This window comes from Salinivibrio sp. IB868 (genome assembly GCF_001995655.1).
GTDB lineage: Bacteria > Pseudomonadota > Gammaproteobacteria > Enterobacterales > Vibrionaceae > Salinivibrio > Salinivibrio siamensis.
In genome coordinates this window covers 57,672-161,294 of record NZ_MUEW01000011.1, presented here as the reverse complement: position 1 = coordinate 161,294, position 103,623 = coordinate 57,672, and the positions used below count along the sequence as shown (strand labels likewise).

Sequence of the window (103,623 nt, the reverse complement as noted above, 5' to 3'; positions counted from 1 at the left end):
GTATATCATCAAAAGATTGTGAGAATTTTTCAAGCGCGTCTCTCACCAAAGGACTCTGACCATGAAACAACATTTCGTCCTCTAGCGAGGAAAAATAATTAGTCAAACTAGATTTTCTCGACTGCAAAAGAGAAAGCATATTGTTTTTTATAATGTCTTCAACATTAACTTTAATGTTTATATAAGAAACAACGCCGGCCACGATCATTGATATCAATGCAAAAAAAATCATCACCGCAGGTAATTTCTTGTTAATTGAAACATTTTCCAGCATCAGTTCAATCTTTTTACCAATAAATTAAGTATTGTATTATAATACGACAGTATTTAGTTATTTTTCATTCCGTGATTTAAGTATCGTTTTGTCGCAAACGTTATTACTTGCCTCACAACAATAACCACTTTTAATTTCCCGCAATATCTATGCCTGACCGCGCCCTTGCGTGGATTGAATGATCATAGGCTAACCCAATCACCAAATCTACCCTTTGGGCCAAGGTCTATTTATCATTTTCTCACACTATACGGGTCGATGCTGTCAAGACTAGCACAGTTTCTGCAGGTATCTGTGATCACAAAACAGCATTATCCACTCACACTGTCGCAGCACTCATTCCACTACGACGATGATTATGTCTATTTTTACTAACAGGGCGAGTGCGACTAAATGCAAACGTGACACACAACACTGAACATTTAATGTGTTCTGTGTTAACTATTTATACACGCGCCTGCTACGCTCAACAAAGTGGTGACTTTGTAGATAACGGACTATCGCATGACCATCCTAACCGGGATCCAACCTGAACTTGATAGACACCAGCTCTCTGAGCTGAATGTCGACCTGCTGTCGGCTGTGCTACGCGGCGCAGACATGCTGGTCAGTGGTGACGACAGGCTTGCCAATATTAATCACTTGCTCGCTGAAATTGGAGCTGTCACGCAAGTGAGTCGCGTGTGGGTGTTTCAAGTATTAGCACTCAGCGACAGCGATATTTTGCAAGATTATGTTTTTGAATGGGCCAACGAGAAGAAGTATGCGCAAATTCGTCTCCCCCACTTCAATCATTTTAGCTCTAGCCTCGCTCACCCCGAGTACCGCGAGCTGATAGAAAGCCGACAACGTGGCGAGTATCAATCTGTCATTACTGATCAATTACCCTCATCCTGGCTCAAACGCTATTTAACACAACAGCGCATTTTATCGATGTTAACCATCCCCATCATTGTCGATAATAAATGGTGGGGAACACTAGGGTTTGATGATTGCGAGCGTGAACAACGCTGGTCAGAAAGTGATGTGACCTTGCTGCGCGCCACGGGACATCTCATCGCCAGTACAGTGCTAAAAAACGAGCTGTTTTCTAAACAACGGCAAATCGAAATCATTAAAGACAATACCCACTGCAGCACCTGGCAAGTGGATGTTCAACGCGGTATCTGTTGGTGCTCGTCAGAGATCATCGGCGACAGTGCTGCCAGCAGTATTCGTGACTCCCGTACCTACACCAGCCGACACTGGCTGCGCCGCATTCATCCTCAGTATCGTCGAGCGTTTTTCTCGCGGGTGCGCCATTTTTTATCGCCCGCTGGCAACGAGCTAAAAATGGACTTACAGGTTAAACGTGATAATGGTGAATATACGTGGGTAGAAATCACCACCAATAATGATCCGAAAAATAAGCCTCAAGGTGTGGTCGCTGGGGTGATGTGGGATATCAGTCAGCGTAAGGCGGAAGAACAAGCATTAATGCGCCAAGCTGCGACTGACCCGCTGACACAACTATACAACCGCCGTCAATTTGCCAGTGACCTTGCCCGCTTTGGTGAACAAGCCCGGTACCGACATCAGCCTCTATCCCTGCTTATTATTGATATCGACCATTTTAAACGCATCAACGATAACTACGGCCATATCGTTGGCGATCACGTCCTCGAAGCCTTCGCGTCATTACTCGAAACGCATCTTCCTCTGCACAGCAACATTTATCGCATTGGAGGGGAAGAGTTCGCTTGTCTGTTGGCGAATACCGACCAAAAAGCGGCGCAGCACTATGCCGCTCAGCTCTGCGAGGCCGTTTACGACCAACATTCGATCCTCGACTACTCCCCCGCTATCCGTGTGTCCGTGTCAATTGGCTGTGCAGAGCTCGACGCGGCCCAGCTCGATGCTAAGCACCTCTACCAGCATGCCGATGACGCTTTATACAACGCCAAACTCTCTGGACGCAACCGGGTCGTCAGTTACGCTTAAACTTGTAGGGCATTCTCGGTCAGTACATTTATCTCGCCACCGCCGTTATTCAGTGAAGACGGTGATTTGCTAGACTAAAGCTAACACACTCGGTTTTATATCCCCCTCAAGGAGCTTCTATGCCAGCTCGCCCGGACTTTCTCGACAACCTCTCTCCTCATCACGGCAAAGTCGTCCCTGGCGTACTGAGCCTAGAGACACAAACGGCTCTCGCTGCCAAACTCGACGCCATGCCCAATGGGCAAACTTGGTATGCCGACATTTACAAAAAAGCGATTTATGGGCCCATGGTATTCCGCGACCCAGATCTCAACATCGCCGACACCATTGAGGCACTGCTGCCAGACTATCGCATTTTGGCCGATTTATATTTGGAGAAAACGCCCGAGGATCAAGGCTTTCCTTTCCATACCGATTTTGACTCGATTGGCTTTATGGAGCGGCCGGAAGATATGCTCACGGTATGGATCCCGCTGACGCCAGTGAAAGAACCCGGCTCAGGGCAGTTATCTATCGTGATGGAAGAGGGAGCGGTGCGCCTATCGCTGATCCGCGAAGCCAATCAATTGCACTCACTGGTGCGCATTGCCGACCCGTCGGTGCCCGAGCACCCGCCGTTTCAAATCACTCAGCAAGAGTATGACTACATGGAGAAAGGTAAGGTGACGCCTGCGTTGGATGCAGGTGATGCGCTGCTATTCTGTAACGCTTTTTTCCATAAATCAGAGGATGTCTACCAAGGCAAACGCGCGGCCTACATCATGCGCTTGGTGCCCAAAGACGCTAAATTTAGCAAAACACGCTTGCTGGCACTGAGAAAGCTTGGACAGAACCTGGCGGTGGTCGAAGAATTACTGAAAACGCACTATCCAGAGGCGTTATAAGGAGTGATTTTTATTGAGGGTGGTGAGCATGACGCCTCGCGCCTTCATTGTGCACCGCAGGCGCTAGGTGACTAATAGTGATATCGGCAAGATAGGATCGTAATAGACGTATCATCCACGGCGTAAACCAGCCGATTGGTGTCATCAATACGCCGCGACCAGAAGCCTGTCAGATTTTCTTTTAGTGCCTCAGGCTTACCTATCCCCTCGAATGGCGTTCGTTTTACATCGATGATGAGCTTGTTGATTCGCTTGAGTGTTTTTCTATCCTGACTTTGCCAGCATACGTAGTCACGCCACGCATCATCCGTCCAGCAAAGTAAGCGACTACTCATCGTCATCGACTAACGCGTGCTCCATCGCTTTCCCCATCTTGTACTGAGTAATGGAGCGATTTAGGTGCTCAGCATTTGCGGGCGAGCGCAACAGATGGACGGTTTCCATAAGGCTGTTGTAGTAATCAAGCGACATCACCACCGCATCCTCTGCATCACGTCGGGTGATGATAGCGGTATCAGCGTCGTCAACCACCCCATCTAATACCGTTTTGAGGCCATTTCTCGCTTCAGTAAACGAAATGATTTTCATCGGATTGCTCCTATTCTTACACCACTGAAGTATAGAGCAACAAACTAGACATGTACAACTTAAAGAACATGTCTAGTAGCTATTCGCTGAGCACAGCTGTCCCGCAGTGGCAGCGGGCCAAGTGTTCAGGTTGGATGGACAATACTGGCTTAACCCACGCGTTTGTTTCTTTTACATTGCCAACTATCGTAGTCATCGCCGATTTGCATACGCGACTTGGATAACGCCTCAACGTCGTACTGAAATCGCCGAGTGCCATTCCATGCTGGCGTAATGTATACGGTTTCAATCTCTGAGAGATAGGCTTGGCTAAAGCTATCATTGCTCTGAAATTCAAAAGGATTGTAAGCCAGCTTAATCGTGTCGTTGATTAACTCCCACTCACCCGTAGCATTGTATGAAAAGCGCGCACTTTCCTCGCCAAGAAAATATTCAACACGCCCGTTTAATACGAATTCCTTGTTATCTTTTAATGCCCACTTTTCCTTATAAACTTTATCTCCCTGCATAGTAAATGAGCATATCCACTGCCCCGTTACGTTACTCTTATTGATCGGCAGCTCAGATGCTGCCTTGGAAGATAACACCAACGAAGAGAAAAAAAGGACAACACACGTATTTATCGTTTTCATATTAACGTAATTCTCTTAATCCTATATTGATGACCTAAACTAAAGAGAGGCCACTCCTCAAAACGATATCCGCGACATCCTAGCGATCCGCTGGATGATGAACTCCATCCATCACGGGAATATTCYCCAACTCAAACGGATTGACGCCATCTAAGCAGGCAATATTGAACCCAAACTCACTCGGATTGGAGCGACGCTGGTGATGAGTGTAAATGCCACAGCGTGAGCAGAAGTAGTGCTTAGCAGTGTGAGTATTAAAGGAATACACACTGAGTTGTTCACTGCCAGCAACGACACGCAATTGTGCAAGTTTGACCGAGCCCACAATCGCACCGCGGCGTCGACACATTGAGCAATCGCAGCGTCTGGGGTTTTCAATCCCATTGGGTAACGCGAGGGCTAACACAACTGTCCCGCAGTGACAGCGAGCCAAGTGTTCAGGTTGGATGGGCGTTTGGCCGACTTGTTTTATCATGCGCTTACCTGCTCAGTTTCATGGTGATCAAGCGGATAGACTTTCTCAAAGCGTTCTAACACCAAAGGGGATTGGGTTGTAAACGGTACGCCGAGTGCCTGCCCCTCTTGCTCAAAAAACGCAAGATGTGCCTGCCGCCACCACGCATAACTCTTGTCGCTTTCTCCTTCCGCTGCGGCGAACTCAGCGGTTACTTGATCAAACGGGCACTCGCTCACTTCAGTCACTTTAATAATACAAACCGGCTGCTGCGCCCAGTTAAGCACCACGGTTAAACGCCCCACTTGCGGGTAAGGTTCGTTTTCTATCTCGTAGCATGCTTTTAGGCTGCACGATGCGCGCTTTATGCCTTGATCAATTAAACGGGCGCATTCGTTGGCGTTGTATTCATCCGCGCAAAAGTACTCGGCAATCGTTTCAGGCACGGCCTGACGTTCTGCTTCACTTAAAGTGGCAAGGTAGGCGTTTAAAAATGCCTGTTGTTCTGTATTCATGAGTGTCCTTGTTTATTCAATCGTCCAATTCGCAGCCCCAGCTCCCGCCTCCTGAAAGCGAAGTTTTATTGGATAGGTGTCATCACAACCTTCGACAATCCATAGCTCCCGCCACACCCTTGTGCCTACCTCGCCTGACGGCATTTCCCGCACATAAGCCACAAATTCCTCTGGCTTCTCACAGCCTTGAGATGCCACCGTAACCAGCACCCCTGCCATCGCATCTTGGATCAATTTTTGATTAGCCAGCGATCCTTCTTGGATCGCTCCTTCTGGCAGCGACTGCGCTATCGATGACCAAGAAAACATCAAGGCAAAGATGGCAAGTAAGGCGCGTGAACGGTCATTCATGATGATTAACTCCAATATCAACTTGTATAGATAAACAAAACTTTTGATGACGCTATTATCTCAGCGGCCTTCTTCTTTTAATGGCACAATCATCTCCGCGTTAACCGAGTGACCCTTACGCCTGACTGTGTCTAATAGGCTTATGGTGACCTTTTATACACAAGAAATAGGCCCAAGCAACGAGTATCACCTGTAGAGGGCCGCGTATTAAAAGATAGCTCGGCCCCCATTGATGCCCACCAAGGCCTATCCCATTGACTGCGGCATAAACATTCGCTGGAAAGAAAGCGATAAACACAACAATAGCAAGTTTTGCTGCGAGAGGCTGATACCGTGGAACAAAAAGCGCGATGCCAATTAATAGCTCAATCAACCCCGTGAAATAAACTAACTCCAAACGAAGTGGCACCCATGTAGGCAGCATTTCTACCATGCCCTCAGCTTTAACAAGGTGTCCAATAAAAAAGAATATAAAAGCGACTCCCAGCCCCCAACATGCATACTTGCTCACGTTCAAAAGCGTGCCATTCAATTTTGAATAAATGAAGGAAATGGCCAACGGGCTGGATAGAAGCACTAAAATAATGATTGGTGTTATCATGTTTCCTCCTTGAGTCATGATATTTTTTGAGTCTGCTTAATTTTTATTTGGCGTCCATCTCACCAAACACTGTTTTCTCTTCACGCGGTGGATGACCACGGAAACGTCATTCTCCATAACTCTTTTTCATACGCTACATTATTGGCTGCGTTAGCCAGTATGCCTACAATATGCATAGGTATTGAAGCCTGTAGTGATACAACACGATGCCGCTGCCATTTGTGACGCTGTTCAGCGTCCAAACAGCCGATTCATTCCTGTTAAGTCACCTGATCGCCGAGTGATGCGTGTGCTCCACCAGAAACAAAAATTCCCTGCGGATTAATTGCTTTCTCTGGGGAATTAACGCTGAGTACAGAGACGGCTCAGTTTAGTTATCACAGCAAGGGACTCCCTGCTGATATGACCAAGATGGCGAAACCGCCAATAGTCTATCGTCGTCGCCAAACTTCAGACCTACCCAGCCCACCCAAGTACAGCCCTCTTTTTCATAAGTCTCTTGGTCTGTGACAGACTCGAATGCAGCAACAATTTCCGCCTTTTCCTGAGAAGCTGCCAGCTTGGGTATGGCAGCCATAAGCTGCGCCTGTGTTTCCTGGAGCTTATCGATTGAGTCATCCCGATAAGCTGCCGTGATACCAGAATCTAGCGCTTGGTAAAACCAAAACGCATTGGTTCCGACCAGCAGAATGATTAAGACAAATATCGCGATTTTCATAGAGACTTATAACTCCAGGATGTGGGGCTGATTTGTGGCAGCGAAGCGGTGGAAAGGCTGTCCCAGCCCCGAAGGGATGGCAACAGCCGTTTGTTAGGCACCTGAGCGTTGCGAAAAATGGTACAAGCCTTCAATATCGGACGAGCACAAAAGAGGCATTGCTTCTTTAATTTTCTCCAACGGCCAATCCCACCACTTCATATCTAGTAGCATTGTAATTTCCTGTTCTGAAAAGCGCTTCCTTATCGCTTTTGCGGGGTTGCCACCAACAATTGTGTATGGTTCTACATCTTTAGTAACCAAAGCCCGACTACCAATTACCGCCCCATGGCCAACCTTTACACCAGGCATAATCATTGCCTCGGACCCAATCCACACGTCACTCCCTATGACGGTATCACCTGCCTTTTGGAAAGCATCAACTGATTCCGAAAATGCCGGCTCCTCATTCATATAGAAAAAAGGGAATGACGTCACCCAATCATATCGGTGGCCTTGATTGCCAGCCATGATAAAGGAGGCTCCCGATCCGATAGAGCAAAAGCTTCCAATTATCAATTTATCAACATCATCACGATCAGGCAGGAGGAAGCGAGCGCAATCATCAAATGAGTGTCCATGATAATAGCCTGAATAATAGCTATAACGGCCTACCTTAATATTGGGGTTCTTAACTTGTTCTATCAGAGGTTTTCCCTTAAACGGGCTCTCAAAATAATTTTTCATTTAATTACACATCCAATCCAGAATCACATTATTGCCTAACGAATGACATAGATTTCCCCTCTTGAAAATCTGCCACACTTAGGTGCGGCTTTTAATAACGGAGGTAACCATGTAGGCTCAATTCTTTTGTGCCGTTAATCTCGCCAAGCACCATTTTTCTCTTCAAGCTCCGTGATCCGTCGCTTGAGTGCCGATAACTCATCCTTCACCTTGTCTGGCTTCACTTTATTTTTTGGGACTTGACCATACCAAACTCTCCATCTCGATACGCTTTACGCAATTTCGATAGCATGAATGGATGGATATCAAGCGCCTCTGCAACCGACTTCACTGTTCGATGCGTTTCATAGCTCCATTCAACCGCTTTCAGTTTGAAGTCTAGTGAATATTGCGCTGTCTTTTTACCCGTTTTATAGGCTGGCATACTGACCTCCTCAGGTCGTCGATGCGTGTCCAGTAAAACGGATCAAGTCCAGAATCCCTCTTAAACAGATTGTATGGATAATCTCACCCGTATTTGGGTAAAGTGAGACCCAGGCTTTAGCTACAACTAAAGCTTTCTAATGTGCAGTTCGATTGAACGCTGGCTCCTCTGTCGAGAGACCGATAACAAACATGAACGCACCTTAGAGCTCCAAGCACCAAACTCGAATACTCGACTGGGTCTCGAACCCGTATTACGCAAACAAGAGTTAGCTTATTATGAATACTGCACCCAAGCAAAGCATCAACATCGGCGTCGATACCGGTAAAGCGCAACTCGACATCTACGTCAGACCAACTGCGCACTTCTTCTCTGTGCCAAACACGGATAAAGGCATTAAAGATGCACTGAAAATCATCAAGCCATATCAGCCTGAGCGCATCATTATTGAAGCCACTGGCCGATTAGAAATGTCCTTTGTGCTCGCGTGTATTGAAGCCAATTTACCCATCGTACGCGCCAATCCTGTGCACATTAAACGCTTCGCCGGCGCCATTGGCCGCAGAGCGAAAAATGACCGTTTAGATGCTGAGCTAATCGCACATTATGGCGAAGTCATTAAGCCTGAAATCACAATTATCAAGGCTGAAAATATACGTTTAATGAGTGACTTAGTCATCAGAAGAAACCAGCTCCTATCCATGCAAACTATGGAAAAGAACCGCTTGCAGATACTGCCAAAAACCTTGCATTCGACCATTAAACCCATACTCACTGCGATGAAAAATCAAATCACTAACATCGAGCAAAAACTCGTGAAGTTGATTGAAACGTGCCCTGAATATCAGACTAAAAATGCGCTCTTACAGAGCGTGCCTGGCATTGGCAGCATTGCAGCAGCATCTATCATCAGTAACGTCCCTGAGCTGGGCTATATAACTAACAAACAAGCGGCATCACTCATTGGTGTTGCACCCGTAACAAAAGAAAGTGGGCGATATAAAGGCAAACGGGTGATTCAAGGTGGACGTACTCAAGTTCGTACCGTGTTGTATATGGCGATGATGTCTGCGATGCAATGTAATCCTGTTTTTAAAGCCACGTATACCCGATTAGTCGCCGCCGGAAAGCCGAAAAAAGTCGCCATTATTGCCTGTGTGCGTAAGATGGTGGTGATCTTAAATTCGATGCTCAGAGACGGCGTAATGTGGGATAAAAATCTCGCTAAAATTTAGGATTGACGACATACTCGTTTGTTAAGTATCTTTATATCGGCTTTCCTTGGAGCTTCCTAGCCTTGTTGATAGTGCCCCACAAAAGATTAACTCCCCAAAAGATAAGTAAGAAGTATATAAACCACGCCCCTAGCGCTAGGTATACTACCGAAGCCGTATTTACATTATAAATAATTAGCCCCCACATAACTGATAGAAACGCCATCAGACCTAAACCAACACCCAAAACTTTAATTTTTTCAATTGCTTGTTTATTAAATGTCGACACTCGCTCGGTTAAAGAAAACTCCCCTTTTTCCAAGTTGATTTCGCAATATCTTCCGCAGATCTTTCCATATTGTTCAAGTTTCAAAAAAGCACCTGGCTCCTTAATAAACCACCGAACCTCGCTAGGTGTTAATTCAGCTCGTGTTAATCCACTTAACAATATCAATATTTCTGGATAATTAGTGTCTATATCATTTGCAAGCGCTTTAATCGCAGCGTATCGGCTATGCAATTCCTTAGCTTTTTCACCTTTGATGTCTTTCAATTTTTGAAAAGTAACAAGAAATGTAACAATACTAACCATAACCCCAATTAGTCCTGCTACAGGTGTTATGTAACTATTAACATCCACCTTAAAACTCCTTTCGATAGTGGAAACTTAAGACAGCTAACGCCCGGCTCTGGCGGATCTCCTCATAAATATCTGTTGAAACAATTAGGTAGACATGCATCGCTCCCTCTGATCTAATGAATTTCGCCAAAAACACACTCGATACAGACCGATTCAATAGCGATGTTGACGATGCGTGATGACCCAATCCTACTACAAATACTGTCAAAACAGTGCCCAAAAATTCACAAAAAACGGCTTATTTCTCTTACTCTTTCCACTAAAACCTTACTCGACGGCGCTAATTTAACCCTCACCAAACTTGGGTGTGCGCTTGGGACGCAAACCTCAGTTAAACATACGATTAAACGTATAAACCGCCTGTTAGGCAACACGCTGTTGCATCAAGAGAAAAACCTCATCAATATTTAGTGATTGAAGACATACTCGTTTGTTAGCCATGTTCTTTTTGTTTATCAATAAATTGCTCGTAAAGTTCTTTTTTCTCTTCGGCACAATATGAAGTGTCTGGCTGTGGGTCTTTGGAATCAGTAGGCCGTCTGGCAATTCTTGCCTGTGTAGGAAACCAACTAGTCATACCTTCCTTTGGTGTTACTTGCATAAGGTATCCATCACGAACTAAAGTAAGTGATGCAAAGTCAGTTTTTTTACCACCGATAATATCCCAGGCTACTACTTCTGCTTGATCTCCGTTGACTTTACCTCGTAGTAAAACAAAGTCAAAAATAGGGATTGATTTACATATTTTCTTCGTGGCTATAGTCCCGTCAATATTTCCATTGATCGCATGTATAGTTATTTCCAAATCAACATCAGATAAATCTAAATCTGCCATATCAACCATGCCTTCAGGAAAAGAAGACCAATGCCCTGTCCAATCTGCATCCTCTTTAACCCATGATTGGAACTGATCAGATGTTTCTTTAATTTCGTTAGGCAATATCCGAGCATTTTGCAGCATTGTCGGACCTTGAATTAAGATCGTAGACACAAATGCACTTGTTGCGGCAGCAACAACCCACACCTTCTTATACCAAGGAATGTGTTTCTGCTGCTCGTCCGTTTGATTTTCCCTAATTCGTTTTTTTCGTTTACTAACCACTTAAATCTCCATGACAGCCTTAATGGCTAACGCCACCAACATGGGTGGCTTTCTAGTGGAGCCGAAGGCGCAACGAAAAAGCCGTCTCGGTGCTTGGCATTGTTAAACACTACCAGCCCCACCTCAACCTGTCATAAAGTGCTGCTAATTTTCTAAAATTACTTGCATAGCTCGAATTTTCATATTGAATTTTCTCCATGTTGGCAACCAGGAAACCTCTAAGAATATCCAAATCAATTTTTTCTTTTGGAATAAACGGTATGTATGCTGATGCGTTTTCTGGCGTGCACAGACCGATAACTTCCTGAAGAGTTTTATGCCTGTAATGCCTGAAGAAAGCTTTCGAGTACATTTTCAATCGGTAATCTTTCAAGTCTTTACAGACAACCTTGTCAAGATTTATGCCTAAAGCACGATATTGGTCGTAACTTTCTATACCAATACAACTTAGATATTTGAATACGGGGACATAAGGAGTGTTTCTACAGGCTCGGTGCAGAACATTGTCGACGATCTGTTGAGCGTCATAGCCTTTATTGTCTATTAGTATATCTTCAATTAAATCTTCGGTTCTTATGGCAGCGTAACCGATTGGAGCTGGACCGACGTTTTCTTTGCTTGCTACACCCACCCCGACCAAAAATTCGACATCTTCCTTGGAGTCAATTTCATCTATATCCACAACACAAATTTTCTTTTCAGGCTCGGAAGATTGAACTAACTCATAAAGCTGCTCTTTACAATACCTTAAAACTCTCGCGGGAATTTTTCTCTTCGTTGCATCTATGGCCCGATAAACTTCTATAAAATTATTAGTTTTTACTAAAACCAATGGAATCTGGATACCATCTATCGTCAAATAGGTATCTGAAATATTGGGGGCTTCTCCATCGGACGGAAGCTGTATGAATATTAAATTTTTCCTTAGCTGCTCTATTTTTTCTTTCCCTATGCAGGACGCAATTGCCCTCAAAAGACTGCTAATATTCTCGTCAGAAATAGAGTACCCGATAAAAACTATTGGGTGTTCCACGAAAAGTGTGATAAGCTTTGCTGCCAAGTATGTATTCTTTTCATTAAACTCTTCATAGTCTGAGCTTGTCATTACCATGGATGATGGCACCGTCGAGCAGCCATGAATTTTGTATATTTCCCCAATTTCTTGAGGGTTCGAAAACAACAATTCTTCCTGCCCAATGTATGTTCTATGCTCTGGGAAAAGTTGCTCAACAAACATGTCCCAGTTTGTAGTTATGACACCATCAACATTAAGCCCAGATAATAGCTCCACTTCATCCCTGTATGCAGAGTCCATTGCTTTAGATTGATCTAAAGTAGAAAGATAATTGCTAATCTCAATACGCAAGGCCGAAGTTTCATCTCTAACCTTGGACTTGAATCTTTCTACGCTTTTTTCATACTCTGGAGCCTTCCACCAATATTCATTGAAGTCTTTAGCTAGCAGTGCCGCCACTGTTGGATAATGGCCATTCGCGGAGGCAAGATAGTACTCGAATGGCTTTCCAGTAATGCAGAATCTTTCAAGAAGACCTCGCCAATCATCAAGACCAAGATAACGCCGAGAAAATCCGGAACCTAGAAATAGAAAGGGGCCAGCCATTCTTGACTGAAAAATTTCAATTAGCTTTTCTTGTATATCCATCTAAATTCCATACCTAGATCATGTGCAATTACGTTTAACATTGTATTAGTTCGCGCGCTCGATTTTACAAAACCGTTATACGCGCCTTTTTTCATCTAACTGATTATGATTAAACACATTTTTAATGCTTGAAGCAATCACCTTGTCTGTGAAAGTGTGCATACTTTCATCTCGGCTCAGGCATTCACACTCACCCCAACGATCAAAACTGATCCATAACTCGTTACCACGCAGGAGCGTGGGAACGAGGTGGGATAGCACAAACCCAATGGATTTGCTTTAGCGCCCACGCTACCGCTGTTGGTTAGCGGCTTCCAAAAGGCCTTGCGGAGCGATATGTTGATAGCTAGGTTATCAAACACTTGGCAGTGTGTTTAGGCAAAGAGGTCTAAAATGTTGGCGGGGTCAGAGTTTAGAAATTTGCGGGAGTATAAACGCAAAAAAGCCGCTGACTAAGCAGCGGCTTTCGGTATGTGGCGGAGAGATAGGGATTTGAACCCTAGAAGGGCTATTAACCCTTGCCGGTTTTCAAGACCGGTGCTTTCAACCACTCAGCCATCTCTCCGGAACGCGGCGTATATTATTGGGTTGGGGTTGGCTTGTAAAGCAAAAAACCATAATTCGGGGTGCGTTTGGTTAGCTTTCAGCCAATAAAAAAGAGGCCAGCGTTTGGCTGACCTCTTTGGGGTGTTTGCTAGGCGGTTTTAGATGTTTTCGACATCAAATTCCACTACCGGGCTCACGTCTGCGTCGTAGTCAACGCCTTCAACGCCAAAGCCAAATAGCTTCAAGAACTCGGCTTTGTATTCGTTATAGTCAGTCAGCTCGGTGAGGTTCTCTGTGGTGATCTGTGGCCACAGGTCGCGACAGTGCTGCTGAATGTCTTCACGCAGCTCTAGGTCGTCTAAACGCAAGCGACGCTCGCTATCTACCTCTGGCTTGCTGCCATCGGCTTGATACAGGCGCTGAGTAAACATGCGATAGATTTGCTCCATGCAGCCCTCATGGACGCCTTCTTCGCGCATTTTCTTGAACACCATGGCGATATAAAGCGGCATCACCGGGATCGCTGAGCTGGCTTGGGTGACCACGCTTTTGAGTACCGCCACGTTGGCGCTACCGCCTTTGGCGGCAAGTGTTTGGTTTAGCGCGTTGGCAGCACGGTCTAAGTCCATTTTCGCTTTACCTAAGGCGCCTTCCCAGTAGATTGGCCAGGTAAGCTCTGTACCAATGTAGCTGTAAGCGACAGTTTTGCAGCCTTCAGCAAGGACACCGGCGTCATTAAGGGCGTTGATCCAAAGCTCCCAGTCTTCGCCGCCCATTACGGTAACGGTATCTTGAATCTCTTGCTCGGTAGCCGGTTCAACACTGGCTTCGATGATTTCATCTTTGTTGGTGTCTACGGCGGTTGAGGTGTAGGTCTCACCGATAGGTTTCAGTGACGAGCGCACCAGCTCGCCGCTGTCAGGTAGCTTACGCACTGGCGAGGCCAGCGAGTACACCACCATGTCGATTTGACCAAGGTCTTGTTTGATGAGCTCGATGGTTTTTTGCTTAGCGTCGTGCGAGAAAGCATCACCGTTCAGGCTTTTTGAATACAGGCCTTCTTGCTTAGCAAACTTGTCGAATGCGGCTGAGTTGTACCAGCCTGCGGTGCCAGGCTTTTTCTCGGTGCCTGGTTTTTCAAAGAACACGCCAATGGTTGCGGCGCCGCCGCCAAAGGCTGCCGCAATGCGTGAGGACAAGCCATAGCCGCTGGAGGCACCCACAACCAGTACACGCTTAGGCGCATTCGCAATCGGGCCTTGCGCTTTGGTGTAGTCAATTTGCTCTTTTACGTTGGCTTCACAACCAACAGGATGTGTCGTCGTACAGATAAATCCACGAATTTTAGGTTTGATGATCATATTCAACGTCCCTCACAAAATTGAGGCTAAGGATAAATACTAACGCCTGCCTATGCATCCCCTTTTACGGAAAAAGGGCAAAAATACCCAGTGGTTGGAGGTGTTGCAGGCAAGAATAGTGGGCAAGATCTCAGCATTGTGGCCCCAAGTGTCAGCGCCAATAAAAAAGCGCCTGCGAGGTGCAGACGCTTTTTCGCGCAAGTTAGCGACCTTTATGCCGCTTTGCTTGGATTGGGCTTGGCAATGGCACCGCCTTCTAACTGGCTGGAGGTAAACCATTCGGCTTTAAAGTCATCCACTTGTACCGCATAAGCACGCAGCGCATCAGCCTCTAGCAGTTTGTCACGCGCTTCGGCAGTAATGAGGTTTTGCTCAACCGCTTGTTGCGAGCGATCCGCCAAGCTGGCTTTGCCATCAATCTGCTTGGCTTTCACCGCTTTGATCAGGGCTTTTTCGGTGTCACGACACGCCCACATCGCCGTAAACGCACGCTCCATCACCGCCACCGGATCGTCGGCTTTGTCGCCCACATAGCATAAGTGCGTCCAACGGTCGCGCTCTGCGCTCGGTGTCATTAACTGCTCGGCAATCTGATTAAGCAGCTTGTCAGAGGGCATTTTGTAGTGCATGCCGAGCGGGAACAAGAGCACACGTAGGCTGCGGCCCACCCCTTTGGCAGGGAAGTTATTAAAGGCCCCATCAAACGCTTTGGCACACTGGGCTAGGCAATATTGCAGCGCATAGTGCACCATCGGCAGATCTTGGCTCGGACGGCCTTCATCTTCGTAGCGCTTCAACGTTGCCGACGCCATATAAAGGTGGCTCAGAACATCCCCCAGACGCGCGGACAGCATTTCTCGGCGTTTCAGCTCACCGCCAAGAGACAACATCGCGACATCGGTGGTCACCGCCAGTGCACGACTCATGCGGGTAAGGTGACGATAGTATTTGGCCGTCTCGCCACTCACCGGCGCGCGGTTGGTCAGCGATCCGGTCAGCGCGTTGACCAGCCCCATCACGCTGTTTTTAGTGGCATGGCCAATGTGTTTAAACAGTAATTTATCAAACGCTTGGGCGCCGGCCTCTTGGTCTGGGTTCGCCGCCGCTTCCATCTCTTTAAGGACGTAAGGATGGCAACGGGTCGCCCCCTGACCAAAGATCATTAGGTTGCGGGTAAGAATATTCGCGCCTTCCACCGTGATTGCCACCGGAATACCAAAGTAATGATGGCCAATGTAGTTTAGGGGTCCCAACTGAATCGCACGACCCGCGTGCACATCCATCGAATCATTCAAGATGGTGCGCGCAATTTCGGTCATGTGATATTTGGAAATCGCGGTGATGATCGCCGGTTTTTCTCCCTGATCAAGCGCGGTGGTAGTCAGGGTGCGGGTCGATTCAATTAAGTAGTTCAACCCGCCCATGCGGCCTAGGGCTTCTGCTACCCCTTCAAAGCGGCCAATGTGCATACCAAATTGTTTACGCACATAACTGTAAGCGCCTGTGGTACGGGTGGCGAGATGCCCTACCGCCGTCCCCAGTGCGGGTAACGAGATCCCTCGACCGGCTGATAGACACTCCACCAGCATGCGCCAACCACGGCCAACGTAGTCTTTGCCGCCGATGACCCAATCAATCGGAATAAATACATCTTCACCCTTGGTGGTGCCGTTCATAAATGCCATGTTGAGCGGATTGTGACGATCGCCAATTTCAACGCCAGGGTGGTCTGCGGGGACCAGGGCACAGGTGATGCCAAGCTCTTTTTTGTCCCCCAGCAGGCCGTCTGGATCGCCCAGTTTAAACGCCAAGCCCACCACGGTCGCCACGGGGGCCAGTGTAATGTAGCGTTTGTTCCAGCTTAAGCGGATCCCCAGCACCTGTTCACCATTGTGTTCACCCATGCACACCACGCCGCGGTCTGGAATACTCCCAGCATCGGAGCCTGCTTCTGGGCCAGTTAGGCCAAAGCACGGCACTTCACGGCCATCGGCCAAGCGTGGCAGCCAGTAGTCGCGCTGGTCTTGGGTACCATAATGGGTCAATAGTTCACCCGGCCCCAGTGAGTTAGGCACCATCACGGTCACCGCTGCGCTTAAGCTACGGGTGGCAATGCGCGATACGATGGTAGAGTTGGCAAGCGCCGAGAACGCGAGGCCACCGTATTCTTTGGGAATGATCAGCGAGAAAAAGCGCTCTTTTTTCAGATAATCCCAGACTTCTTCCGGCAGATCTTTTTGCTCTTGGACAATTTTAAAATCATCCAACATCGCCAGGAGGGTTTCTAGCTGGTTATCGATAAACGATTGCTCTTCCGCGCTTAACGCCGGCTTGCCATATTGGTGCAAGGTTTTCCAGTTCGGCGATCCGGAAAACAGTTCACCGTCCCACCACACACTGCCGGCTTCCATCGCTTCGCGCTCAGTGGCGGATAACGGTGGCAGCACTTTTTTGAAGAAAGTAAACGCTTTATCACTCACCAGTGAACGACGTAATGAAGTTTGAGAGCTCATGATTCAGGTCCTTTTGTTGATCATGGTTGCACTCTTTTTACTGTTATTGTGCGACCAGAACGGGTTTTTACATTGCACTTCACGCACCGTGATACACCTGTCGCTGCGCTGAGTGGTTCAAATAAGCGGGACGCATCGCATCCTCGCTTGATGTGTTTTGATTGCCCTACTCCGCTTGTGACTCCGTCGCGAAGGCGAGCACTTGCCCCTGTTGTGCCATTGCCGCGGGTTTGGCGTTCATCCCTGCTGCTAGATACGGAATTAAGCGGTCAACGATCGCTTCAGTATCAAGGGTGCGACCAAAATCGTTTTCGGCAATATCACGCAACGCTTCGCTGGATGCCATGGTGAAAATGGCCGCCCCAAGGGTGAAGTGTAAATGCCAAAACACCGCCTCTGACGTCAGTGCGGGGTTGGCTTTGCGTACCGCTTGGTTAAACAGCGACAGCACGTGTTCGTAACGGGTGGTGATAAACCAACGTAAATGGCCTTGTACATCGGTATAACCGCGGCCAATCAGTTGCATGAAGGTGGCTGCACCATGTGGCCGATACGCATCAAGCGCAAGCACTGGCTGTTTTGCGCATGAGAACACTTGTTCCATCGTGCAATCTGGTCGCACTAAGAGCGCTTGCAGCTGCTCACCGAGCGCTGGCATAAACGCTTCGAGGTAGCGTCCGAGTACGGCACGCACCAGTGATTTTTTGTCGCCAAAGTGATAGTTCACTGAGGCAAGGTTAACGCCAGCCTTGCTGGTAATCGTGCGTAACGACGTTTCTTTAAACCCGTGCTCGGCGAAGAGCTGCTCCGCGGCATCCAGAATTTTTGCTTTGGTGTCGCCTCGTCCTGCCATTGTTCATTCACCTGTATTAAACGCTTGTTTAACTTTATACCCAGACATGGATTTTAACAAGCCTGAAACACACACGCATCGCATGAGTAACATCACATTATTGAGTGATTTCGCCGAGACAGCGACCAAGTGGGTTTACACCCGCGTTTGCTGCATGACCGTATATTGTTTGGTAAATCATGATGACGTTTTGCGCGCTTGGCTGACTATGTAACGCGTTGAATAAAAATGGTTAAGCAGCCAGCTCTGCCACGCCCTCAGCCATGGCTGTGCTTTTTTTGAACAGAAGTGGGAACCCATTCGCATTTCTGGTAGTCACACCTTGTGCCACTGCTTTTTCTAGAAGACTTTTCTTCTATGCCCACTCGCCGTTTGCTTGTGGGCTTTTTTATGCACTTGCTCCCAAGTTTTGACTTTTCTTGTCGCGATTACGCCAATTCATTCGGCCTCGCTGTACAGTGTGCACGCATTTAGTGACAACGGGCTTGGTTAACGCGATATGGAATCCTTACTCCTCTTGGTGTTTGTCGCCAGTTTGGTGATGCTCATTGGTGGTATTTGTGGCCTCTCGGCCCTATTCAAAGTCAACGCACTCAATCGAGAGCTCTCGGAGGTGCGCCATACCCTTTCCCAGTTGCAATCGAAAGCGGACGCTGACGCGATGCCGACGTCCACTCATGCCAACCTCACGGCTGAGGTTCACACAGAGCCGGTTGAGGCTGGCCGCGATACAGACGCTGCTATGGTATCGCGTGATAGCCACCCATTAACGCAGGAAGCGCTCACCACATCGACCCAGCATGCGCCATCTAACACTGAGCCCAGTGATGCAGAGCCGGTCGCAACCAACACCGCCCATACCGCCTCTGACGCGCAACCATCAGGCGATAACCGTCATCGTCTCGCTTGGCTTGAGCGCGCGAAACAACAGTGGCTGGTTTGGAGTGGCGCCGGTATTTTTACCCTCGGCGGACTTTTCTTAATTTCCTACCTGATCAGTGAAGGTTATTTCCCTCCGTTAGCCCGTCTTGGCTTGGGAGCGCTGTTTGGCGTCGGCTTGATTGTTGGCAGTGAATGGCTGCACGATAAGTTGCGCCGGTATACGCAAATTGATTGGCCGAGCTATGTGCCGGCTGCGATTGCGAGCGCGGGCTTTATCAGCTTGTTTGGCCTGGCCTTGATGGCAGCGACGCCCTATCAGTTTATTTCCGAGCCTGTCGCGGTTGTGATGCTGGCGCTGATCTCGCTCGCTGCGACCTTCTACGGGCTTAGGTTTGGCCCGTTACTGACCGTGGTCGGGCTCATCGGGGCGTATGGCGCGCCATTGTTCTCTACCAGTGCCACCCCCAGCTACGGGTTGCTCGCCAGTTATTTCTTGCTCGTCGCTGCCGCCATCACCTATGTGGCTCAGCGTGTCGAGCGCCGATGGCTATGGTATAGCTTGTGGGGGGTGCACCTTGCTTGGCTGTTTGCTTTTGCGCATTTTTCGGTGCCATTGCTTATCGTTACCGGGTTTGCCCTCGGCTCTGTGTACCTATTAGTCGCGGTGCCAACGTTGGGGTGGTTACTCAAACCAACATCTGACGCGCCACTGTCTTGGCGCACCCTTGTCGATATTCGAGCTTGGCACCATCACGCACTCGATACTTGGCTGATGCTGGCAATAATGTTTATTGCCTCTACTGCAGCGTTTTCTTTACCGTTTACGGTCGGGATGCCATTGATGGCCGCGTTGGTGGCATGGCTTTATCTCGCGCCGCTTTTCTCCGCACGCTGGGATGCGTGGCCGGTGCTGGGCTTAGCTTGGGTCGCCCTCTGGTTATGGTTCGGTGATCTTGCCCGCGACCCACTTGCCCAGCAGGTTGGCTTGGGGATGGGTGTCATTACCCTGCTCTATGGCTTAGCCCTAGGTAAACGGTCACCGCAACGTATCCATTTTATCTGGCTAGCGTGCCTGGCCACGCCTTTCATGGTGAGCCTTAATGCGAAGGTGACAGGCGCGTTTTGGGGGGGAACGCTTGCGTACGCGTCTAGCGCACCGTTATGGGCGGCTTGCCTCGCCGGTGGCGGCGCGGTGTTAGCGGCCTTTACTCGTCATTTTAAAGGTACCGATCAGGCCCATGTTCTGGCTCGATTGAGCCTTTGGTGTGGCGTCAATGCCCACCTGGCGCTCGCGTTAACGTTGCTGCTGAGCGATTACGCTCTGACCTTGGCCTTGACCGCGCAAGCAGTGGTGATGCTTTGGCTCACCCATCAATACCGGATAGCGCTCGCCAATTGGGTGATCCAAGCACTGCTCAGCGTGGTGCTCGCGCGCGCGACCTTGTTATTGCTCTCCACCCATCATATGGCATCACTGCCGGACACATTATGGCTTTATCCGTCGCTTGGGCTGTTGATTTATGTTGGTCAGCGCTGGGTCCAAAACCACACACTGCCCGCTTGGCTCACTGGCGCACAACTGCAACTCGCCGCGCTGTGGCTCACAAGTGCAACACTGTGGCTATGTGATCTTCAAGGGCTGACCAGCGTGATGCACTCGGTTTCTGGCGCGGTGGTCATGAGCATGAACTGGTTATTATTGGCGTGTGTGTATCTTTATCGTGCTCGCGCCGCGCAGACGTTCGCGTTTTTGTACCGTATCGGCGGCATCGCCCTCTTAGTCTTAAGTGCACTCACCCAATTTATTCTCTTTTTCGAGCATAACCCATACGTTGAGAAGGTCTCGATTGGTGACTCGCCACTTGCCAGTTTACTCTGGCCTTGGTGGGGCGTTCCTTTGCTCGCTTGTGTGTGGTTAGCGAAATGGGGATATCCATCGCTACCCTTGCCAAAAGCCCGAGTGCAAACAGCGGCCAGCACCTGTGCCGCGGTGTTTGGTTTTTTGCTGGTTAACGGTTTGATCCGTCAGACTTGGCAAGGCGATACCATTGCCCTTTCGCAATTGACCTCACATGCAGAGCTGTATACCTACTCATTGGTATGGTTGGCAATAGGGAGTTTGAGCTTGCTGGGTGGCTACTGGCAGCAATCGGTACGGGTGCAGCAAGGCGCAATGGCGGTGTTGGCGCTAGTGATCCTAAAAGTGTTCCTGGTTGATATGGCAAGTTTAGAGGGGCTGATGCGAGCATTGTCCTTTATTGGCCTTGGGCTTTGCTTGGTGGCGTTGGGTGGATTGTTCCAATGGCTCAAGCAACGGCAATGGGCCGCCTAGCCCGACGTCGGTGACACGCTAGGCCATCTCACTCTATTGCAATACCTGTGTTGCAATAGCGTGAGATGGCGGCATTAATTGCCGCCATTTATGAGACAAGCGTCACATCTACATCGCCTATTGATTAAATATCACGACTTTTTTTAATTTGTAGGAACTTCTTTAAATTCGCCCAGTCCTAATGGGTGCATCGGTAAGAAATGCCTTATCCCCCTCAGAACGTGAGGGAGCATGATTCATCTTTCTTTCCGACCTGCTGCTGCTTTTTCTACTTACTTTAGAGTTTGTTTGTCTCTACCTTTATTTTTGCCCACCTTGTGTGGGCTTTTTTTATTTGGGGGCTGGGTCGTCCGAAGTCACCTGACCATCTGCGATCATTTGATACGGTGAGGCATAACGTAAGTTAAGTCCCAGTTGCGATAGCGTCTGCGAGGCATCAATCCATTTACCATCGCCTGCACTTGGCTGATACTCAGGCGGTGTCAAACCCATTTCACGCGCTGCCCAGCCGTAGTACACACTTTTCGCTGGGTGCAGCTCCGCGCACAAATGAAAGGTGTGACCCCATTGACGCTGATGGATAATCGCACTGATCGCCGCCATCACATCACTGCGGTGGATCAAGTTTACCGGCTCATTGCCGCCTGATAAGCCTTGTCGACCCGCGAGCATAGTTGAAGGATGACGCGCACCGCCAATCAACCCCGCGAGCCGCATGATTGTTCCTTTCTCTCCATACGTTTCGCGCAGATGCGCTTCGATATGTTCGTGTGCTTTGCCCGACGCCGTGGTGGCGGCGGTCGCGGTGTGCTCGGTCACCTGCCCTTTAAGCTCCCCGTATACAGAGGTGGTGCTGATAAAGAGCACATGCTCAACGCCTGCTTGGGCCAGGCGGTCGATAAACGCGCACATGGCATCGCGGTATGCATCAAAGTCGGCGTGACGACGCCCCGCCGCGATATTGATCACCACGATGTCAGTCTCGAGCAATGCCGCCGCTGATTGATAATCCGGCGCCATCACATCAAACGGCACCACGGTGGTCGCCAGCGTCTCGCTCAATGCTTGCGCCGAGGCTGGCTCACGTTTGGTCCCCACCACGTGGTGTCCAGCGCCAAGTAGGTATGACGCCAGCGGTTGACCCAACCAACCACATCCACAAATTCCAACTTTCAATCCTGACACACGCGCTCCTTATGATTACCTAGGGTTACGTAATTATTTTTCAATGTAATGGTTAACACCACCCAATTCGGCTGATTTTTGACCATTTATTTATTTCGCGCTGTAAATATATTCCTTAATTATGTAAGGAAATAACTAAAAGCGTGAATGGTGACAAAGTTTTTATGCTCAGATAGTCATAATAATGTCATTACAATCCGCGAGAGGATAGACTATCTGTTACTAAACGGCAGTCAAAAGCCGTGGTGAATGACGCACTTAACACTTCATTGATGCTCGCTCTCATCGAGCGACAGTTTTTTAACTTTGGTCTTGAACGTAAGCGGTAACTCAGATGAATACTCTGGAAAAAATACAAAAAAATCTTGAAAACTTCAGCAAATCTGAAAGAAAAGTTGCTGAAATCATTGTCGCCTCCCCTCAAACCGCTATTCACTCGAGTATTGCGACTTTGGCAAAGATGGCTGATGTGAGCGAGCCAACGGTTAACCGTTTTTGTCGTCGCCTAGATACCAAAGGCTTCCCGGACTTTAAACTTCACTTGGCACAAAGCTTGGCCAACGGCACCCCGTATGTGAACCGCAACGTTGAAGAGAACGATGGTGCGGATGCTTACACGGCGAAGATTTTTGAGTCAACCATGGCCTGTTTGGATGTAGCGAAAAACAGCATCGACACGCACCAAATTAACCGCGCGGTCGACATGCTAACCCAGGCGAAAAAAATCGCCTTTTTCGGGTTGGGCGCATCAGCATCGGTCGCGCATGACGCGCAAAACAAGTTCTTCCGTTTTAACATTCCGGTGGTGTGCTTTAACGACATCGTGATGCAACGAATGAGCTGTATTAACTGTAATGATGGCGATGTGGTGGTGATGATTTCACACACAGGGCGTACCAAAAGCTTGGTTGATGTGGCTAATTTAGCCCGTGAAAACGGTGCCACTGTTATCGGCATCACGCAGCGCGACTCGCCGCTAGATAAAGTGTGTTCCCACACCATCCAGCTCGATGTGCCGGAAGACACGGACGAATATATGCCGATGGCAAGTCGGGTCGTGCAAATGACGGTTATCGACGTGCTAGCAACAGGCTTCACACTTCGCCGTGGCCCAGGATTTAGAGATAACTTGAAGCGTGTCAAAGAAGCCATTCGCGATTCACGCTTTCATAAAGAATCCCTGACCTAACTAAAAGGAGTGCGTTGGCACTCCTTTTTTGTGTCATCTTTTCGACGTTTTTGATGCGCTACACTGATGTCAGCATGTCGTCGAATCCAGACTTGGCGGTGATGTTGCCCTTTCTGCACTATCCCTTAAAACATCACCCTGTATATAGGAGTTAATCATGTCTGCAAAACTGAGAAGAACGAAGATTGTTACCACATTAGGCCCTGCCACCGACAAAGACAGTGTGTTGGAGTCAATTATTGTCGCCGGTGCTAACGTCGTTCGCCTCAACTTCTCTCACGGCAGTGCGGAAGACCACATTAAACGCGCCGATCAAGTGCGCGCGATTGCGGCGCGACTTGGCCGCCACGTGGGTATTTTGGGTGATTTGCAAGGCCCTAAAATCCGTGTTTCGACCTTTAAAGACGGTGCCATTACTCTCTCCGTTGGCGATAAGTTCACGTTAGATGGCGAGCTCTCGCCTGGCATGGGCGACCAAGACGCGGTCGGCCTTGATTATAAAGCTCTGCCCCAGGACGTCACCAATGGCGATATTCTGCTGCTTGATGATGGCCGCGTACAGCTCAAGGTACTGGCGGTTGAAGGGGCCAAAGTGCATACCGAAGTCACGGTAGGCGGCAAGCTCTCTAACAACAAAGGGATCAACAAAAAAGGCGGTGGCCTGTCTGCCCCTGCACTGACGGAAAAAGACAAGCAAGACATTCTGACTGCCGCCAAAATTGGCGTCGACTTCTTAGCGATCTCCTTCCCGCGCAACGGCCAAGATATGCACTATGCCCGCTCTTTGGCGCGCGACGCTGGCTTGGATGCGCGTTTGGTGGCCAAAGTAGAACGTGCCGAAACCGTGGTCAGTGATGAGAGTATCGACGACATTATTGAAGCGTCTGATGTGGTGATGGTGGCGCGCGGTGATCTTGGTGTGGAAATTGGCGATCCAGAATTGGTTGGGGTACAAAAGCAGCTCATTCGCCGCGCTCGCAGCATGAACCGTTTGGTGATCACCGCCACCCAGATGATGGAATCAATGATTTCCGCCCCCATGCCTACTCGCGCGGAAGTAATGGATGTGGCCAATGCGGTGCTCGATGGCACCGATGCAGTGATGCTATCGGCAGAAACCGCTGCCGGTCAGTACCCGCTGGAAACAGTACGCTCAATGGCTGAAGTGTGTGTCGGGGCTGAGAAGATGCCGTCGGTTAACGTATCGAATCACCGCCTAGACCGCCAGTTTGATAGCCAAGAAGAAACAGTCTCTATGGCGACCATGTACGCGGCGAACCATATGAAAGGGGTCAAAGCCATGGTGTCGCTGACCGAATCGGGCCGCACAGCCTTGATGATGTCACGTATTTCATCCGGTAAGCCGATTTTCGCGCTATCGCGTCATGAGCACACGCTTAACCGTGCCGCACTCTATCGTGGTGTGACGCCGGTGTATTTTGACAGCGACAGCGGTGCCGGCCTGCAAGTGGCGGAGCGCGCCCTGCAAACCTTAAAAGAAGGTGGCTTTTTGGCCGAGGGAGACCAGGTGATCATGACCCAAGGTGATCAGATGGAAGTGATTGGCTCTACCAACACCATGCGTGTGCTGACAGTGAAATAGTCGTGCTCTCACGCCTGCTATGTAAATAACTCGCGGACAAAGCGCATACTAGAAACGCAAAAGGCGACCTAATCGGGTCGCCTTTATTATTGCCTTGTGGGTGACTGCTGGAGCATCCGTGAGACGGTCGCGGGTCAGGCCGGTTTAGGTCGCCAGTGCGGATTGATGTGCGCCATTAGAATATGATCTTCCCATCGGCCATTAATCAACAAGTAATCACGCGCTCGGCCTTCATATTCAAACCCCACTGCCTCTAGCACCTTGGCACTGCGCTGGTTACATGGCATGTAGGAAGCACACACACGATGGATATGGACGTTATCGAATAGCCACTGATTGGTCGCGGCGAGCGCTCGACGCATGATCCCTTGTCCTTGTGCCGCTTTATCTAACGAGTAGCCCACGGTGCACGAATAAGACGGGTATTGCATCACACTGGTATAAGAAATCACCCCTAACACGTGAGGCGAGTCTTGCTTGGCGATCAAAAAATAATAAGCCAGCTGATGCTTTTGTAACTCCATCAGCTGCAGCACGCGCCGCTTCCATCCCTGTTCAGTATAAAAGCCCGCCGCACGCTCAGGCTCCCAAGGGGCGAGAAAATCACGGTTGCGCTGAAAGTATTGCACCACCCGGGTCACGTCCTCGTGACTGATGGCATCTATGCGTAGCTCATCAACGGACAAACGCGGGAAGTGACTCACTGACGTCTGATACATACTGGCTTCCGGCATCAGCTTACTTTTTACCAATCCCATAGTCGCGCAGTTTATTGGCAATGGCAGTGTGCGAGACATCCAACCGTTTAGCCAGCTTGCGCGTTGAAGGGTAGCTTCGATACAGGTTATGCAAAATCCCCGACTCGTAACGCTTCATGATTTCATCTAACGAGCCATCCATCGACTCTTCACTCATAAACTGAGTGTTTTCAATTTCTGGCAGTTGGACGTCATCAATCGTCATCACTTCTGCGTCAATTTGGGTCATCGCATGGAGCAACACATTACGTAACTGGCGGATATTCCCGGGCCACGCATAGTGGGTAAGATAGTCCGCCAACGCCTCATCGATGCGCGGCTTGGATTGCCCTAAATCGGCAGCAAATTGTTTGACGAACAGTTCTGCAAGCGGCATCACGTCGGCCGTTCGCTCTCTAAGTGGTGGGACAGTGAGCGATAACACATTGAGACGATAGAAGAGATCTTCACGGAACTGATGGGCCGCCACCAGCTCAGGCAAGTTTTTCTGTGTTGAACAGATCACTCTGACATCCACCTGCATCTCGCGTTCTTCCCCCACGCGGCGGAAGGTACCATCTTGCATAAAGCGCAATAGCTTCACTTGCAGGTGGCGGCTCATTTCGCCGACTTCGTACAAGAATACCGTGCCGCCATCCGCTTGCTCTAAGATGCCTTTTTTGGCGCTACCGCCTTCTTCGGCGGCCGCCATGCCAAACAATTCGGTTTCAGCGGCGTTATCCGGCATAGAGACGCAGTTAACGAGTAGGAAAGGTTTGTCTGCGCGCAAGGAGTGACGGTGGCAGGCACGCGCTATCATTTCTTTACCTGTGCCCGTTTCGCCTTGTACTAAGAGAGGTGCATCCAACATCGCCAGCTTTTTCGCTTGGCTAATAAGCTGCTTAAACTTGTTTGACTGACCCACAAGATGATCAAACCCGTGATCGCTCGGGGTACGGAACACAGTTTGCGAGGTGTTATTCATCGCCACCTGCTTGAGCTGCACCACCGCACTCACCAATACAGGCTGCTCACTTTCGTCATTGATGTGCACTGGCATCACTTCCATGAGGAAGTCGAGCCCAGCCATTACCACCATACGACAGCTTTGGCTGGCTTCTTCTTTTTCCAGCCAATGGGCAAACTGAAAGTCAGGAAACACGCTGTTTGCATGTTCATCGATAAGCTGGTGTTCACTCGAGCCAATCAAGTCTTGCGCCGCCTTGTTGGCCATATCAATGTAGCCATCGAGGTTAATCGACACCACAGGATCGGTCAGGCTTTCAACTAACGCTCGCAACTCTTTATGTTCACGCTCAGCCGGTAAGAATTGTACTTTGCGTACGTCGGTGACCCCAGAAATGAGTCGAATTTCTGACATCAACTGGCTAAAGGCGTCGAATTCAATTTCCGGACAGTTGAGGTATATGATCCCGACCTGGTCAATTTCAATACCACGCAGGTCGATGTCGCGGCGCACCAGAATATCGAGGAGTTCGCGGGTAAGCCCGATCCTATCTTCACAACAGACTTTCAGTCTCATAATGGATTCCTGTAACTTGACAGTGATACCCAATACCGGCAGCAAGCCTTTTTGCGATGAGTACCCTAAAACTATGCCCGCTTCAACGGGTTACTGAAGCATTCATCGTCGCGGCTGCATGCGCTGCATTAGCTGTCAGGATAAGTTGACACTGAAGCGGAGTTTGAGCGGGTTGGGGGGAACAGTCAAGCCCTGATGCGATTTTTGCCTTACGCCGTCACGTTTGTAGCACAGAGAACACGCAATTAACTCACTGATTATTCAATGAATACCAATGTGGCTGGTAAGTCTACCTACCAGCCACCTTACCAGCGAGGACTATGACGCGTCTTGTTGACGCTTCCCCACCAGCCGCTTTACCAACTCACGGCGAAGTTGTGACAGGCTAGGCGCGGCTTGACCATGCCAAGGCAGTGGTCGCATGAGTGTCATGGTTTTAAGCCCCAACCGCGCGGTGAGCAGGCCAATGCCGAGCCCCTGCGCCACCCGGCCTGATACTCGGCCAGCGATATTGACGGACAACACATCAAAGCCCACATCGGTCATCGCCTCACTGGCACCCGCCAGCGCCATGTTAGTGAGCACCATTTTCAGTAGGCGAAAACGTGCTTTAACGCCCAGTTGGATCCCGTAGATCTGCGCGATACGCGTCATCAAATGAAAATTACGCCAAGCAACCAACAACATGTCTGCCGCCGCCAACGGGCTCACCGCTACCATGAGTGCCGCCTCTTGCGCGTGCTTGGTTACCAGGTCACGCGCCGCTTTATCTTGCGCACTCAGTACTTGCTGCTCATAGAGGCTCAGAATTTCACTGTCGTTATGTGTGGCCGCCAGTTGCTGCTGCCAGTTGGCAAAGGCTGCCGTTTGGGCCTGCCCGGTTTGCTCAGCCAATTGCTGACAAAACCGCTCTCCTTGCCCGACCGCATCACTGCTTAGCAGCTGTTCCGCTTGCTCCCGCACGGCTTCACGCTGAACCAAACGACGCATCGCCCGCCATTCTTTGCCCAGCATCACCAGTCCGGTTGTGGCAACCGCGACTAGCAGACCCTGCCAACCCAGACTCAACCAATCTCGTTCGAGCCAGCTTTGATAGACGCTGTCCGCCGATTGCCACACGGCGAGCAGCACAGTCACCAATAGCAAAAATGGCCACACGCGGCGACGTTTACGTGGCGAAGGCCTTAAGGTCGCATCAAGATCCGCATCCCACTCTTCACTCGAGACAGGGGTAAAATCGGTTTCCGATTCGAATTGGGTTCCTTGTTGTAATTGGCTTTCCGTGTCACGTTCTACGCCCACATTTTGTGCAAAGGTTTGTTTTGGCTTGTAGTGCGTCATAGCGCCCTCGCTTATCGAAATTTATCACCCAGCAAGTAATCCAGTGCCTTATCCATACGAATGTGCGGTAACGGCGCATCCAGTGGCGCTTGCTGAGGACGGAAAGAGGGAAAGTCAAATCCTTGCGTTTGCCAGAATGTTTCATCAGGTAGCTGCGCTGGCACATCGCCGGGATACAGGGTGACTGGCGAGTTGTCTGCAAGCACACCTTTTAGCGCACTCTGGCTATCGCCTTTTACCGTGACATAGCCTGGTGTGGTGGCTTCAATCGCGGCCACACTTTGACAACGCATATCAATGCCCTCAAACGCAGCTTGCTGCCACGCCTGATGAACGATTTGTTGTAATAAGCTCACCATATTTGGGTGTTGATCGGGCGTCACATGATCGGCTTTAGTGGCCGCAAACAATACCTTGTCAATCCGTGGTGAAAACAGCCGTTTCATCAGCCCTGACTTGCCATATTTAAAACTTTGCATCAGCTGCTCAACGGCAAGACGCATATCGTGAAATGCCGCCGGCCCTGCATTCAGGGGCTGCAACGTATCCACCAGGATCACTTGCCGGTCTATTTTGGCAAAATGCTCGCGGTAGAACTTGGCGACCACGTGCTCGCAATAATAGTCGTAGCGCGCTTTTAGCACCCCGTAATTCGAGTCTTTCCCGGCTTTGGCGAGGTCGTGTTCATTTTGGCTACCAACCCAAGGGAAGAATTGCACCACGGGCGCGCCCGCTAATTCACCTGGCAGCACAAATCGACCAGGCTGGACCCAGTGCAAGCCATCATGTGCTTTGCATTGGTGTAAAAACGCCGTGTAGTCTTCAGCAATTTCCGCCAGCCTTTTTTCATCAGCAGGGGCAAACGGGTCAAGAGCCGCTGCCTTAGTTGTCCAGGTGGAGGCCAGCTCGCCCCGACGGCCGGTGAGTAGCCCAGCTTGTTTGGCCGACCATTGCGAGTAGGTTTGGCTTAACAAGGGTAAATCGAGCAGCCACTCCCCGGGATAATCGACAATATCCACGTATAGCGTGGCCATTTCGTTGATCGCTCTCAGGGCAGCCGACTGCGGTCGATAGCGCACGGCAAGGCGCACTTCACTGACATCACGTGTCGGCGACGGCCATACTGGCGGAGTTTGATGAAGCGCTTGCATAGCACTGTCGTAGTCAAAGGCTGGCAGGTGCATATGCGGGTGGGGTTCACGACGTGCGCCCAGCCCACGCCCCTGTTGCACCAGTGACATCAGCGGTAAGTTGGGCTCTGTGCCCAAATGCGTCAATTGATTGATAAGAGAGGTAATAAAGGCGGTTTTACCCGCACGAGAAAGACCGGTCACCGCGAGGCGAACATGACGGTCAGCCCCACGGCTCACCCACTGCTTCACGCGCCTTTTCACTGATGGCATAGGTTGATATGGCTCCTAGTTGGCCAAGCTGCCCAAACAGGGCAGCGAGGTTAGAGTTTTTTGAAGGCTTGGTCGACGTTAAAGGTCGATGAGGTTACATACGCCTCCATGTGCGTGACCTTGTCTTCCATGTGGCTAAACTCGCGGTCGAGATCCGCGATCAATTGGCTGGCAGACTTCCCTGATTGCCAAGGTTTTTGCTTCACTTGATGGTCTTGCTGCGCGGCACTCGGCTCTTGACTCACCTCTGACGGCTTTTTATCCAGGATCAGTACCGCCGCGATATAAGCGACCACCACAAAGAACCCAAAACCGAGTAAAAATGCCGAAACAGTCAGGATGCGCACTAACCAGGTTTCCATGCCAAAGTGATTGGCAAGCCCGGCGCACACCCCTGCGATGCGGCCATTTTCTGGATCTCTGTACAAGGTATTACTCATGCGCGTTGCCTCCAATGAGGGGCTTCTGCATCCAGTAGACGCTCTAGGTTATCCACCCGTGCCTGCAGCTTTTCGGCACGCTGAGCCAATTGTTGCAGTGTTTCGTAATCTTGCCCACTCAAGCCTTGCGCCACTTGTCGCTTACTGCGGTAATGCAGAAATAACCACAATGGGGCGACAAACAGCAAGAAAATCGCCAGTGGGAAACCAAGAAATAATGATGACATGTCCGCTCCTTGAGGTATCGTTACGATTGATTGTCTTTCATTTTAGCTTTCAAAGACGCCAGCTCTTTTTCAATCTCGTCTTGCGCTTGTAAGTCAGCGAACTCGTCTTCTAGGCCTTTTCCTTTGCCCATTTGATAACTGTCTGCTTCCGCTTCTAGTTCGTCAATACGGCGCTCATATTGTTCAAATTTCGCCATTGCCTCATCGGCACGCCCACTGCCGAGGTGACGGCGCACATCACGGCGATTGCCTGCTGTTTCACGACGAATCGTCAATGACTGCTGACGCGCGCGTGTCTCGCTTAACTTGGTTTCTAATGCCGCAATTTCGCCGGCAAGCTTCTCTACGCTTTCATTAATCAGCGTCAGCTCTTCGTCCAGCGCGACTTTAACATCATGCGCTTTTTGCTTCTCAATCAATGCGGCGCGAGCCAGGTCTTCACGATCTTTTTGCAATGCGAGTGAGGCTTTGTCCTGCCACTCTTGGATCTGACGCTCGATGTTTTCAATTTTGCGCGCCACTTCTTTTTTATCGGCTAGCGCTTTTGCCGACGAGGTACGCACCTCAACGAGGGTGTCCTCCATTTCTTGAATGATCAAACGGATCATTTTTTGTGGATCTTCTGCCTTGTCTAACAATGCGTTGACGTTAGCATTCACAATATCAGCAAAACGCGAAAAAATTCCCATCATAGACTCCTTAATACGCTTCCTCGTTGATGAGCCCTAGAGTTAAGGCCAGTGGCGCGTTAACCCGTGGTACTCGGCTCTGACACACTCAATAGAATTCAAATCCCATGCCAACTTTTAAGGTGTTTATTTTCAATAGGTTAAAACAGATTGCGTTAAATTGAGAAAAAGGCCATGATGAAGAAAACCACTATTTGGTAAAAATCGCCATGCGTGAACAAGACAATTTACTGGGTGAATCGGACCGTTTTCTCGCCGTGTTGGATCATGTCAGCCAACTGGCACCGCTTAACCGTCCTGTTCTGATTATGGGTGAGCGCGGCACGGGGAAAGAGTTGATTGCACAGCGTCTTCATTATCTTTCCGCCCGTTGGTCACAACCACTAGTGAGCTTAAACTGTGCGGCGCTCAGCGAAGGGTTGATCGACTCAGAGTTATTCGGGCACGAAGCCGGCGCCTTTACCAGCGCCAAAGGCCGGCATGCGGGGCGCTTTGAGCGAGCAGAAGGCGGTACCTTGTTTTTAGACGAGATAGCGACCGCGCCATTAGGTGTGCAGGAAAAGCTGCTACGCGTGATTGAATATGGCGAATACGAGCGTGTTGGCGGCACATCTCCTCTGCGTGCCGATGTGCGTCTTGTCTGTGCAACGAATGAAGATTTACCCGCCCTTGCCAAACAAAACGCTTTTCGTCCCGATTTGCTTGACCGGCTGGCGTTCGATGTCGTTCACCTCCCGCCACTGCGTGAGCGTCAGCAAGATATTCTGTTGTTAGCTGAGCACTTCGCGATGAAAATGGCCGTGGAGCTTGGCTATTCGCTGTTTGCTGGCTTTTCGGCACAGGCTCAATCTCAGCTTCTCGCTCACACCTGGCCAGGTAATGTGCGCGAGTTAAAAAATGCTGTTGAGCGCGCCCTCTCTCGCCACAATGATCCTAGTACACCCATCGACACAATATGTTTAGACCCTTTTTCACCACCTTGGCGCACAGCGGATGCCGAGGCACCTGTGCCCATTGAGAGAGAGGCATTGCCGTCATTGCCCCTGGACCTTCGCCAGTGGCAAACCACGCAAGAACACGATTTGGTCACAGCGGCCCTGTCACAAGCCAACTATCATCAGAGAAAGGCCGCGCAGTTACTCGGCCTGAGCTACCATCAATTCAGGGGATTGCTACGAAAACATCATGTGGGGCAAACCGACTGACGCAACGTGTACGTGCATAGGTACACCCCGCACGCAAAGAAACATCAGATAGCCCTTACTTTGCTTGGTGGTAAAGCCGTTTCAGTGGTAGATTACGGGGTTTACTTTGATAGCTGATTTTACTTGGTTTATGCGCGTTTTTTTCCAGTATTTGATCCTGGGTGTGAGTGGTCTGCTCCTTGCAGGTTGTGACGCTGCCAGCGATCAACGTGCGGCCGACAATCGTGGCTTTGTGTTTTGCGGTCCTGGCCAGCCTAACACCTTCAACCCTCAGTTGACCGATGGCGGCCTCACGGCTGATACCTTGTCGAGTCAGCTTTATGACCGTCTGCTGCGACTCAACCCCGAGACGTACCAACCCGAGGCGATGCTGGCGAAAAGCTGGCAGGTGAGTGATGACGGTAAAACCTACACCTTCTCTCTGCGCCGGGGCGTGGCATTTCATCGCAGTGTCAAATTCACCCCCTCACGCTACCTCAACGCAGACGATGTCGTGTTTTCCTTTCGTCGCCTTATTAATCCACGCCATCCTTTTCATCGCATTTCCGGTGGTCAGTACCCGTGGTTTGATAGCATGAACTTTGGCGGCTTGGTGACCCAAGTTAAAGCGCTCGATACCTACCGCGTCCAATTTACACTCTCTCGGCCCGATGTCTCTTTTCTCTCCACGTTGGCCACCAACTTTTCGGTGATCCTTTCAAAAGAGTATGCTAACCAATTACTGGAAGCGGGTACGCCAGAGAAGCTCGATACCTATCCGGTTGGTACCGGCCCGTTCGCGCTAGCTGAGTATCAACCGCGAGAGTTTATTCGACTACGCCGCCATTGGCAGTATTGGCAAGGCCCTGCGCCGATGGAGCAGGTGGTGTTTGATGTTTCCACGCGCGGCACAGGGACGCTTGCGAAAATGCTGACGGGCGAGTGTGATGTGCTCTCCTCTCCGGTTGCGAGTCAGCTTCCCGTGGTTGTCGGTGATGAACGCTTCAGTTTGTCGTCGCAAACGGGCATGAATGTGGCTTTTATCGCCCTCAACACCCGTCATCCTGCGCTTTCGGAAGTGGAAGTGCGTCAAGCGATTAATCTTGCGATTGACCGGGGAGCCCTGCTCAGTTCGGTCTATTATGGCACGGGCGCGCCCGCCACCAGCTTGCTTCCGCCTATGTCATGGGCTTACGATCCAAACCGAAAAACTCAGCACGACCCCAAACTGGCCGCAGCACTCCTTGCCAAAGCAGGCTATCGCCATGGCTTTAGTGTCGATTTAACCGTGCCGCTAAAACCGACCGCGTTTAATCCCAGCCCACGTAAAACCGCAGAACTAATCCAAGCGGACTTGGGTGAAATTGGCATCGACGTCAATATTATTCCGGAAAAAACGGTTAATCGCACGTCCATTCGCCAAGGTGATGATAGCCACGATATGGTATTAACCGGATGGGTAGCCGACAACGGCGATCCCGATACGTTTTTACGTCCCTTGCTCACCTGCAACGCGAAGTTTACCGGTTGGAACATTTCTAATTGGTGTAACCGCTTTTTTGACCAAACACTGAATCAGGCGATCGCCACGGACAAGATAGCCAAGCGCAAGGCGTTGTATCAGGCCGCTCAGACGATTCTCGACCGTCGCATGCCCGTTATTCCGCTCGCCCACGGTATTCAACATCAAGTGCGTGATGCTAGCCTGACGGGGCTCACGATGACGCCCTTTGGCGCGGACAGTTTCGCCGATGTGTCGCGGGAGCACTAACTCATGCTGATTTATACGTTACGACGCTTCAACCTGTTCTTAATCACGCTAGTGATCCTCACCTTGGTCGCCTACAACATTATGTTGCTGGCGCCCGATTCACAGTGGCACCAATTTGATTACTGGATAGGCTGGATTTACTACATTCGACAGTTGCTCGATGGAAACCTTGGCTTGGCCGCCAGTGGGTCGCCGGTTGTTGACACTCTGGCACACGTCGCGCCGGCTACCTTAGAACTATGCTTTGCCGCGCTCTTTATCAGCTTGATTGTGGGCGTGCCCTTGGGCACGCTGGCTGGCATTCGTAGCCAAGGGCCAGCAGATAAAGTGATTTCGTCATTTGCCCTGGTGGTGTTCTCCATCCCTACATTTTGGTTAGCTATCCTCTTTATCATGGTTTTCTCACTCGACTTGCAGTGGTTTCCGGTATCAGGGCGCTATAACCTTTTGTATGAGATCCCGCATATTTCCGGTTTCGCGCTGGTGGATTTATGGCTGTCAGACTTACCGCTACAAGGCAAGGTCGCCTCTGATATTGTCCGTCACCTCGCACTTCCCACCTTGACCCTTGCGGTGGTCCCTACCACAGAGATCATCAAGATGGTGCGCGACTCCATGGCTTATGTGATGCGCCAGAACTACATCAAAGCGGCAGCGACCAAGGGACTATCAAAAACGGAAATCGTGCTTCGCCATGGGATGAAAAATGCCATTCCACCGATCATCCCTAATTTTGGCCTACTGGTTTCCACCATGGTGACCTTTGTCATCATCGTTGAGTCAGTATTCAACTGGCCTGGGATTGGGCGCTGGCTGCTCGATACGCTCATCGCTAAAGATTATGTGTCAGTACAAGGCGGCGTCTTGGTCATTGGTGGGTTTGTGTTACTGATTAATATCATCTCGGATGTATTAGGGGCTTTTATGAACCCGCTGGTAAGGAAAAAATGGTATGCCCTCAAATAGTGTTTACGTTGAACAGCATATCCCTACCCAATTTGAGCGCACCTGGAATGCATTTCGTCGCAACAAGCTTGCGGTGATCGGCTTTTGGTGCCTGGTTGGGCTCATCCTTGTCACCTTATTTGCCCCTCTACTCGCCCCGTGGAGCCCGCAGCATCAAACCGGTCATTTACTGATGGCGCCCTCTTGGGTGCAGTCAGGGCAAATTGAGTACTTTTTAGGGACCGATGATCTTAGCCGCGATATGCTCTCGCGCCTAATTGCCGGCTCTCGGCTCACCTTTGGTTATGCACTGATGACCGCATTGGCCGCGTCACTTATCGGGGTCGCGATTGGTGTACTCGCCGGGATGACCAAGGGGCTCAAATCGAGTGTGTTGAATCATATCCTAGATAGTATTCTCTCTATTCCTTCGTTACTGTTGGCCATTATCGTGGTCGCCTTTTTAGGGGTGGGCGAAACTCAAGTATTGCTCGCTATCTGGCTGTCACTCATTCCACGGATTATCCGCGCGGTGTATACGGCCGTACACGATGAGATAGGGAAAGACTATATCATTGCCGCGCGCTTGGACGGTGCCAATGATTTTTATCTGCTTTACCATTCGATTCTGCCCAATATCGTCACAGTACTGAGTACCGAGATTACCCGCGCTATTTCGGTGGCGATTCTTGATGTGGCCGCACTCGGCTTTCTAGGCCTTGGAGCACAGCCGCCGGCGCCAGAATGGGGCGCCATGTTAGGGGATTCTGTCGAGCTGATTTTCACGGCGCCTTGGACTGTCACTCTGCCTGGAATGGCGATTGCGTTCAGTGTGTTGGTTGTTAACCTAGTTGGTGAGGGGATCAGCCAAGCCATCAATGCAGGAACTGAATAATGCCGTTACTTGATATTCGACACCTGACCATAGAGATAGAAACCCCACAAGGTATGGTGAAAGCCGTCGACCGTATGAGCTTGACCATCAATGACGGTGAGATTCGTGGTTTGGTGGGGGAATCCGGCTCAGGCAAAAGCTTGGTGGCCAAAGCCATTTGCGGCGTCACTAAGGATCAATGGCATGTGACCGCCGACCGATTACGTTTGGGTAATATCGACCTATTAGAACTGCCCGCGCGCGAACGTCGCCATGTGGTCGGCAAAGACATTGCGATGATCTTCCAAGAGCCTTCCACGTGTCTTGACCCATCCGAAGTAGTGGGTCATCAGCTTGAAGAGGCCATTCCACCCGCGTCATTTTCCGGCAGTTGGTGGCAACGCTTAAATTGGCGCAAGCAGCATTCTATCGCCTTGCTGCATAAAGTGGGCATCAAGGATCACAAGCGGGTGATGGAAAGCTATCCGTATGAGCTTACCGATGGCGAGTGTCAAAAGGTGATGATTGCAATGGCGATTGCTAACCGCCCTCGCCTATTGATTGCGGATGAGCCGACCAACGATTTGGATCCCATTACTCAGGCGCAGATATTCCGTTTACTGAGTCGCACCAATCAGTTATCTAACACGACAATCTTGCTGATTAGTCATGATCTCACCTTGGTGACGCGTTGGGCCGATAGGATCACCGTGATGTATTGTGGCCAGTCGGTAGAGTCCGGCAACCGCGAGCAAATTTTAACCACGCCGCACCATCCTTACACGGATGCTTTATTACGGACAATGCCTGATTTTAGCCGCGATATTCCCCACAAGAGCAAGCTCGAAACCTTGCCTGGCTCAATACCACCACTGCAGCATCTGCCCATCGGTTGTCGACTGGGGCCGCGTTGCCCATACGCACAGCGTAAATGTGTCGAAACGCCCCATACGCAAAAAGTGAAAAACCATAAATTTGCCTGTCATTTCCCGCTCAACATGGAGAACAAGCATGGCCGCTCTTCTTGAAATTGATGGGCTCACCAAAGATTATCACCACCGCACAGGGTGGTTGAGAAAACGTGTCACCCACGCGGTGAAGCCGGTCTCTTTTTCTTTGGATGTCGGGGAAACCATTGCCTTTGTGGGCGAGAATGGCTCAGGAAAATCAACCCTAGCACGCATGATTGCTGGCGTTATCGAGCCAACGGCAGGCGAAATCCGGGTCAATGGTGAGACGCTGCGTTACAAAGATTACCAAACCCGCTGCAAATTGATTCGGATGATCTTCCAAGACCCGAACACCTCGCTCAACCCACGCAACCAAATCGGCCAAATATTAGAAGGCCCCTTGCGGCGAAACACCAATATGACCCCGCAAGAGCGAGGTAAACGCATTAAGAACACCCTGTTGCGGGTCGGCTTGCTGCCGGAGCATGCTTATTTTTATCCGCAGATGCTGGCAACCGGCCAAAAACAGCGGGTATCACTCGCCAGAGCCTTAATTTTGCAACCGAGTGTCATTGTCGCCGACGAGGCGTTAAATGGTCTCGACATGTCCATGCGCTCGCAAATCATTAACTTACTGCTTGAGCTTCAAGATGAGATGGGCTTGTCTTACGTGTATGTGTCGCAGCATATGGGGGTGATCAAACATGTCACCGACAAGCTGATGGTGATGCAAAAAGGCGACGTGGTGGAATCGGGTAATACCGCTGACATTTTTGCCAATCCGCAACACAGCTTGACACAAAGGCTGATTGACAGTCATTTTACCGCACCGGTATTGGATAGGCGGTCGCGCAAATCAGTCAGCGCCCGCCCATAGTGGCGAACACGAGCGGCGCGATCCATGGCCGCTCTGTTAACGCGTCCCCTGCCGCTCTCTACCTCGTCAAGCGCTTAGCTTGAAACATTGGCGAGCTCAGTCATTAGCAACGGCGATTATTGACAACCACGATTGCTAGCAAACGCTAGTGTTAGGAGCTTAAGTTACTCGGCACTTTGGTCATTCAACGATTGGTTAATTGACGCAAGCACAGCAGCGGGGTCCGCCGCTTGCGTGACAGGGCGACCTATGACGAGATAATCAGAGCCGGCTTGTACCGCTTGCTCGGGCGTCATCACTCGGCGTTGGTCACCCTTGTCGCTCCCAGCTGGGCGTATACCTGGCGTGACTAATTTAAAGGCGTCCCCACACTGTGCCTTGAGCAGGCTCGCTTCCTGCGCGGAGCAAACAACACCATCAAGGCCTGCCTGCTGCGTCAGACCCGCAAGGCGCTGCACTTGCGCCTGTGGCGATATCTGAATACCACTGTCTGCCAAATCCACCGCCGTCATGCTGGTTAACACGGTCACACCAATCAGCCAAGGGCGGTTGCCCCCATAAGGCACTAAGGCTTCACGTGCAGCAACCATCATGCGTTCCCCGCCAGCGGCGTGGACGTTGACCATCCAAACACCCAGCTCTGCCGCTGCCGCGACCGCTCGTGCACACGTGTTCGGGATATCGTGAAATTTAAGGTCGAGAAAAACCTCGTGCCCACCCGCATGCAGCTGCTTAATCAATGCCGGCCCAAATAAGGTGAACATTTCCTTGCCCACTTTTAAGCGACATGAACCTGGTTCTATCTTCTCGGCAAAGGCCAAGGCGTGGTTCATATTCGCATAATCAAGTGCCACAATGACTTTTGGGTCGTGCATGTTGTCTCCTAGTTCCTTGTTTACGATTCATCTCAGCAGGTATACCGCCACGATAGATAAAAAAACGGCGATGCTTGCGCATCGCCATTATTCACCATCAAGCCCTCGAATTGGCTTGATTGCCCCCCAGCTTTTGCAAGAAGGACATTGCCAGTAGAGCGAGTGGGTCGAGAAACCACATTTTCGACAACGATAATGCGGCTTCACTTTCATCTGTTCCGCCACCAAGTCTTTTAGCGTGTTCAGACTGGTTTTTGCGCGTCCCTCTTCCGCTTGCTCAACATGGTATTCCATTAACTTGTGAAAGCCGCGCATGGTCGGATTGCGAGTAAGCTGGCGGGTGAGAAAGCTTTGCGCCATCGCGATATTTTCGTTGTGACCGATCACTTCTGATAGCATCAACTCCGCGCTCACCCCAGCATTCTTTTCAATGCATTCTTTTAAAAACCGAACCAGATGCATTTCACGACCTAGCGCGCGATAGCTCTCCGCCAACAGTGGTAACGCCTCACTGACAAAGTCCGCATCCTGCTCAAGGATGTTCTCTAGCTGCTTGATGGCGCCTTTATAATCTTGGTGCTCAATATCAAGCTTGGCCAGCTTCAAGCTGGCGCGCACGCAACTTTTATCATACGACAAGGCGCGACGTAGCCATTGTCGTGCTTTATGTTCGTCGCCATCGGCGAGCTGTTGCATCGCCAGTTCGCAGTGAAAATGAGCGATGTCTTTACGTAATTTTTGTTTGCCCATCTTGACCAGTTTGCTCGCGGTATCAATCGCGTTTTCCCACTCTCGGGTTTGCTGAAAGATGGCTAACAACTGCTGAAGGGCAAACTCTTGATAATCTGGCTCATCCACTAGCTCAGAAAATATCTTTTCTGCGCGATCAAAAAACCCGGCGACCATGTAATCTTTGGCCAGTTGTTGCATGGCAAGGTTACGTTGATCAAGCGTCAGATTAGGGCGAGCAATCAGGTTTTGGTGGATGCGAATGGCGCGATCGACTTCGCCCCGAGAGCGAAACAGGTTGCCTAGGGCAAGGTGGGTGTCAATGGTCTCATTGTCGACCTGTAAAAGCTCAATAAACAGATCAACCGCTTTATCAGACTGTTCAGACAGCAGCAGATTCAGCCCCGCCACATACTGGCGAGACAAGTGATGTGACTGTTCTTGCCGTCGATGACGAGCATTCCTGTTACCCATGTACCAGCCATAACCGGCGGCAATAGGGAGCAACAGAAACAACAGCTCTAGCATGAATTATTGTTCCTTTAGCGGGTCCGTACGCAATTTATCAAGTTCTTTGCGTTGCTTTTCCACCTGTTTACGCAGCCCTCGAGCGGTCACTCTCGCTTTTAGGTATAACGCACCGCAGACTAACCAGCCGATGCCAAAGCCAATGACAAAGACAATACCCAAGATAACAGAGAGACGAAACTCACCTTGGGCGATTAAGTAGTTAAAGTTGACCACATCTTGGTTTTGCGCTCCCAGCGCCAAGGTGATCAGAAAACATAACACCAGAAACAGAATGCCGAGTATTTTCACAAGTATTCCCTCATTGCGAAAGGCCTAGTGCCTCTTCAATTATGGCAGAACGACAAGATGCGAGGCACTTGTCACTGTGAACGTTTGCTTGATACAACAAAACGTTACTAATGCACCCTTGGCCCGTGCTATCCACTCGCATGATGGCAAGCGACAAGGTTTTAGTTGTGGGTACAAGATCTTACACAGAAGGTATGATTATGCAGGAAATTCGCCACGCAAGCTATGATCGATAGACATAAAAAAACGGCATACCTACAGCATGCCGTTTTTTTCAGCGTCTATCGCTTAACCATAGATGTTAACGCGATCACGAAGTTCCTTACCAGGTTTAAAGTGAGGGACGTATTTACCGTCAAGCTCAACTTTTTCCCCTGTTTTCGGGTTACGCCCCACGCGAGGCGCGCGATAATGTAGTGAGAAACTACCAAAACCACGGATTTCGATCCGATCACCGCTTTCAAGTGTGGTCGCCATATGCTCAAGGATTTCCTTGATAGCATCCTCTACCTGCTTAGCAGACAGATGGGCTTGCTGACTACAGAGCCTTTCAATTAACTCAGATTTGGTCATAGACACCCCGCTTTAGTATGTTTCTCAACAGTATAAATGCAGAGGGGGAAAATTTCCCCCTCAACTTATACATTATTCGCTCTTCGCTGCTTTAAACGCGTCAGCCATAGCATTACCGATAGCGCCTTCATCAGATTTGTTCAGGCTAGCCATCGCTTCTTGCTCATCAGCTTCGTCTTTCAGACGAACAGACAGGTTTAGCACGCGGTTCTTACGGTCAACACCGGTGAACTTCGCTTCAACACTGTCGCCAACTGAAAGCACTTGAGTCGCGTCTTCAACACGGTCACGCGCAGCTTCAGAAGCACGCAGATAACCTTCAACACCGTCGGCTAGCTCAACCGTTGCGCCTTTCGCGTCAACAGCCGTTACCGTACCGTTAACGATAGCACCTTTCTTGTTAGCTGCCAGGTAGTTGTTGAATGGGTCTTCTTCCATCTGCTTGATGCCAAGTGAGATGCGCTCACGCTCTGCGTCAACCTGAAGAACCACTGCTGAGATCTCGTCGCCTTTCTTGTATTCGCGAACGGCTTCTTCGCCAGCCACGTTCCAAGAAATGTCAGACAAGTGAACCAGACCGTCGATGCCGCCGTCTAGACCGATAAAGATACCGAAGTCAGTGATTGACTTGATCTTACCAGTAACACGGTCGCCTTTGTTCTGAGTTTCAGCGAATTGCTGCCATGGGTTGGCTTTACACTGTTTCAGACCAAGGCTGATGCGACGACGCTCTTCGTCGATGTCCAGAACCATGACTTCAACTTCGTCACCCACATTAACCACTTTAGATGGGTGGATGTTCTTGTTGGTCCAGTCCATTTCAGACACGTGTACCAGACCTTCAACGCCTTCTTCGATTTCAACGAAGCAGCCGTAGTCAGTTAGGTTGGTTACGCGACCAGTCAGCTTGTGACCTTCTGGGTAACGGTTAGCAATAGCTACCCATGGATCTTCACCCAGTTGTTTCAGGCCGAGTGATACGCGAGTACGCTCACGGTCAAACTTCAGAACCTTAACGTTGATTTCGTCACCAACATTAACGATTTCTGATGGGTGCTTAACGCGCTTCCACGCCATGTCAGTGATGTGAAGCAGGCCGTCAACGCCGCCAAGATCAACGAACGCACCGTAGTCAGTCAGGTTCTTAACGATACCTTTAACTTCCATGCCTTCTTGCAGAGAAGCTAGCAGCTCGTCACGCTCAACGCTGTTTTCTGACTCGATAACCGCACGACGAGAAACCACAACGTTGTTGCGCTTCTGGTCAAGCTTGATTACTTTGAACTCGAGCTCTTTGCCTTCCAGGTGAGAAGTATCACGTACTGGACGAACGTCAACCAGTGAACCCGGTAGGAACGCACGGATGCCGTTCAGTTCTACGGTGAAACCACCTTTCACTTTACCGTTAATAACACCGTTAACGGTTTCAGCTTCTTCGTACGCTTTCTCTAGCTGGATCCAAGCTTCGTGACGCTTCGCTTTCTCACGAGAAAGCTGAGTTTCACCGAAACCATCTTCCACTGCGTCCAGGGCTACATCGACTTCACCGCCGATTTCAATTTCAAGTTCGCCAGCAGCGTTCTTGAATTGGTCAGCTGGAATAGACGATTCAGATTTCAGGCCTGCGTCAACCAGAACGAAACCGTTCTCGATAGCAACAACAGTACCCTTAACAATAGAACCTGGGCGAGTTTCGATTTCTTTTAGAGACTCTTCAAAGAGTTGAGCAAAAGATTCAGTCATTATATTTAAATCTTCAATTTGATAAACGTCCACGGGTATCCTACCGCATGGGGTTGTTAAATATGTTAGCTATCATCCTTGCAGCTAACGGTTATAGACTGCTTATGCAGCCGATAATTTGCTTTCAATAAACGCCAGTGCTTGTGCAATCACTTCGTCGATTGATAACGACGTTGAGTCTAGCACTAATGCATCTGACGCGGGGCGCAACGGTGCCACCGCTCGATTGCGGTCACGATCATCACGCTCTTGAATTTCGCTTAAAAGGCGGTCAAAGGTAACATTAACCCCCTTGCCTTGCAACTGGTGCTGGCGCCGGCGTGCGCGTTCTTCTGCGCTAGCATCAAGGAAGATTTTCGCCTCCGCTTGCGGGAACACCACGGTACCCATATCACGGCCATCAGCAATCAAACCCGGCTCGCCGACAAACGCACGTTGACGACGCAACAATGCCTCGCGAACGCGCGGGAGTGCAGCGACTTTCGACGCTTGATTACCCACCTGCTCTGTGCGTAAGGTGCCCGATACGTCTTCCCCTTCGAGAATCACCTTCACCAGATCACCTTCGGCGATAAATTGAACGTCTAGGTTCGCAGCCAGTGGTACCAATGCGTCTTCCGATGAGGTATCCACGTCATGATGAATCGCCGCTAATGCCAAAACACGGTAGATGGCACCAGAGTCTAGCAAATGCCAGCCTAGTGTCTCCGCCAACCGCATACATAAGGTTCCTTTTCCTGCACCACTTGGTCCATCTACTGTAATCACAGGCGCCTGTGTCGGCATAAATCTCTCCACGTTCGTCAACTTTACTCGATTCGCTTCGCTTGAGGCGTTAAATGGGTTTGACGCCTGCCATACCGTGACGCGACAAACACACTGTTTGCCCAACAAGCACATCGATAAATCGGCGCATAGTATAGAAGAAATCCGGCTGGAAATCATTGCTGCTGCGTGGATATCAGCAGCAATGTGTTGCAGCATGGTTATTTCGTGGTGCTGATTGCCGCGAGCTTCTCGAAATAATCAGGGAAGGTTTTTGACGTACAGCCCGGGTCATTAATAGTGACGGGCGTATCACTCAATGCGACCAACGAGAAGCACATCGCTATCCGATGATCGTCATAGGTATCGATGGCCGCGTGGTGTAACTGCTTTGGTGGCTCGACGTACAGATAGTCTTCGCCCTCTTCAACCACAGCGCCCACTTTTTTCAGCTCGGTAGCCATGGCATATAAGCGATCGGTTTCTTTAACACGCCAATTGTACACGTTGCGAATCCATGTCGGCCCTTCTGCAAACAAGGCCGCGACGCCAATGGTCATCGCTGCATCAGGAATATGATTAAAGTCCATGTCGACGCCTTTAAGCGTCTTTCCACGGGCGAGAACATAATCCTCTCCCCACTCAATCTCGGCGCCCATCGCCGCGAGTGCGTCGGCAAACTGGATATCACCTTGCACACTATGACGCCCGATGCCCGTCACTTTGACTTCACCGCCCTTAATCGCGGCCGCCGCGAGGAAGTAAGAAGCGGATGAGGCATCACCTTCCACCATAAAGTGACCTGGTGATTGATAACGCTGTCCAGCTGGGATCACAAACGCTTGGTAGTTATCATTTTGTACCTCAACACCAAACTGCGCCATGATTGCCAAGGTAATATCAATATAAGGCTTAGAGACAAGCTCCCCTTTAATGGTGATCCGGGTCTCTTGCTCAGCAAACGGCGCGGCCATCAGTAGTGCGGTGAGAAACTGACTCGAGATGCTGCCATCGATACTCACATCGCCACCTGCCAGGCCAGTGCCTTGGATACGTAGTGGCGGATAGCCCTCAGTTTCAAGATACTGGATATCAGCACCAATCGCATTCAGGGCGTCAACAAGGTGGCCAATAGGACGCTCTTTCATCCGTGGCTCACCCGTCAGGGTGACGTCACCCTCTCCCAAGCATAGTGCCGCCGTCAAAGGGCGCATCGCCGTTCCCGCATTGCCGAGAAACAGCGTGGTTGGCTCGGCGAGATGAAACGGTTGTCCCAGCCCTTGTACCACACATTCGGTGCGATCGCTGGACAATTGATACTCTACTCCCAACGCGGTAAACGCATTGAGCATATGACGTACATCGTCACTATCCAGTAAGTTGGTTAGTCGGGTGGTGCCTGAGGCTAGAGCGGCAAGGAGTAATGCGCGATTCGACACGCTTTTTGAGCCGGGAAGGTTAATCTGGCCGTTGACATAAGAAATCGGGGAAAGTGTCAGTTGCTCCATTCTGGTTTATATCCGTGATGCTTAGTGCCCCCAGAGTAACCAAAATACCGGCAGTCTCACAATTATTATTTTTATCACCTTCAGTGAAGAGAAAGCAAAAGCCGCCTCCAACAAGGACGCGGCTCGTTTTTCACACCGTTTTCTACTTAACACCGTTAAAAGACGCAGCCATCGCTACCGTCTTTCATTAGCCATATTTTTTCTCGAACTTGGCCATAAAATCGACCAACGCTTGCACCCCTTCAAGGGGCATGGCGTTATAGATAGAGGCTCGCATGCCACCCACATCTCGGTGGCCTTTCAGCGCATGTAAGCCTTGTTCCGTTGCTTCAGCGAGGAAAGTCTCATCCAGGTCGCTGTTCGCCAACTGAAACGGCACATTCATCAAGGAACGGTTGTCTTGGTGAATGTCATTACGATATAAGCTCGATTGATCGATAGCTTGGTAAAGCAGGGCTGCTTTTTGTTGATTGCGTGCATAAACGGCTTCAATCCCGCCTTGTTTTTTCAGCCATTTAAAGACTTCGGCGGCCAGATACCAGGCAAAGGTCGGCGGTGTGTTGAACATCGAGTCTTTCTCTACCAAGACCTTGTAATTAAGCACACTAGGAAGCACATCTCGCGCCAGTCCCAATAAGTCGTCACGTACAATCACCAGGGTCAGCCCTGCAGGGCCAATGTTCTTTTGCGCACCGGCGTAGATCACCCCATATTTAGATACGTCAATCGGACGTGACAAGATGGTCGATGACATATCGGCAACAATGGGTTTATTGGTCTCTGGCAAATCATTAATTTCAATGCCATCAATGGTTTCGTTAGGGCAGAAATGGACATAGGCTGCATCATCACTCAGTAGCCAGTCTTTCGCCGGCGAGATTGCACGTTTTCCCTCTCGCTCGCGGCAAACATTGATAACGTTGGGCGTACAATAGCGCTTGGCCTCTTTGACCGCACTTTCTGCCCAGTAACCGCCATCGACATAGTCTGCGATGGTGTGGTTCCCCATGAGATTCATGGGCACCGCGGCAAACTGTGCACGCGCGCCCCCTTGGCAAAATAGAATATGGTAGTTGTCAGGAATCACTAGGAGTTCGCGCAAATCTTGCTCTGACTGACGAGCAACGTTTAAGAATGCTTTGCTGCGATGCGACACTTCCATGACCGAGGTACCAAGGTCTTGCCAGTTCATCAATTCTTTTTGTGCTTTTAGCATCACTTCACGCGGCAACATCGCGGGGCCTGCGGAGAAATTATATACCTTATCCATGTTGGGGAGGGGCTCCTGCTTATTCATCACTTGTGGCCAGGAGGCCTACAAGGATTGACTCTGTTTTAAATGGTGTGTGATTGATTTAACACGTTTCGCGCGCAATTTGAAAGCGCCAACGCAGATTCGATCACAATTTCCATGCTCTCCTGTCAATAGGCAATAAAAAAGGGTGCAGTTCACTGCACCCTTAAGACGTTATCTAAGCGACGACTTACGCGTTTTGATCATCATCAGACGCGGGCGACTGATCGTTATCATCGCGTTGATCATCATCGGTAGGCGCTGATGCCTCGCTGCCGTCCGACTGAGTGGTTGTCCCGGCTTCATTGGCCAAGGCTTCCATCTCATCTTCGTCTGGCTCTTCGATGCGCTGTAGGCCCACCACTTTCTCGTCATCACTGACGCGAATCAAGCGTACACCTTGGGTGTTACGCCCCACTTGACTCACCTCTTCTGCGCGAGTACGGACTAAGGTCCCCGCATTAGTGATCATCATCAGCTCATCGCCTTCACAGACTTGGATGGCACTGACAACATCGCCATTACGCTCAGAGACTTTGATCGAAACCACCCCTTTGGTCGCACGACTCTTGGTTGGGTATTCTGCCAACGCTGTGCGCTTACCAAAGCCGTTCTCGGTCACGGTCAAGATTTCCGCATTCTCTTGCGGCACAATCAAAGAGACGACCTGATCGTTTTCAGCCAATTGAATGCCTCGTACCCCTGCGGCGGTACGACCCATCGCGCGAACGGTGTCATTCGATGCGAGGAAGCGCACTACTTTACCGAATTGCGAGAACAACATGACTTCACTGCTATCATCAGTGAGCTGGGCCCCAATCAGGCTATCGCCCTCACGCAAGTTCACTGCAATGATCCCGGCGCTACGTGGACGGCTAAAGTCAGTCAGTGGGGTTTTCTTCACGGTACCATGAGCCGTGGCCATAAAGACGTATTTGTCTTCTTCATACTCACGCACTGGCAGGATCGCGGTAATACGCTCATCTTCTTCCAGCGGGAGTAGATTCACAATTGGCTTACCGCGCGCATTACGCGATGCATGCGGCAGCTGATAGACTTTCAGCCAGTACATACGCCCGCGCGTCGAGAAGCACAGTATTGTGTCATGGGTATTAGCAACCAGCAGTCGCTCAATGAAGTCTTCATCCTTCATTCGCGTCGCTGATTTCCCCTTACCTCCACGGCGCTGCGCTTCATAATCGCTCAGAACCTGATACTTAACGTAACCATCGTGTGACCAGGTCACTACCACGTCTTCTTCATTGATAAGATCTTCAATATCAATGTCTGCACTCGCGGCAGTAATTTCGGTGAGGCGTTTATCGCCAAAACCATCACGGACGGCTTCGAGCTCTTCGCGGATCACTTCCATCAAGCGCTCGGTACTGGCCAAGATATGCAGCAGCTCCGCAATTTGCTCGAGCAGGCCTTTATACTCGTCCAGGATTTTTTCGTGCTCAAGCCCGGTGAGCTTGTGCAAACGTAAATCCAGAATCGCCTGTGCTTGTTGTTCAGTGAGGTAGTAAGAGCCATCATCACGGGCACCAAATTCTGGCGCCAACCATTCAGGACGCGCGTTTTCGCCACCCACAGCTTCCAACATGGCAGACACGCCACCGAGTCCCCAACCTTGATCTTGTAGCTCTTGTTTGGCTACCGCAGGCGTAGGGGCTTGACGAATAAGCTCAATGACTTCGTCGATGTTCGCCAGTGCGACCGCCAAGCCTTCCAAGATATGGGCACGGTCACGGGCTTTGCGTAATTCATAGACCGTGCGACGTGTGACCACTTCACGGCGGTGGTTAACAAAGCACTCAAGCATCCCTTTTAGGTTAAAGAGCTTCGGCTGGTTATTATCCAGCGCCACCATATTAATGCCGAATGACGTCTGTAATTGGGTTTGCGCATAGAGGTTATTAAGTACTACCTCAGCCACCGCATCACGTCGACACTCAATAACAATCCGCATGCCGTCTTTATCAGACTCATCGCGTAGCGCGGAAATGCCATCAATTTTCTTGTCTTTAACCAGCTCGGCAATCTTTTCAATCAAACGCGCTTTGTTGACTTGATAGGGGATTTCATTGACAACAATGGTCTCTTTACCATTTTTGTCGGTTTCGATATCCGCCTTGGCACGCAAGTAGATTTTTCCGCGCCCTGTTTTATACGCGTCTTCGATCCCTTTGCGACCATTAATCATTGCCGCTGTCGGGAAGTCTGGGCCTGGAATGTGCTCCATCAGCTCATCAATAGTGATATCTTCATTATCGATATACGCCAGACATCCGTTAACAACTTCGGTAAGGTTGTGAGGTGGGATGTTGGTTGCCATCCCGACCGCAATCCCGGAGCCGCCGTTAACCAGCAGGTTGGGGACACGCGTTGGCAATACGTCCGGGATTTGCTCAGTACCATCATAGTTCGGCACATAATCCACGGTTTCTTTATCGAGATCGGCAAGCAGCTCATGGGCAATTTTCGCCATGCGCACTTCGGTATAACGCATTGCGGCTGCTGAATCACCGTCGATGGAGCCGAAGTTACCTTGGCCATCTACCAACATGTAGCGCAGTGAGAACGGTTGCGCCATGCGCACAATCGTATCGTATACCGCACTATCACCATGCGGGTGATATTTACCGATTACATCGCCGACCACACGGGCCGATTTCTTATATGGCTTGTTCCAGTCGTTGCCAAGTACGTTCATCGCGAATAATACGCGGCGGTGTACTGGCTTTAGGCCATCACGCACGTCAGGAAGAGCTCGGCCAACAATGACGGACATTGCATAGTCGAGATACGAGCTTTTTAGCTCCTCTTCGATATTGACTGGCGTGATCTCTTTAGCAAGATCGCTCATGGAGCCAACATCCCTCAAATAATGTTTGCGTATTCAAATACGTGACCACGGAGAATAACACAAACCCTCTTTGGAGACACGCGAATATGGCTAAGATGTATCACGGATCTCGTTAGCAGGCGCTCTGAACGCGTCTACACGGACAAAAAGCCACCACTTGCGTAGCTAACTATGGTTTTTTTACTAGGAAAGCCCACAAGGTGTCTGAGCGCGAAAAAGGAATAATTAGCTTAACTTGAGCACAAGATCACTTTTTTAGCAGGCGCCGAAATATCAACCATACTTAGAAGTGACGTGCCTGACCGACCTAACGTTGGTCAACTTGATACTAAAGAGGAGGCATGATGCTCACTCGTATCGTTAACGCGATTGGTGCCTGCCTAATAGCAGGCAAATACCTTTTGGCTGGAATAATAGCGACCAGCGCCATTTTAACCGCGGCGTAACGCCGCTCCCTTCTGCACGGCGGTGGCTGGCCGTCGTGCTATTTCTATACCTCTACATGTTACCTCCCACTCAGCGTCGCCGATCCCTATTCACGACACCCACCGGTCCCGCGAGAAGCACGGCTTCTTTTTATCGCGTTGGATTTCGTTATAATGCAGCAAAACCGATAAGGAAGCTGCAGTTATGAGCCAAGTACCCAATGTCGATCCGGCAGAAATTCAAAAATTCGAGGATATGGCCTCGCGTTGGTGGGATTTAGAGGGTGAATTTAAACCTTTGCATCAAATCAACCCATTACGCCTCGATTATGTCTTGGATAAAGCGGGCGGATTATTCGGCAAAAAAGTACTTGATGTCGGATGCGGCGGCGGCATCTTAGCCGAAAGCATGGCTCAGGAAGGAGCGGAAGTGACAGGACTGGATATGGGAAAAGAGCCTCTCACCGTCGCGCGGCTGCATGCCCTCGAAGCCGGAGTCGATGTGCACTACATCCAATCAACCGCGGAAGAACATGCCAGCAGCTATGCGCAGCAATACGACGTTGTCACTTGTATGGAAATGCTCGAACACGTGCCTGAACCCGCCTCCGTGATTCAAGCCTGTGCACAGATGGTAAAACCCGGTGGTCATGTCTTTTTCTCGACACTGAATCGCAATGCCAAATCTTGGCTGTTCGCGATCGTCGGCGCGGAGCATGTGCTTAAATTGGTTCCCAAAGGCACCCATGAGCACCATAAGTTTATTCGCCCCTCAGAGCTGATGAACATGATTGATAACACCCCGCTAACGGCCAAAGACATGACAGGGCTGCATTACAACCCGGTGTTTGATACCTACAAACTTTCCAACGCCAATGTCGATGTGAATTATCTCGTTCACACCGTCGCGCCCTAGCCGACTGATAAGGAGCTCGCCAGCATGATCCCATCGACCATTCTCTTTGATTTAGATGGCACCTTGCTTGACACCGCCCCCGACATGGGTGAGGCCGCTAACCGCGTCCTCGCCGAGTTTGACTTGCCTCCTTTAACACGCGAGCAAATTTATACCCATACAAGTTTCGGTGCGCGCGGCCTGTTAAGTGCTGGGTTTGGCGAACAAGCACAATATCAAGACCCTGTTGCCCTCCGTGCGCGTTTTCTTCATCACTATGGGGACGCGATATGTCATGGCACCCAGCTTTACGCTGGCATAGACACCCTGCTCGATAAGCTGGATCAGTTACGTATCCCTTGGGGCATTGTGACGAATAAGCCCGAAGGGCTCACGCATCAGTTACTCGCCTTCTTCCCACGCCTGCAAAAGGCCAAAGTCATCGTTGGCGCCGATACCTATGCTCATGCCAAACCGCACCCTATGCCTTTGCTTGAAGCAGCCAAAAGCCTCAATTGTGTGCCACAACAAGGGCTGTATGTCGGAGACATTGAAAACGATATATTAGCGGCGCGCGCGGCGAATATGGGCGCAGCCGTCGCAGGATGGGGTTACACCGGCGATCAAGCCTTAGTTCATAATTGGAAAGCAGATCATATTTTCGCCAAGCCTGATCAACTTAGCGCCATTCTTGGATCCTAGTCACACCCCACATTTTGTGGGGTTTGCTGTCTTTTCAATCAGTTAAAAACGATCACTGATCATCGCTAAGATCAACCAAAATAAATTTTTTTTATTACCAATTTTTGCCTTTCAGTGATTGAAATTCTCACTAATCTTGTCGGCCTTGCGTCACTAGGTTGGTGATTACTAACTTTAGATATAACATCCCCAAGATATCCACACCCACCCTAACAAAGACTGGCTTGCAAAAAGCAGGTTATATCACTATCTTGTAACCGACTCGGACATCGCCCCCTATATATAGTGTATGAGCGACGAGATGTCCGCATAGAGGCCGACCAAAAAATCATCAGCATTTTATAAAAACTTGCGAAAAAGAGCAGTTTGGCAAGGGAATATTGGGAAAGCATACAAATGAACCAAGAAATTACCGTATTAAAGCGTGATGGACGCAAAGAAAACTTAAACCTCGATAAAATCCATCGCGTAGTGACTTGGGCTGCCGAAGGCCTCTCAAACGTTTCTGTTTCTCTGGTTGAGATGCGCTCTCACATCCAGTTTTACGATGGCATGCGCACAGAAGATATTCACGAGACAATCATCAAAGSCGCTGCCGACCTAATCTCCGAAGAAAGCCCAGATTATCAATATCTTGCGGCGCGTTTGGCCGTCTTCCACTTACGTAAAAAAGCCTATGGCCAGTTCGAGCCACCTAAGCTGGTTGATCATGTCAAAAACATGGTCGAGAAAGGCAAGTATGATAAGCATATCTTGCAAGATTACAGCGAAGAGGAGCTCGATACCCTAGACAGCTACCTCGATCACTGGCGCGATATGAACTTCTCATACGCCGCGGTGAAGCAGCTGGAAGGTAAATACCTGGTGCAAAACCGTGTCACCGGTGAGATTTACGAAAGCGCACAGTTTTTGTATATGATGGTCGCTGCCTGCCTGTTTGCGTCATACCCTAAAGAAACGCGTTTGGACTACATTCGTCGTTTTTATGATGCTGCCTCGCAGTTTAAGATCTCACTGCCAACGCCTATCATGTCCGGCGTACGTACGCCTACACGTCAATTTAGCTCTTGCGTATTGATTGAGTGTGACGATAGCTTGGACTCTATTAATGCCACATCCAGCGCGATTGTTCGCTATGTATCACAACGCGCAGGTATTGGTATTAACGCGGGCCGTATTCGCGCGTTGGGTAGCCCTATCCGAGGTGGCGAAGCCTTCCACACTGGCTGTATCCCGTTTTATAAATATTTCCAAACGGCGGTGAAGTGCTGCTCGCAAGGCGGCGTTCGTGGTGGCGCAGCAACCTTATTCTATCCAATTTGGCACCGTGAAGTGGAATCGCTGCTGGTATTGAAAAACAACCGCGGTGTAGAAGAAAACCGTGTACGCCATATGGATTATGGTGTGCAAATCAATAAGTTGATGTATACCCGCCTGCTTAAAGGTGGCAACATTTCCTTGTTCTCTCCGTCAGATGTGCCTGGCTTATACGACGCCTTTTTCGAAGACCAAGACGAGTTCGAGCGTCTATATACCCAATATGAAGCGGATGCCTCTATCCAGCGCGAAACAGTCAAAGCGGTTGATCTGTTCTCACTGATGATGCAAGAGCGCGCTTCAACAGGCCGTATCTACGTTCAAAACGTTGACCATTGTAATACCCATAGCCCGTTTGATGCATCGGTGGCACCTATTCGTCAGTCGAACCTGTGTTTAGAAATCGCGCTGCCGACCAAGCCACTGAACAATGTTGAAGATGAGAACGGTGAGATTGCACTGTGTACGCTATCCGCCTTTAACCTGGGTGCGCTTGAATCACTCGACGAGCTGGGTGAACTGGCCGACTTGACCATTCGTGCGCTTGATGCGTTATTGGACTATCAAGATTATCCGTTACCTGCCGCGCGCAAAGCAACCATGAACCGCCGTACACTCGGTGTGGGTGTGATTAACTTTGCCTATCACCTCGCCAAGCACGGTGTACGTTATTCGGATGGCAGTGCGAATGGCCTTACGCACCGTACCTTTGAAGCGATTCAATATCACTTATTGCGTGCATCCGTGGAGCTGGCGAAAGAAAAAGGCGCGTGTCCTGCGTTTAACGAAACCACTTATTCGCAAGGTATCCTTCCTATCGATACCTACAAGAAAGACTTGGATGCGATTTGTGATGAGCCGTTACACTTGGATTGGGAAACCTTGCGCAAGGATATCCAAACCCATGGTTTGCGTAACTCAACACTGACCGCTTTGATGCCATCAGAAACGTCGTCACAAATTTCAAATGCCACCAATGGCATTGAACCACCACGTGGTTTTGTCTCGGTGAAAGCCTCAAAAGATGGCATTCTCAAACAAGTGGTACCTGAGTATCACAAGTATAAAGATAATTACGAACTGCTCTGGAACATTGGCAGCAATGAAGGCTACTTACAGCTAGTCGGTATCATGCAAAAATTCGTCGACCAAGCGATTTCTGCCAACACCAATTATGATCCGAGCCGACATGCAAGCGGTAAAGTTCCTATGAACCAGCTGCTTAAAGATTTGCTCACCGCGTACAAACTGGGGGTTAAAACCCTGTACTACCACAACACCCGTGATGGCGCGAGCGATGGTCAGTCGGAATCAACCGCGGCGCAAGCTGCTGAAGACGATTGTGCCGGCGGTGCATGTAAGATCTAACACACGACATGCAAAGGGCCTCTGGGCCCTTTTCTAGAGGTTTATAAGATTCATGGCTTACAGTACGTTTTCTAAAATCAACAATGACCCGCTCAAAGAACCCATGTTCTTGGGTCAGTCCGTTAATGTTGCCCGCTACGATCAGCAAAAATATGAAATTTTTGAAAAACTGATCGAAAAGCAGTTGTCGTTCTTTTGGCGCCCAGAAGAAGTGGACGTATCGAGCGATCGTATTGATTACAACAAGCTACCTGAACATGAAAAGCATATTTTCATCAGTAACTTGAAGTATCAAACGTTGCTGGACTCTATCCAAGGCCGCAGCCCTAACGTCGCGCTACTCCCATTGGTCTCTATTCCAGAACTCGAAACCTGGATTGAAACCTGGAGCTTCTCTGAAACCATTCATTCTCGCTCTTATACCCACATTATTCGTAATATTGTGGCTGATCCGGCGATTGTGTTTGATGACATCGTGATGAATGAGCACATTCAAAAGCGCGCAGAAGACATTGCCCAGTATTATGATGACCTTATTCAGCTGAGTAACTATTATCACCAACTTGGCGAAGGGACGCATTCGATCAATGGCCAGACAGTCACAGTCAGCCTGCGCGCGCTGAAGCGCCAGCTGTATTTGTGCCTGATGTCGGTCAATGCGCTTGAAGCGATTCGCTTCTATGTCAGTTTTGCATGCTCCTTTGCCTTTGCCGAGCGTGAACTGATGGAAGGTAATGCTAAGATCATCAAGTTTATTGCCCGTGACGAAGCCTTGCATCTGACTGGCACGCAGCACATGCTCAACATTCTACGTAGCGGTCAAGACGACCCTGAGATGGCCGACATTGCCAAAGAATGCGAGCAAGAGTGTTTTGATCTGTTCAAGAAAGCGGCTGAGCAAGAAAAAGACTGGGCTGAGTATTTGTTCCGTGACGGCTCGATGATCGGCCTGAACAAAGATATCTTGTGTCAGTATGTTGAATATATCACCAACCTAAGAATGTCTGCCGTGGGTTTAGCACCTGCCTATGACAATGCGACACAAAACCCCATTCCTTGGATTAACGCTTGGCTGTCCTCGGATAATGTTCAGGTGGCCCCACAGGAAGCAGAAATTAGCTCGTATCTGGTCGGTCAGATCGATAACGAAGTCAGCGTCGAAGACTTTGGTGACTTCGAACTATGACCCGTATCACCATCGAAGTGAACGGCATAACGGTGGGTGGCAACACCCACCAAAACTTGCTAGAGCAGTTAGAAGACGCCGGTATTCAGCCTGAATATCAATGCCGAAATGGCATGTGTGGCGCATGCCGCTGTAAGCTTAATCAAGGGTCTGTCACGCAGGGAGAAAGCATGGCCTTTGTGATGCCAGGCGAAATCCTCGCTTGTCAAAGTGCGCCGCAGACTGATGTGTCCATTGCGTTCGACTACCAACCCGCTGACATCAAAAAACAAGTTAACGAGGCGTAATACAATCGCCTCGCCTTCCCTTCTCTTACCGACCTTCTATTCTATGCTGTCTGCATCAATATAAATATCGTCATGTCGCGTCAGTGAGGCATAATCGGCAATCACCGTATATCCATTTAAATAACGCCTTAACATATCTAACAATACAGTGGAGATGTAGCAGCGCGCATCGTCGTGAGACAGTTGCCGTTTAAAGCTTAAACGCTGCCCCCACTCACCCTCGGGTGTGGAGATAGCCACACAGATTTGTCCGTGAAGTTCCGGACCACAGGCAAGGCCAATTTGCTTTTGCTCGGGGCTGATCGTCGCACTGGCCATCGCCAGTGAGGCTGCTAACGGATTGGCCAACGCTTGCTCTGGCACATGGGCGTTCGACATCACCCAGCCTTGTTCAACCAAATAAGCCGCTTGTCCATTGAGTAAGCTTGATAGCCAGCCACCGGTGAACTGCTCAGCCACTTTCAACGCAATACCGTGACGATTAACATCAAACGCTAATGCTGAAGCCATTGGCTCATTATATGACACCACATAATCAGCGAGCCGCTGTTGCAGCGCCTCAAGTATGGTGTCTTTTTCATCATGCTCTGCATCAATAAACAGCTTCACCTCAATAAAAGGCAAACTCGAGCGATATCCCAGTGACACATCGTCAGGAAGCACTAATGATGCCATCACGTCACTGATCCCGGACTCTGACAAGCCAAATGTAAACAAACGGTAACACGATCGCGCTTTTGCCGCGTAAACATGTAACAACTCAGGAAGGATTTGGCGTTCAACCATGTCGAAAAACTCAGAGGGCACACCAGGTGTAAAATAAAAATGACACCCATTGAGTTCACAGTGAAAACCACACGCCGTCCCTTTCGGGTTCTCAATTAAGCGCGCACCGTCAGGTAACATCGCTTGCTTAAGGTTGCTTTGTGCCATCGGCCGGCCGTGTCGCTCAAAGCGCTGTTTCAGCTCATCAAGCCACGCTTCGTTCAGTGTTAGCTCAACCCCCATCGCCGATGCCATTGCTGCCGTAGTGAGATCGTCTGTGGTCGGTCCCAGTCCTCCGTTCACAATGACCACTTGCTCTGTCTGTGATAATCGAACCAGCTCGATCGCCATATCATCAAGGTCATCTCCAATGGTCACGCGACGAGACATTGTTAGCCCGTTCTCAAATAACGTCCTTGATAGCCATGCTGCATTGGTATCCGTGATATCTCCCAGCAACACTTCCTCTCCGGTAGAAAGCATCGCGATTTGTGGCATTGGTGCTTGATGTTGTTGGTTTTCCACCCTGCCGCTCCTTATTGGTCATCGTGATTCGTCTTTGATTATGACATTAGACCGCTCGATTCACTACCCCAGCCCAACCGTACACTTTACTTTACTTGTTCGTACCTTTAGCATTACACGCATCCGTTTTTTTATCTGCATAGACAGTGCACAATGCGCATAAATTCACGTTATCTTTTGTGCGAACACAATAATTAACTTTTTATTAACACTGGTTAAACATAATATGAATAAAGTACTAGGAAGTTCGCTGATTATCGCAGGGACAACCATTGGCGCAGGCATGCTAGCTTTACCACTTGCCTCCGCTGGTATTGGATTTGGGGCATCGATGGCATTAATGGGGGCGATGTGGGCTCTGATGACCTACACAGCGCTATTAATGCTAGAGGTCCATCAGTACGCTGACGCGGATGCCACATTACACAGTCTGGCCAAACAGTTTTTAGGGGATAAGGGCAAGTGGCTTGCCTCATTCGCCATGTTGTTCTTATTTTACTCTCTGTGCGCCGCTTATATTGCGGGCGGTGGGAGCCAGCTCAATGAGAAGCTGGCACAATGGTCAACCATCGAGCTACCGCCAGCAGCCGGTGCGGTGTTGTTCACCCTCGTATTTGGCTTAGTGGTGACCCTGGGTACGAGTAAAGTGGATTTAATCAACCGTGGTTTATTTACTGTTAAAGTCTTATTCCTGATTTTAGCGTTAACCTTACTCACCCCACACGTCTCCAGTATTAACCTCGTAGAGATGCCAGTCGAAAAAGRGCTCTTGGTCGCTGCACTGCCCGTTATTTTCACCTCTTTTGGCTTCCACGGCAGTATCCCCTCGATTGTACGTTATGTCGGGATAGATCTGCCTTCACTACGTAAAGTGATGATCGTCGGCTCGACTCTTCCACTTGCACTGTACATTTTTTGGCAAGTCGCGAGTTTAGGAACAGTGGCACAAGCTACCTTGGTGCAAAACGGTGAACTGTCTCAGTTCGTTGCCATCATCCAATCGGTGGTGCAACAAGATTATATCGCCTCCAGCATTTCGCTTTTTGCTGATTTAGCCTTAGCCACGTCATTTCTCGGCGTTAGCTTAGGATTATTTGACTTTATTTCCGATAGCTTTAATCGCCAAGACAGTGTGCGTGGCCGCTTGCAAACCGCCGCTATTACTTACTTACCGCCTTTGGTGTTCGCACTTTTCTACCCTCAAGGGTTTATCACTGCGTTAGGTTACGCGGCAATTGCTCTGGTGATTCTTGCGGTGGTGCTACCTGTGCTGATGGTGCGTAAAGCACGTCAAACCGTCTCGACGGATGAGCATTATCAGGTGATTGGCGGGAACCTTGGCCTTAGCTTGGCAATGGTGGGAGGAATAAGCGTTGTGGTGGCACAATTTATTGGCTGATTATCGCTCACTAACCATCCAATGATTCAATGACGCCCCACTGACTCTGGGGCGTCATTGCGTTTTACACGTTTCATCCACCCATCAAGCCGCGTACCAGCGTGCTGACCCCAGCTAAGGTACAGAGTAGCAACATTGCCCGACGGACGAGCTGCGGTTTCACCCGGGGTGCGACCCGATAAGCAAGCCATGTCGCCACCAGTACAGCAGGCACCGCAAAAGCCGCTTGCTTTAAGTGCCACCATGTCAGAAAGTCCGTGGCGCTTAAGGCGATCAAAGACAAGATGCAGCTGATCGCAAAGTACCCCGCCAGGCATGCGCGCATCTTATTGACATCAGCGTGTTGCAGTACAAGGGCCATTGGCGGGCCACCAATACTCGTCGTCGTGCCCATCACCCCGGAGGTAAAACCGGCGACAAAAAAGTTTCGTCGATTAGGGGTAATGTCAAAGCGCATGACACTGGCCAATACTGCGATTAAGACGGCTGCCCCGATGATAATTTCCAGCATTTGAGTTGTGACGACTAACATCACGCCCCCAGCCACGGCAGTCCCCGGCACACGGCCTAAATAAGCCCAACTAAGATCACGAAATGAGAGTTGATGCCGATATTGCCAAGCATTAATGCTCGCCAATGTCAGCCCCACCATAGAAATGGTGGTTGGGACGAGTTTGGGATCAATCATCAGCAATAGTGGTGCCGCCACAATCGCCATACCAAAGCCTACCAAGCTTTGCACAAAACAGCCGAGACCCAAGATCATGGCCACCGCTATGGAAACGCCGATATCAGGCATAAAAAGTAACTTCAGGTAAAGATAGGTAATCAGAGTGTAACGATTTACTCAGTCTTGAGCGAGCTTTTACGGCTGATCATCTTATCGACACTTGTTCACCGCGCGTAACACGTCAAGGATGGGCTGGTGTGCTGGGCGCATTAATCATTTCAGCATGGATCAATAGATTGCGAGGCGTCAATTCACGCTCACAAAACTGCATCAGACTCACCGAGTACCCGTGTTGCTCAAGATATAACACCCTGTCCAACACCAGCCATATTTCCATTGCTCGGCGAAAGGCGCTCTTAACGACGTTGATTTGTTCGAGAATGGAAAAACGCACCTCCCCGCGGCGAAAGTAGCCATCCACATCGAAATCATCGGGTAACGAGAGCCCTTTTTGTGCCGCACCCCAACGACAGAATTCCGCAAACCCTTGGCTAAGTTGTGATTTTTTCAGTGCAGGTAATGGCAAGTAATGATCCTGGTTTTGCCAGTCTCGCTGCCATTCATCAAAGCCTAAGCGATAAATAACTTCCTGTTCCCGTTGGCGACGCACTCGCTGTCCACCGGTCACCGATTCTTGGACGGCAAGTTTAAGGTCAGCTTTTGTCAGCCGCATTCCCGTATTCTGGGCGACATCCGAGAGTGGCTGATAAATCTCCCCCCGAATCAGCTGATAGCAACATGGGGAGACGGATAGACGCGGCATACCGCACGTCACTGCTTTTTGCAGGAGCGTTACATGCAAGTCGCCGCAGGCATGTAACGCTAATCCGTGGTCACAACCGGCCATCACAGCGGCCGCCTCCGTGTCCATGGCATCTAAGGGGTAAAATCGCATCGCGAGGGCGTTGCGCTGTGCAAACGCTTGTCCTTGATCACAAAGTGCTTTTTGCCATTCGATACTCTCAACCGGCTTACCGGTCACCGATGAGATGGCACGCCCGAGATACCCTTTTCCGGCACACCATTCGAGATAGCGTACCGTCTCCCCGTGAGTGGGAACCGCACCGATGTATGCCTCGATTTGCGCCCACTTTCTTCCCGGAACCCCTACCGCCAACCGCGGATCCACACCCACCTTGGTCGTACTCGCCTGCGGTACAGCAGTCAGTTCGGTCAATGGCGCCAACGCAGGCCACCAGCTCGACAACTGGGTAATCACAACTTCAGGTGCTGCCTTGAGTGCTGTTATCTGGGAATAATCCAAGCTGGCCAGCCAAGCGCACAATGCGTCTTCTTCCTGCCACGGTAAACATCTATGTGCCATTGGCATCGGTTGCCATAGCCATTGAAACTGGGTAAGAAGCTGGGTTAATTGAGTGAACTGTTGCTGAAAAGAGACGGAAGACATGGCTGCTATCAGGACTTGAATAAAAGCGTGATCAAAAAAGGCTGCTTGACGCAGCCTTGTCGTACACGGGCAGTTTAGCGAATTGGCAGCGGAATGTCCTTAAACATGGCATCAATTTCTTCGTTTGAACGCAGAGCCACCGCTTTATCTATCATATTGCGCGTCAAGTGTGGGGCGAAGCGTTCAATAAAGTCATACATGTAGCTGCGAAGGAAGGTGCCTTTACGAAATCCAATTTTGGTCGTGCTAGCACCAAAAATATGGCTAGCGTCAATGGCGACCAGATCCGAGTCAGCTTGGCTATCCATCGCCATACTGGCGATAACGCCAACCCCTAACCCTAACTTCACATAGGTTTTAATTACGTCCGCGTCTGTGGCGGTAAATACAATCTTGGGAGTGAGATTGGCGCGATGGAACGCCTCATCCAACTCTGAACGCCCGGTAAAACCGAAGACATAGGTCACAAGAGAATAGGCCGCTAAATCCTCAATGGTGATATTGTTTTTTTTCTGTGCCAGTGGGTGATCAGGCGTCACAATAATCGAACGATTCCAGTGGTAACACGGCAGCATCACTAAGTCTTCATAGAGGTGGAAAGCTTCGGTCGCGATAGCAAAATCTGATGTGCCTTTGGCGACCGAGCTGGAGATCTGCGTCGGCGTTCCCTGATGCATATGCAAAGAGACTTTAGGGTAGCGGGCAGTAAATGCTTTGATCACATCGGGCAGTGCATATCGTGCCTGTGTGTGGGTGGTGGAAATATTGAGATTTCCCATTTCTGGATGAGTATGTTCACTCGCCACCGCTTTAATGCTTTCAACCCGAGACAAAATACTTTGAGATATTTCCACAATGGCCTCACCAGCAGGAGTGACTTGGGTAAGGTGTTTGCCACTGCGCTCAAATATTTGCACGCCTAGTTCGTCTTCTAGTAATCGAACTTGTTTACTGATCCCAGGCTGAGAGGTATACAAACTCTCTGCGGTCGCAGACACATTTAGGTTGTGGTTGACGACCTCAACGATATATCTAAGCTGTTGTAATTTCATAGTGCAGACGCGCGAGCCTCATGGGTTAAGTGACAGCATTGGGTTGTGATAGATTATTTATATACCCAAATTAGACTATTTAATAGGCTTTGGTTATATAAACGTTAGCGATTGCACATTCACTAAGCAATTTGGTGAACAAATAGGGTATTGCCCAATCGCTAAAATCCGATTATTTCAACCAGTTTATCGCCAAGTGCACGATTATGGGCCACACTATGATCAGCGCATGCGAATCGGATGTAATGTGCAGAGTTAGAGGCGGATCACTCATGCTGCCTCCATCCTTGATTGATGCTATCTCTGTCGGTTGAGATCGTGTATCTTAACCAGTTGAGTTTATTACAAGGAACATCGACGCTGAATTATGAATATTGCCTTGATAGCTGGCCTTTGTGTCATATTGCTCGGCCTGATTGTCGGCTACAACATATTGGCTCAACAACGTAAGCAAATTGAATCTCACAAGCGCCAAGAGATGGCTAAGCACATTGCAGTGATTGACGCCACTGAAGAGCTGATTGGTAATGCACATAATCTGCCATATAGCGGGACGCTGTTGGTTTGCTTGAATAAGAAGATCCTAGATTCTTTGAAAGCCATGTACGAGATTGATGATTCCGATAAATCCATCAAGCAACGTATTAGTGCGACGCAAGCGCAGATCGATGAAATCAAACAAAGCTACTCAAACCGCGAGTCGACTTCCTTTAAAGTGCCAGATAACGATCGACAAGCGATTTCGATGCTCAAGCTAGTAAAACGTCTGCGCTCCGTGGTGAAAGCGGAGCACTCTAAGGGACGACTAGCGACGCAAGCGTTTGTAGCTGAGAACGCACGCTTGGAAAAGATGCAACTTAAAATCAATATTGAGAATGTGATTAAGCGTGCCAATGACGCCAAGCAAAAAGGGCAAATGGGCACCGCTCAGCAGTTATTGAAAAAAGCCATTGATGTGGTCTCGCCCAAAACCGATGATTACTCGCAAGAGATGAAAAAGCATTTAGAGCAAATGCATAGCGATATTACCCATACACTGAATACGGGCCATGAAAAACTCCAGTCAGAGCAAGAAGAAGAAAGAAGCGATCTAGACGAGTTGTTTGCACCGAAAAAGAAATGGTAAGTCAGCTCACGTAGGCTTAAAACAAAAGGCGCGTCCATCACGCGCCTTTTGCTTATTCTTCCCATCCATGCGTTCATCCTAGACGCGCACTCTCTCAACTAACGAGGTAAAAGGTGCGCTTCAATATGATTCAGTACCCCATCTGCCGCTTGTTCAAGCAAGTCTAACACCCGCTCAAAGCCGTCAGGGCCACCATAATAAGGGTCGGGGATCGGCCCCTCGGTATGCTCGCCCCAGTGGAGAAATAAAGACAGCTTGCCTTGGTGCTCGGGTGGGCATTGCGCTTGCAAGTCAGCCAGGTTGCTCTCATCAGCTGCCAGAATCATGTCATGACACACAAAGTCTGCGGGGCCGACCTGGCGCGCTCGAATACCTTCAAACGAGTAGCCTCTCGCCTGCCCTGCCGCTTGGCTACGTCTATCAGGCGGGTTACCCTGGTGATAACCTGCCGTGCCCGCCGAATCAATATCGACTGCCAAGCCTCGCGCCTGTGCGCGAGCACGTAATACGGCTTCTGCGGTGGGCGAACGACAGATGTTACCCAAGCACACCACCAAAACACTGGGCCTTTGATTATCAGTTGTCATCAGCGTCAAACCTCCTTATTGATAAGCCCTCAGATTACCAATAAGGCTAAGCACTGCCTATAGTGAGGCAGGTAATACTCGGTGATAGGGCAGTTTGTCAGCACCTATGCTGGCACGGAATAATCCACAACAATAATGTCTTCCAGGATAGGACGAAATATCGCTTTTAGCGCCTCATGTTCAGGATGCGGTAAATAGCGCTCCCGCGCAGCACTATCACGAAACGTCATCACAATCACATGCGTGTAGCCTTGGTCTTTACCTTCTGGGCTGTTGTTTTCTCCCCATTCGACCGACCCAACGCCATCAATGACGCTAGGCATTGATTCAAATTTATCTTTCAGTGCTTGGATCTGATCATCGCGCGCGTTAGCGGTAAAACGAACAAGCAATACATGACGAATCATTTCTTTTCTCCTCGTGTCACTATTCCATCCGATCCGTCAAAAACGTTTTAAACGCCTGCCAAGACTTTTTATCAGCTTTTTCACGGTACCTCTCCGAGCCAAACACGGTAAAAGCATGCGGCGCCCCACCATACACTTGCGACCAGTAATCGACACCCGCCTGCTCTAGCGTTTGTATAAAGGTCGCAAAATCTGCCATGGGCACCGCTTTATCCGCCCCACCATGAGCAATAAACAGTGGCGCAATGTCCTCTGAATAGCCTTGACCATCTGGCGTGCCCAAACCGCCATGAAAACTCGCGTAGCCACTGACAGGCATATTGCCTGGATTGCGTGCAAGCTCTAACGTCACCGTGCCACCGAAACAATAGCCAGCCACTACTGGCTGCGTCACACCTTGCGATTGCGCGGCACTCATCCCTGCTTCAATCAGTTCGCGCATCCGCACTCTGTCTTCATACAGTGAACGAGTCGCCGCTTTCTTCGCCTCTAGGCTGGTCGGTCGATTCCCGGCGCCAAACATGTCTAATGCAAACGTACGATAGCCCAAGTTTGCCAGCATATCCGCACGTTGACGTTCGTAGTCCGTTAGCCCATCCCAGTCATGAATAATCACCACACTGCCTTTCTCAAAAGAGGCAGGGATAGCTAGGTAGCCGGAAAATGCCTCCCCGTCTAACTGATAATCTATCTGTTTACCCGCCACAGCAGGCAGCGAACATAGAGCCAACAAAGCAATAAGAGCGTGCGTTCCTTTTCTCATCATAGCGTCCTTTGGCTGGGGCCGTCGGTTTGCGGCCAGAATGTCATGGGTGGCATCCACCCTATCGTCCCTTTACTATAGACCTAAGTTAACCAAAGGTTGGAAATCACATGTCAGAACACAGTCATCAACAGCGCCAGCAAAAACTGAAAGAAAAAGTCGATGCTCGGATTGACGCCGCACAACAAGAAAAAGGGCTATTTCTTATTATTACAGGCAACGGCAAAGGCAAATCGACATCCGCTTTTGGCACTGTCGCACGCGCCGCAGGCCATGGTTTCAAATGCGGGGTGGCGCAGTATATCAAGGGAACATGGGCATGTGGTGAGCGAGACTTACTCAGTCAGCATGGCGTGGACTTTCATGTGATGAGTACAGGGTTTACCTGGGATACCCAAGATAAAACGGCCGACACGCAAGCCGCACAAAAAATCTGGTCAGCATGCAAAACCATGCTCAGCGATCCTAGTTATGATTTGGTCGTCCTGGACGAAATCACCTATATGATCACCTATGGCTACATTGACCTGGACGATGTCATCGATGCAATTAGCCAACGACCAAGTGAGCAATCTGTGCTGATCACGGGTCGAGGCGCTCACCGTCGTTTAATCGAAATCGCCGATACTGTCTCTGAAGTTCGCAATGTCAAACATGCGTTTGATGCCGGCATTAAAGCGCGCCAAGGCATTGATTGGTAACCTTTAACAACGTAGACAATACGTGTGCACGGCGTGCGCTCATTGTTTTTCAGAGGCCGTCGCCGGTAAGGCGGCAGATGAGATGGGCTCGGCCCAACGCGGGTCAGTTTGCTGACACGACTGCCGGCAGAGTTTCGCGTCAATCGATTGATCGCCCAACAAACGTTGCCACAACGCGGGTAGCGCGGTCTCGGGCAACGGGCCAGGCTCAAGTTGTTTGGGCGACACAGGGTACCAGTCCCCGTCTGTATTTTGTTCTGCAAGCAAAAACTGGAACGGCTGATAGGCGGCCACACCAAAGCGCAAGTCGGTGACTACCTGCTGCCCGTTTCGGTTTTCAAAGCGAATAAAATTACGTGAAAACGTCCGCAGAGCGCTGAGGGTATCAGAGTTGGCCAGTGGCCACTCTCCTAGAGGCTGCGCCACCCAATCAATTGACGGGTTGGCATCAAGTCGTGAGGCTAACCCCTCCCAGTATTGCTCTTCGCCACTGACGACCACACGCCACAGTAAGGTATTAAACGGCGTTGGCATAATGATTAACGGCTGGCCTTCCAGCAAGGTTCCTTGTGTTTGTTCAGCAACACGGGTTTTTATTTGTTGGAGCTGGTACACAGAGCTGGCCAAGTAAAGGCTCGAGACCATCAACCCAACACCACATGCCTTGGCTCCCAGATGGCGCCATACCAATGCGCTGATGAGCGCAACCAGTAGAGGCACCGTATACAGGGGATCGATAATAAACAGACTCGCCACCGCTACCGATGGCACCTCAAGCGGCCAGAATAGCTTGGTTCCATATACCGTCATTGCATCGAGCAATGGATGGGTGACAAGCACCGCGATGACTAGCGTCATCACTTGCCAAAGTGGCCACTGACGCTGCCAGCGCCACCAGCACCATGCAATGAGTGCGCCGACCCAAGGCAACACAAACAACGAGTGGCTGAAGCCACGATGATTCACGGTATTCGCCACCGGGTCGCCGTAATCAATCAATACATCCAGATCCGGTAAGGTTCCGAGGGCTGCGCCCGCCAGTAACACTTTCGGAGAGCAACGTTTACCGGCAACCAGACCCGCGACAGTGGCGCCCAACGCTGCTTGCGTGACAGAATCCATAAAACGTCCTTTAATGACTTTGCATTAGATAGCCCGATAGCTTGTCAGCCGATCACTGAAATAAATTAAGGAGTTTATCTGCCGTCTCTTTGACCTTATCGTCATCCGCTTTATCACCCAGTAGCTTTTTCAACCCTCGTTGCGCCTCTTTGCGGGCTTTTTCTTCCAACGCGTTATTACTGCTGAGTAGCTGCTTAATGTCTAGTTTATAGCTCGGCGATTGCCAGGTACCGGCCACCGTCACTGGGATGGTGACATCACGCAGTTCATCAATATCTTTACCGCCTTGGCCTTTACTGGTCTCGACCACCGAGGTATAGACATTAAAATCGAGTGTCTCTTGTAACAGATCGGTTTGTCCGTCACTACGTACCCGAAGCGCGGGCGCTTCCAACAGTAAGTCGGTGGTGCGTGCCATGCCGTTGCCTAAGGTAAAGCTCGCAGTGAGTGCGCTAAAGTCTGTTTTACGTACTTCATTGGCGGCCGCTGCCGACTCACCTTTCAGCGTCGCTTTCGCCTCTCTGAGCATCTGCGCCAAGTTTATCCCATTAATCGCGCCATCTTCGAAGAAAATAGCGACACTGCCTTGAATCGCTTGACGCAATGCATACGGCGACAAACCTTTGCCCTGTACATTGATATCGACGTTACCCTTACCCTCTAAAAGATCAACCTGGGCAGCGTCTTCCAGCAGCGGAAGCACTTGGATCCCACGTGCTTTTTTACTTACCTGATAGCGAGCGGGCGTTTGCGTAGCATCTAACATCCCTTGCACAACCACGCTGCCTTCATAGGCTTGCGTCGTCAGCTCTGACACGTCGACCTTGCCACGGTCGATGGCCACCGTCGCGCGTGTTTGCCCTAAGGTAACGTTACTCACAGTAAGCCCTTTCATTGCCAGTGAGCCGGCAATATCTAGCGTCTTCAACACACTCAAATCAGGCTCTTCTTTGCTCAGTGGCGCCGCTTGCGTACTCGGGCTGGATTTATCATTAGAGCCAGATTCACTATCGTTTGCAGATTGATTAGGCGCTGCATTGTCTGTCGGTATCAGCGTATCGAGGTCAATATGGTTGGTATTCAGCGCAAAGCGGACTTGGGGGATCTCCGTCAATTTAACTGCCACTTTGCCATCCACCACAACATCATCGTCGTTTAATCGGCTGATCAATTCACTGACCGTCAACGTTTGCTGGTTGATGTCAAACACAATATCAGCGGCTAGCGCTTGGCTAAGCGACTGGTTGGGGATAGGCTCGCCAGACACCGTCGTGAGCATGTCTAACCCCTGAACCGTGATCTTATCTTGCGTCGTTGCGATAGTGACCTGGGCTTGCCCCGAGCTTTCAACGTCGATGTCTGCGGTTTGCGCGTTGATATTAAAGCCCAACTGCGCCGCCTCACCCAGCGCCAAACGATCGAGGGTGAGGTTCGCTTGTTCTAGGGTCAGTGCACCTTGCTCGGCGGAGAGCGTCAACGCCAGTTTGCGCATCTGGCTTTGTATCAGGTCACTGGCCAATTTCAACTCACCTTGACCTTCCAGCTCAACGCGAGCGTCATTTTGCTCGCCGCGCAACGACACTGACAGTGGCGTCCACACATCCGTCGCCAGATTGCCCACCTCAAGATCCACATCGCGCAACGCTGTCATGGTGCCCGCTTGGTCATCTTTGACGACCACACTCGCGTTGGCCACACTGAGCCCTTGTAGCGATACGTTCCACGCCTTTGCCTCGGTGCTCGTGCTATCAGCGGATGTGCCTGATTGTGGCGCTGGCTCAGCTTGAGGCTCAGCTTGAGGCTCAGCCGTCGGCGATGTCGCGATGAGGTTGCTCTCCCCATTACTCAGGGTTTGAATAAACACATGTGGGTCTTGCAATGTAATTTCGCCGATCTGCAAGGTTTGCGACATCAAAGGCAACACATCGACAGAGAGGCGGGCTTGAGATAAGCGCATCAACTCGGGTTCATCAAAGCCGGGGCGATTTTTTATCGCGACATCCTCGATTGAAAAACCCAAACTTGGCCAAAACTGCCAAGCAATGTCGCCACCGATCACCATGTCATAGCCTGTCTGTTTTTTAACTTGCTCGACCAACAATGGCTTAAACTGGTTAGGATTAATGGTGGCGAGCAAAGCGGCGATGCCACCCATGACGACCACCACCAAAACAGCGAGAGTAAGGGCGATTTTTTTTATCATTGCAAGATGCTCCTTGTGCGTAACAGGCGATACCACTTACGAGAGATACCCGCATTATCGACCATGATTTCGCGATCGGGTTCCACGTTAACAAAAAAATGCGCCCGTAGGCGCATTGCAATCGTTAAACCTTGTCTTGGCTAATGCGAGAGGCAACTGCCCCTTGCTGATTTTTATACTTTGCGTTGTCGCGTTTGTTATACGGCTTATCAGCCGCGCCCGACATAGGCTCAAAACTCAACGCACCAATCGGCATACCGGGTCGTAGCGCCAAGGGCAAACGACCATTGTTATAAAACTCCAGCACAATACGGCCCGACCAGCCCGGGTCAATCCGGTGCGCAGTCACATGCACCATCAGCCCCAAACGTGCCAACGACGAGCGGCCATCAAGCCAGCCGACGATATCGTCAGGCAGGGTCACCGCTTCATGCGTGACAGCAAGCGCGAGCTGGCCTGGATGAAGATAAAAAGCCTCACCATCAGCAATCTCAATTTCATCACTCATCACACGTTCAAGCTGGGCATTGACCTCTTCTTTCGGGCCAGACAGATCGATAAATGCTGCGCCGTGGTCATTAAACACCCGGAATTGATTGCCCAACGTCACATCCGCCGTCACACCAGAAATCGACGCCTCTGCCGGACGTGGCTCAATTTTGATGCGGCCATCATCAAGGTGTTCTTTGATATGCCTGTCGCATAGTCGCATCGGATAGTCCTCACGGTTAATAGATGGAGCGATACATTCACGCACCGCATTCATTTAGCTTGTTGTCCACTGCATAAAAAGCAGCGAGATTGAGGTCAGTGAAACCATCATACCCAAATCAGGCTTTCAGTAATCGCGCGATATGCGCTTTTAACACATCAATCGCAATGCGGTTTTTACCCCCGCGTGGCACGATAATATCGGCATATTGCTTTGACGGCTCAATAAACTGCATAAACATAGGGCGGACCGTCTTCTGATATTGTTCCATCACGGAGTCCATCGTGCGCCCACGTTCAGCCACATCACGTTTCATGCGGCGCAACAAACAAATATCAAGGGGAGTATCCATAAAGACGCTGGCATGGATAAGATTGCGCAGGCGTGGATCGGTTAGCAACAGGATCCCTTCCAAAATGATCACCTTTTTGGGTGTCATGGTGGTGGTGTCATCCATGCGGGTATGCTCTGAGTAGCTGTACACAGGCACATCGACAGACTGACCTGCCGCGAGGCTTTCTAGGTGCTCGCAAAGCAAGTCATGGTCTAGCGCTTGTGGATGGTCATAGTTGGTTTGTACGCGCTCTTCCATGCTGAGATGGCTTTGATCTCGGTAATATCTATCTTCCGTGATCACGCCGATTTGATGATCGCCGACTTTTTCCTTTAATTCCTTATAAATGGTGCTAGCGATCAGGCTTTTACCGGAAGCAGAGGCACCTGCTATGCCGATAATAACGCATTGGTGGTTGTTGTCACTCATAATATGAATACCCAGAGGAAGCTTGGCGGAATCTACATAAACCGCCTGATTATAGGGAGTTGAAGCCGCTGGCGCCAGAGAAAATCACGCTTCCCTGACTGACCCGCTGCTTTAAGCCTGCGATAGCTGCACGTTGCTCAATCAGGGCGACACCGTTTGTACGCTTATTTGTTCAGGGCGCGTTTCCCCTTGCCAATAAAGCTGACTGGCGACGGTGGCGGCCATTTGGCGATAGACAGCAGCATGCTCGCTGTCAGGACGCGCCACCATACTCGGTGTGCCTGCGTCTATGTCCTCACGAATCGCGACATGAAGCGGCACTTGAGCTAACACTGGCACGCCTTGCTCACGAGCCATTTTCGCTGCACCACCAGTACCAAAAATCGCTTCATGATGACCGCATTGTGAGCAAATATGGTAGCTCATGTTTTCAATTACCCCGAGAACCGGCACCTGTACTTTCTCAAACATCGCCACGCCTTTAATCGCATCAGCCAGTGCGAGATCTTGTGGCGTGGTAACCACCATCGCTCCCGTCACCGGAAACTGCTGCGCCAAGCTAAGCTGAATGTCACCGGTGCCTGGTGGCATATCAACTACCAAATAATCAAGTTCGGGCCAGCGGGTTTCATTGATCAATTGAGCAAAGGCTTTCGAGGCCATTGGCCCACGCCACACAGTGGCATTATCAGCGGGCACCAGGTAACCAATTGAATTAGAGGCAATGCCATGACGCATCACAGGCTCCATCAATTTGCCATCATGGGTTTGCGGCTCGCTGTCTTTAGCGCCGAGCATAATCGGGAGCGATGGGCCATACACATCCGCATCGACAATGCCCACCGATGCCCCTTCCGCCTGCAGTGCCAGTGCCAAATTGACCGCCGTCGTCGATTTACCCACACCGCCTTTGGCCGAGCTCACCACTAACAGGTTTTTCACCCCTTTGACGGGCGACTTATCACCACTTTTTAACGGCGCCACTCTCTGTGTCAGTTGAAACTGCTGCGCCAATGTCGTCGACTGGGCATTCAGCCAGTCATTGAGCGCCTGCATCACTGACGCCGCTGCAAATGGAAACGTCACTTTAAAGCCGTGTTCAGTCACGCTCACCCAATGTGGTTGGCTTGCCCACTGCTCCACCAAACGCGGATGTGAAAACTGATTCAATAGACTCACTGCTTCATCCACATTGGTCAGCGGGGCGGCCGTGTCTTTTTTTTGTTTTTGTGCTTTTTTCTTTTTAGAGCCAAACAACATGCATCACCATCCCATTGATTAAAATATATTAGGCCGGATAGCTAACGTTTAACGGATAAACAGCCTCACTCACGGCCTGCACTAGGCAAGGCATATCGTATCAGGTAAGATTTCCGCAATCATTCCATTCATATCATAAGAGCGAACAAACAAGATTATGGCTGCAAACCCACGGAAAATTCTGGTGACCTGTGCGCTGCCTTATGCGAACGGCTCAATCCATTTGGGCCACATGCTCGAGCATATTCAAGCAGATGTATGGGTGCGCTATCAGCGCCTACGTGGCAACACGACTCACTTTATTTGTGCCGACGATGCCCACGGCACCCCCATTATGTTGAAAGCACAGCAAATGGGTGTCGAGCCAGAAGCCATGATCGCTGGCGTGCAACAAGAGCACCAAGCCGACTTTGATGGCTTTGATATCAGCTTCGATAACTATCACAGCACCCACAGTGATGAAAACCGTGAGCTCGCCTCGTTTATTTATACTCAGCTCCGCGATAAAGGTTACATCACCAGCCGTACGATCTCTCAGCTGTTTGATCCGGAAAAAGAAATGTTCTTGCCGGATCGCTTTGTCAAAGGCGAGTGTCCAAAATGTCACGCCGACGATCAGTACGGTGACAACTGTGACAACTGTGGTGAGACCTATACCCCAGCAGAGCTGATTAACCCACGCTCAGCGGTGAGTGGCGCCACGCCCGTAATGCGTGACTCTGAGCACTTCTTCTTCGATTTGCCGCAATTTGAGCAAATGCTGAATGAGTGGACAAAGTCCGGCTCACTGCAAAGTGAAATTGCCAACAAAATGAATGAGTGGTTCGAAACCGGCCTTCAGCAGTGGGATATCTCACGTGATGCCCCTTACTTTGGTTTCGAAATTCCTGATCAACCCGGCAAGTTTTTCTACGTTTGGCTTGATGCGCCGATTGGCTATATGGGGTCATTTAAAAACTACTGTGACAAACGCGGCGACATCGACTTCGACGAGTATTGGAAAGCCAACAGCGACACCGAGCTATATCACTTTATCGGCAAAGACATTGTTTATTTCCATAGTCTGTTCTGGCCAGCCATGCTCGACGGTGCCGGTTTCCGCAAGCCAAATAACGTCTTCGTGCACGGTTATGTCACCGTCAATGGCGCGAAAATGTCCAAGTCGAAAGGGACATTCATTAAAGCGAGCACTTACTTAAAACACCTTGATCCCGAATGCTTACGCTATTACTACGCCGCCAAGCTCAACAGCCGTATTGATGATCTCGATTTAAGCTTGGATGACTTTATCCAGCGTGTGAATACCGACATTGTCAACAAAGTGGTCAACTTGGCCTCTCGCAACGCGGGTTTTATCAGCAAACGCTTTGACGGCCAGCTGTCGCCCGTTTGCTCTGAGCCTGAGCTTTATCAAACCTTTATCGATAAAGCCGAGCACATAGGGGAACTCTACGAGGCACGCGAGTTTAACCGAGCGATCCGTGAGATCATTGCGCTTGCCGATAAAGCGAACCAATACGTCGACGAGAAAGCCCCTTGGGTCATCGCCAAAGAAGACGGTAAAGACGCCGAACTGCAAGCGATTTGCTCGGTGGGTATTAACTTGTTCCGAGTGCTGATGACCTACCTAAAACCTGTGATGCCAAAACTGGCCGAGCGTGCGGAAGGCTTTTTAAACGACACCTTAACGTGGGAGAGCATTGCGACCCCGCTGACTGGCCATCAAATCACCAAGTTCAAGGCGCTATTTAACCGAATTGATCCAAAAGCGGTCGATGCCATGATTGCTGACAGCAAAGAAGATGTCGCGACTGAAGAGGCGGCGAAAGCAAGCGCGCAAGGGCCACTTGCCGATGAACCACTCGCGGATGAAATCGAATTTGGTGATTTTGCTAAAGTCGATCTTCGTGTCGCTAAAATCCTTGAGTGTGAAGCCGTGCCAAAAGCGGATAAACTGCTCAAATTCAAGCTCGATATTGGCGGTGAAACACGTCAGGTTTTCTCTGGGATCAAATCGGCCTACAAGCCGGAAGACCTGGTGGGCAAGCACACCGTGATGGTCGCCAATTTAAAACCAAGAAAGATGAAGTTTGGCATGTCAGAAGGCATGATTTTAGCGGCCGGCCCTGGCGGGAAAGAGATTTGGATCCTAGAGCCTCATGAAGGGGCTCAGCCAGGTATGCGGGTCATGTAACCTCCCTGCCTCGTCAATTTGCACAAGCAGAGAATAAAGAGCCCAGTCGGGCTCTTTTTTTGTCCAATGGGTGCCATCCATCGATTCTCCCCTGCACTACGAGTGAGCAATCACGCCCAAGTAAGGTGCGCAGTAAGAGCACATCCACGCGCCAGTCATTGCGCTACAAGGCGTGATTAACCTCTCAATTTTGGCATGCTTCATGCTCTGCTCTGTATACGCGGAAGCCATAGCAAGGAGAGCATATGGGATGGTTAGTGATGATAGGAATACTGGCGCTCACGATTGCTAGCGTGGTGGCGGTCATCGTGTATCGTCAACGACCGGATTGGCGATTGCATCAACTGCATGAGTTACGGGCTTTGCTCCAGCACGCAGGTTACCTCGCCACCCAACCGCGCGTCGATCCGTATGACTATCAACGATTGCTGGATCAAACGCGTCAATTACACCACTTGGCACCCCATGCGCAAAAGCCAATGTATCGGCTTTTTTTCCATCACCTTCACGCCTTGCCACAATATGATGATGTGACCCAGGCCAAGATGAAAAACCGCGCCTTGCAGCACCTAGCGTACTTGGTGGATGAAGCCATCCCGCCGGTGTTAATTGCCTGTGGTGATGACCACACGCTCTCGTCTTACCAACAAATTTGGTATGCCGTGCTAGAGCTACTTCAAGCTCGCCAACGCTTTTCCTACGCGTCAATACAACTGGAGAACGCAACGCCCAATGCGCACCAGTCCCTAAGCTTACAACAACAAATACTCACCAAGCGCTTAGCACAACTGCGCGACCTTGAATTGGGCGATGCATTCACCGATAAGATAGATCAGGTTATCTCACAGCTTGATGATGTACACACCTTGTCACTCAATCGCCGCCTGGCGCTGGCGCAGCAAGTTAACGCCGTGATGCTGGATGCACTCGACACCTTTCTGGCTACACTGCTCGCCCGCTTTCCTACACCAGAAGATGATATCTTCAATACGCTGTCACCAATCAATGATCCACACCATCAAGGATTCAACCATACACAGCAATAAAAAAGCCGGCGCAAGGCCGGCTTAATAGCAACACGATGACACTTACCCAATATGAGTCTGTCCACCCATGTATGGACGCAATACCTCAGGGATTTCAATACGGCCATCTGCTTGTTGGTAGTTTTCCAAAATAGCTACCAAGGTACGGCCCACCGCCAAGCCTGAACCATTCAAGGTATGCAACAGCTCAGGCTTTTTCTCACCTTTACGGCGGAAACGCGCCTGCATACGGCGAGCTTGGAAATCCATGGTGTTTGAGCACGATGAAATCTCACGATAGGTGTTTTGTGCTGGCAACCAGACTTCTAGGTCATAGGTTTTCGCCGCACCAAAACCCATGTCGCCTGTGCAGAGCAACACTTTGCGGTATGGCAAATTGAGCAGTTGTAACACCTTTTCTGCATCGGCAGTCAAAGATTCAAGTGCTTCCATCGACTCTTCTGGCTTAACCACCTTCACCAACTCAACTTTGTCGAATTGGTGCATACGGATAAGACCGCGCGTATCGCGACCATACGAGCCAGCTTCTGAACGGAAACACGGTGTGTGTGCCGTCATACACAGCGGCAAATCGGCTTCATCGATGATCTCATCACGTACCATGTTCGTCAGCGGCACTTCCGCGGTTGGGATCAACGACATGCCCACCCCTTCTTCCGTCGCCGGCTGGGTGTGGAACAAGTCTTCACCAAATTTCGGCAGCTGACCGGTGCCATACAAGCTGTCCGCATTGACCAAGTAAGGCACATACATCTCAGTATAACCGTGCTCATTGGTGTGCAAGTCGAGCATAAATTGCGTGAGCGCACGGTGCATACGCGCCATTTGCCCTTTCATCACGATAAAACGAGAGCCAGATAGCTTCACTGCACTGGCAAAATCAAGGCCACCGGTGAGTTCACCGAGGTCGACGTGATCTTTAATCTCGAACTCAAATTGACGGGGCTCGCCCCAGCGTGAGATTTCCTGGTTCTCAGATTCATCTTTACCGCTTGGTACGTCGGCCGCAGGTAGATTGGGCACGCTCATGACCACGTCATTCACTTTTTGCTGGAGTGCCGCGAGCTCCGTTTTCGCCGCATCCAATTCATCACCAAGGTTTGATACTTCTTCTAGCAATGGTGCAATGTCTTCACCCTTTGCTTTAGCCTGGCCAATGGACTTCGATCGGGAATTACGCTCAGCTTGCAGTTGTTCGGTGCGAATTTGCAGCGCCTTACGTTGTTCCTCGAGTTCACGCATAGCGTCAACATCAAGCGTAAAGCCACGACGAGCGAGTTGTTGAGCGGTTTCTTCCAGCTCAGTTCGAAGTAATTTGGAATCCAGCATGCTAATCCTGTGCTTTCGGGTTATTGACTGTAAATTGACGAAGTTAAACCTTACCCAAAAAGGGTAAATTTGCCTAGCGCTTTTGCGGGCTTTTTGCATCTTGCTCAGCGAGAAAGGCCAGCTTTTCGGCGATTTTAATTTCTAGCCCACGATTGACGGGCTGATAGTAACGCGCCTCGCCAAGCTCTGGGGGCAGATAGCGCTCGCCCGCCGCATACGCATTGGGTTCATCGTGGGCATAGCGATAGCCATCACCGTGTCCCATTTGCTCCATCAATGCTGTTGGCGCATTACGAAGGTGCATGGGAACGGGCGCGTTGGCGGTGTCTTTCGCGTCACGCAAGGCTTGTTTCCACGCGGTATACACCGCGTTGCTTTTCGGGGCGCTGGCCAAATACACCGCGGCTTGTGCAATGGCGCGCTCACCCTCCGAAGGCCCGACGCGGGTAAAGCAATCCCATGCGTTCAGTGCCACCTGCATCGCGCGCGGATCGGCATTACCGACATCCTCAGAGGCTATCGCTAACAAACGTCTTGCCACGTAAAGCGGATCACCTCCCGCGCTCACAATGCGTGCATACCAATACAGCGCGGCATCGGGACATGAACCACGCACTGATTTGTGAAATGCAGAGATCAAGTCATACCACGCATCCCCCTGCTTATCGAACTGTGCCACTTTTTCACCGGCCACGTCTTTAAGCATCGGCATCGTGATTTGGCCATCGGCCATGTCTGCCAACATTTCCAGTAGGTTTAACGCCATACGTGCATCACCACTGCACGCTGCCGTTAACGCCCTTTTAACGCCATCATCAAAGACCAGGGACTGCTCACCGAGCCCACGTTGTGAGTCGGCAAGTGCTTGATCAATCACCGCTTCCAAATCGCTCTCGTCAAGGCTGGTTAAACGATACACACGGGCACGCGATAGCAACGCGTTATTAAGCTCAAACGAGGGGTTTTCCGTAGTGGCACCAATAAACGTGACCGTTCCCGCTTCCACATGGGGCAAAAACGCATCCTGCTGACTTTTATTAAAGCGGTGCACTTCATCCACAAACAGAACGGTACGAATACCAGCTTGCTTGTTTTGCTCTGCGCGTCCAATCGCCTCTCGGATCTCCTTGACGCCAGAGGTCACAGCCGAGATTTGTTCCAGCTCTGCGTTGGCTTGGCGCGCGGCAATATCGGCGAGCGTGGTTTTACCGGTCCCCGGAGGCCCCCAGAAAATCATCGAATGGAGGGATCCAGACTCAATCGCCCGGCGAAGCGGTTTACCCTCGGCGAGAAGATGACGCTGACCGATGTACTGGTCAAGCGTGAGTGGCCGCATACGTGCGGCCAGTGGGCGGAAATCGTCTGCAAAATCAAGCGGTAAGGTCGACACAGTCACCTCCGAGGCAATTATCTTGGTTGGCGCTGATCGTCGATCATCACTGAGTCGGGCGGCGTAAACGAAAACACGTCCGACGCCGGTGCTTGTCGGCTAAATTGGCTCAGCGTGAACTGGCTTTGTTGCCCATCTTGCTCAACCACAGTAAAGCCGGTCAAGGTACCATCCGGCTTCACGGTGACTTCAAATTCGCCAATCGTGCCTGTGGTTTTTGGCGTTAAGGTAAAGGTGTCAGCCTCTTGGGTGATTTGATAAGCCTGCCAATCACTTGGCTGATTGCGTGTCAGTAGGACAAACGGCGTTTGTGCCGTAGCATCCTCCAACCACATCGCCGTCACTTGCTCAACAAATGGGCTGTAGTACCAGAGCGTCTCGCCATCGGAAATCATGATGGTTTCGTCTGGTGAGGTCGTGGTCCAGTTAAACAAGTTTGGCCGCTGAATCGCCAACCGCCCTTTTGCTTGATGAATCACCTCTCCTTCTGGGCTTTGCACTGTTTGGGAAAACTGCGCACTAAAGGCGTCAACCTGACTCAAGCGATCCATCAGGTGTTGTTGTGCCTGCGTTTTCGCCTGCACCGACAATGCAAAAAGTAGAGACAGCACCACCATTAGGTGGCGGATAGCAGAGAATCGAGTCATGAAACCTTCCATTCGATCAATCTTTGGGTGGCGGTGGCGCGATGACTTCGCGATTACCATTATGGCCTGGTGAGCTTACGACACCATGTGCTTCCAGTTGTTCCACAATACGCGCCGCACGGTTGTAGCCAATTTTAAACCGGCGCTGCACACCAGAGACAGAGCCTCGGCGGCTCTCGGTGACAAATTCAACCACTTGGTCGAAAAGCTGGTCCAACTCTTCCCCATCTCCGCCTGAGGGTGCTTCACCCGGCAACAAGCTATCAGAGCCTTGATCCCCTTTGGTTATTTCGTCTAGATACTGTGGCTTACCACGTGCTTTCCAGTTATTCACCACACGGTGAACCTCTTCATCACTGACAAAAGCGCCATGTACACGGATGGGGTGGTTGGAGCCATTGGGCATAAAGAGCATATCACCCATCCCCAGTAACGACTCTGCGCCGCCTTGGTCGAGGATAGTGCGTGAATCTGTCTTAGTAGACACCGTAAACGCCATCCGCGTTGGAATGTTGGCTTTGATTAAGCCTGTAATCACATCAACGGACGGACGCTGAGTGGCAAGCACAAGGTGAATCCCCGCTGCCCGCGCTTTTTGTGCTAGTCGCGCAATCAGTTCTTCCACTTTTTTGCCCACGACCATCATCAAATCGGAAAACTCATCCACGACCACCACGATATACGGTAATTTCTCGAGTTTAGGCGCCGATTCGTCCATCGAATCACCCGGTTTCCAGAGCGGATCGGGGATAGGGTTATTGGCAGCTTCAGCCGCCTTCACTTTTTCGTTAAAGCCTTTTAGATTTCGCACCCCAAGCGCCGACATCAGCTTGTAACGACGCTCCATCTCACCAACACACCAACGCAGGGCATTGCCAGCGTCTTTCATGTCGGTCACGACCTCTGTTAACAGGTGTGGGATCCCCTCGTATACCGATAGCTCGAGCATTTTAGGGTCAATCATGATAAAGCGCACGTCTTCGGGTGAGGCTTTATACAACATGCTCACCAGCATGACGTTCACGCCCACCGACTTACCCGAGCCTGTGGTACCGGCCACCAGCATATGTGGTGCCTTCCCCAAATCAGTGATAATCGCTTCACCCGCGATATCATTCCCCAGCACCACCGAAATAGGCGAGTGGCTATTCTTAAAACGTTCGCTTCCAATCACTTCGGACATAAACACCGTCTCCCGGTGCTCATTGGGAAGCTCAAGGCCAATGTAGGGTTTCCCTGGGATCACTTCGACCACACGCACTGCCGTGGTCGACAAAGCACGCGCCAAGTCTTTGGATAGGCCAGAAATGCGCGAGACTTTCACCCCAGGGGCCAAGTCGAGCTCAAAACGGGTGATCACTGGACCTGGGTACACGCCAACCACTCGCGCCTGGACTTTAAAATCTTCTAACCGTGCTTCAACTAAGCGGGCAATCTTCTCAAGCTCTTCACGTGTCGCCTGCTCTGCAGTATGGCGAGCGGGATCGAGTAGATCGAGGGTCGGGAAAGGTTCTGTCGGCGTAGGTAAATCCGGCTCATCTTTTACCAGGAAAGGATGGTCGAGCCCCGCCGCCTGCTGTTGAGCCTTTTGCGCTTGGCGAATGGTTTCTTGGAAGGGATCATCATCCTCATCCGCGCCATTACTCGCTTGTTCTGCACGCTCAAGCTCGGACAGTCCATCTTGATTGCCATAGGTTGTGTCGGCGTGGCGAGACGATGAGGCTGAAGGCGCTTCATCCGCTTGCGAGTGGTCACTCATTTGCTCCGCTGATGCGCTGATCGCCTCTGTGTCCTCTACCTCAACATCCGATGACGAGAAAGATGGCACTTCGTGCTCGATCGGGATATCCCACTGCCCTAGCGTCGGTTCACTAGGTTGATCGCTCTCATGGGCCACGGATGCCGCATCGTCTGCGGATGAATAATCGGTCGCTGGTACATCGGTTGCGGAACGCGCTTGTCCACCAAAAATAATAGGCGACGCAGCCTGGTTCTGTGTGTGCTCATCATTGGTGGTACGCTCCGCCTTATCCGGCGCTGACGGCGTCAGGCGACGTAAATCACTGAGCTCCATGGGTTCAGATGCATTGGCTGCGGTACTCTGTGTCTCGGTGTCTGGCACGCCTAACTCGGTCGGCGCGTCACCACGAATCCGATTCACCGCCCACGTCACACCGTTGAGCGTCATCGCGCCAAGATGGTCAACAATGGTTAACCAAGAAATACCGGTAAAAAGGGTAAAGCCAGCCGCCCAACCAAACAGCATCACCAAGGTCGTGCCTAATACGTTAAATAGCGGCAGCGCCAAACTGTTGGTGACATCTCCCATCACGCCACCAGAGGAAAAATGCCAAAAGTCGTCAAAATTCAAATCGGCCAACGAGCAGCTGGTTAAAAACAGGATGAACAGTCCTAATATGCGCGCACCGATAATAGTGTAATTAATCGGTTCATCGTCGCTGCGGCGACGCAAGAACACCCACCCCCCGAGGATCGCCGCTGGTGGCAGCGGATACGCTAAGATGCCAAACGAAAAGAAGAGACTGTCGGCGAGCCATGCGCCCATGGCACCCGCCGCATTGTGCACATCACCATGCCAGGCAGTTTGCGACCAGGATGGGTCGGCCGGATTAAAAGACAATAGGGCCACCATGGTGAACACGGCTGCCGCGAGTACCAGAATAAACCCACACTCTTTTAATCGCTGAACGCCATCTAAACGCGCTTTAGCACGAGCCGCTTTGGGCTCCCGACGTAAAGAAAACTCCATCATCACCTGTTTAATACCGTTCTTGAACCGCATTCCTCATCCTACTTTGAGGCTTGCTCATGTTGCCCTGACTTTATCACATTCATGCCGTGAGGGCAGGCATGATGCATGTTTACGCCAAATCTTTACCGAGATATCACACAATCTTATGCTATCCGCACAAAAAATAAGCCGAGCATGACGCTCGGCTTCAGTCTCGATAGGTGGTGCATCGCACCCCTTTTCATCACCTGGCTAACGGGTATGGATAACCAGATGATTGCTCTGTTTAACCTCTTCCATCACCACATACGTACGGGTGTCATTCACGCCGGGCAAACGCAGCAAAGTTTCACCCAATAACTTGCGATAAGCCGACATATCCGCTACTCGTGTTTTAAGCAGGTAGTCAAAATCCCCTGACACCAACGAGCACTCTTGAATGTCCTCAAGCGTTTGCACCGCTTTGTTAAATTGCTCGAACACATCAGGCGCGCCGCGGTTGAGTGTGATTTCGACAAACACCAACAGTGATGCATCCAAATACTGGGGGTTAAGCAGTGCCGTATAGCCAAGGATATAACCTTGACGCTCAAGACGTCGTACACGTTCTAGACAGGGGGTAGGAGAAAGACCAACACGTTTTGATAACTCAACGTTAGAGACTCGCCCATCCTTTTGGAGCTCGTTCAGGATGTTGCGGTCAATGCGGTCCAATTCCTTGGAGGGCTTTTTTTTGGTATCTACCATTTTTTATTCCACCTTGTTACTTCCTTGCAAAAAGATATACCAAATTAAATAACATCTAAATGATCTTTAGCATCAAATGCTGGTTTGTTGCCTTTATACTAGCCTGAAAATTGACAATATCAATAACAAGCCAGCCGATAACACTGAATAAACAAGAGGTGACAGCATGATCATTGGCGTTCCAAAAGAAATCAAAAACCATGAGTACCGTGTTGGTATGGTGCCAGCGAGTGTTCGCGAGCTTATTTCTCACGGCCACTCTGTCTACATTGAGACCAACGCAGGTAACGGTATTGGTTTCTCTGACGACGACTATAAAGCCGCCGGCGCGTCTATCCTTCCTACTGCTGCTGACGTCTTTGCCAAAGCAGAGATGATCGTCAAAGTGAAAGAGCCACAAGCCGTTGAGCGTGCGATGCTCCGCGAAGGACAGATTTTGTTCACCTATTTGCATCTTGCACCAGATTTTCCGCAAACAGAAGACTTAATTAAAAGTAAAGCCATCTATATTGCCTACGAAACGGTAACAGATTCTAAAGGTCGATTGCCACTCCTTGCGCCCATGTCTGAGGTCGCCGGCCGCATGTCTATTCAAGCAGGTGCACAAGCGCTAGAAAAATCACACGGCGGTTCGGGCATGCTGCTCAGCGGTGTACCCGGCGTTGAGCCGGCGAAAATCGTGGTACTAGGCGGTGGTGTTGTCGGCTCGAACGCCGCTCGTATGGCCGTTGGTCTGCGTGCTGACGTCACGATTCTCGACAAAAATGTCGATACCTTACGTCGCCTCGATGAAGAGTTCCAAGGGCGTGCCAAAGTGGTCTACTCCACAGAAGAAACCCTTGAACAACACGTATTGAACGCCGATCTGGTTGTCGGTGCCGTGCTGATCCCAGGTGCTGCTGCACCCAAGCTGGTTAACGAAGATCACATTAAGCGTATGAAGCCAGGCGCCGCCGTGGTGGACGTCGCTATCGACCAAGGTGGCTGTTTCGCAACATCACATGCGACAACCCATGCAGATCCCACCTATATCGTGGATGATGTCGTTCATTACTGTGTTGCCAATATGCCTGGCGCGGTAGCACGTACTTCTACTGTCGCTCTGAACAACGCCACACTGCCTTATATCGTTAAGCTGGCGAATAAAGGCTATCGTGATGCCTTGGTCGAAGATGCGCATCTACGTAATGGTCTGAATGTCATTGGCGGTCAAGTGACCATCAAAGAAGTCGCAGAAGGTTTTGATTTACCTTATGTTGACGCAATGGACGCACTGAAGTCGGCACATTAATCGGCCACGCCAATCATAGAAATCGAGGGCACCATCACGGTGCCCTTTCTTTACCTTTCTAATTTACCTACAATCAGTCCATTCAAAAACGAACCTCTTTCCTGCTCGGAGACGTGAATGAGTAACATTAAGCATGCGAACCTATTGATCCTGGGTTCAGGCCCGGCTGGCTATACGGCCGCTGTTTACGCCGCGCGCGCTAACTTAAACCCTGTGATGGTGACCGGAATGCAACAAGGTGGCCAGCTGACCACCACCACCGACGTTGAAAACTGGCCTGGCGATCCTGAGGGACTGACAGGACCGGCATTGATGGATCGCATGAAAGCCCATGCGGAAAAATTCGAGACTGAGATTATCTTTGATCACATCAATGACGTGGACTTATCCTCACGCCCGTTCCGCTTAAAAGGTGATAACGGTGAGTTCACCTGTGATGCGTTGGTTATTTCTACCGGTGCCTCTGCGCAATATCTTGGCCTTCCATCTGAAGAGGCATTTAAAGGGCGGGGCGTCTCAGCCTGTGCGACCTGTGATGGCTTTTTCTATCGCAACCAGAAAGTCGCGGTGATCGGTGGTGGTAACACGGCGGTCGAAGAGGCCTTGTACTTGTCGAATATTGCCTCAGAAGTGCATGTTGTTCACCGTCGCGAGACCTTCCGAGCCGAGAAAATCCTCGTTGACCGCATGATGGATAAAGTCAACAACGGCAATATTGTCCTTCATACTAATCGCGTGTTGGATGAAGTTTTAGGCGATGAAATGGGCGTGACCCAAGCACGCTTGAAAGACACCCAAAGTGATGAAACCGAAACACTGGATGTGATGGGTGTGTTTGTTGCTATCGGCCATAAACCCAATACCGATATTTTTGCGGGTCAATTAGAGATGGAAAATGGCTACATCAAGGTTGAGTCGGGCCTTAATGGCAACGCCACTCAAACCAGCGTTGAAGGTGTCTTTGCTGCTGGTGATGTGATGGATCATGTTTACCGTCAAGCGATCACCTCTGCAGGCACCGGTTGTATGGCCGCATTAGATGCCGAGCGCTATCTCGACGCTCTGGCAAATAATCAGTAAGCCCACGCTCTCATGCAGGCTGCCGTTCGGTGGCCTGCCCAGCCTATTTGTAGGCTCTCATAAAACAATAAGACGATATGGATAAATCTAAACAGCGGGCGCTAACCCAATGGCTCAAGTCGCAGAGCACGTTAGCCAAACCCTGGTTAGTTGCGACGATTAGTATTGCACTCCTCTCCGGTGTGCTTTTGATTGCCCAGGCAGCACTTCTTGCCCACCTGCTGCACCAGTTGATTATTGAACAAACGGATAAATTTGCCCTACTCCCAAGCTTTTTTGCCCTGGCTGTTGTCGTGATAGTGCGTGCGCTATGCAGTTGGGCGAAAGAGCAAACGGGTTACCGCTGTGGTGAAGCGATTCGCCAACATATTCGTCATTTAATCCTGAATCGTCTCGAGGCGTTGGGGCCGGTGAGTATCCAAGGGCGCCCAGCAGGCAGTTGGGCGAGTCTGATTTTAGAGCAAGTGGAAGAGTTACAAGACTTTTTTGCCCGTTATTTACCACAAATGGCCATCGCCGTCCTGATCCCGTTGGTGATCTTAGTCGCCGTTTTCCCAATCAACTGGGCCTCAGGATTGATCTTTTTAGTGACCGCACCGTTGGTCCCCTTTTTTATGGCCTTAGTTGGCATTAAAGCCGCTGATGCCAACCGAAAGAACTTTAAGGCACTGCAACGTTTATCCGGTTACTTCTACGACCGATTACGTGGACTGCCCACACTCAAGCTGTTTAACCGCGTCGAAGCGGAGGCCGAACAGCTTCACCTCGCGTCACACACGTTTCGTCAACGCACCATGGAAGTGCTGCGCCTCGCCTTTTTATCATCGGCCGTGCTGGAATTTTTCACCGCTATTTCCATCGCTGTTGTCGCCGTCTATTTCGGCTTTAGCTTTATTGGTGAGCTCGACTTTGGTCACTATGGCGCCTCCATCTCGCTGTTTACCGGTTTATTTGTTTTAGTGCTCGCCCCCGAGTTTTATCAGCCGTTGCGCGATCTCGGCACCTTTTATCACGCCAAGGCGCAAGCGATTGGGGCGGCTGAGTCGATCGTTGAATTCCTGGACGCTCAGCCAGATACCGGCACTCAAGGTGAGACCACGCCTGATTTATCCACCGTCGCTATTATCGCGCACGACCTGGAGGTACTCAGTCCCGACGGCCACGTATTGGCTGGGCCCATGCGTTTTTCCGTTCAGCCAGGCGAGCAGATTGCGCTCATTGGCGTCAGTGGCGCAGGCAAATCCAGCCTCCTTAACGCCCTGCTTGGTTTTCTGCCCTACCGTGGTAGCCTCACCATTAATGGCTGCGAACGCCGTGATCTCTCCATCAGCCACTGGCGCCAATCGATCAGTTGGGTCGGGCAGAATCCGCAACTTTTCCACGGCAGTATCCGCGACAATATTGCTCTGGCCAACCCTGAGGCAACGCCAGATATGATTAATCAGGTGATGACGCAAGCGTACGTGGATGAATTTGTGATGCGATTGACCGACGGCTTAGCCCACTCTGTCGGTGACCGAAATGGGGGGTTATCGGTGGGTCAAGCACAGCGCATTGCCGTCGCGCGAGCGCTATTACAAGATGGCGCCCTCTGGGTACTGGATGAACCGACTGCAAGCCTAGACGCACATAGCGAAAATCGCGTGCTAGAAACCTTGAGTGCAGCAACACAAGATAAAACCTGTATACAGGTATCGCACCGTTTGGACTCACTCGCCAACAGTGACCAAGTCTGGGTAATGATGGATGGGAAACTCGTGCAACAAGGCCCATATCACAGTCTGGCTGACTCGGGCCCGCTGGCAGAGATGCTGGCTTCCGCCGATAGGAGAAACCTCGATGCGTGAACTACTGCCCTATCTTCGCCTTTATAAGCGCCACTGGTTTGGTTTGAGTTTAGGCATGGTACTGGCGTTTGCCACACTATTTGCTGCTATTGGCCTACTCACCCTCTCCGGCTGGTTTATTGCCGCTGCGGCTGTTGCAGGCCTAGCGGGTATCGCTACCTTTAATTACATGCTCCCTGCCGCGGGTGTGCGTGGCTTCTCTATTGGCCGTACCTTTGGTCGTTGGGCCGAACGTGTGGTTAGCCACAATGCCACCTTCAAACTATTGGCAGATTTGCGCGTGTCATTTTTTCGCAAACTCGCCCCGTTAGTCCCTGATCAAGGGCTGAATATGCGTGATGCCGATTTGCTTAATCGCATGGTCGCCGATGTCGATGCCATGGATCACGTTTATCTGCGCCTAGTCAGCCCGATGATGGTCGGTATCGTCGGTATCCTGGCGGTGAGTTTCTTCCTGGGGTGGTTTGACCCAAGGCTTGGCATGGCGCTTGGACTGACCTTGCTCGCGTTACTGATTGGGCTGCCCATCCTTTTTTATCGCTTGGGTAACGATCAAGGCCGTGCTCAATTGGAGCAAAACGCAGCCACACGCATAGCACTGCTAGATTGGTTACAAGGCCACGCCGAACTGGCTTTATTTGGCGCACGTGACCGTTATCGCGCCCGCATCGATGATAGCGAGCAAGCGATGCTTCACGCACAAGCCAATATGGCGCGTATTACCGGATTGGCCAATGCCGTGCTCGTCGCGGCCACAGGGCTAACATTGGTGATGATGATTTGGCTCGCAGCAGATGGTGTCGGTGAGCGTGTGCCAGGCCCACTGATCGCGATGGTCGCCTTTACAACCATGGCCAGCTTTGAGCTGATGATGCCTATTACCGCCGCGTTCCAATATCTGGGTAAAACGCTTACCGCTGCCAAACGACTGAATGCGATCACCGAGCGAGCACCCAGTGTCCCCTTCCCTTCCCACGGACATACTGGCCCTGCCGTCGGCGATATTTGCTTTGATAGCGTCAGTTACCAATACCCAGGCGCGGCACAAGACGCGGTTTCAAATATCTCGCTCCACGTGACACCGGGACACACACTGGCACTGCTAGGAAGGACGGGATGTGGTAAGTCAACCTTATTGAGCTTGCTCACCCGCGCGTGGGATCCCATCCAAGGTCAAATCACCCTTGATGGGGTGCCTCTAACGCAATGGCAAGAAACCGCGCTGCGTGACGCCATGTCTGTGGTGACACAAAGCGTTGATTTGTTTAATGGCACACTGCGCGACAACCTTACCCTCGCTTGCCCAGATGCATCAGACGATGATCTCGCCTCTGCCCTGCACCGCGTCGGCTTAACCGGGCTGCTCGAAGGCCAAGGGCTAGACGCATGGTTGGGCGACGGCGGACGACAACTCTCTGGGGGCGAGCGCCGCCGCTTGGGGATTGCTCGTGGCCTCTTGCACCCCGCGCCGATTATGTTGCTTGATGAGCCAACGGAAGGACTGGATGTGCAAACCGAAGCAGAGATCCTATCCTTACTGCAAGACCATTGTCAGGATAAAACCGTGGTGATCATTACCCATCGATTGGTTGGCTTGGCGCATATGGACACAGTTTGTTTAATGGATGCAGGCCGCATTATTGAGCAAGGCACGCACCAAGACTTGCTGGCACGTAACGGTCGCTATGCACAACTCATGAACCGCTTGTAATAAGAGAGTGTACGATGACCCTCTTTTTACCCCCTTTAGCGCAAAATGATGTCGGCTTTCCGCCCGTGAATGAGGCGCTCTCTCACCCCGATGGCTTGCTCGCCATTGGGGGAGATCTATCACCTGCGCGGCTAATGTCGGCTTATCGCAGTGGTATTTTCCCCTGGTTTGGCGAAGATGACCCTTTATTGTGGTGGTCGCCGAGTGAACGCGCCATCCTTCAGCCCTCTGATTTTCACGCCAGTCGCAGTTTGCGTAAAGCCGCCAAAAAGTCTGCGTATACCATCACGTTCAATCGCGCATTCGAGATGGTGATCGCTACCTGCGCGACTATTCGTGGACCTGAACAGACCTGGATTACCGATGAGATGCAAGCCGCTTACTGCCAGCTTCATCAGCAAGGCGATGCCCACAGTGTGGAAGTGTGGGACGGAGCACACCTTGTCGGCGGGCTTTACGGTGTCTCTGTAGGCCGTGTGTTCTGTGGTGAATCCATGTTTTCCCACACGACCAATGCGTCAAAGTTTGCCCTTTGGCAATTTAGCCAATTCTTCGCGCAACGAGGGGGGCACTATATTGACTGTCAGATGATGACCCCACATTTAGCCTCTTTGGGCGCCAAACCCTGGACACGCGACGCGTTTATCGCCGCGCTGCACGCTCATCGCGATGACCCCATTATCCAGGGCTGCCAACCGCAGCAGATTGCAGATTGGAGACCATAATGAGTGTGGGGATCCAGGTAGGCGTCACGCCTACAGCATCTTGCCAATACTTGTCTCACCAGCAAGAGCAACTGGCCGTGGTGATGTCGGCGGATTACCACACGCCCGAGCGATATGCTGCGCTGTTAGCCGCTGGCTTTCGTCGCAGTGGTAACCTTATTTACCGGCCGCACTGCCCACAATGCCAGGCCTGCCAAGCGCTTCGGATTGATGTGGCCAAATATCAACCCTCAAAAAGCCAAAAGCGTCATCGCAGCCAGCTTAATCGCCTAGAGATTAAAGTGAGTGATGAGCTTGATGAGAACTGGTTTGCGCTCTTTCAACGGTACATCGCCACTCGCCATGCTGATGGCAATATGTACCCTGCCAAGCGCCAAGATTTTCTCGACTTTATCGGTAGTGACTGGTTATCCCCGCGCTTTATCCATTTGTATCAACGCGATCATAACCAACTCACCCTGGTTGCCATCGCCGTGACTGATGTCGTCGCCGACGGGTTAAGTGCGCTTTATACCTTTTTCGAACCAGAGCACCGCTTCTCTCTTGGACGCGTCAGTATTCAGGCACAGCTACAACTGGCAAATTCACTCCATTTACCCTGGCTCTACTTGGGCTATCAAATCGACACCTGTCCAGCGATGCGTTATAAGGCGGACTATTATCCACATCAACGCTTTATCAACCAGCAGTGGCGGGCGTTTTCCTGGCCGCTTATTCCACAATAGTGGCTATTTTTTCTAGCAAGGAGCGCCCCAACAGGGTAAAATTCGCACCCGAACTTTACAGACTTTCAGAATAGAGGCATTATCTGTCGGTCAAAAAATTGGCTACCAGAAGAGGCCTAAGAGGATTCAATGGCAAAAGAAGACGTAATTGAAATGCAAGGCACCGTACTCGATACGTTGCCTAATACTATGTTCCGCGTAGAACTAGAAAACGGTCACGTGGTGACTGCCCACATTTCAGGCAAGATGCGTAAGCACTACATCCGCATCCTGACCGGCGACAAAGTCACTGTTGAAATGACCCCTTACGATTTGTCCAAAGGTCGCATCGTTTTCCGTTCGCGTTAATCCTCCGAACGCGATCAAAAAACCCGGCAGCGATGCCGGGTTTTGCTTTTGCGTCTCAAGATGATTAAGCCGGTTCCATTTGATCACTGAATTGGAAGTCCAACCGGTTATCTTTCAATACCACACGAACCGTCCCTCCATTGACCAGACAGCCAAACAGCAGCTCATTAGCCAGTGGCTTTTTCAAGTTATCTTGGATAACGCGCCCCATCGGCCGTGCTCCCATTGCCTTGTCATAGCCTTCTTCCGCTAGCCAGCGCTTAGCCTCTGACGTCACCTCAAGCGACACGCCCTTGGCGTCCAGTTGAGCTTGTAGCTCGACAATGAACTTGTCCACCACTTGCAAGATAACTTGCTCATCCAAGTGATTAAACCAGATGATGTTGTCCAAACGGTTACGGAACTCTGGCGAGAACACCTTCTTAATTTCGGACATTGCATCATGACTGTGGTCTTGCTGAATCAGGCCAATCGACTTACGCACCGTCTCGGCCACGCCAGCATTGGTCGTCATCACCAAGATAACATTGCGGAAATCGGCTTTGCGTCCGTTGTTGTCCGTCAAAGTGCCATTATCCATCACCTGTAACAACAGGTTGAACACGTCTGGGTGTGCTTTCTCAATTTCATCAAGCAGCACTACACTGTATGGGTGCTTGATCACCGCATCGGTCAGCAACCCGCCCTGATCGTATCCCACATAGCCTGGGGGAGCACCAATCAAGCGGCTCACTGTGTGACGTTCCATGTACTCCGACATGTCAAAGCGCTGCAGCTCAATGCCCATCGCGCGGGCCAATTGTACCGTGACCTCGGTTTTACCGACCCCGGTAGGCCCGGCAAACAAGAAAGAGCCGACCGGTTTATTCTCATCGCCCAGTCCTGCGCGGCTTAACTTGATCGCTTCAGACAACGCGGTGATGGCGGTATCTTGGCCAAACACCAACATTTTCAGCTTGTCATCCAGCGACTGCAGCACGTCTTTATCTGACGAAGAAATCGACTTCTCAGGAATACGCGCCATTTTCGCAATCATACTCTCAACATCAGGGACATTGACCGTCTTCTTACGTTTGCTCGCTGGCGCCATACGACACCGCGCCCCCGCCTCATCGATCACATCGATCGCTTTGTCTGGCAAATGACGCTCATTAATGTATTTCGCCGACAGCTCCACAGCAGCACGAATGGCCTTGTTGGTATAACGCACTTCGTGGTGGGCTTCGTATTTGGGTTTCAGCCCCATCAAGATTTTAGTGGTGTCATCAATAGAGGGCTCAATCACGTCGATTTTCTGGAAACGGCGCGCCAGTGCCCGCTCTTTTTCGAAGATAGAGCCATACTCTTGGTAGGTCGTCGAGCCGATACAGCGTAACTTTCCGCTACTCAATAGCGGTTTAATTAAGTTTGCGGCATCTACCTGGCCACCACTGGCAGCACCTGCGCCAATGATAGTGTGGATCTCGTCGATAAAGAGCACCGCATGATCTTCTTTTTCGAGTTGCTTCAAGATCGATTTAAAGCGCTTCTCAAAGTCACCACGGTATTTGGTCCCGGCTAACAGAGACCCAATGTCGAGCGAATAAATCACGCAATCTTTGATCACATCTGGCACTTGCCCTTCGACAATACGCCATGCGAGCCCTTCTGCAATTGCCGTCTTACCGACCCCGGCTTCGCCAACCAACAGGGGGTTATTCTTACGACGGCGACACAGTACCTGGATGGTGCGCTCAAGTTCCTTATCACGACCGATTAACGGATCAATACCGCCAACCCGCGCGAGCTGATTAAGGTTAGTCGCGAAGTTCTCCAACCGGTCTTCACCCGGCTCCGCACCGGCCTCATCGGCGCCCATGTCACTGCTTGGCAGATCGTCGCCTTCATCTTTCGTGGTGCCATGAGAGATATAGTTGACTACGTCAAGGCGACTCACGTCGTTCTTTTTAAGCAGGTAAGCGGCGTGGGACTCTTGTTCGCTAAAGATGGCCACCAACACGTTCGCACCGCTTACTTCGCTACGACCGGATGACTGCACATGAAAAACAGCCCGCTGGAGTACTCGCTGGAAGCTTAGCGTTGGCTGCGTTTCCCGCGACTCATCGTCCGCAGGGATCAGCGGTGTGGTTTGTTCGATAAACGCATCAAGTTCTTTGCGCAGCGCCTCCAAGTCTGCACGGCACGCGACCAGCGCATCGTGCGCGGCCGCATTTTCGATTAACGCGAGAAGCAGGTGCTCCACCGTCATGAATTCGTGGCGTTTTTCACGCGCACGTGCAAACGCGCCATTCAAACTGGCTTCAAGTTCTTTGTTAAGCATAAAGGCACCTCCCTCAAAAACCGCGCTAAAGCGTGATGGAGCCGGCTAAGCTTTCTCCATCGTGCACAGTAGCGGATGGCCATGCTCTTTGGCATACATCATTACCTGTGCCACTTTCGTTTCAGCGACCTCGGCGGTAAATACGCCACAGACCGCTTTTCCTTCATAGTGCACCGTCAGCATGACTTGCGTCGCTTTGTCCACATCCATGGCAAAAAACGTCTGGAGCACATCGATAACAAACTCCATCGGAGTATAGTCATCATTATTTAGCACCACCTTGTACATTGATGGCGGTTGCAACTTGGTTTTTTCTGACGATTCGGCCTCTGCGTCAGGCAAACCCCACTGGTTCCAATTACTCATAACTCATTCAATGCATTGTTAGGGTGTCTCGGTAAATGATGTGGCGGGGCACTACTGCCATCCACGATTCCCGTCCACCTATACTTAAAGTTAAGCCACAGATTGTATTCCAGCAACCTTTTCATTGCGAACACCGTTTGCCTGAGCAATTGTTAAGCACTGTATTGTGTCATAGTGTCTGACGCCGCATTTCGTTCACTGCGCGCGACACGAACGTGTCATCGCTCACTGCATCAAAATGCATAAAAAACAAGGCAGACCGGCTAGCAAATAACGTGTGGGCGGATCGCGTCAAGCGCGACAGGTGAGAAATAGGTACACGCCTCTCTCGATTCGACAATATTCACTCCATGATCATTTTTAAGCAGGCGTACTCCTTGCGTAATGCCAGTAGCGCTCATGCCAATCCAAACACTTAAGGGCTAAAGAGCAAGTTATTAGAATAAAAAGTAATAGTTGAGCCCTGTAATAGCGCATCTATCACTGTAATAACACGCGTTTATAGCGAAAACATCCAGGGTAAAATCTAAAAAACTATGCAATTAAGATGTCTGTTGTTGAATGAATAATTGCCACTTCCTCACACTTTTTCGATTCGATATTACATTACTGTTATAAGTTATACCCCACACTTGACTGCCTAAAAGTATCTACTAAAGTGAAACATGTGGTAGGTAAACTAACCATGTCACTTCTATTCAATCATATCAGTGATGGCAACAGTGCCACGCTGCCGGGATTGATGAGGTGGAATGAACGCGTTTATCGCAGGTATGCAAAGTTTGATGCAAGAAGGATGTGTCGCATGGAAACTGGTACAGTAAAATGGTTTAACAATGCAAAAGGATTTGGCTTTATTTGTCCGGTAGAAGGAGAAGGCGATGTGTTTGCCCACTATTCTACCATCCAGATGGACGGATATAAGACATTAAAGGCGGGACAAACCGTCAACTACGAGGTTCAGGAAGGACCAAAAGGCTACCATGCCAGTGAAATTGTGCCAGTCGATCAAGAAGCGGCTAAATAGCGCTGAATCCGGTCGGCCAAATGGAAAAGGCGAGCTTACCGCTCGCCTTTGTTGTGTTTGACCGAACTCAATGCCGTCTAGAGTAACCCAAGCATCTGTTTGTAGTGGCGGCGACACACAGAAACATAACGTTCATTGCCCCCAATCACCACCTGATCACCATCCGCAATGGCATTACCCTCGCTATCTTGGCGAATAACTCGACTCGCTTTACGTCCACAATGGCATACGGTTTTCAGTTCAACGAGCTTATCAGCCCACGCCAACAAGTACTGCGACCCTTCAAACAGCTCACCACGAAAATCCGTTCTTAATCCATAACACAATACTGGGATCCGCAGCTTATCCACCACATCAGTGAGCTCAAGGACTTGCTGTTTGGTCAAAAATTGGCTCTCATCAATCAATAAACAGTCAACTTTCTCTTGCGCCAAGATAGTCGCAACGTGCTCGAATAGCGACGTCTGATTGTCATACAGGTGGGCATCAGCTTCTAAGCCAATTCGCGAACTAATTTTTCCGACCCCATAGCGGTTATCAATCGCGGCGGTAAAGAGTAGAGGCTGCATACCGCGCTCTTGGTAGTTAAAGGCCGATTGTAACAAGGTGGTCGACTTACCCGCGTTCATTGCCGAATAATAAAAGTATAACTGAGCCATAACTGTCTCTACACGTAATGCCCGTTGTGGGCGAACTGGATTAAATAAACAGGCATGCTACCGCACTAGCAGAAAAAGAAAAGCCCCGCCGAGGCGAGGCTAGATAATTAACCGACCAATTTACACGGTCGCTTTTTAAGCCACATTAACCCAGCACATAGTGCAACGAACGCAAACACGGTCGCCATCAAGGACCAAAGAAGTGACGCGGTAAAGCCTAACACCATGAAGCCTACGGTTGAGACAAGCGCCCCGCCAATAGCATAAGGGAGCTGGGTGGCGACGTGGTCAATATGTCCACATCGTGCCCCTGTTGAAGACAAGATAGTGGTATCAGAAATTGGTGAACAATGATCGCCAAATACCGCCCCCGCCAATACTGCTGAGAGCATAGGTAGCATCAGAGCAATGTCTGTCGCCGCGGCAAGATCGCCCGCGATAGGAAGCATAATACCGAACGTCCCCCACGACGTCCCTGTTGCAAAGGCCATCACTGCCGCCAGCAAGAAGAGCACCACAGGCAAGAGTTGCGCCGGTAAGTTCCCCTCAACTAAGGACGACAAATATTTGCCTGTTTGTAGATCACCAATAATATGGCCAATTGACCAAGCAAATAACAGAATGAGGATCGCGCCAAACATAGACTTTGCGCCCACCCAAAGGGTTTTCGCAATATCTGATACCGCAATACCTTGTTTACCTGTCATCACTAAGGACACAGCTAAACCCGCCAGTCCACCCCACAGTAACGACATACCGACATCGGTATTTTCAAACGCGCCGAGGAGAGAAAAGGATTGTGCATCAGCGGCCAAGGCCTGCCCGCCGGTATATAGCATCGCCCCCACCGTCGCCACGACTAGCATAATAATGGGGGCAACCAAATCAGCCACGCTGCCCTTATCACTTTCTTCAATCCCTAAGTCATCGCAGATATCAGCGCAGTTTTCACTTTCATCGCCCAATCGACTGCCTTTTTTCGCCTGATATTCAAACTGACGCATCGGGCCAATATCCAGTTGAAACCAAACCACCGCAAACACTAAGAGTAAGGCAAAAATGGCGTAAAAGTTCATCGGGATCATGGTGACAAATGCCCCTAGCGCCGTGTAATCCGTCACACCATGCGCCACTAAAATCGAGCCAATCACGGTAATGATATAGGCTCCCCAGCTTGATGCTGGCGTGATCACACACATAGGGGCTGCCGTGGAGTCAAGGATGTAAGCCAGTTTCGCTCGAGAGACGTGAAATCTATCTGTCACGGGGCGAGAAACAGCGCCCACCGCTAAGCTGTTGAAATAATCATCGACAAATATAAATACGCCGAGAAAAGCGGCGAGCAGTTTCGCCCCACGTTTACTCTTGATCCGACTTTGCGCCCAATTGGCGAACGCGCGTGTGCCTCCAGAAAGAGACAGGAGCGCAGTGATCATACCGAGTAAAATAAGAAACGCGAGAATACTTAAATTCCAGCTATTTAAGCCTCCATCAGCAATAAATAGTCCAGTGATCACCTCAAGTAAGTACTGTCCAGAAGAGAGGAAAGAAAAATCGGTCAGTAACACAGTACCTAGTACGATTCCCATGCCCAACGACAATAAAACCCGTCGTGTGGCAATCGCGAGGCCTAGCGCCAATAAAGGGGGAAGCAGTGATAAAGCGGATGAAGAAAAATCTGTTAAGTTCATGATCTCAGTGTCAACCAGGTGGTTGGAGATCTACTGCAGAAATGAAGACGGTAAGGTGTGGTATCACACGGCAAACAGCTTGCCTCCTACATACAGTAGCGCTCCATAGTGTATTTCCAAGTACTATGGCAGTGCTGCCCCTATTCGGTAACAGCCCCAGCTCAATCGGTGTGATGACCTGATTGGCTTCGGCGTTGTTTCCTTTTATGCGCTCTCATCGGTATCACCCTCTTGCGCACGACTTATAAACAACGCACCTCTACGTTAAGCGTGGTGCATTCTACACAACGTGTTTACTATCGCAACTATTTATGGTTGAAAAAACGTCGATTAACCCCCACCTTACTCGATGCCAATAAAATGCGTCTTATCTTCTATTTTTTTAGACATCTGTTTCAAAAAAGACAATAGAATTAAAGTCAAATTTGCGGTTAACTTGCAATTAATGAACAATATGGCGTATTAATATAGGTCATATTGTATATTTCAATTATACTGCTATCATTCTTTCAATTAACATATAAATCAAATAGGAACCAATAATGTCTGATGCAATGAAAGCCTTACTCAATTTGCGTAGCTTACGCGCAGTTGCAAAAGAGATGTCTACTGAGCAACTGAACGAAGCCTTAGAAAAATTACAAACGGTTGTTGAAGAGCGCAAAGAAATCGATCGCCAAGCTGAAGCGCAAGAAAAAGAGCGCTTAGAGAAGTTAGAAAAATACCGTGCTATGTTAGAAGCCGACGGTATTGACCCAGAAGAAATCGTGGCATTGTTAGGTGGTGCTTCCAAGAGCAAAGCATCGGGTAAACGCGCGACTCGTCCAGCAAAATATCAATATACGGGCGAAGATGGCTCACAAAAAACCTGGACAGGCCAAGGTCGTATGCCGAAAGTGATTCGCGAAGCGATTGAGAGCGGTGCGGCTAAGCAGGAAGATTTCCTCATCCCAGGCCAAGAAGCCTAAGTCCATATTCCCGCATAAAAAAAGAGGCGCTCAGCCTCTTTTTTTTATCCCTTAACCAAATTTAATTCTGTCTGCCAAATGGCTCACCGCTAACGCAAAGTAGTGCGAGCGATTCCATTTCAATAAACTCTGATAATTATTATAAACAAGATAAGCCCTGCCTTTACCATCATCAGGCTGAATCAACCACGCATTGATATCGACGGCGGGTAGCGCCTGACCATTCAAACGGCGCACACCACGCGTCTGCCAGGCACTCAATGAGTGTGCTTTATCACTGTCGGTGCCAAGCAAAGTACGATCTATTCCTGCAGGTAGCTGTACTTGCCGCCCCCATGTATAAGTATCATCCCACCCGGCTTTTTTTAAGTAATTCGCAGCAGACGCAAAAACATCGGCTTCTGTTTGCCAAATGTCTTTCTTACCATCTTGATTGCCATCGACCGCGTAATTAATAAACGAGCTTGGCATAAACTGGCATTGGCCCATTGCCCCTGCCCAAGAGCCTTTCATCGCTTCTGGCGCAATGTGCCCTTGCTGTAATATCTTCAGTGCAGCCATGGTCTCTTTACGAAAAAAGGCCTCTCGACGACCATCAAAGGCTAATGTTGATAAAGCTTCAATCACATTATAACTGCCCTGAAGTTTGCCAAAATTACTTTCTACGCCCCATAAAGCCACAATAAAACGCGGCTGAACTTGGTACTGCTCACCGATGGTTTTCAACGTGTCGTAATGTTCACGATACAGTTTTTTCGCTTGGGCGACTTTCCAATCAGGCACAGCACGCGGAATATATTCATCCAGCGTAAGGCGTCGCTCAGGTTGATTTCGATCGGAGCTGACCGCACGCTCGTGGTATTCAACGTCCTTAAACGCACGCTCAAGTAACGCATCACTGATGCCCGCCTCTCGTGCCTCGGCTTTTAAGGTGGTCACATACTGCTCGAATCCGGGCTTGGCCATCACAGGGCTCACCAACAGTGCCGCCGCGATAGAAGCTGAAATCATACCTTTGCGCATAGTCTTCCTTTTACAGTTTTTCGTTTTTATTACGAATGGCCTGCAATGCCGCATCAGGTGGCGGGGGCAATTGCACAAAAAAGCCATCACTTTGCAGGCTTTGTTTAACCTTATTGATGTCAACAGCAGCCAGTTTATCGCGCTTGTCTAAGTTGATCATCATGGCAAATTCGGGTTGCCCAAAGCTATTCATTAATGCCTCAGGCACATCATCAAATTTATCTTTCTCTGCAAGATAAAGATAGGTGCCTTCTTTCTTTTTGCTACGATAAATTGCGCAATACATCTCAAAAGTCCTCATGAGCATGCCATATTACTGGCGATAAATTGTCATCTCGGGGTAAAGGTTTGTTAAGCTTTGCAGCAAAGTGTGTCAAAACGCGTCTCTGCTGCCATTTCTCATTCAAACGTTAAAAAAACACCATTAAAGGGAGAAATGCCGCATCAACGGCAAACCCTGCTTGCCGCATTGGCGCTGTGAATATACCATGCTATCCAACGTCTGATAATGCGCGTCTGACTCGTGTTTAAATGACAAAACCGGGATCGAATAACATGCTCAAACAACCGGAGTTGAAAGGCTCAACCTTTACCCTTTCCGTCCTCCACCTCGTTGACGATAATTTTGCTGCCGCTGCCAATGTTTTGACAGAGAAAGTCACCCAAGCACCGGCCTTTTTTCAAGGCGCCCCTGTTGTCGCTGACATTAGCCGTCTATCACAATGTCCTGATATCGGTGCCTTAAAGCAGTGCTTACAGGCCACAGGCATGATTCTCGTCGGATTGACCGGCGTCACCCATAATGATACACGCGAGCTTGCGCTGAATGCGCAGCTAGCCGTGCTCAAGTCAAGCAAGCAATCCCGAGTTGCCGATCCGATTCAGCCGCCTGCCAAAGTGGTCACCGCCCCCGTGCGTTCAGGTCAGCAAATCTATGCGAAAAACGCCGATCTGGTGATCCTCAATCATGTCAGTGCCGGCGCGGAAGTGATAGCCGATGGCAGTATTCATATCTATGGCGTTTTGCGTGGCCGAGCTATTGCCGGCGCAAGTGGACAAAAGCAAGCGCGTATTTATTGTCAGAACCTTCAGTCAGAATTATTGTCAGTAGCAGGAAGCTATTGGCTCAGCGATAAAATTCCATCAGAACATTTAGAGCGACCTTCCATGGTCTCGCTTAATCAAGAAAGCTTACACATTGACCCCCTCACGCTATAAGAGAATAAGGAAGAGGAATGGCACGAATTATTGTAATTACTTCCGGTAAAGGCGGTGTTGGTAAAACAACATCGAGTGCGGCATTGGCGACCGGGTTGGCCATGACAGGCAAAAAAACCGCCGTGGTCGATTTTGATATTGGCCTACGTAACCTGGATTTGGTGATGGGCTGTGAGCGTCGGGTCGTCTATGACTTTGTCAATGTCATTAACGGCGAAGCCAATCTGCATCAAGCATTAATTAAAGACAAACGCGTAGACAATTTGTTTATTCTGCCAGCCTCACAAACACGCGATAAAGATGCGCTAACCAAAGACGGCGTGGAGCGGGTTCTAAAAGACATGGATGAGCTTGGCTTTGAATACATTATTTGCGACTCGCCCGCGGGCATTGAAGCCGGTGCATTAATGGCGCTGTATTTTGCTGACGAAGCGATTGTGACCACCAATCCAGAGGTTTCATCCGTACGCGACTCTGATCGGATTCTTGGTATTCTCGACTCCAAGTCACGCCGCGCAGAAAACGGCGAGGATCCGGTAAAACATCACTTATTACTCACTCGCTATAATCCTGCACGTGTGACCAACGGTGAAATGCTCAGTGTTGAGGATGTTGAAGATATCTTGCGTATTCCACTGTTAGGGGTCATCCCGGAGAGCCAGTCTGTGTTGCACGCCTCAAACAAAGGCGAGCCAGTGGTACTTGACCAAGAATCTGATGCAGGCCAAGCCTATGAAGATGCCATTGCGCGTCTGCTGGGTGAAGAGCGTCCCTTCCGCTTTATCGAGGAAGAGCGCAAAGGTTTCCTAAAACGCTTATTTGGAGGCTAATGTGGCACTGCTTGAATTCTTCCGCCCATCTAAGAAAAAGTCGGCCAATATTGCCAAAGAGCGTTTACAAATTATTGTTGCCGAGCGTCGCAGTGCAGATAGCCCAGCGCCGACTTATTTGCCTCAGCTCAAGCAAGATATTTTAGACGTGATCCGCAAATACGTGGATATCGCACCGGACCAAGTGTCTGTCAGCCTAGAGCAAGGCGATGATGACCTATCCGTCTTGGAGCTGAATGTCACCTTGCCCGAAGAGGGAAAAGAGAGCTAGATCTCAATCACAACGGGCTAATACACAAAGCGGTGGCTCAAGGCCACCGCTTTTGTTTATGCGTGAGATGATCACTATGCCCCTGGGGCGTTAGGGATCATCGTCAGCAATGTCTCACCCACTAACCGAAAGCGCCACCCCGAGGCTAAGTCAGGACGTTTGTCTTCTTGACGCTCCTCTCGCCATACCCAGGTAATCAATTGATTAAGCTGCTTTTTAGAACCAATAAACTCAGGCGCTAAGCCTGATTTATCTGCCTGGGCTTGCACCTGCTCCTTAATCGCTTTAATCACCGACTTATACCCAGGCTCATCGACTAAGCGTGTGATGGCCGGCGGGCATTTGGCTAACGGGGTTTTATCCGCTTGCGTGGCCAACGTGATCAAGGTTTGCGCGTGATAACGCACTTCAAATTTGTCGAACCCATGCTCGTTCATTTGCTCAACCGTACGAATACCATAACGCGCCATTTTCCAGAGGTTTTGCTCTTTAACGATAAAGTTGAGTGCCATATTCCGGCGGCGCGCTTCCTTAGCTCGCCACTTGGCAAGGGCTTGCAATACCGCTAACTGTTGAGGTTTAAGCTGCCACGCATATTTAATATCGAGATAAGCTGCTTCATCCGGCTTTACCCACTGCTTTTTGCGGCACAACAGGCCACACTCTTCTACCATTGCGTCATACCACGGTGTGTCGGATAGCGCTTGAGTCAGCGCTTGATAAAGCGGTAGCAAGTAATACACATCAGCGGCCGCATACTGTTTCTGCTTGTCCGTTAAGGGACGTGCACACCAATCAGTGCGCGACTCTCCTTTATCTAAGCTCACGCCGACATAACGCTCTACCAAGCTTGCGAAGCCCTCGGAGACGCCATGACCTAAAAAGGCGGCGACGATTTGCGTGTCTACCATGGGGGTTGGCAACACGCCCGCGTAGTGCTGAAAAACCTCTAAGTCTTCGCTACTCGCATGTAACACCTTGGTGACCTGGGTGTCAGTCAACAGCGCCCATAACGGAGAAAGATCATCAATGGCTAGCGGGTCAACCAGCACCAGTTGCTCGCCATCATAAATCTGGACCAGCCCCAATTGTGCATAAAAGGTACGCGTACGGACAAACTCGGTATCAAGCATCACAACGGCTTGGTCACGGAAATGTGCGCAGATATCGACCAGCTGTTGATCGGTGGTGATTTGTTGATAGTTCACAAAAAAGCCCATAAAGAAAATGCCGGCGAGGCCGGCATTTCGTGATTCGTTATCGACAGTTTACCCTTTTCTGGGTCGGTTCGCATTAAGCTGACGCTTTTTGCTCAGTGGCTTGCGGCTCATCGCGTAACTCTCGACGCAGAATTTTACCCACATTGGTTTTAGGCAGTTCATCTCTAAATTCCACGACACGTGGTACCTTGTAGCCAGTGAGGTGTTTGCGACAGTGCGCCACAAGATCATCTCGCGTAAGCGAAGGATCTTTTTTGACCACACAAATTTTAACCACTTCACCAGAATTCTCATCTGGCTGGCCAATGGCGGCCACTTCTAACACCTTGTCATGTAACGCAACGACATCTTCCACTTCATTAGGATACACATTAAAGCCAGAGACGAGGATCATGTCTTTTTTGCGATCGACAATATGCAAGAAACCATCATCATCGAACTGCACCACATCGCCAGTCGCTAACCAACCCTGTTCGTCGATACTGTCTCGTGTCGCCTCTGGACGATTCCAATACCCTTGCATCACTTGCGGGCCACGCACTAACAACTCACCCGGCTGGTTGTCCGCCACATCTTCACCCTGATCATCAACGATGCGCACCTCCGTCGATGGCACGGGCAACCCAATGGAGCCGTTGTAGTCACGTAAATCATAAGGATAGGCCGCAACCAGTGGCGAACACTCCGTCAACCCATATCCTTCGAGCAAATGCTTGCCAGTCAGCTTTTTCCAATTTTCCGCGACAGCCCTTTGCACGGCCATACCGCCACCGACGGTCAAGCGCAGGTTAGAAAAGTCCAACTCATGGAAATCTTCGTTATGGAGTAGCGCGTTAAACAGGGTATTCACGCCTGTAATGGCCGTAAACGGATACTTTTGTAGCTCTTTAACAAAACCTGGAATATCGCGTGGGTTGGTGATCAGTAGATTTTGTCCACCCATTTCAATAAACAAGAGGCAATTGACCGTGAGCGCAAATACGTGATAAAGCGGCAATGCAGTGACAACTAACTCCTCACCTGCATTGAGTACCGGCTGATACGTCCCTTTGGCTTGATAGACGTTAGCTAACATATTTCTATGCGTGAGTACGGCGCCTTTCGCTAACCCCGTGGTGCCACCGGTATATTGTAAAAATGCAATATCCTCGCCTTTCAAAAAAGGCTTCACATATTGCATACGTCGACCACGGCGCAGCGCTTGGCGCATCGAGGTCGCGTGCGGCAAATGATACTTAGGCACCATTTTTTTGACGTATTTGACTACAAAGTTAACCAGGGTCCCTTTGGCTCGTGGCAACTGTTCACCCAAACTGGTCAATACCACGTGTTTCACCGGCGTATTGTCGACCACTTTCTCTAACGTGTGAGCAAAGTTACTCACAATCACAATCGCCTTTGCCCCGGCGTCCGTTAATTGGTGCTCAAGCTCGCGAGGGGTGTACAACGGGTTAACGTTCACGGCGACACAACCGGCTCGTAAAATACCAAACAGGGCAATTGGGTATTGCAGCAAGTTCGGCATCATAATGGCAACGCGATCGCCTTTTTTCAGTTTCAGCTCGTTTTGTAGATAGGCTGCAAACGCACGGCTACGCTCTTCCAGTTTACGAAATGTCATGACCTGCCCCATATTAATGAAGGCAGTTTGATCCGCGTACTGCTGGACAGAATGTTCAAACATCTCGACCAGAGAGCGATGGGCATCTGGATCTATTTCCGCCGGCACATCCGACGGGTAACGATTAAGCCATACCTTTTCCACTGGCTTTCTCCTATGTGTTAACTTGCAGGCTATATTGCCTGCTTCGATCGACGCGAGGCATAATTCAAACAGGTGTTTAACCTGCCCACCATAGCGTTAACATTATTTTTACACGAGCATTTTAAGTGCGCGTTTGAATTTTGGTCACAAAATCCGTTATTAACGACACAGTTTGTTGCGGTTGCTGAAGGTGACAATGGTGTGTCCCGGGGATCTCAATGAGTGTCAATTGCTTAAACCACGTGGCTCGTTGCGCGGCATCGGCAGAGCGCAGCGCAGGATACCCATCTGTCGCGCGAATCGCCAGCACAGGGCATTCAATCGCTCGAATAATCGACTCTCCATGGCCGGGCGCCATTCGATACAGTGGCTCACCACGAAGCTTAGGATCATGACGCCAACGTACACCATGACCGCATGTCTCGATCCCGCGTGCTACCAGTGGCATCAGTGACTGACAGGCGACTTTATTAATGGATGCGCGCAATTGTAGCGCCTTAATCGCAGAATCAAAGAGACGTGGGGGTTTTTGCGCTGAATTTAAGCGCTGATTGAGACTTTTCGCGATGCGTTCGGTGATTTTATGTTCAGGTTCAACAATGGGCCCCAACGCTTCTATCGAGACAACCCCCGCGATCGACTCAGGAAAACTGGCCGCGTAACAGCTAGCCACTAACCCTCCCAATGAGTGCCCCACCAATATGACGGGTCCCTTTTTCTCAGGTTGCGAACAAAGTGTTTGGTGAAGCACTTGATGCAAGCTGTCTAGATAATCAAAAAACGGGTAGTGATAATCCCCGGTTTTGTGCTCAGACAAACCGTGCCCGGGCCAATCAAACATAAGTAACCCGTAGTCTTGAGGCAGCATGGGGATCAGCGAATCAAAACTCGCCAGGTTGTCTTGCCAGCCATGTAAAAAAACCAATGTTGGCGCTAAGCCGTTTGCTGGGCGTCTTGCCGCGGCCACTGTCACATCATTAAGTCGAATCGAGGTCGGCGTTAAGCCAGACGATAACCCGAGTGCTGCCGGATCAGACGCCAATAATGCCTCGAGAGCCTCCGTCAATGGCGGTGTCATCATCACAATCACATACAAGGGCTAATAAGGTAAGCTAATCACGCTTTGCACCCGTCCCGTGCCGACGCCAATGCGCACTCGGGAGCAGTACAAGCCGTAGCAATAAGGTCTGTCATCATCAACCACATGCTGTTCAATATCCCAAAGCTGGTGCCCTGTTACCCTAAGCACGGGGTAATCATAGGAATAATCCCCCACTTTTCCCGCTTGACGGCCCTGAAACTCGCCCAACACCGTTATCGGCCGGCCTTTGGCATAATCAGCCGGTT

The 103,623-nt window shown here is 50.2% G+C and carries 94 protein-coding genes, 1 tRNA gene, 1 pseudogene and 1 riboswitch (1 of these 97 cut by a window edge); of the genes and pseudogenes, 34 read left to right on the top strand and 62 right to left on the bottom strand.

What is annotated here, in order from left to right; genetic code table 11:
* A pseudogene (locus BZG20_RS16125) lies at positions 1–274 on the bottom strand (GGDEF domain-containing protein); the annotation flags it as partial.
* Between the two features lie 504 nt (positions 275–778).
* Here BZG20_RS16125 and BZG20_RS12880 point away from each other — a divergent pair.
* On the top strand, positions 779–2,254 hold the full coding sequence (locus BZG20_RS12880) for a sensor domain-containing diguanylate cyclase (RefSeq protein ID WP_052708002.1): 1,476 nt from the start codon (positions 779–781) through the stop codon (positions 2,252–2,254).
* A 119-nt stretch (positions 2,255–2,373) separates the two neighbouring features.
* The gene (locus tag BZG20_RS12875; RefSeq protein WP_046073445.1) at positions 2,374–3,138 is read left to right on the top strand and encodes a hypothetical protein; all 765 of its coding nucleotides are present in this window, start codon (positions 2,374–2,376) and stop codon (positions 3,136–3,138) included.
* 71 nt (positions 3,139–3,209) lie between these two features.
* On the opposite strand, the gene BZG20_RS12870 is transcribed toward BZG20_RS12875, so the two are convergent.
* The 10 genes from BZG20_RS12870 to BZG20_RS12825 form a co-directional block, all read right to left on the bottom strand.
* A complete protein-coding gene (locus tag BZG20_RS12870; RefSeq protein WP_197075724.1) occupies positions 3,210–3,479 on the bottom strand; it encodes a Txe/YoeB family addiction module toxin in 270 nt (89 codons plus the stop codon).
* The gene (locus tag BZG20_RS12865) at positions 3,466–3,726 is read right to left on the bottom strand and encodes a type II toxin-antitoxin system prevent-host-death family antitoxin (RefSeq protein WP_069590095.1); all 261 of its coding nucleotides are present in this window, start codon (positions 3,724–3,726) and stop codon (positions 3,466–3,468) included. The genes BZG20_RS12870 and BZG20_RS12865 overlap by 14 nt, the downstream gene beginning before the upstream one ends.
* A 149-nt stretch (positions 3,727–3,875) precedes the next feature.
* On the bottom strand, positions 3,876–4,358 hold the full coding sequence (locus BZG20_RS12860) for a hypothetical protein (RefSeq protein WP_046073447.1): 483 nt from the start codon (positions 4,356–4,358) through the stop codon (positions 3,876–3,878).
* 79 nt (positions 4,359–4,437) lie between these two features.
* Positions 4,438–4,833: a GFA family protein gene (locus BZG20_RS12855; RefSeq protein ID WP_077579260.1), complete on the bottom strand. Its 396-nt coding sequence runs from the start codon at positions 4,831–4,833 to the stop codon at positions 4,438–4,440.
* Positions 4,830–5,327, bottom strand: a complete 498-nt coding sequence (locus BZG20_RS12850) for an ASCH domain-containing protein (RefSeq protein WP_077579259.1) — start codon at positions 5,325–5,327, stop codon at positions 4,830–4,832. Before BZG20_RS12850 ends, BZG20_RS12855 begins: the two co-directional genes overlap by 4 nt.
* A 12-nt stretch (positions 5,328–5,339) precedes the next feature.
* Positions 5,340–5,678 carry a hypothetical protein gene (locus tag BZG20_RS12845; RefSeq protein ID WP_077579258.1) on the bottom strand — a complete coding sequence of 113 codons (339 nt, stop codon included), beginning with the start codon at positions 5,676–5,678 and terminating at the stop codon, positions 5,340–5,342.
* 115 nt (positions 5,679–5,793) lie between these two features.
* Complete coding sequence (locus tag BZG20_RS12840) at positions 5,794–6,279, bottom strand: hypothetical protein (RefSeq protein WP_077579257.1); 486 nt, start codon at positions 6,277–6,279, stop codon at positions 5,794–5,796.
* A gap of 370 nt (positions 6,280–6,649) precedes the next feature.
* Positions 6,650–6,997, bottom strand: coding sequence for a hypothetical protein (locus tag BZG20_RS12835; protein ID WP_077579256.1), 348 nt, complete (start codon positions 6,995–6,997; stop codon positions 6,650–6,652).
* 93 nt (positions 6,998–7,090) lie between these two features.
* Positions 7,091–7,723, bottom strand: coding sequence for a type B chloramphenicol O-acetyltransferase (gene catB / locus BZG20_RS12830; RefSeq protein ID WP_046073452.1), 633 nt, complete (start codon positions 7,721–7,723; stop codon positions 7,091–7,093).
* Between the two features lie 220 nt (positions 7,724–7,943).
* Positions 7,944–8,147: a transposase gene (locus BZG20_RS12825; protein ID WP_077579255.1), complete on the bottom strand. Its 204-nt coding sequence runs from the start codon at positions 8,145–8,147 to the stop codon at positions 7,944–7,946.
* Between the two features lie 278 nt (positions 8,148–8,425).
* On the opposite strand from BZG20_RS12825, the gene BZG20_RS16085 reads away from it, so the two are divergent.
* Entirely contained in the window at positions 8,426–9,382 is a 957-nt protein-coding gene (locus BZG20_RS16085) for an IS110 family transposase (RefSeq protein WP_198531488.1), read from the top strand.
* 31 nt (positions 9,383–9,413) lie between these two features.
* Here BZG20_RS16085 and BZG20_RS12815 read toward each other — a convergent pair whose 3' ends face one another.
* The 7 genes from BZG20_RS12815 to BZG20_RS12780 all read right to left on the bottom strand — a co-directional run bounded on the left by BZG20_RS12815 (position 9,414) and on the right by BZG20_RS12780 (position 18,039).
* Positions 9,414–10,001: a hypothetical protein gene (locus BZG20_RS12815; protein ID WP_198531487.1), complete on the bottom strand. Its 588-nt coding sequence runs from the start codon at positions 9,999–10,001 to the stop codon at positions 9,414–9,416.
* 433 nt (positions 10,002–10,434) lie between these two features.
* Positions 10,435–11,103, bottom strand: a complete 669-nt coding sequence (locus BZG20_RS12805; RefSeq protein ID WP_077579253.1) for a hypothetical protein — start codon at positions 11,101–11,103, stop codon at positions 10,435–10,437.
* A gap of 109 nt (positions 11,104–11,212) precedes the next feature.
* Complete coding sequence (locus BZG20_RS12800; RefSeq protein WP_077579252.1) at positions 11,213–12,766, bottom strand: SIR2 family protein; 1,554 nt, start codon at positions 12,764–12,766, stop codon at positions 11,213–11,215.
* A gap of 474 nt (positions 12,767–13,240) precedes the next feature.
* Positions 13,241–13,331, bottom strand: a tRNA-Ser gene (locus BZG20_RS12795).
* 139 nt (positions 13,332–13,470) lie between these two features.
* Positions 13,471–14,673: an enoyl-ACP reductase FabV gene (fabV, locus tag BZG20_RS12790; protein WP_077579251.1), complete on the bottom strand. Its 1,203-nt coding sequence runs from the start codon at positions 14,671–14,673 to the stop codon at positions 13,471–13,473.
* 212 nt (positions 14,674–14,885) lie between these two features.
* Positions 14,886–17,186, bottom strand: coding sequence for an acyl-CoA dehydrogenase (locus tag BZG20_RS12785; RefSeq protein WP_077579250.1), 2,301 nt, complete (start codon positions 17,184–17,186; stop codon positions 14,886–14,888).
* A gap of 166 nt (positions 17,187–17,352) precedes the next feature.
* Positions 17,353–18,039: a TetR/AcrR family transcriptional regulator gene (locus tag BZG20_RS12780; RefSeq protein WP_077579249.1), complete on the bottom strand. Its 687-nt coding sequence runs from the start codon at positions 18,037–18,039 to the stop codon at positions 17,353–17,355.
* A 499-nt stretch (positions 18,040–18,538) separates the two neighbouring features.
* Here BZG20_RS12780 and BZG20_RS12775 point away from each other — a divergent pair, with 499 nt between their 5' ends.
* Positions 18,539–21,253 (top strand): DUF2339 domain-containing protein, encoded by a 2,715-nt coding sequence (locus tag BZG20_RS12775; protein ID WP_077579248.1) that lies wholly within the window; start codon positions 18,539–18,541, stop codon positions 21,251–21,253.
* Positions 21,254–21,583: 330 nt separating this feature from the next.
* On the opposite strand, the gene BZG20_RS12770 is transcribed toward BZG20_RS12775, so the two are convergent.
* On the bottom strand, positions 21,584–22,438 hold the full coding sequence (locus BZG20_RS12770) for an NAD(P)H-binding protein (RefSeq protein ID WP_077579247.1): 855 nt from the start codon (positions 22,436–22,438) through the stop codon (positions 21,584–21,586).
* Positions 22,439–22,772: 334 nt separating this feature from the next.
* Between BZG20_RS12770 and BZG20_RS12765 the strand changes: the two genes are divergently transcribed.
* The gene (locus BZG20_RS12765; protein WP_046073477.1) at positions 22,773–23,627 is read left to right on the top strand and encodes a MurR/RpiR family transcriptional regulator; all 855 of its coding nucleotides are present in this window, start codon (positions 22,773–22,775) and stop codon (positions 23,625–23,627) included.
* A 157-nt stretch (positions 23,628–23,784) separates the two neighbouring features.
* The gene (gene pyk, locus BZG20_RS12760) at positions 23,785–25,230 is read left to right on the top strand and encodes a pyruvate kinase (RefSeq protein ID WP_077579246.1); all 1,446 of its coding nucleotides are present in this window, start codon (positions 23,785–23,787) and stop codon (positions 25,228–25,230) included.
* Between the two features lie 134 nt (positions 25,231–25,364).
* Here pyk and BZG20_RS12755 read toward each other — a convergent pair whose 3' ends face one another.
* From BZG20_RS12755 to pspA, 7 genes are all read right to left on the bottom strand, one after another.
* Positions 25,365–25,988: a GNAT family N-acetyltransferase gene (locus BZG20_RS12755; protein WP_241829536.1), complete on the bottom strand. Its 624-nt coding sequence runs from the start codon at positions 25,986–25,988 to the stop codon at positions 25,365–25,367.
* Entirely contained in the window at positions 25,969–27,510 is a 1,542-nt protein-coding gene (gene tyrR, locus BZG20_RS12750) for a transcriptional regulator TyrR (RefSeq protein WP_046073479.1), read from the bottom strand. The genes BZG20_RS12755 and tyrR overlap by 20 nt, the downstream gene beginning before the upstream one ends.
* A gap of 318 nt (positions 27,511–27,828) precedes the next feature.
* Positions 27,829–28,851, bottom strand: a complete 1,023-nt coding sequence (locus BZG20_RS12745) for a TIGR01620 family protein (protein ID WP_077579245.1) — start codon at positions 28,849–28,851, stop codon at positions 27,829–27,831.
* 11 nt (positions 28,852–28,862) lie between these two features.
* Positions 28,863–30,254, bottom strand: a complete 1,392-nt coding sequence (locus BZG20_RS12740; protein ID WP_077579244.1) for a YcjX family protein — start codon at positions 30,252–30,254, stop codon at positions 28,863–28,865.
* 50 nt (positions 30,255–30,304) lie between these two features.
* Complete coding sequence (gene pspC / locus BZG20_RS12735; RefSeq protein ID WP_077579243.1) at positions 30,305–30,694, bottom strand: envelope stress response membrane protein PspC; 390 nt, start codon at positions 30,692–30,694, stop codon at positions 30,305–30,307.
* Positions 30,691–30,921, bottom strand: coding sequence for an envelope stress response membrane protein PspB (gene pspB / locus BZG20_RS12730; RefSeq protein WP_046073483.1), 231 nt, complete (start codon positions 30,919–30,921; stop codon positions 30,691–30,693). The genes pspC and pspB overlap by 4 nt, the downstream gene beginning before the upstream one ends.
* 20 nt (positions 30,922–30,941) lie before the next feature.
* Positions 30,942–31,610 carry a phage shock protein PspA gene (pspA, locus tag BZG20_RS12725; protein WP_046073484.1) on the bottom strand — a complete coding sequence of 223 codons (669 nt, stop codon included), beginning with the start codon at positions 31,608–31,610 and terminating at the stop codon, positions 30,942–30,944.
* Between the two features lie 209 nt (positions 31,611–31,819).
* Here pspA and pspF point away from each other — a divergent pair, with 209 nt between their 5' ends.
* The 6 genes from pspF to BZG20_RS12695 all read left to right on the top strand — a co-directional run bounded on the left by pspF (position 31,820) and on the right by BZG20_RS12695 (position 38,211).
* Complete coding sequence (gene pspF / locus BZG20_RS12720; RefSeq protein WP_077579242.1) at positions 31,820–32,815, top strand: phage shock protein operon transcriptional activator; 996 nt, start codon at positions 31,820–31,822, stop codon at positions 32,813–32,815.
* Between the two features lie 130 nt (positions 32,816–32,945).
* On the top strand, positions 32,946–34,565 hold the full coding sequence (sapA, locus tag BZG20_RS12715; protein WP_077579241.1) for an ABC transporter substrate-binding protein SapA: 1,620 nt from the start codon (positions 32,946–32,948) through the stop codon (positions 34,563–34,565).
* Between the two features lie 3 nt (positions 34,566–34,568).
* Entirely contained in the window at positions 34,569–35,531 is a 963-nt protein-coding gene (locus BZG20_RS12710) for an ABC transporter permease subunit (protein ID WP_046073487.1), read from the top strand.
* Positions 35,518–36,405: a putrescine export ABC transporter permease SapC gene (gene sapC / locus BZG20_RS12705; protein WP_046073488.1), complete on the top strand. Its 888-nt coding sequence runs from the start codon at positions 35,518–35,520 to the stop codon at positions 36,403–36,405. Before BZG20_RS12710 ends, sapC begins: the two co-directional genes overlap by 14 nt.
* Positions 36,405–37,412 carry an oligopeptide/dipeptide ABC transporter ATP-binding protein gene (locus BZG20_RS12700; RefSeq protein WP_046073489.1) on the top strand — a complete coding sequence of 336 codons (1,008 nt, stop codon included), beginning with the start codon at positions 36,405–36,407 and terminating at the stop codon, positions 37,410–37,412. The genes sapC and BZG20_RS12700 overlap by 1 nt, the downstream gene beginning before the upstream one ends.
* Positions 37,396–38,211, top strand: a complete 816-nt coding sequence (locus BZG20_RS12695) for an ATP-binding cassette domain-containing protein (RefSeq protein ID WP_046073490.1) — start codon at positions 37,396–37,398, stop codon at positions 38,209–38,211. The genes BZG20_RS12700 and BZG20_RS12695 overlap by 17 nt, the downstream gene beginning before the upstream one ends.
* A gap of 164 nt (positions 38,212–38,375) precedes the next feature.
* Here BZG20_RS12695 and pyrF read toward each other — a convergent pair whose 3' ends face one another.
* From pyrF to gyrA, 9 genes are all read right to left on the bottom strand, one after another.
* On the bottom strand, positions 38,376–39,086 hold the full coding sequence (gene pyrF / locus BZG20_RS12690; RefSeq protein WP_046073491.1) for an orotidine-5'-phosphate decarboxylase: 711 nt from the start codon (positions 39,084–39,086) through the stop codon (positions 38,376–38,378).
* 87 nt (positions 39,087–39,173) lie between these two features.
* Positions 39,174–40,343 (bottom strand): lipopolysaccharide assembly protein LapB, encoded by a 1,170-nt coding sequence (lapB, locus tag BZG20_RS12685; protein WP_077579240.1) that lies wholly within the window; start codon positions 40,341–40,343, stop codon positions 39,174–39,176.
* A gap of 3 nt (positions 40,344–40,346) precedes the next feature.
* Complete coding sequence (locus tag BZG20_RS12680) at positions 40,347–40,634, bottom strand: lipopolysaccharide assembly protein LapA domain-containing protein (RefSeq protein WP_046073493.1); 288 nt, start codon at positions 40,632–40,634, stop codon at positions 40,347–40,349.
* Positions 40,635–40,922: 288 nt separating this feature from the next.
* Complete coding sequence (gene ihfB / locus BZG20_RS12675; RefSeq protein WP_046073494.1) at positions 40,923–41,207, bottom strand: integration host factor subunit beta; 285 nt, start codon at positions 41,205–41,207, stop codon at positions 40,923–40,925.
* Positions 41,208–41,279: 72 nt separating this feature from the next.
* Positions 41,280–42,950 carry a 30S ribosomal protein S1 gene (rpsA, locus tag BZG20_RS12670; protein WP_046073837.1) on the bottom strand — a complete coding sequence of 557 codons (1,671 nt, stop codon included), beginning with the start codon at positions 42,948–42,950 and terminating at the stop codon, positions 41,280–41,282.
* 102 nt (positions 42,951–43,052) lie between these two features.
* Positions 43,053–43,736, bottom strand: coding sequence for a (d)CMP kinase (cmk, locus tag BZG20_RS12665; protein ID WP_046073495.1), 684 nt, complete (start codon positions 43,734–43,736; stop codon positions 43,053–43,055).
* A gap of 200 nt (positions 43,737–43,936) precedes the next feature.
* Positions 43,937–45,223, bottom strand: a complete 1,287-nt coding sequence (gene aroA, locus BZG20_RS12660) for a 3-phosphoshikimate 1-carboxyvinyltransferase (protein ID WP_077579239.1) — start codon at positions 45,221–45,223, stop codon at positions 43,937–43,939.
* Between the two features lie 187 nt (positions 45,224–45,410).
* A complete protein-coding gene (gene serC, locus BZG20_RS12655) occupies positions 45,411–46,493 on the bottom strand; it encodes a 3-phosphoserine/phosphohydroxythreonine transaminase (protein WP_077579238.1) in 1,083 nt (360 codons plus the stop codon).
* Between the two features lie 214 nt (positions 46,494–46,707).
* The gene (gene gyrA, locus BZG20_RS12650) at positions 46,708–49,383 is read right to left on the bottom strand and encodes a DNA topoisomerase (ATP-hydrolyzing) subunit A (protein ID WP_077579237.1); all 2,676 of its coding nucleotides are present in this window, start codon (positions 49,381–49,383) and stop codon (positions 46,708–46,710) included.
* A 630-nt stretch (positions 49,384–50,013) separates the two neighbouring features.
* On the opposite strand from gyrA, the gene ubiG reads away from it, so the two are divergent.
* The 5 genes from ubiG (at position 50,014) to yfaE (ending at position 55,563) form a co-directional block, all read left to right on the top strand.
* Positions 50,014–50,724: a bifunctional 2-polyprenyl-6-hydroxyphenol methylase/3-demethylubiquinol 3-O-methyltransferase UbiG gene (gene ubiG / locus BZG20_RS12645; RefSeq protein ID WP_077579236.1), complete on the top strand. Its 711-nt coding sequence runs from the start codon at positions 50,014–50,016 to the stop codon at positions 50,722–50,724.
* A 24-nt stretch (positions 50,725–50,748) separates the two neighbouring features.
* Positions 50,749–51,405 (top strand): phosphoglycolate phosphatase, encoded by a 657-nt coding sequence (gene gph / locus BZG20_RS12640; protein ID WP_077579235.1) that lies wholly within the window; start codon positions 50,749–50,751, stop codon positions 51,403–51,405.
* Between the two features lie 396 nt (positions 51,406–51,801).
* A complete protein-coding gene (gene nrdA, locus BZG20_RS12635) occupies positions 51,802–54,090 on the top strand; it encodes a class 1a ribonucleoside-diphosphate reductase subunit alpha (RefSeq protein WP_077579234.1) in 2,289 nt (762 codons plus the stop codon).
* A gap of 52 nt (positions 54,091–54,142) precedes the next feature.
* Entirely contained in the window at positions 54,143–55,276 is a 1,134-nt protein-coding gene (gene nrdB, locus BZG20_RS12630) for a class Ia ribonucleoside-diphosphate reductase subunit beta (protein WP_077579233.1), read from the top strand.
* Positions 55,273–55,563, top strand: coding sequence for a class I ribonucleotide reductase maintenance protein YfaE (gene yfaE, locus BZG20_RS12625; RefSeq protein ID WP_046073503.1), 291 nt, complete (start codon positions 55,273–55,275; stop codon positions 55,561–55,563). The genes nrdB and yfaE overlap by 4 nt, the downstream gene beginning before the upstream one ends.
* A gap of 36 nt (positions 55,564–55,599) precedes the next feature.
* Here yfaE and BZG20_RS12620 read toward each other — a convergent pair whose 3' ends face one another.
* Positions 55,600–56,853, bottom strand: a complete 1,254-nt coding sequence (locus tag BZG20_RS12620) for a CinA family nicotinamide mononucleotide deamidase-related protein (protein ID WP_241829535.1) — start codon at positions 56,851–56,853, stop codon at positions 55,600–55,602.
* A gap of 226 nt (positions 56,854–57,079) precedes the next feature.
* On the opposite strand from BZG20_RS12620, the gene tyrP reads away from it, so the two are divergent.
* Entirely contained in the window at positions 57,080–58,252 is a 1,173-nt protein-coding gene (gene tyrP, locus BZG20_RS12615; RefSeq protein ID WP_077579232.1) for a tyrosine transporter TyrP, read from the top strand.
* A 73-nt stretch (positions 58,253–58,325) separates the two neighbouring features.
* On the opposite strand, the gene BZG20_RS12610 is transcribed toward tyrP, so the two are convergent.
* The 3 genes from BZG20_RS12610 to cysB form a co-directional block, all read right to left on the bottom strand.
* On the bottom strand, positions 58,326–59,051 hold the full coding sequence (locus BZG20_RS12610) for a sulfite exporter TauE/SafE family protein (protein WP_077579231.1): 726 nt from the start codon (positions 59,049–59,051) through the stop codon (positions 58,326–58,328).
* A 112-nt stretch (positions 59,052–59,163) separates the two neighbouring features.
* Positions 59,164–60,390, bottom strand: a complete 1,227-nt coding sequence (locus BZG20_RS12605; RefSeq protein ID WP_077579230.1) for a methyltransferase — start codon at positions 60,388–60,390, stop codon at positions 59,164–59,166.
* Positions 60,391–60,464: 74 nt separating this feature from the next.
* Positions 60,465–61,442: an HTH-type transcriptional regulator CysB gene (gene cysB, locus BZG20_RS12600; protein ID WP_046073507.1), complete on the bottom strand. Its 978-nt coding sequence runs from the start codon at positions 61,440–61,442 to the stop codon at positions 60,465–60,467.
* Positions 61,443–61,809: 367 nt separating this feature from the next.
* On the opposite strand from cysB, the gene BZG20_RS12595 reads away from it, so the two are divergent.
* The gene (locus BZG20_RS12595) at positions 61,810–62,568 is read left to right on the top strand and encodes a DNA repair protein (protein WP_077579229.1); all 759 of its coding nucleotides are present in this window, start codon (positions 61,810–61,812) and stop codon (positions 62,566–62,568) included.
* Positions 62,569–62,666: 98 nt separating this feature from the next.
* On the opposite strand, the gene BZG20_RS12590 is transcribed toward BZG20_RS12595, so the two are convergent.
* The 3 genes from BZG20_RS12590 to BZG20_RS12580 all read right to left on the bottom strand — a co-directional run bounded on the left by BZG20_RS12590 (position 62,667) and on the right by BZG20_RS12580 (position 64,328).
* On the bottom strand, positions 62,667–63,155 hold the full coding sequence (locus BZG20_RS12590) for a low molecular weight protein-tyrosine-phosphatase (protein WP_077579228.1): 489 nt from the start codon (positions 63,153–63,155) through the stop codon (positions 62,667–62,669).
* Positions 63,156–63,259: 104 nt separating this feature from the next.
* A complete protein-coding gene (locus tag BZG20_RS12585; protein ID WP_046073510.1) occupies positions 63,260–63,562 on the bottom strand; it encodes a Dabb family protein in 303 nt (100 codons plus the stop codon).
* A gap of 19 nt (positions 63,563–63,581) precedes the next feature.
* Complete coding sequence (locus BZG20_RS12580; protein WP_077579227.1) at positions 63,582–64,328, bottom strand: dienelactone hydrolase family protein; 747 nt, start codon at positions 64,326–64,328, stop codon at positions 63,582–63,584.
* 107 nt (positions 64,329–64,435) lie between these two features.
* On the opposite strand from BZG20_RS12580, the gene cobO reads away from it, so the two are divergent.
* Positions 64,436–65,026: a cob(I)yrinic acid a,c-diamide adenosyltransferase gene (gene cobO / locus BZG20_RS12575; protein WP_077579226.1), complete on the top strand. Its 591-nt coding sequence runs from the start codon at positions 64,436–64,438 to the stop codon at positions 65,024–65,026.
* Between the two features lie 39 nt (positions 65,027–65,065).
* Here the strand turns inward: cobO and BZG20_RS12570 are convergent, their stop codons facing one another.
* The 5 genes from BZG20_RS12570 to apbC all read right to left on the bottom strand — a co-directional run bounded on the left by BZG20_RS12570 (position 65,066) and on the right by apbC (position 71,086).
* A complete protein-coding gene (locus tag BZG20_RS12570; RefSeq protein ID WP_077579225.1) occupies positions 65,066–66,148 on the bottom strand; it encodes a metal-dependent hydrolase in 1,083 nt (360 codons plus the stop codon).
* 52 nt (positions 66,149–66,200) lie between these two features.
* Positions 66,201–68,351 carry an AsmA family protein gene (locus BZG20_RS12565; protein ID WP_077579224.1) on the bottom strand — a complete coding sequence of 717 codons (2,151 nt, stop codon included), beginning with the start codon at positions 68,349–68,351 and terminating at the stop codon, positions 66,201–66,203.
* Between the two features lie 124 nt (positions 68,352–68,475).
* Positions 68,476–69,063: a dCTP deaminase gene (gene dcd / locus BZG20_RS12560; RefSeq protein ID WP_046073840.1), complete on the bottom strand. Its 588-nt coding sequence runs from the start codon at positions 69,061–69,063 to the stop codon at positions 68,476–68,478.
* A gap of 118 nt (positions 69,064–69,181) precedes the next feature.
* The gene (gene udk, locus BZG20_RS12555) at positions 69,182–69,826 is read right to left on the bottom strand and encodes a uridine kinase (protein ID WP_077579223.1); all 645 of its coding nucleotides are present in this window, start codon (positions 69,824–69,826) and stop codon (positions 69,182–69,184) included.
* A 141-nt stretch (positions 69,827–69,967) separates the two neighbouring features.
* Positions 69,968–71,086 (bottom strand): iron-sulfur cluster carrier protein ApbC, encoded by a 1,119-nt coding sequence (gene apbC / locus BZG20_RS12550; RefSeq protein WP_077579222.1) that lies wholly within the window; start codon positions 71,084–71,086, stop codon positions 69,968–69,970.
* Between the two features lie 157 nt (positions 71,087–71,243).
* On the opposite strand from apbC, the gene metG reads away from it, so the two are divergent.
* Positions 71,244–73,280, top strand: a complete 2,037-nt coding sequence (gene metG, locus BZG20_RS12545) for a methionine--tRNA ligase (RefSeq protein WP_077579221.1) — start codon at positions 71,244–71,246, stop codon at positions 73,278–73,280.
* A 245-nt stretch (positions 73,281–73,525) separates the two neighbouring features.
* A complete protein-coding gene (locus BZG20_RS12540; RefSeq protein ID WP_077579220.1) occupies positions 73,526–74,326 on the top strand; it encodes a hypothetical protein in 801 nt (266 codons plus the stop codon).
* A 42-nt stretch (positions 74,327–74,368) separates the two neighbouring features.
* Here BZG20_RS12540 and serS read toward each other — a convergent pair whose 3' ends face one another.
* The 5 genes from serS to lrp form a co-directional block, all read right to left on the bottom strand.
* Positions 74,369–75,655, bottom strand: a complete 1,287-nt coding sequence (gene serS, locus BZG20_RS12535; protein WP_046073517.1) for a serine--tRNA ligase — start codon at positions 75,653–75,655, stop codon at positions 74,369–74,371.
* 73 nt (positions 75,656–75,728) lie between these two features.
* Positions 75,729–77,045 (bottom strand): replication-associated recombination protein A, encoded by a 1,317-nt coding sequence (locus BZG20_RS12530; protein WP_046073518.1) that lies wholly within the window; start codon positions 77,043–77,045, stop codon positions 75,729–75,731.
* A 17-nt stretch (positions 77,046–77,062) separates the two neighbouring features.
* A complete protein-coding gene (gene lolA / locus BZG20_RS12525; protein WP_046073842.1) occupies positions 77,063–77,662 on the bottom strand; it encodes an outer membrane lipoprotein chaperone LolA in 600 nt (199 codons plus the stop codon).
* Between the two features lie 46 nt (positions 77,663–77,708).
* Positions 77,709–80,462 carry a DNA translocase FtsK 4TM domain-containing protein gene (locus BZG20_RS12520; protein ID WP_077579263.1) on the bottom strand — a complete coding sequence of 918 codons (2,754 nt, stop codon included), beginning with the start codon at positions 80,460–80,462 and terminating at the stop codon, positions 77,709–77,711.
* 234 nt (positions 80,463–80,696) lie between these two features.
* Positions 80,697–81,191, bottom strand: coding sequence for a leucine-responsive transcriptional regulator Lrp (gene lrp, locus BZG20_RS12515; protein ID WP_046073519.1), 495 nt, complete (start codon positions 81,189–81,191; stop codon positions 80,697–80,699).
* Positions 81,192–81,357: 166 nt separating this feature from the next.
* Here lrp and ald point away from each other — a divergent pair, with 166 nt between their 5' ends.
* The 7 genes from ald to infA all read left to right on the top strand — a co-directional run bounded on the left by ald (position 81,358) and on the right by infA (position 88,918).
* Complete coding sequence (gene ald, locus BZG20_RS12510; protein ID WP_077579219.1) at positions 81,358–82,482, top strand: alanine dehydrogenase; 1,125 nt, start codon at positions 81,358–81,360, stop codon at positions 82,480–82,482.
* A 117-nt stretch (positions 82,483–82,599) separates the two neighbouring features.
* A complete protein-coding gene (gene trxB, locus BZG20_RS12505) occupies positions 82,600–83,562 on the top strand; it encodes a thioredoxin-disulfide reductase (RefSeq protein ID WP_077579218.1) in 963 nt (320 codons plus the stop codon).
* Between the two features lie 77 nt (positions 83,563–83,639).
* Positions 83,640–85,409: a cysteine/glutathione ABC transporter permease/ATP-binding protein CydD gene (gene cydD, locus BZG20_RS12500; protein ID WP_077579217.1), complete on the top strand. Its 1,770-nt coding sequence runs from the start codon at positions 83,640–83,642 to the stop codon at positions 85,407–85,409.
* Positions 85,402–87,120, top strand: coding sequence for a cysteine/glutathione ABC transporter ATP-binding protein/permease CydC (gene cydC, locus BZG20_RS12495; RefSeq protein WP_077579216.1), 1,719 nt, complete (start codon positions 85,402–85,404; stop codon positions 87,118–87,120). Before cydD ends, cydC begins: the two co-directional genes overlap by 8 nt.
* 14 nt (positions 87,121–87,134) lie before the next feature.
* Complete coding sequence (aat, locus tag BZG20_RS12490) at positions 87,135–87,845, top strand: leucyl/phenylalanyl-tRNA--protein transferase (protein WP_077579215.1); 711 nt, start codon at positions 87,135–87,137, stop codon at positions 87,843–87,845.
* Positions 87,845–88,570: an arginyltransferase gene (locus BZG20_RS12485; RefSeq protein WP_077579214.1), complete on the top strand. Its 726-nt coding sequence runs from the start codon at positions 87,845–87,847 to the stop codon at positions 88,568–88,570. Before aat ends, BZG20_RS12485 begins: the two co-directional genes overlap by 1 nt.
* Before the next feature lie 129 nt (positions 88,571–88,699).
* A complete protein-coding gene (infA, locus tag BZG20_RS12480; protein ID WP_021022425.1) occupies positions 88,700–88,918 on the top strand; it encodes a translation initiation factor IF-1 in 219 nt (72 codons plus the stop codon).
* Between the two features lie 64 nt (positions 88,919–88,982).
* Here infA and clpA read toward each other — a convergent pair whose 3' ends face one another.
* Positions 88,983–91,238 carry an ATP-dependent Clp protease ATP-binding subunit ClpA gene (clpA, locus tag BZG20_RS12475; protein ID WP_077579213.1) on the bottom strand — a complete coding sequence of 752 codons (2,256 nt, stop codon included), beginning with the start codon at positions 91,236–91,238 and terminating at the stop codon, positions 88,983–88,985.
* 45 nt (positions 91,239–91,283) lie between these two features.
* Positions 91,284–91,604 (bottom strand): ATP-dependent Clp protease adapter ClpS, encoded by a 321-nt coding sequence (gene clpS / locus BZG20_RS12470; protein WP_046073527.1) that lies wholly within the window; start codon positions 91,602–91,604, stop codon positions 91,284–91,286.
* Between the two features lie 805 nt (positions 91,605–92,409).
* Here clpS and cspD point away from each other — a divergent pair.
* Entirely contained in the window at positions 92,410–92,631 is a 222-nt protein-coding gene (cspD, locus tag BZG20_RS12465) for a cold shock domain-containing protein CspD (protein ID WP_046073528.1), read from the top strand.
* Between the two features lie 77 nt (positions 92,632–92,708).
* On the opposite strand, the gene BZG20_RS12460 is transcribed toward cspD, so the two are convergent.
* Both BZG20_RS12460 and BZG20_RS12455 read right to left on the bottom strand, forming a co-directional pair.
* A complete protein-coding gene (locus BZG20_RS12460; protein WP_046073529.1) occupies positions 92,709–93,290 on the bottom strand; it encodes a thymidine kinase in 582 nt (193 codons plus the stop codon).
* A gap of 107 nt (positions 93,291–93,397) precedes the next feature.
* Positions 93,398–94,981, bottom strand: a complete 1,584-nt coding sequence (locus BZG20_RS12455; RefSeq protein ID WP_046073530.1) for a Na+/H+ antiporter NhaC family protein — start codon at positions 94,979–94,981, stop codon at positions 93,398–93,400.
* Between the two features lie 88 nt (positions 94,982–95,069).
* A riboswitch (Lysine riboswitch) is annotated at positions 95,070–95,251 on the bottom strand.
* A 272-nt stretch (positions 95,252–95,523) separates the two neighbouring features.
* Here BZG20_RS12455 and BZG20_RS12450 point away from each other — a divergent pair.
* Positions 95,524–95,949, top strand: a complete 426-nt coding sequence (locus BZG20_RS12450) for an H-NS family nucleoid-associated regulatory protein (protein ID WP_046073531.1) — start codon at positions 95,524–95,526, stop codon at positions 95,947–95,949.
* A gap of 51 nt (positions 95,950–96,000) precedes the next feature.
* On the opposite strand, the gene BZG20_RS12445 is transcribed toward BZG20_RS12450, so the two are convergent.
* Together BZG20_RS12445 and BZG20_RS12440 are read right to left on the bottom strand one after the other, a co-directional pair.
* Positions 96,001–96,972: a lytic murein transglycosylase gene (locus BZG20_RS12445; RefSeq protein WP_046073532.1), complete on the bottom strand. Its 972-nt coding sequence runs from the start codon at positions 96,970–96,972 to the stop codon at positions 96,001–96,003.
* Between the two features lie 10 nt (positions 96,973–96,982).
* Entirely contained in the window at positions 96,983–97,258 is a 276-nt protein-coding gene (locus BZG20_RS12440) for a YcgL domain-containing protein (protein WP_069361431.1), read from the bottom strand.
* 269 nt (positions 97,259–97,527) lie between these two features.
* Here BZG20_RS12440 and minC point away from each other — a divergent pair, with 269 nt between their 5' ends.
* From minC to minE, 3 genes are read left to right on the top strand one after another with little or no spacing between them, the layout of a single operon-like run.
* Positions 97,528–98,190 carry a septum site-determining protein MinC gene (gene minC, locus BZG20_RS12435; RefSeq protein ID WP_077579212.1) on the top strand — a complete coding sequence of 221 codons (663 nt, stop codon included), beginning with the start codon at positions 97,528–97,530 and terminating at the stop codon, positions 98,188–98,190.
* 17 nt (positions 98,191–98,207) lie between these two features.
* Positions 98,208–99,020 (top strand): septum site-determining protein MinD, encoded by an 813-nt coding sequence (minD, locus tag BZG20_RS12430; RefSeq protein ID WP_046073535.1) that lies wholly within the window; start codon positions 98,208–98,210, stop codon positions 99,018–99,020.
* 1 nt (position 99,021) lies between these two features.
* Entirely contained in the window at positions 99,022–99,291 is a 270-nt protein-coding gene (minE, locus tag BZG20_RS12425) for a cell division topological specificity factor MinE (protein ID WP_046073536.1), read from the top strand.
* A 74-nt stretch (positions 99,292–99,365) separates the two neighbouring features.
* Here the strand turns inward: minE and rnd are convergent, their stop codons facing one another.
* The 4 genes from rnd to BZG20_RS12405 all read right to left on the bottom strand — a co-directional run.
* A complete protein-coding gene (gene rnd, locus BZG20_RS12420; protein WP_046073844.1) occupies positions 99,366–100,499 on the bottom strand; it encodes a ribonuclease D in 1,134 nt (377 codons plus the stop codon).
* Positions 100,500–100,584: 85 nt separating this feature from the next.
* The gene (fadD, locus tag BZG20_RS12415) at positions 100,585–102,276 is read right to left on the bottom strand and encodes a long-chain-fatty-acid--CoA ligase FadD (RefSeq protein ID WP_077579211.1); all 1,692 of its coding nucleotides are present in this window, start codon (positions 102,274–102,276) and stop codon (positions 100,585–100,587) included.
* A gap of 121 nt (positions 102,277–102,397) precedes the next feature.
* A complete protein-coding gene (locus BZG20_RS12410) occupies positions 102,398–103,357 on the bottom strand; it encodes an alpha/beta hydrolase (RefSeq protein ID WP_241828638.1) in 960 nt (319 codons plus the stop codon).
* Between the two features lie 18 nt (positions 103,358–103,375).
* On the bottom strand, positions 103,376–103,623 hold the 3' portion of the coding sequence (locus BZG20_RS12405) for a Slp family lipoprotein (RefSeq protein ID WP_158010043.1). The gene runs 298 nt beyond the window's last position; only the last 248 of its 546 coding nucleotides appear in the window; the start codon falls outside the window, past its right edge; the stop codon is at positions 103,376–103,378.

Bases quoted from the DNA above. Each gene is read 5' to 3' on its own strand.
- BZG20_RS12825 (WP_077579255.1), bottom strand. From the start codon at position 8,147: ATGCCAGCCTATAAAACGGGTAAAAAGACAGCGCAATATTCACTAGAC.
- lolA (WP_046073842.1), bottom strand. From the start codon at position 77,662: ATGGTGGTGCTGTCTCTACTTTTTGCATTGTCGGTGCAGGCGAAAACG.
- BZG20_RS12450 (WP_046073531.1), top strand. From the start codon at position 95,524: ATGTCTGATGCAATGAAAGCCTTACTCAATTTGCGTAGCTTACGCGCA.
- nrdB (WP_077579233.1), top strand. From the start codon at position 54,143: ATGGCTTACAGTACGTTTTCTAAAATCAACAATGACCCGCTCAAAGAA.
- pspF (WP_077579242.1), top strand. From the start codon at position 31,820: ATGCGTGAACAAGACAATTTACTGGGTGAATCGGACCGTTTTCTCGCC.
- BZG20_RS16085 (WP_198531488.1), top strand. From the start codon at position 8,426: ATGAATACTGCACCCAAGCAAAGCATCAACATCGGCGTCGATACCGGT.
- cydD (WP_077579217.1), top strand. From the start codon at position 83,640: ATGGATAAATCTAAACAGCGGGCGCTAACCCAATGGCTCAAGTCGCAG.
- BZG20_RS12740 (WP_077579244.1), bottom strand. From the start codon at position 30,254: ATGCCATCAGTGAAAAGGCGCGTGAAGCAGTGGGTGAGCCGTGGGGCT.
- BZG20_RS12540 (WP_077579220.1), top strand. From the start codon at position 73,526: ATGGGATGGTTAGTGATGATAGGAATACTGGCGCTCACGATTGCTAGC.
- BZG20_RS12440 (WP_069361431.1), bottom strand. From the start codon at position 97,258: ATGTATTGCGCAATTTATCGTAGCAAAAAGAAAGAAGGCACCTATCTT.
- apbC (WP_077579222.1), bottom strand. From the start codon at position 71,086: ATGTTGTTTGGCTCTAAAAAGAAAAAAGCACAAAAACAAAAAAAAGAC.
- BZG20_RS12710 (WP_046073487.1), top strand. From the start codon at position 34,569: ATGCTGATTTATACGTTACGACGCTTCAACCTGTTCTTAATCACGCTA.
- BZG20_RS12780 (WP_077579249.1), bottom strand. From the start codon at position 18,039: ATGGCAGGACGAGGCGACACCAAAGCAAAAATTCTGGATGCCGCGGAG.
- BZG20_RS12880 (WP_052708002.1), top strand. From the start codon at position 779: ATGACCATCCTAACCGGGATCCAACCTGAACTTGATAGACACCAGCTC.
- BZG20_RS12840 (WP_077579257.1), bottom strand. From the start codon at position 6,279: ATGATAACACCAATCATTATTTTAGTGCTTCTATCCAGCCCGTTGGCC.
- minD (WP_046073535.1), top strand. From the start codon at position 98,208: ATGGCACGAATTATTGTAATTACTTCCGGTAAAGGCGGTGTTGGTAAA.
- BZG20_RS12590 (WP_077579228.1), bottom strand. From the start codon at position 63,155: ATGACAACTGATAATCAAAGGCCCAGTGTTTTGGTGGTGTGCTTGGGT.
- BZG20_RS12775 (WP_077579248.1), top strand. From the start codon at position 18,539: ATGGAATCCTTACTCCTCTTGGTGTTTGTCGCCAGTTTGGTGATGCTC.
- pyrF (WP_046073491.1), bottom strand. From the start codon at position 39,086: ATGCACGACCCAAAAGTCATTGTGGCACTTGATTATGCGAATATGAAC.
- BZG20_RS12455 (WP_046073530.1), bottom strand. From the start codon at position 94,981: ATGAACTTAACAGATTTTTCTTCATCCGCTTTATCACTGCTTCCCCCT.
- BZG20_RS12445 (WP_046073532.1), bottom strand. From the start codon at position 96,972: ATGCGCAAAGGTATGATTTCAGCTTCTATCGCGGCGGCACTGTTGGTG.
- cspD (WP_046073528.1), top strand. From the start codon at position 92,410: ATGGAAACTGGTACAGTAAAATGGTTTAACAATGCAAAAGGATTTGGC.
- BZG20_RS12755 (WP_241829536.1), bottom strand. From the start codon at position 25,988: ATGGGATTGGTAAAAAGTAAGCTGATGCCGGAAGCCAGTATGTATCAG.
- rpsA (WP_046073837.1), bottom strand. From the start codon at position 42,950: ATGACTGAATCTTTTGCTCAACTCTTTGAAGAGTCTCTAAAAGAAATC.
- BZG20_RS12410 (WP_241828638.1), bottom strand. From the start codon at position 103,357: ATGATGACACCGCCATTGACGGAGGCTCTCGAGGCATTATTGGCGTCT.
- cobO (WP_077579226.1), top strand. From the start codon at position 64,436: ATGTCAGAACACAGTCATCAACAGCGCCAGCAAAAACTGAAAGAAAAA.
- yfaE (WP_046073503.1), top strand. From the start codon at position 55,273: ATGACCCGTATCACCATCGAAGTGAACGGCATAACGGTGGGTGGCAAC.
- BZG20_RS12595 (WP_077579229.1), top strand. From the start codon at position 61,810: ATGAATATTGCCTTGATAGCTGGCCTTTGTGTCATATTGCTCGGCCTG.
- BZG20_RS12700 (WP_046073489.1), top strand. From the start codon at position 36,405: ATGCCGTTACTTGATATTCGACACCTGACCATAGAGATAGAAACCCCA.
- BZG20_RS12605 (WP_077579230.1), bottom strand. From the start codon at position 60,390: ATGTCTTCCGTCTCTTTTCAGCAACAGTTCACTCAATTAACCCAGCTT.
- BZG20_RS12835 (WP_077579256.1), bottom strand. From the start codon at position 6,997: ATGAAAATCGCGATATTTGTCTTAATCATTCTGCTGGTCGGAACCAAT.
- aat (WP_077579215.1), top strand. From the start codon at position 87,135: ATGACCCTCTTTTTACCCCCTTTAGCGCAAAATGATGTCGGCTTTCCG.
- serS (WP_046073517.1), bottom strand. From the start codon at position 75,655: ATGCTGGATTCCAAATTACTTCGAACTGAGCTGGAAGAAACCGCTCAA.
- BZG20_RS12850 (WP_077579259.1), bottom strand. From the start codon at position 5,327: ATGAATACAGAACAACAGGCATTTTTAAACGCCTACCTTGCCACTTTA.
- catB (WP_046073452.1), bottom strand. From the start codon at position 7,723: ATGAAAAATTATTTTGAGAGCCCGTTTAAGGGAAAACCTCTGATAGAA.
- fabV (WP_077579251.1), bottom strand. From the start codon at position 14,673: ATGATCATCAAACCTAAAATTCGTGGATTTATCTGTACGACGACACAT.
- BZG20_RS12585 (WP_046073510.1), bottom strand. From the start codon at position 63,562: ATGATTCGTCATGTATTGCTTGTTCGTTTTACCGCTAACGCGCGCGAT.
- BZG20_RS12520 (WP_077579263.1), bottom strand. From the start codon at position 80,462: ATGGAGTTTTCTTTACGTCGGGAGCCCAAAGCGGCTCGTGCTAAAGCG.
- tyrR (WP_046073479.1), bottom strand. From the start codon at position 27,510: ATGAGACTGAAAGTCTGTTGTGAAGATAGGATCGGGCTTACCCGCGAA.
- gyrA (WP_077579237.1), bottom strand. From the start codon at position 49,383: ATGAGCGATCTTGCTAAAGAGATCACGCCAGTCAATATCGAAGAGGAG.
- BZG20_RS12745 (WP_077579245.1), bottom strand. From the start codon at position 28,851: ATGACGCACTACAAGCCAAAACAAACCTTTGCACAAAATGTGGGCGTA.
- metG (WP_077579221.1), top strand. From the start codon at position 71,244: ATGGCTGCAAACCCACGGAAAATTCTGGTGACCTGTGCGCTGCCTTAT.
- BZG20_RS12875 (WP_046073445.1), top strand. From the start codon at position 2,374: ATGCCAGCTCGCCCGGACTTTCTCGACAACCTCTCTCCTCATCACGGC.
- lrp (WP_046073519.1), bottom strand. From the start codon at position 81,191: ATGGTAGATACCAAAAAAAAGCCCTCCAAGGAATTGGACCGCATTGAC.
- minC (WP_077579212.1), top strand. From the start codon at position 97,528: ATGCTCAAACAACCGGAGTTGAAAGGCTCAACCTTTACCCTTTCCGTC.
- pyk (WP_077579246.1), top strand. From the start codon at position 23,785: ATGTCTGCAAAACTGAGAAGAACGAAGATTGTTACCACATTAGGCCCT.
- cydC (WP_077579216.1), top strand. From the start codon at position 85,402: ATGCGTGAACTACTGCCCTATCTTCGCCTTTATAAGCGCCACTGGTTT.
- BZG20_RS12870 (WP_197075724.1), bottom strand. From the start codon at position 3,479: ATGACGATGAGTAGTCGCTTACTTTGCTGGACGGATGATGCGTGGCGT.
- pspB (WP_046073483.1), bottom strand. From the start codon at position 30,921: ATGTCATCATTATTTCTTGGTTTCCCACTGGCGATTTTCTTGCTGTTT.
- trxB (WP_077579218.1), top strand. From the start codon at position 82,600: ATGAGTAACATTAAGCATGCGAACCTATTGATCCTGGGTTCAGGCCCG.
- BZG20_RS12695 (WP_046073490.1), top strand. From the start codon at position 37,396: ATGGCCGCTCTTCTTGAAATTGATGGGCTCACCAAAGATTATCACCAC.
- clpA (WP_077579213.1), bottom strand. From the start codon at position 91,238: ATGCTTAACAAAGAACTTGAAGCCAGTTTGAATGGCGCGTTTGCACGT.
- clpS (WP_046073527.1), bottom strand. From the start codon at position 91,604: ATGAGTAATTGGAACCAGTGGGGTTTGCCTGACGCAGAGGCCGAATCG.
- cysB (WP_046073507.1), bottom strand. From the start codon at position 61,442: ATGAAATTACAACAGCTTAGATATATCGTTGAGGTCGTCAACCACAAC.
- BZG20_RS12485 (WP_077579214.1), top strand. From the start codon at position 87,845: ATGAGTGTGGGGATCCAGGTAGGCGTCACGCCTACAGCATCTTGCCAA.
- ihfB (WP_046073494.1), bottom strand. From the start codon at position 41,207: ATGACCAAATCTGAGTTAATTGAAAGGCTCTGTAGTCAGCAAGCCCAT.
- ald (WP_077579219.1), top strand. From the start codon at position 81,358: ATGATCATTGGCGTTCCAAAAGAAATCAAAAACCATGAGTACCGTGTT.
- udk (WP_077579223.1), bottom strand. From the start codon at position 69,826: ATGAGTGACAACAACCACCAATGCGTTATTATCGGCATAGCAGGTGCC.
- gph (WP_077579235.1), top strand. From the start codon at position 50,749: ATGATCCCATCGACCATTCTCTTTGATTTAGATGGCACCTTGCTTGAC.
- BZG20_RS12580 (WP_077579227.1), bottom strand. From the start codon at position 64,328: ATGATGAGAAAAGGAACGCACGCTCTTATTGCTTTGTTGGCTCTATGT.
- pspA (WP_046073484.1), bottom strand. From the start codon at position 31,610: ATGGGAATTTTTTCGCGTTTTGCTGATATTGTGAATGCTAACGTCAAC.
- BZG20_RS12570 (WP_077579225.1), bottom strand. From the start codon at position 66,148: ATGGATTCTGTCACGCAAGCAGCGTTGGGCGCCACTGTCGCGGGTCTG.
- lapB (WP_077579240.1), bottom strand. From the start codon at position 40,343: ATGCTAGAGCTGTTGTTTCTGTTGCTCCCTATTGCCGCCGGTTATGGC.
- BZG20_RS12460 (WP_046073529.1), bottom strand. From the start codon at position 93,290: ATGGCTCAGTTATACTTTTATTATTCGGCAATGAACGCGGGTAAGTCG.
- pspC (WP_077579243.1), bottom strand. From the start codon at position 30,694: ATGAGTAATACCTTGTACAGAGATCCAGAAAATGGCCGCATCGCAGGG.
- BZG20_RS12785 (WP_077579250.1), bottom strand. From the start codon at position 17,186: ATGAGCTCTCAAACTTCATTACGTCGTTCACTGGTGAGTGATAAAGCG.
- BZG20_RS12865 (WP_069590095.1), bottom strand. From the start codon at position 3,726: ATGAAAATCATTTCGTTTACTGAAGCGAGAAATGGCCTCAAAACGGTA.
- serC (WP_077579238.1), bottom strand. From the start codon at position 46,493: ATGGATAAGGTATATAATTTCTCCGCAGGCCCCGCGATGTTGCCGCGT.
- BZG20_RS12845 (WP_077579258.1), bottom strand. From the start codon at position 5,678: ATGAATGACCGTTCACGCGCCTTACTTGCCATCTTTGCCTTGATGTTT.
- infA (WP_021022425.1), top strand. From the start codon at position 88,700: ATGGCAAAAGAAGACGTAATTGAAATGCAAGGCACCGTACTCGATACG.
- dcd (WP_046073840.1), bottom strand. From the start codon at position 69,063: ATGCGACTATGCGACAGGCATATCAAAGAACACCTTGATGATGGCCGC.
- BZG20_RS12765 (WP_046073477.1), top strand. From the start codon at position 22,773: ATGAATACTCTGGAAAAAATACAAAAAAATCTTGAAAACTTCAGCAAA.
- BZG20_RS12860 (WP_046073447.1), bottom strand. From the start codon at position 4,358: ATGAAAACGATAAATACGTGTGTTGTCCTTTTTTTCTCTTCGTTGGTG.
- BZG20_RS12610 (WP_077579231.1), bottom strand. From the start codon at position 59,051: ATGCCTGATATCGGCGTTTCCATAGCGGTGGCCATGATCTTGGGTCTC.
- sapA (WP_077579241.1), top strand. From the start codon at position 32,946: ATGCGCGTTTTTTTCCAGTATTTGATCCTGGGTGTGAGTGGTCTGCTC.
- BZG20_RS12565 (WP_077579224.1), bottom strand. From the start codon at position 68,351: ATGATAAAAAAAATCGCCCTTACTCTCGCTGTTTTGGTGGTGGTCGTC.
- cmk (WP_046073495.1), bottom strand. From the start codon at position 43,736: ATGCCGACACAGGCGCCTGTGATTACAGTAGATGGACCAAGTGGTGCA.
- ubiG (WP_077579236.1), top strand. From the start codon at position 50,014: ATGAGCCAAGTACCCAATGTCGATCCGGCAGAAATTCAAAAATTCGAG.
- BZG20_RS12800 (WP_077579252.1), bottom strand. From the start codon at position 12,766: ATGGATATACAAGAAAAGCTAATTGAAATTTTTCAGTCAAGAATGGCT.
- aroA (WP_077579239.1), bottom strand. From the start codon at position 45,223: ATGGAGCAACTGACACTTTCCCCGATTTCTTATGTCAACGGCCAGATT.
- sapC (WP_046073488.1), top strand. From the start codon at position 35,518: ATGCCCTCAAATAGTGTTTACGTTGAACAGCATATCCCTACCCAATTT.